The organism is Micromonospora sp. WMMD1274, from assembly GCF_049179035.1.
GTDB lineage: Bacteria > Actinomycetota > Actinomycetes > Mycobacteriales > Micromonosporaceae > Micromonospora > Micromonospora tulbaghiae.
On sequence record NZ_JBMHMG010000001.1, the window covers coordinates 57,672 to 173,014 of the forward strand.

General features: G+C 72.3%; 82 protein-coding genes and 1 pseudogene (2 of these 83 cut by a window edge). 27 read left to right on the forward strand and 56 right to left on the reverse strand.

The genetic code is table 11. From position 1 onward, the window contains the following. Positions 1 to 1,465, forward strand: partial view of an amino acid adenylation domain-containing protein gene (locus ACN27D_RS00170; RefSeq protein ID WP_421498186.1) — the 3' end only. The gene continues 5,054 nt to the left of window position 1, outside the view; only the last 1,465 of its 6,519 coding nucleotides appear in the window; the start codon falls outside the window, past its left edge; it ends in the stop codon at positions 1,463 to 1,465. Then, the gene (locus ACN27D_RS00175) at positions 1,462 to 2,199 is read left to right on the forward strand and encodes a thioesterase II family protein (protein ID WP_421498187.1); all 738 of its coding nucleotides are present in this window, start codon (positions 1,462 to 1,464) and stop codon (positions 2,197 to 2,199) included. Before ACN27D_RS00170 ends, ACN27D_RS00175 begins: the two co-directional genes overlap by 4 nt. Positions 2,200 to 2,295: 96 nt before the next feature. Here the strand turns inward: ACN27D_RS00175 and bioA are convergent, their stop codons facing one another. Then, on the reverse strand, positions 2,296 to 3,657 hold the full coding sequence (gene bioA / locus ACN27D_RS00180) for an adenosylmethionine--8-amino-7-oxononanoate transaminase (protein WP_120569405.1): 1,362 nt from the start codon (positions 3,655 to 3,657) through the stop codon (positions 2,296 to 2,298). A gap of 195 nt (positions 3,658 to 3,852) precedes the next feature. On the opposite strand from bioA, the gene ACN27D_RS00185 reads away from it, so the two are divergent. The 3 genes from ACN27D_RS00185 to ACN27D_RS00195 all read left to right on the forward strand — a co-directional run bounded on the left by ACN27D_RS00185 (position 3,853) and on the right by ACN27D_RS00195 (position 6,956). Then, complete coding sequence (locus ACN27D_RS00185; RefSeq protein WP_120569404.1) at positions 3,853 to 5,091, forward strand: cytochrome P450 family protein; 1,239 nt, start codon at positions 3,853 to 3,855, stop codon at positions 5,089 to 5,091. A gap of 84 nt (positions 5,092 to 5,175) precedes the next feature. Beyond that, positions 5,176 to 6,159 carry an ATP-binding cassette domain-containing protein gene (locus ACN27D_RS00190; protein WP_421498188.1) on the forward strand — a complete coding sequence of 328 codons (984 nt, stop codon included), beginning with the start codon at positions 5,176 to 5,178 and terminating at the stop codon, positions 6,157 to 6,159. Next, positions 6,156 to 6,956 (forward strand): ABC transporter permease, encoded by an 801-nt coding sequence (locus ACN27D_RS00195; protein WP_013476303.1) that lies wholly within the window; start codon positions 6,156 to 6,158, stop codon positions 6,954 to 6,956. Before ACN27D_RS00190 ends, ACN27D_RS00195 begins: the two co-directional genes overlap by 4 nt. A 68-nt stretch (positions 6,957 to 7,024) precedes the next feature. Here ACN27D_RS00195 and ACN27D_RS00200 read toward each other — a convergent pair whose 3' ends face one another. From ACN27D_RS00200 to ACN27D_RS00230, 7 genes are all read right to left on the reverse strand, one after another. Next, on the reverse strand, positions 7,025 to 8,281 hold the full coding sequence (locus tag ACN27D_RS00200; RefSeq protein WP_252447869.1) for a hypothetical protein: 1,257 nt from the start codon (positions 8,279 to 8,281) through the stop codon (positions 7,025 to 7,027). Positions 8,282 to 8,460: 179 nt separating this feature from the next. Continuing rightward, on the reverse strand, positions 8,461 to 9,654 hold the full coding sequence (locus tag ACN27D_RS00205) for an alpha/beta fold hydrolase (RefSeq protein WP_421498189.1): 1,194 nt from the start codon (positions 9,652 to 9,654) through the stop codon (positions 8,461 to 8,463). Next, a complete protein-coding gene (locus tag ACN27D_RS00210) occupies positions 9,651 to 10,886 on the reverse strand; it encodes a hydroxymethylglutaryl-CoA synthase family protein (RefSeq protein ID WP_358171500.1) in 1,236 nt (411 codons plus the stop codon). The genes ACN27D_RS00205 and ACN27D_RS00210 overlap by 4 nt, the downstream gene beginning before the upstream one ends. After that, on the reverse strand, positions 10,883 to 11,131 hold the full coding sequence (locus tag ACN27D_RS00215) for an acyl carrier protein (RefSeq protein ID WP_421498190.1): 249 nt from the start codon (positions 11,129 to 11,131) through the stop codon (positions 10,883 to 10,885). The genes ACN27D_RS00210 and ACN27D_RS00215 overlap by 4 nt, the downstream gene beginning before the upstream one ends. Further along, positions 11,128 to 12,063: an LnmK family bifunctional acyltransferase/decarboxylase gene (locus tag ACN27D_RS00220; RefSeq protein WP_421498191.1), complete on the reverse strand. Its 936-nt coding sequence runs from the start codon at positions 12,061 to 12,063 to the stop codon at positions 11,128 to 11,130. Before ACN27D_RS00220 ends, ACN27D_RS00215 begins: the two co-directional genes overlap by 4 nt. Next, complete coding sequence (locus ACN27D_RS00225) at positions 12,060 to 32,429, reverse strand: SDR family NAD(P)-dependent oxidoreductase (protein WP_421498192.1); 20,370 nt, start codon at positions 32,427 to 32,429, stop codon at positions 12,060 to 12,062. The genes ACN27D_RS00220 and ACN27D_RS00225 overlap by 4 nt, the downstream gene beginning before the upstream one ends. Before the next feature lie 25 nt (positions 32,430 to 32,454). Beyond that, a complete protein-coding gene (locus tag ACN27D_RS00230) occupies positions 32,455 to 38,631 on the reverse strand; it encodes an SDR family NAD(P)-dependent oxidoreductase (protein ID WP_421498193.1) in 6,177 nt (2,058 codons plus the stop codon). A gap of 198 nt (positions 38,632 to 38,829) precedes the next feature. Here ACN27D_RS00230 and ACN27D_RS00235 point away from each other — a divergent pair, with 198 nt between their 5' ends. The 5 genes from ACN27D_RS00235 (at position 38,830) to ACN27D_RS00255 (ending at position 45,329) form a co-directional block, all read left to right on the forward strand. Further along, positions 38,830 to 39,708: a DUF6039 family protein gene (locus ACN27D_RS00235; protein WP_252447856.1), complete on the forward strand. Its 879-nt coding sequence runs from the start codon at positions 38,830 to 38,832 to the stop codon at positions 39,706 to 39,708. Positions 39,709 to 39,714: 6 nt separating this feature from the next. Next, the gene (locus ACN27D_RS00240; RefSeq protein ID WP_120569397.1) at positions 39,715 to 40,473 is read left to right on the forward strand and encodes an enoyl-CoA hydratase-related protein; all 759 of its coding nucleotides are present in this window, start codon (positions 39,715 to 39,717) and stop codon (positions 40,471 to 40,473) included. A gap of 5 nt (positions 40,474 to 40,478) precedes the next feature. After that, complete coding sequence (locus tag ACN27D_RS00245) at positions 40,479 to 42,734, forward strand: acyltransferase domain-containing protein (protein WP_421498194.1); 2,256 nt, start codon at positions 40,479 to 40,481, stop codon at positions 42,732 to 42,734. A 556-nt stretch (positions 42,735 to 43,290) separates the two neighbouring features. Further along, positions 43,291 to 44,052, forward strand: coding sequence for a Crp/Fnr family transcriptional regulator (locus ACN27D_RS00250; RefSeq protein ID WP_120573730.1), 762 nt, complete (start codon positions 43,291 to 43,293; stop codon positions 44,050 to 44,052). Further along, positions 44,049 to 45,329 carry a cation:proton antiporter gene (locus tag ACN27D_RS00255; RefSeq protein ID WP_421498195.1) on the forward strand — a complete coding sequence of 427 codons (1,281 nt, stop codon included), beginning with the start codon at positions 44,049 to 44,051 and terminating at the stop codon, positions 45,327 to 45,329. The genes ACN27D_RS00250 and ACN27D_RS00255 overlap by 4 nt, the downstream gene beginning before the upstream one ends. 11 nt (positions 45,330 to 45,340) lie before the next feature. Here the strand turns inward: ACN27D_RS00255 and ACN27D_RS00260 are convergent, their stop codons facing one another. After that, a complete protein-coding gene (locus ACN27D_RS00260) occupies positions 45,341 to 45,880 on the reverse strand; it encodes a DUF1697 domain-containing protein (protein WP_421498196.1) in 540 nt (179 codons plus the stop codon). Between the two features lie 126 nt (positions 45,881 to 46,006). On the opposite strand from ACN27D_RS00260, the gene ACN27D_RS00265 reads away from it, so the two are divergent. The 3 genes from ACN27D_RS00265 (at position 46,007) to ACN27D_RS00275 (ending at position 49,314) form a co-directional block, all read left to right on the forward strand. Further along, positions 46,007 to 47,248, forward strand: coding sequence for a hydroxymethylglutaryl-CoA synthase family protein (locus tag ACN27D_RS00265; RefSeq protein WP_120569393.1), 1,242 nt, complete (start codon positions 46,007 to 46,009; stop codon positions 47,246 to 47,248). Between the two features lie 23 nt (positions 47,249 to 47,271). Then, positions 47,272 to 48,756: a class I adenylate-forming enzyme family protein gene (locus tag ACN27D_RS00270; protein WP_421498197.1), complete on the forward strand. Its 1,485-nt coding sequence runs from the start codon at positions 47,272 to 47,274 to the stop codon at positions 48,754 to 48,756. 144 nt (positions 48,757 to 48,900) lie between these two features. Further along, positions 48,901 to 49,314 carry a DUF4260 domain-containing protein gene (locus ACN27D_RS00275; RefSeq protein ID WP_421498198.1) on the forward strand — a complete coding sequence of 138 codons (414 nt, stop codon included), beginning with the start codon at positions 48,901 to 48,903 and terminating at the stop codon, positions 49,312 to 49,314. Between the two features lie 9 nt (positions 49,315 to 49,323). Here ACN27D_RS00275 and ACN27D_RS00280 read toward each other — a convergent pair whose 3' ends face one another. The 3 genes from ACN27D_RS00280 to ACN27D_RS00290 all read right to left on the reverse strand — a co-directional run bounded on the left by ACN27D_RS00280 (position 49,324) and on the right by ACN27D_RS00290 (position 51,928). After that, positions 49,324 to 49,965 carry a M23 family metallopeptidase gene (locus ACN27D_RS00280; RefSeq protein WP_421498199.1) on the reverse strand — a complete coding sequence of 214 codons (642 nt, stop codon included), beginning with the start codon at positions 49,963 to 49,965 and terminating at the stop codon, positions 49,324 to 49,326. 69 nt (positions 49,966 to 50,034) lie between these two features. After that, positions 50,035 to 50,982: a hypothetical protein gene (locus ACN27D_RS00285; protein WP_421498200.1), complete on the reverse strand. Its 948-nt coding sequence runs from the start codon at positions 50,980 to 50,982 to the stop codon at positions 50,035 to 50,037. 88 nt (positions 50,983 to 51,070) lie between these two features. Then, positions 51,071 to 51,928 (reverse strand): SDR family NAD(P)-dependent oxidoreductase, encoded by an 858-nt coding sequence (locus tag ACN27D_RS00290; RefSeq protein WP_358171490.1) that lies wholly within the window; start codon positions 51,926 to 51,928, stop codon positions 51,071 to 51,073. Positions 51,929 to 52,094: 166 nt separating this feature from the next. Between ACN27D_RS00290 and ACN27D_RS00295 the strand changes: the two genes are divergently transcribed. Beyond that, positions 52,095 to 53,003: a helix-turn-helix transcriptional regulator gene (locus tag ACN27D_RS00295; protein ID WP_421498201.1), complete on the forward strand. Its 909-nt coding sequence runs from the start codon at positions 52,095 to 52,097 to the stop codon at positions 53,001 to 53,003. Positions 53,004 to 53,011: 8 nt separating this feature from the next. On the opposite strand, the gene ACN27D_RS00300 is transcribed toward ACN27D_RS00295, so the two are convergent. The 4 genes from ACN27D_RS00300 to ACN27D_RS00315 form a co-directional block, all read right to left on the reverse strand. Beyond that, the gene (locus tag ACN27D_RS00300; RefSeq protein WP_421498202.1) at positions 53,012 to 53,602 is read right to left on the reverse strand and encodes a hypothetical protein; all 591 of its coding nucleotides are present in this window, start codon (positions 53,600 to 53,602) and stop codon (positions 53,012 to 53,014) included. Beyond that, complete coding sequence (locus tag ACN27D_RS00305; RefSeq protein WP_358171486.1) at positions 53,599 to 53,793, reverse strand: nuclear transport factor 2 family protein; 195 nt, start codon at positions 53,791 to 53,793, stop codon at positions 53,599 to 53,601. The genes ACN27D_RS00300 and ACN27D_RS00305 overlap by 4 nt, the downstream gene beginning before the upstream one ends. Before the next feature lie 150 nt (positions 53,794 to 53,943). After that, positions 53,944 to 54,654: a hypothetical protein gene (locus ACN27D_RS00310; protein ID WP_421498203.1), complete on the reverse strand. Its 711-nt coding sequence runs from the start codon at positions 54,652 to 54,654 to the stop codon at positions 53,944 to 53,946. Beyond that, positions 54,588 to 55,628, reverse strand: a complete 1,041-nt coding sequence (locus ACN27D_RS00315) for a DUF4034 domain-containing protein (RefSeq protein WP_421498204.1) — start codon at positions 55,626 to 55,628, stop codon at positions 54,588 to 54,590. Before ACN27D_RS00315 ends, ACN27D_RS00310 begins: the two co-directional genes overlap by 67 nt. Positions 55,629 to 55,734: 106 nt before the next feature. Here ACN27D_RS00315 and ACN27D_RS00320 point away from each other — a divergent pair, with 106 nt between their 5' ends. Next, entirely contained in the window at positions 55,735 to 56,091 is a 357-nt protein-coding gene (locus tag ACN27D_RS00320) for a nuclear transport factor 2 family protein (RefSeq protein ID WP_121684907.1), read from the forward strand. A 27-nt stretch (positions 56,092 to 56,118) separates the two neighbouring features. Here the strand turns inward: ACN27D_RS00320 and ACN27D_RS00325 are convergent, their stop codons facing one another. Further along, positions 56,119 to 56,490, reverse strand: a complete 372-nt coding sequence (locus ACN27D_RS00325; RefSeq protein WP_364806732.1) for a nuclear transport factor 2 family protein — start codon at positions 56,488 to 56,490, stop codon at positions 56,119 to 56,121. A 203-nt stretch (positions 56,491 to 56,693) separates the two neighbouring features. Then, the gene (locus tag ACN27D_RS00330; RefSeq protein WP_350814807.1) at positions 56,694 to 58,286 is read right to left on the reverse strand and encodes a glycoside hydrolase family 64 protein; all 1,593 of its coding nucleotides are present in this window, start codon (positions 58,284 to 58,286) and stop codon (positions 56,694 to 56,696) included. A 172-nt stretch (positions 58,287 to 58,458) separates the two neighbouring features. Between ACN27D_RS00330 and ACN27D_RS00335 the strand changes: the two genes are divergently transcribed. After that, positions 58,459 to 58,899: a hypothetical protein gene (locus ACN27D_RS00335; protein WP_120569386.1), complete on the forward strand. Its 441-nt coding sequence runs from the start codon at positions 58,459 to 58,461 to the stop codon at positions 58,897 to 58,899. A gap of 34 nt (positions 58,900 to 58,933) precedes the next feature. On the opposite strand, the gene ACN27D_RS00340 is transcribed toward ACN27D_RS00335, so the two are convergent. The 3 genes from ACN27D_RS00340 to ACN27D_RS00350 all read right to left on the reverse strand — a co-directional run bounded on the left by ACN27D_RS00340 (position 58,934) and on the right by ACN27D_RS00350 (position 62,553). Then, positions 58,934 to 60,637, reverse strand: coding sequence for a tetratricopeptide repeat protein (locus tag ACN27D_RS00340; protein WP_421498205.1), 1,704 nt, complete (start codon positions 60,635 to 60,637; stop codon positions 58,934 to 58,936). Positions 60,638 to 60,893: 256 nt separating this feature from the next. Next, positions 60,894 to 61,424 (reverse strand): hypothetical protein, encoded by a 531-nt coding sequence (locus ACN27D_RS00345; RefSeq protein WP_358171479.1) that lies wholly within the window; start codon positions 61,422 to 61,424, stop codon positions 60,894 to 60,896. Positions 61,425 to 61,545: 121 nt separating this feature from the next. Beyond that, a complete protein-coding gene (locus ACN27D_RS00350; protein ID WP_421498206.1) occupies positions 61,546 to 62,553 on the reverse strand; it encodes an acetylxylan esterase in 1,008 nt (335 codons plus the stop codon). Between the two features lie 78 nt (positions 62,554 to 62,631). On the opposite strand from ACN27D_RS00350, the gene ACN27D_RS00355 reads away from it, so the two are divergent. The 6 genes from ACN27D_RS00355 to ACN27D_RS00380 are packed head-to-tail and all read left to right on the forward strand — an operon-like array spanning position 62,632 to position 70,513. Further along, complete coding sequence (locus ACN27D_RS00355) at positions 62,632 to 63,567, forward strand: ABC transporter permease (protein WP_421498207.1); 936 nt, start codon at positions 62,632 to 62,634, stop codon at positions 63,565 to 63,567. Then, positions 63,564 to 64,502, forward strand: coding sequence for a carbohydrate ABC transporter permease (locus tag ACN27D_RS00360; protein WP_421498208.1), 939 nt, complete (start codon positions 63,564 to 63,566; stop codon positions 64,500 to 64,502). The genes ACN27D_RS00355 and ACN27D_RS00360 overlap by 4 nt, the downstream gene beginning before the upstream one ends. 37 nt (positions 64,503 to 64,539) lie before the next feature. Further along, a complete protein-coding gene (locus tag ACN27D_RS00365) occupies positions 64,540 to 66,183 on the forward strand; it encodes an extracellular solute-binding protein (protein ID WP_421498209.1) in 1,644 nt (547 codons plus the stop codon). 6 nt (positions 66,184 to 66,189) lie between these two features. Continuing rightward, complete coding sequence (locus ACN27D_RS00370) at positions 66,190 to 67,716, forward strand: GH39 family glycosyl hydrolase (RefSeq protein WP_421498210.1); 1,527 nt, start codon at positions 66,190 to 66,192, stop codon at positions 67,714 to 67,716. Beyond that, a complete protein-coding gene (locus ACN27D_RS00375; RefSeq protein ID WP_393157416.1) occupies positions 67,713 to 68,405 on the forward strand; it encodes a hypothetical protein in 693 nt (230 codons plus the stop codon). Before ACN27D_RS00370 ends, ACN27D_RS00375 begins: the two co-directional genes overlap by 4 nt. Then, positions 68,402 to 70,513 carry an alpha-glucuronidase gene (locus ACN27D_RS00380; protein ID WP_421498211.1) on the forward strand — a complete coding sequence of 704 codons (2,112 nt, stop codon included), beginning with the start codon at positions 68,402 to 68,404 and terminating at the stop codon, positions 70,511 to 70,513. Before ACN27D_RS00375 ends, ACN27D_RS00380 begins: the two co-directional genes overlap by 4 nt. A gap of 10 nt (positions 70,514 to 70,523) precedes the next feature. On the opposite strand, the gene manD is transcribed toward ACN27D_RS00380, so the two are convergent. From manD to ACN27D_RS00410, 6 genes are all read right to left on the reverse strand, one after another. Further along, entirely contained in the window at positions 70,524 to 71,732 is a 1,209-nt protein-coding gene (gene manD / locus ACN27D_RS00385) for a D-mannonate dehydratase ManD (protein ID WP_421498212.1), read from the reverse strand. A gap of 88 nt (positions 71,733 to 71,820) precedes the next feature. Next, positions 71,821 to 71,991 (reverse strand): hypothetical protein, encoded by a 171-nt coding sequence (locus tag ACN27D_RS00390; RefSeq protein ID WP_181726501.1) that lies wholly within the window; start codon positions 71,989 to 71,991, stop codon positions 71,821 to 71,823. A 76-nt stretch (positions 71,992 to 72,067) separates the two neighbouring features. Continuing rightward, a complete protein-coding gene (locus tag ACN27D_RS00395; protein WP_358171471.1) occupies positions 72,068 to 72,289 on the reverse strand; it encodes a hypothetical protein in 222 nt (73 codons plus the stop codon). Between the two features lie 201 nt (positions 72,290 to 72,490). After that, positions 72,491 to 73,651 (reverse strand): alkaline phosphatase PhoX, encoded by a 1,161-nt coding sequence (locus tag ACN27D_RS00400; protein ID WP_358171469.1) that lies wholly within the window; start codon positions 73,649 to 73,651, stop codon positions 72,491 to 72,493. A gap of 108 nt (positions 73,652 to 73,759) precedes the next feature. Beyond that, on the reverse strand, positions 73,760 to 74,611 hold the full coding sequence (locus ACN27D_RS00405; RefSeq protein ID WP_421498213.1) for a YybH family protein: 852 nt from the start codon (positions 74,609 to 74,611) through the stop codon (positions 73,760 to 73,762). Positions 74,612 to 74,649: 38 nt separating this feature from the next. Beyond that, on the reverse strand, positions 74,650 to 75,672 hold the full coding sequence (locus ACN27D_RS00410; protein WP_421501081.1) for a sigma-70 family RNA polymerase sigma factor: 1,023 nt from the start codon (positions 75,670 to 75,672) through the stop codon (positions 74,650 to 74,652). A 438-nt stretch (positions 75,673 to 76,110) separates the two neighbouring features. Between ACN27D_RS00410 and ACN27D_RS00415 the strand changes: the two genes are divergently transcribed. After that, positions 76,111 to 77,550, forward strand: a complete 1,440-nt coding sequence (locus ACN27D_RS00415) for an RICIN domain-containing protein (RefSeq protein WP_421498214.1) — start codon at positions 76,111 to 76,113, stop codon at positions 77,548 to 77,550. 102 nt (positions 77,551 to 77,652) lie between these two features. Here ACN27D_RS00415 and ACN27D_RS00420 read toward each other — a convergent pair whose 3' ends face one another. Then, a complete protein-coding gene (locus tag ACN27D_RS00420; RefSeq protein ID WP_421498215.1) occupies positions 77,653 to 78,552 on the reverse strand; it encodes a LysR family transcriptional regulator in 900 nt (299 codons plus the stop codon). Positions 78,553 to 78,633: 81 nt separating this feature from the next. Between ACN27D_RS00420 and ACN27D_RS00425 the strand changes: the two genes are divergently transcribed. Continuing rightward, positions 78,634 to 79,632 (forward strand): DMT family transporter, encoded by a 999-nt coding sequence (locus tag ACN27D_RS00425; protein WP_421498216.1) that lies wholly within the window; start codon positions 78,634 to 78,636, stop codon positions 79,630 to 79,632. Positions 79,633 to 79,731: 99 nt separating this feature from the next. On the opposite strand, the gene ACN27D_RS00430 is transcribed toward ACN27D_RS00425, so the two are convergent. The 21 genes from ACN27D_RS00430 to ACN27D_RS00530 form a co-directional block, all read right to left on the reverse strand. Then, the gene (locus ACN27D_RS00430; RefSeq protein ID WP_421498217.1) at positions 79,732 to 80,313 is read right to left on the reverse strand and encodes a hypothetical protein; all 582 of its coding nucleotides are present in this window, start codon (positions 80,311 to 80,313) and stop codon (positions 79,732 to 79,734) included. Between the two features lie 122 nt (positions 80,314 to 80,435). Next, positions 80,436 to 81,503: a lytic polysaccharide monooxygenase auxiliary activity family 9 protein gene (locus tag ACN27D_RS00435; RefSeq protein ID WP_421498218.1), complete on the reverse strand. Its 1,068-nt coding sequence runs from the start codon at positions 81,501 to 81,503 to the stop codon at positions 80,436 to 80,438. Positions 81,504 to 81,688: 185 nt separating this feature from the next. Then, the gene (urtE, locus tag ACN27D_RS00440; RefSeq protein ID WP_421498219.1) at positions 81,689 to 82,384 is read right to left on the reverse strand and encodes an urea ABC transporter ATP-binding subunit UrtE; all 696 of its coding nucleotides are present in this window, start codon (positions 82,382 to 82,384) and stop codon (positions 81,689 to 81,691) included. Beyond that, positions 82,381 to 83,157 (reverse strand): urea ABC transporter ATP-binding protein UrtD, encoded by a 777-nt coding sequence (urtD, locus tag ACN27D_RS00445; RefSeq protein ID WP_421498220.1) that lies wholly within the window; start codon positions 83,155 to 83,157, stop codon positions 82,381 to 82,383. The genes urtE and urtD overlap by 4 nt, the downstream gene beginning before the upstream one ends. Further along, entirely contained in the window at positions 83,154 to 84,338 is a 1,185-nt protein-coding gene (gene urtC, locus ACN27D_RS00450) for an urea ABC transporter permease subunit UrtC (RefSeq protein ID WP_421498221.1), read from the reverse strand. Before urtC ends, urtD begins: the two co-directional genes overlap by 4 nt. Beyond that, positions 84,335 to 85,222, reverse strand: coding sequence for an urea ABC transporter permease subunit UrtB (urtB, locus tag ACN27D_RS00455; RefSeq protein WP_421498222.1), 888 nt, complete (start codon positions 85,220 to 85,222; stop codon positions 84,335 to 84,337). The genes urtC and urtB overlap by 4 nt, the downstream gene beginning before the upstream one ends. 77 nt (positions 85,223 to 85,299) lie before the next feature. Beyond that, on the reverse strand, positions 85,300 to 86,505 hold the full coding sequence (urtA, locus tag ACN27D_RS00460; RefSeq protein WP_421498223.1) for an urea ABC transporter substrate-binding protein: 1,206 nt from the start codon (positions 86,503 to 86,505) through the stop codon (positions 85,300 to 85,302). Positions 86,506 to 86,609: 104 nt separating this feature from the next. Next, positions 86,610 to 87,524: an IS3 family transposase gene (locus ACN27D_RS00465; protein ID WP_421498224.1), complete on the reverse strand. Its 915-nt coding sequence runs from the start codon at positions 87,522 to 87,524 to the stop codon at positions 86,610 to 86,612. After that, positions 87,521 to 87,814, reverse strand: a complete 294-nt coding sequence (locus ACN27D_RS00470; RefSeq protein WP_421498225.1) for a transposase — start codon at positions 87,812 to 87,814, stop codon at positions 87,521 to 87,523. Before ACN27D_RS00470 ends, ACN27D_RS00465 begins: the two co-directional genes overlap by 4 nt. Positions 87,815 to 88,212: 398 nt before the next feature. Continuing rightward, a complete protein-coding gene (locus ACN27D_RS00475; protein ID WP_235437322.1) occupies positions 88,213 to 89,520 on the reverse strand; it encodes a DUF2399 domain-containing protein in 1,308 nt (435 codons plus the stop codon). Next, positions 89,517 to 92,600 carry a hypothetical protein gene (locus tag ACN27D_RS00480; RefSeq protein ID WP_421498226.1) on the reverse strand — a complete coding sequence of 1,028 codons (3,084 nt, stop codon included), beginning with the start codon at positions 92,598 to 92,600 and terminating at the stop codon, positions 89,517 to 89,519. The genes ACN27D_RS00475 and ACN27D_RS00480 overlap by 4 nt, the downstream gene beginning before the upstream one ends. Continuing rightward, the gene (locus ACN27D_RS00485) at positions 92,597 to 93,262 is read right to left on the reverse strand and encodes a hypothetical protein (RefSeq protein WP_047890772.1); all 666 of its coding nucleotides are present in this window, start codon (positions 93,260 to 93,262) and stop codon (positions 92,597 to 92,599) included. The genes ACN27D_RS00480 and ACN27D_RS00485 overlap by 4 nt, the downstream gene beginning before the upstream one ends. Next, complete coding sequence (locus ACN27D_RS00490; protein ID WP_047890771.1) at positions 93,259 to 93,807, reverse strand: hypothetical protein; 549 nt, start codon at positions 93,805 to 93,807, stop codon at positions 93,259 to 93,261. Before ACN27D_RS00490 ends, ACN27D_RS00485 begins: the two co-directional genes overlap by 4 nt. Continuing rightward, positions 93,804 to 95,027 carry a hypothetical protein gene (locus ACN27D_RS00495; protein WP_047890770.1) on the reverse strand — a complete coding sequence of 408 codons (1,224 nt, stop codon included), beginning with the start codon at positions 95,025 to 95,027 and terminating at the stop codon, positions 93,804 to 93,806. Before ACN27D_RS00495 ends, ACN27D_RS00490 begins: the two co-directional genes overlap by 4 nt. A gap of 381 nt (positions 95,028 to 95,408) precedes the next feature. Continuing rightward, positions 95,409 to 98,411 (reverse strand): AAA family ATPase, encoded by a 3,003-nt coding sequence (locus ACN27D_RS00500; protein WP_421498227.1) that lies wholly within the window; start codon positions 98,409 to 98,411, stop codon positions 95,409 to 95,411. Further along, entirely contained in the window at positions 98,408 to 99,673 is a 1,266-nt protein-coding gene (locus tag ACN27D_RS00505) for a metallophosphoesterase family protein (RefSeq protein ID WP_071098612.1), read from the reverse strand. Before ACN27D_RS00505 ends, ACN27D_RS00500 begins: the two co-directional genes overlap by 4 nt. A 93-nt stretch (positions 99,674 to 99,766) precedes the next feature. After that, positions 99,767 to 101,083, reverse strand: coding sequence for an AAA family ATPase (locus tag ACN27D_RS00510; RefSeq protein ID WP_071099063.1), 1,317 nt, complete (start codon positions 101,081 to 101,083; stop codon positions 99,767 to 99,769). Then, complete coding sequence (locus ACN27D_RS00515; RefSeq protein WP_046566794.1) at positions 101,080 to 102,570, reverse strand: hypothetical protein; 1,491 nt, start codon at positions 102,568 to 102,570, stop codon at positions 101,080 to 101,082. The genes ACN27D_RS00510 and ACN27D_RS00515 overlap by 4 nt, the downstream gene beginning before the upstream one ends. Further along, on the reverse strand, positions 102,567 to 103,682 hold the full coding sequence (locus ACN27D_RS00520; RefSeq protein WP_231605770.1) for a hypothetical protein: 1,116 nt from the start codon (positions 103,680 to 103,682) through the stop codon (positions 102,567 to 102,569). Before ACN27D_RS00520 ends, ACN27D_RS00515 begins: the two co-directional genes overlap by 4 nt. Before the next feature lie 36 nt (positions 103,683 to 103,718). Next, the gene (locus ACN27D_RS00525; RefSeq protein WP_046566883.1) at positions 103,719 to 104,525 is read right to left on the reverse strand and encodes a hypothetical protein; all 807 of its coding nucleotides are present in this window, start codon (positions 104,523 to 104,525) and stop codon (positions 103,719 to 103,721) included. A gap of 335 nt (positions 104,526 to 104,860) precedes the next feature. Next, positions 104,861 to 105,199, reverse strand: coding sequence for a hypothetical protein (locus tag ACN27D_RS00530; protein WP_421501231.1), 339 nt, complete (start codon positions 105,197 to 105,199; stop codon positions 104,861 to 104,863). A 63-nt stretch (positions 105,200 to 105,262) separates the two neighbouring features. On the opposite strand from ACN27D_RS00530, the pseudogene ACN27D_RS00535 reads away from it, so the two are divergent. Then, positions 105,263 to 105,415, forward strand: a pseudogene (locus ACN27D_RS00535) (heat-shock protein HtpX); the annotation flags it as partial. Positions 105,416 to 105,583: 168 nt separating this feature from the next. Continuing rightward, positions 105,584 to 105,955 carry an ArsR/SmtB family transcription factor gene (locus ACN27D_RS00540; RefSeq protein ID WP_421501082.1) on the forward strand — a complete coding sequence of 124 codons (372 nt, stop codon included), beginning with the start codon at positions 105,584 to 105,586 and terminating at the stop codon, positions 105,953 to 105,955. 232 nt (positions 105,956 to 106,187) lie between these two features. Here ACN27D_RS00540 and ACN27D_RS00545 read toward each other — a convergent pair whose 3' ends face one another. The 6 genes from ACN27D_RS00545 to ACN27D_RS00570 all read right to left on the reverse strand — a co-directional run bounded on the left by ACN27D_RS00545 (position 106,188) and on the right by ACN27D_RS00570 (position 113,781). Further along, positions 106,188 to 107,186 carry an alkylmercury lyase family protein gene (locus ACN27D_RS00545; RefSeq protein WP_421498228.1) on the reverse strand — a complete coding sequence of 333 codons (999 nt, stop codon included), beginning with the start codon at positions 107,184 to 107,186 and terminating at the stop codon, positions 106,188 to 106,190. A gap of 238 nt (positions 107,187 to 107,424) precedes the next feature. Beyond that, entirely contained in the window at positions 107,425 to 107,811 is a 387-nt protein-coding gene (locus ACN27D_RS00550; RefSeq protein ID WP_047891304.1) for a hypothetical protein, read from the reverse strand. Beyond that, on the reverse strand, positions 107,808 to 107,993 hold the full coding sequence (locus ACN27D_RS00555; protein WP_046566800.1) for a hypothetical protein: 186 nt from the start codon (positions 107,991 to 107,993) through the stop codon (positions 107,808 to 107,810). Before ACN27D_RS00555 ends, ACN27D_RS00550 begins: the two co-directional genes overlap by 4 nt. A gap of 602 nt (positions 107,994 to 108,595) precedes the next feature. Then, positions 108,596 to 111,334, reverse strand: coding sequence for a hypothetical protein (locus ACN27D_RS00560; protein WP_421498229.1), 2,739 nt, complete (start codon positions 111,332 to 111,334; stop codon positions 108,596 to 108,598). Then, positions 111,327 to 112,745 carry a hypothetical protein gene (locus ACN27D_RS00565; RefSeq protein ID WP_421498230.1) on the reverse strand — a complete coding sequence of 473 codons (1,419 nt, stop codon included), beginning with the start codon at positions 112,743 to 112,745 and terminating at the stop codon, positions 111,327 to 111,329. The genes ACN27D_RS00560 and ACN27D_RS00565 overlap by 8 nt, the downstream gene beginning before the upstream one ends. Before the next feature lie 457 nt (positions 112,746 to 113,202). Continuing rightward, positions 113,203 to 113,781 carry a hypothetical protein gene (locus ACN27D_RS00570; RefSeq protein ID WP_421498231.1) on the reverse strand — a complete coding sequence of 193 codons (579 nt, stop codon included), beginning with the start codon at positions 113,779 to 113,781 and terminating at the stop codon, positions 113,203 to 113,205. Between the two features lie 454 nt (positions 113,782 to 114,235). On the opposite strand from ACN27D_RS00570, the gene ACN27D_RS00575 reads away from it, so the two are divergent. Next, positions 114,236 to 114,391 carry a hypothetical protein gene (locus tag ACN27D_RS00575; protein WP_421498232.1) on the forward strand — a complete coding sequence of 52 codons (156 nt, stop codon included), beginning with the start codon at positions 114,236 to 114,238 and terminating at the stop codon, positions 114,389 to 114,391. A gap of 184 nt (positions 114,392 to 114,575) precedes the next feature. On the opposite strand, the gene ACN27D_RS00580 is transcribed toward ACN27D_RS00575, so the two are convergent. Next, positions 114,576 to 115,343, reverse strand: partial view of a GTPase domain-containing protein gene (locus tag ACN27D_RS00580; RefSeq protein WP_421498233.1) — the final stretch only. It continues 828 nt past the right edge of the window; 768 of the gene's 1,596 nt are visible here — the last part of the coding sequence; the start codon falls outside the window, past its right edge — the gene reads right to left on this strand; the stop codon is at positions 114,576 to 114,578.

Here is a 115,343-nt window from a genome sequence, read left to right on the forward strand (position 1 = left end):
CGCCGAGCGGTACCTCGCCCTGGAGGCCGGTTACCTCGGCCAGGTGCTGATGGGCGCCCAGGCCGACCACGGCCTCGGGCTGTGCCCGGTCGGCGCGGTCGCCGAGGCGCCGGTGCGCGCCGCGTTGCGGCTGGGCGACGGCCACGTGTTCCAGCAGGCGTTCCTGTGCGGTCCGGTGACGCGCGACGACGAGGCCGAGACGCCCGCCGCCGGTCCACCGCCCGCCGCGGGGCCGCACGAGATCGCCGTCGTCGGGGTGGCCGGCCGCTACCCCGGCGCGGACGACGTCGGGACGCTCTGGCGCAACCTCGACGCCGGCCACTGCGCGATCACGCCACCCCCGCCCGGGCGGGGCGCCGGACCCGCCGGCGGCTACCTGTCCGGCCTGGAGACGTTCGACAGCATGGTCTTCGGGATCGCACCGGCCGAGGCGGCCGTCCTCGACCCGCAGGTACGCGTCCTGCTCGAAGTGGTGTGGGCGTGCCTGGAGGACGCCGGCCACACCCCGGCGTCCCTCGGCCGGGTCGGTGTCTTCGTCGGGGTGATGTGGCACGACCACCGCCTCGCCGGCACCGACCGGTGGCGCGACGGCGACCCGGCCCGGATCGCCGGCACCGGCTCGGAGATCGCCAACCGGATCTCCCACACCTTCGACTTCCGCGGCCCGAGCGTCGCCGTGGACACCTCCTGTTCCTCCGCGCTGACCGCGCTGCGCCAGGCGGCCGAGAGCCTCGACCGGGGCGACTGCGACGCCGCCGTGGTCGGCGCGGTGAACCTGCTGGCGCATCCGTACCACGTGGCGGTGCTGCGCGGGCTGGGCCTGGTCGCCGAGACGCCGCACCGGGCGCTGGACGCCGCCGCCGGCGGCTGGTCGCCCGGCGAGGGCGCCGGCGCGCTGCTGCTGCGCCGGCTCGGCGACGCGCGCCGGGACCGCGACCGCGTCGACGCCGTGGTGGAGAGCACCTGGGTGGGGCACAGCGGCGCGACGAGCCGGTTCGGCACGCCCGACGCGGCCACCCTGGCCGGCTCGCTCACCGAGGCGGTGGGCCGGGCCGGGCTCACCCCCGCCGACATCGGGTACGTCGAGTGCGCGGCCTCCGGGGCCGCCCTGTCCGACGCCGCCGAGATCGAGGCCGTGGGGCGGTTCCTGGCCGCGGCCGCGCCCGGTCCCGAGGGGGTACGCGTGCCGATCGGCACCCTCAAGCCGAACCTGGGCCACGCGGAGGCCGCGTCCGGGCTCGCGCAGCTGACCAAGGTGCTCCTCCAGCTGCGGCACCGCCGGCTCGTACCGACCCTGGTGGCGGAGACGCCCCACCCGCTCGTCGACCTCGGCGCGCTGCCGGTGCGGTTCGTCCGCCGGTCCGAGCCGTGGACCGGCGTCCCGCTGCGCGCGCTCGTCACGGCGGTCGGCGCGACCGGCACCGTGGGGCACGTGGTGCTGCGGTCCGACGAGGAGGAACGATGAGCAACCAGTGGATCAAGGGCCCGGCCGACCCGGACGCCCCGATGCTGCTGTACTGCGTCCCGCACGCCGGGGGCGGCGGCTCGTTCTTCCGGCCGTGGCGCGCCGCGCTGGAGCCGTACCTGGGCGTCTGCCCGGTCGTGCTGCCCGGCCGGGAGTCCCGGCTGTCGGAGCCGCCGTACACCAGCATCGAGCACGTCGTGCCGCCGCTGGCCGCCGCGATCGCCGCGCACGCGGACCGCCCGTACGCGTTGTTCGGCCACAGCATGGGCGCGGTGGTCGCGTACGAGACCGCCCGGCGGCTGTCCGCCGGGCCGAACGGTCCGGCGCGGCTGTTCGTCTCCGGCCGGCGCGCGCCGCACCTGCCCGCCCGCCGGCCGGACCGGCACACGCTCGGCGCGGACGAGTTCCTGCCGGCCGTCGCGGCGCTGGGCGGCACGCCGGACGAGGTGCTGCGGCGGCACGACCTGATGGCGTTGTTCCTGCCGGGGCTGCGCGCCGACTTCGCGGTCAACGAGACGTACCGGCAGTTGCCCGGCCCACCGCTGCGCTGTCCCGTGTCGGCGTTCACCGGCGACGCCGATCCGGAGGTCGACGTGACGGAGATGCGCTCCTGGGCCGAGGTCACGTCGGCCGGCTTCAGCCTGCGGGTGTTCAGCGGCGGTCACTTCTATCTGGCCGGCCCGCCCGCCGAGCTGGCCGAGGCGCTCCTGGCCGATCTCGCCGTGCGGTCCTGAGCCGGTCCTGAGCCGGTCCTGAGCCGGTCCTGAGCCGGTCCTGAAGACGACGGAACGGGACGGGCCCGCGCCCGTCCCGTTCCCGTTCTCCCGCGCTCAGGCGGACAGCGAGGCCACGACCTCCTGCGTCGCCTGGAGCAGGATCCGCGACATCGTGCGCAGCTCCTCCTCGGTCATCACCAGCGGCGGCACGATGACGATGGTGTCGCTCGGCGCCGAGTGGATGATCATGCCGAGCTCGCGGCACCGCTCGGTGATACGGGTCGCAACGCCCAGCTCCATCGGGAACGGCTCGCGCGTCTCCACGTCGGCCACCAGCTCGACGGCGGCCAGCAGGCCGCACTGCCGGACGTCGCCGACGTGCGGGACGCTGCGGAACTTGTCCAGCTCCTCGGCCAGGACCACGGCCTGCGCCTGGCCGTGCCGGATCAGGTCGTCCTTCTCGAACAGGTCCAGGCTCGCCAGCGCCACGGCGACGGCGAGCGGGTTGCCGGAGAACGTGTGCCCGGACAGCAGCATCTTGCCGTCACCGCGGAACGCGTCGAACACCTCCGCCGACGCCATGGTCGCCGTCAACGGCATGTACCCGCCGGTCAGGCCCTTGCCGACGCAGAGGATGTCGGGCGACACGCCGTCGGCCTGGCAGGCGAACATCGGGCCGGTACGGCCGAAGCCCACACCCAGCTCGTCGGCGATGAGCAGGACGCCGTAGCGGCGGGCGATCTCGGCGACCCGGGCCAGGTGACCGTCGCGCGCCACGATCATGCCGCTGACGTTCTGCACGCGCGGCTCCACGAGCACGGCGGCGACCTCGTCGCCCTCGCGCTCCAGCACCTCCTCCAGCGTGTCCGCACAGGCCAGGTTGCAGTTGTTGTTGCACAACCCGCAGCGGTACGCGTACGGCTGGGCGAACGAGCTGGTCTCGCGCAGCAGCGGCTGGTAGAAGTTCTTCAGGATCGTCATCTGGCCCACCGACAGCGCGCCGATGGTGTCGCCGTGGAAGGCCCCGCCCATGGACACGAACTTGTTGCGCTGCGGCGATCCCTTGAAGACCCAGTAGGAGTACGCCATCTTCATCGCCGTCTCCACGGCGCTGGAGCCGGACTCCAGGAACAGCACCTTGTCGATGCCCTCCGGGGCGAGCCGGACCAGCCGGTCGGCGAGTTCCGCCGCGCCCGGGTGGGTCATGCCGTAGAGCGTGGTGTGCGCGATCTTCGCCGCCTGCGCGGCCAGCGCCTCGTTCAGTTCCCGACGTTGGTGGCCGTGGATGTTCACGCCCAGCGAGGAGCCCGCGTCGAGATAGCGGTTGCCGTCGCTGTCCACCAGGTAGACACCCTCGCCGTGGGTGATCACCAGGGGCTTGGCGTTGAGGTAGGCGTCGGTGGGGGTGTACGGGTGCCACACGCGCTGCTGGTCCAGCGTGCGCAGGCGTTCGGTCTCCGTGGTTTCGAGGTCCATGCGTCGGCGCTCCGTCATCGAAGGGAACCAGGACAACAGCACGCAGTCCACCGGAAGAGGGCCGGTGACGTCTGCGCAGTAGTGCGCAGGGTGGCCGGTGCTCAACTCTGAGCAGAGGTGTCGCCATGGCCCGGAAATGCTCATCCGGAGCCGGCGCCGACCGGTGCGGCCGAACGCTGGAGAGGGGACGCCGACGTGACGACCTCCGAACAACCGGACCTGATGTCGCCCGCCGCACGGGAGACGGCCTACGACACCTACGCCGCCCTCCGCGACGCCAACCCGGTCTCCCGGGTCCGGATGCCCACCGGCCAGGACGTCTGGCTGGTCACCGGCTACGACGAGTGCACCAGCTTCCTCACCGACTACCACCGGTTCAAGACCAGCCCGACCGTGATGCCCGAGGGCATGGAGGCGCCGGCGCTGCCCGAGGCGGTGGTGCGGCTGCTCGGCGGCAGCATGGGCAGCGTCGACCCGCCCGAGCACACCCGGCAGCGCCGGCTGGTGCAGCAGGCGTTCACGCCGCAGTACGTCGAGCGGCTGCGCCCCGGCGTCCAGCAGATCACCGACCAGCTGGTCGACGGGCTGCTCGAACGTGAGGGGCGGACCTTCGACCTGGTCGAGGACTTCGCGGTGCCGCTGCCGCTCACCGTCATGTCCGACATGCTGGGCATCCCCCGCGCCGACCGGGACCGGTTCCGGCTCTGGTCCGAACTGCTGCTGTCGCTGGACCCGACGTCCGCGCAGTCCGCGCCGCAGGGCATGAACCCGGCCCAGGTGATGGCCGAGATCGAGGAGTTCGTGCGCTACCTGGACGCGCTGATCCAGCGCAAGCGCGCCGAGCCCGGCGACGACCTGATCTCCGGGATGGCCCTGGCCGAGGCCGACGGCGAGCGGATGAGCGACGACGAGTTGCTGAAGATGGTGGCGCTGCTCGTGGTCGGCGGCCTCGGCACCACGCAGCACCTGATCGGCAACATGGTCCTGGCGCTGTTCCGCAACCCCGACCAGCTGCGGCTGCTGCGCGACAAGCCCGAGCTGGCGCCGGGCGCCGTCGAGGAGATGCTGCGCTACCACGGCCCGATCGAGATCAGCTTCCCGCGGTTCGCAGCCGAGGACACCGAGATCGGCGGCGTGCCGATCAGCCGCGGCGAGATGGTGATCGGCGTCCTCGCGGCCGCCGACCGCGATCCGGGCCGCTACTCGGAGCCGGACCGGCTCGACATCGAACGGACCGCCAACCGGCACCTCGCCTTCGGCCGGGGCGCCCACATGTGCCTGGGCGCGCCGCTGGCCCGCGTCGAGGGGCAGGTCGCCATCACCACGCTGCTCGCCCGGATGCCCGACCTGCGCCCGGCGGAGAGCCTCGACGAGACGCCCTGGCGGCCCGGGCTCACGCTGCGCGGGCTGACCGCGCTCACGGTCGAGTTCTGACCGGGCCGGCGCGACCGGCTCCCACTGCGGTTCGGCCGGCCGGCCGGTGAGCATCCCGACCGAACCGCAGAGGGAGGAGACGACGTGGCGAACGCCATCGTCGCTGACGGGCTACGCAGACAGTTCGACAAGGTGACCGCGCTGGACGGCCTGGACCTGGTGGTGCCGGAGGGCACCATCACCGGGATCCTCGGGCCGAACGGCGCGGGCAAGAGCACCGCCGTCCGGCTGCTCACCACACTGCTCGCCCCGACCGGCGGCCGGGCCGAGGTGGCCGGGTTCGACGTGGTCACCCAGGCCGCCGAGGTACGCCGGGTGATCAGCCTGTCCGGGCAGCACGCCGCCGTGGACGAGAACCTCTCCGGGTTCGAGAACCTGGAGATGCTGGGCCGGCTGCTGCACCTGGGCTCCCGGCAGAGCCGGCAGCGGGCCGACGAGCTGCTGCAACGCTTCGACCTCGTGGACGCCGCGGGCCGCCGGGCGAAGGAGTACTCCGGCGGCATGCGGCGGCGCCTCGACCTGGCCGCCGCGCTGATCCGTACGCCGCGGGTGCTGTTCCTGGACGAGCCGACCACCGGCCTGGACACCCGGAGCCGGACGGCGCTGTGGGACACCATCGGTGAGCTGGTCTCCGGCGGCATGACGCTGCTGCTGACCACCCAGTACCTCGAGGAGGCCGACCGGCTGGCCGACCAGATCGTGGTGATCGACCATGGCCGGGTGGTCGCCGGCGGCACGCCGGACGAGCTGAAGCGGCGGGTCTCCGGCACCAGCCTGGAGATCACCCTCGGGCCGGACGCCGACCTGTCCGCCGCACAGGCGGTGCTCACCTCGCTCGGCACCGGACCGGCCAGCGTGGACGAGGCCGCCGGCCGGATCTCTGTGCCGGCCGGCGACGGCGTGGACATGCTCCTGGCCGGCGCGCGGCTGCTGCGCCAGGCCGGCATCCCGGTCCGGGACGCCGCGCTGCGCACGGCGACGCTGGACGACGTCTTCCTCGCCCTCACCGGCCCAGGTCGGCGGACCGGCGACGAGCCCGCCAAGGAGACCGTGGAGGAGAAGCAGTGAACGCCGTCGTACTGGCCTTCGGTGAGGGCGTCGTCGTCGCGAAGCGCAACCTGAGGATGATCCTGCGCGTACCGGAGATGCTGCTCAACGCGGCCATCGCGCCGGCGATGATGACGCTGCTGTTCGGCTTCATCGTCGGCGGCGCGATCGACGCGCAGGGGGTGCCGTACCGCGAGTACCTGCTCGGCGGCATCTTCGTGCAGGCGGTCCTCTTCGGCGCCGTCAACACCGGCACCGCGATCGCCGCCGACCTGCGCAACGGCATCGTCGACCGGCTGATGTCGATGCCCATCTCCCGGTCCGCGGTGCTCGTCGGCCGCACCACGAGCGACCTGGTGAACAGCGGTGTGGTCATCACCGTCACCGCGCTGCTCGGCCTGGTCGTGGGGTGGCGCAGCCGCACGTCGGTGCCCGAGGCGGCGCTGGGATTCCTGATCCTGCTGGCGTTCGCGTACGCGCTGTCGTGGCTGATGGCCGTGGTGGGGCTGGCGTCCCGGGCGCCGGAGGCGGTCAGCAGCACCGGCTTCACCATCGCCATCCCGCTGGGCTTCCTCTCCAACGCCTACGTGCCGATCGATTCCATGCCGGGCGTCCTGCAACCGGTCGCCGAGTGGAACCCGGTCTCGGCGATCGTCCAGGCGGTCCGGGTCCAGTTCGGCAACGTCGACCCGTCCACCGCGCCGGACGTCTGGCCGCTGCAACACCCGGTCGCCGCCTCCGCGCTGTGGATCGGCGCTCTGCTGGCCCTGTCGATCCCCCTGGCGATCGCCCAGTTCCGCAGGTCCGCCGGGCGCTGAGACGCCCGCTGACCGCCGGACGACGACTCCGCCCGTGCCATCGGGCGGAGTCGTCGTCCGTGGGGGGCCTACTCCACCAGGACGCGGTCCGGCGCGCGGCGGCGCAGCCGGCTGGAACGTCGCAGCGACCGCAGCCACATCAGGGTGCCGCCGCCGTCGAGCAGGAACGACAGCATCGCCAGAGCGAGCACGTCGGCCCAGGTGAACTGGCCGGTCATCTCGTCGCCGCGGAAGAAGCCGACGACCCGGACCAGGTAGAACCACAGCAGCGGGATGGTCGCGGTGAACAGGACGGCCAGGGCCACGACGCGGCCCAGGACCCAGACGACCGCGTAGATCCGGATGGTGCGCATCTCGCCGCGCCCGACCCCGGACTGGTCGATGAGCCGGCGGCGCAGCACCCGCCGGACGAGGTTGCGCAGGTAGGCGCCGGTGTCGGCCATCAGGCTCCGGGTGTCCAGCGCGGTCGTGATCAGGTAGTAGAAGTCGGTACGCAGGAACAGGAACGTCTGCCAGAGCAGCCGGATGAACGACGTGAACAGCACGCCGGCCACCACCAGCCGCACCGGCTCCGGCAGCCCGAGGACGCCGACGTCGTTCAGCCACAGCGTGATGAACAACAGCGCCGCGCCGATCACGTCGACGAGCGGCCCGACCAGCACCGCGACGAAACGCTCCCGCTTGGACGCCATCCACATGCCGGACAGGTCGGTCTGCGCGACGATGGCGTACATCTGGTTGCCGACAGTCATGCGGGCCGACGTGCCGGCGGCGCGCGCCCCCACGACGTGGGCCAGCTCGTGCAGCCACACGCCGATCACCGCGATGCCGAGGACGACCAGCAGGTAGGCCCAGAAGTGGGAGTGGAACATGAGGCTGGACGGCCCGGGCACCAGCCCCGGCCGGTCGACGGCCATCGCGACCGCGACTCCGACGACCACGCCGCAGACGGCGAGCACGGGCCGGCTCAGCAGGCGCCGTGCGGCGTGCGGGGACAGCCACTCCAGATGCCCGGCGCGTCGCGCCCGGGCCGGTTCGGCGTCCGGCGGCGGGTCGTGCGCGCCGGCCGGGGCGAGGAACCCCTCGTCGGCCAGCGCCTGGAGGAACGCGTCGGCGTCCGGTGACGCCGCGTGCGTCGCCTCGAAGCGGCGTACGGCCTCACCGACTGTGGCGCCGTCGCGCAGCCACTCCAGCAGGTCGAGGCCCTCGGCCGGGATGGACAGGTAGACCTGACGACTGTCGTCACCGATCACGGCGAAGTCACCGTCTCTGCGGGCGGTGTACGGCCGGACCAGGACCGGTGCGTCGAGGGCGAACTCGGTCACTGTGGGACCTCTCCTCTGACGGTGCGGGACTGGGCGCAGGGGCGGGGGTCCGGCAGCCGGACCCCCGCCCCCGTGTCACCGGGTTCAGTTCAGCGCGGGCGCGCACGGGGCGACGGTGCTGGCCTTGATGGACTCCAGCTTGCGCACCGGGAGCGACTTCTTGGGCGCGGTCTCCTTGGTCATGGGAACACCTCCTCTCCACCTCTCGTCGGGACGGGGGGCACCCGCCGGCCGGCTTCGGCGGGAGATCGTGTGCCGAGGGCGTCGTCGCCGGCGACGAACCGCGCGGCGAGGTCGACGAGGCTGTCCTCGGCGTGGAACAGCGACAGGTGGTCGCCGTGCGGGGCGACGTGCAGGACGGACCCGGCGATCCGGGCGGCCACGGCCCGCGAACCGGCGGGATGCGCCGTGTGGTCGTCCTCGCTCGTGACGACGAGCGTGCGCGTGGTCAGCCCGGCTAGGTACGGACGCAGGTCCGTGCCCATGATGGCGCCGTTGAGCCGGCAGTAGCGGCGCAGCAGCTCGGGCGTCGCGTACGGGTACGTGACCAGGTGCGCCAGCCGTGGCGGGGCGACGCCGAGCATGGTGTTGGTGAGCACCGCGTGCACCGCCGCGGCCTGCTGCGGGCCGCGGGCTGCCATCGCCATCAGAGCCTGCAGGTTCTGCTGGTGGTCGGTCTTCGGGCTCTCGCCGCCGAGGTCGAAGTCGCCGTGCCAGAGGCTCAGCGACGACACCCGCTCCGGCGCCCGCGCGGCCGCCACTACCGCGAGCACCGCGCCGCCGCACAGGCCGATCAGGTGCGCGCGGCGCAGCCCGAACCGGTCCAGCACCGCGAGGAGGTCGTCGGCCTGGGCCACCACGCCGGTGTCGCCGGTGAACCCGTCCACGTCGGCGAACAGGCCCCGGGTCTCGGGGACGAGCACGTGGAAGTCGCGGGACAGCCGGTCGGCCCAGCCCTCCGCGAGCCGGGCGGGCATCCCGCACGCGGACACCAGCAGCACCGGCGGCCGGTCCGGGTCGCCGCCGGCGTACGTCGGCAGCACCGCCCCGTCGCCGGTACGCACGTCGGTGCGCCGGAAGCGGCAGGTGAAGTCCCGCTCGCGCGCCTCGGCGACCACCCGCGGCTCGTCCGCCGCCCGCGGTGCCGGGTTCGCGCCGAGGTCCAGCAGGTCGCTCAGCACCCGCTCGAACGGGCCGAGATCGGCGGCGTCGGCCACCGGCGTCGGCGCCGGCACGTCCAGCCGTCCGCACAGCCGGGCCAGCGCGGCGGCGGTGGCCGGGTCGGCGCACCGCACCCGAACCGGTGGCGGCAGCACCCGCAGCAGCGGGCCCGCCGCCAGCAGCGCCGCGGCCGTGTCCAGCCCCGGCGTCACGCGCCCGCCCCGATCCACTCGTAGGTGCGGTGGTGGGCGCGGGCGCCGGTGCAGGCGAGCAGCGTGCGCGGGCCGGCCACCCGGTCCAGCACCTCGGCGTACCGCCCCGGGTCGATCCGCTTGTCCGCCACCGGCACGAGGCAGTCGGCGTTGTCGGCGAGGATCCGCTTGTACTCGTCGAACGTCAGCTCGCACCGGCCGGCGAGGTGCTCGCCGATGCGCATCCGGCCCACCTCGGCGGTGGACCGCGCGTCGACCAGGCCGGAGTAGAACTCGGCGGCGCAGCCGGAGCCGTACGAGTACATCCCGACCCGTACCGGTTCGTCGGGCCGCAGATGGTCGATCAGGCTGGCGAGGGCCAGGTAGACCGAGCCGGAGCAGAGGTTGCCGACCAGCCGCGGGTACTCCAGCCCGGGCGCGACGCGGCGGGCGAAGTCCGCGTCGGCGTCCGGCATCCGGTGCTCGCGGGCGAGCTTGCGGTGCGCCGCGCGGACGATGCCGGCGAACGGCGTGTGCATGGCCAGCCCGCCGAAGGTGGTGGCGAAGTCGACGTCCGCCACCTTCTCCGCGTAGTGGGCGTAGGCGTTCGTCAGGCAGTCCAGGTAGGCGAACAGCGAGCGGTCCGCGTCGGCGACGTCGAACGTCGGGCCCGGCCGGGCCGAGTCGAACGTCTCGTAGCTGTGCGTCCCGAACGCCCCGAGGTCCACGTCCAGCACCCGCGGGTCGTCGCCGAGCAGCACCGCCGCGGCGCCGGTGCCCATGGCCGGCTCGGTGTACGAGGCGTTCTCGTTCACCAGTGACACGTCGGTGGCGATCACCAGCGCCTTGGCGCCCGGCGACAGGCCGGCGGCGAGGTAGCCGCAGGCGAGCTGGAGCGCCCCGGTCGCGGCGTAGCAGGCCTGCTTCACCTCCAGCATCCGGCAGCGGCGGCTCAGCCCGAGGTGCCGGTGCACGTACGAGGCGATCGACTTGCTGAGGTCCAGGCCGGACTCGCTGGAGGTCACCAGCAGTTCGATCCGGTCGCGGTCGGCCTCGTCCATCGCGTCGAGGATCGGTTTGGCGGCGTTCACCGCGTGCGTGACCGGATCCTCGAACGGCAGCGCGACCGACTTCGCGGTCATCATCAGGTTGCCCAGGCGGGTCGCGTCCAGACCGCGCCCCTCGAACAGGACCGGCACCGCGACGGAGGCCACCCCGCAGTACACGTTCAGGGCCTCGATGCCCACGTTCATGCCGTCACCTCGCAGAGGTACGCGACCAGGTGGTCGATGTCGGGCAGGTCACTGAAGCTGCCGAGCGGCTCGTCGACGCCGAGCCGCTCCCGGAGGGCCAGGATGATCTCGACCCGGTCGATCGAGTCGGCCCCCAGGTCGCGCAGGTGCGCGTCGCCCGGGATCCGGTCGCCGGGGACCGCCGGCAGGATCTCGGTGATCACCTCGTGGACCACCCGCCGGACCGCCTCGTCGTTCGCGCTCACGTCGTCGCCTCCGTCCGGGTCTGCGCGAGGGCCACCGCGAGCGGCCGTCCGGTGTCGCGGTCGGCGAGCACCACCCGGACCGTCTCGTCGGCGCCGGTCACGTCGCCGCCCGGCCGCCGGGACACCCACACCCGCAGCACGGCGCCCACGTCGGCGTTGCCGAGGTAGCTCATCCGCTGGTCCAGCACGATCCGCCGGAGGAAACCGGCGTCGGTGCCGCCGCGGTGCCGCCACAGCCGCAGCGACGCCCAGTCCACGATGGAGAAGTAGGACGCGAAGTAGAGCAGGCCCACGCCGTTGAGGTCGCGGCTCGGGTCGACCGGGTAGTCCAGCGCCAGCCGGTCCAGCGGGTCGGGCGGGTCGGGCTCGGCGCCGAGGGCGCGCAGTTCGGCGTACGCGCGCCGGGGCGAGTGCCGCGCGGGCAGCACGGGCAGGTGCGCGTGGCGGAACCCCGGTGGGGACGCGCTGCGCAGGTCGCCGTTGCCGCCCGACGGGCCCCGGACCACCCAGCGGTTGAAGTTCTGCGCGTACAGGCATGCCGGGTCGGGGTGGGCGTAGAACTCGTCCGGGTCGACGACGCGTCCCGGCCGGTCGCCGCGCCGGATCTCGTGCAGCGTCAGCACCGACTCGCTGCCGGAGGCGAAGGACCGCGAGTCCACCCGCAGCACGTCGCCGAAGGTCATGCCGCGCACGTGCAGGTCGGCGCCGCCGCGCAGGTGGATGTAGTGGAACGCCAGGTAGGTCGGCATCCCGTCGGCGTCGCGGGCGGTGTAGACGTTGGTGTCGCAGAGCGCGCTGACGGTGTCCCAGGTCCAGTCGCCGACCTGGCCGACGAACAGCGACCCCGGCCCGCACATGCCGGGCCGCACCACTGTCGTCCGCGTCGTCGCGTCGGGACCGAGCAGTTCCAGCTCGGGAGTCAGGACGGTCACGACCCCTCCCCTCCGGCGCCGCGCAGGAAGTCGGTCAGGATCCGGTTGCACTCCTGCGGGCTGGTCAGATACGGGAAGTGGCCGGCGTCGGCGATCTCCTCGTAGCGGGCGCCCCGGATGCCCTGGTGCAGCAGCCGCGCCGTCTCCGACGGGATGACCGTGTCGTGCCGGCCCTGCACCACGAGCGCCGGCAGGTCCAGCTCGCCGAGCCGGTCGCGGAGGTCCGGCCGGGCCGCGAACACGTCGAGGTAGCGCAGCCCCGTCTGGGGGTCCATGCTCTCGCAGCGCAGCAGCAGCGCCTCCACGGCGGCCCGCTCGTGCCGCAGCCGGTCGGCGCCGGACCCCTCGATCGTGCGGTCGAGGTCCTGGGCCGCCACCACGGCCAGCCGGTTGATCTCACCGACCCGGTTGCCGATCTTGTAGGAGCTGCCGAGCAGGATCAGCGAGGCGGTGTCCTCGGGGTGGTTGAGGGCGAACGTGAGCGCGACCAGCCCGCCGAACGACGCGCCGGCGACGTGGACCGGCCCGTCGACCCCGATCTCCCGCAGCACCCGCAGTTGGAGGGCGGCGATCCCGTCGAGGGTGAGGTCGGCCGAGGCGGTGCTCGCCCCGACGCCGGGGTGGTGGACGCTGATCACCCGGTACCGCCCGGCCAGCGCCTCGAACTGCCGCGCGAAGACGCCGGCGCCGATGTTGAACGGGTGGGCGAGCAGCAGCGGCGGGCCGTCGCCGGCGGTGAAGACCTCCACCTGGGCGCCGGCCACCGGCACCACCCGTCGGCGTACGGCCGGCTGGTGTTCCCGCAGCACGGTGCCGTTGTCGTCGGCCGGGGCCTGGTCGCGCAGCGCCTGCCGGACGTCCTCGGGCACCCGGTCGGCGGGCTGGTAGACCGCCCGGGCCGCCTCCCCCGCCGTGCGGATCCCGCCGGTGACCAGTTCGGGAACCTCGCCCGGTGCGGTGGCGAGCGCGGTGACGGCGGCCACCACCGCCTCGGCGTCGTCGGGCCCGAAGCCGACCGGCACGGCGAGCCGGACGGTGCCGGCGAGCGGCCCGCCGACGGCCAGGTGCGGGCCGCCCCGGATGCCGGCGCCGGTGTAGAGCCAGGCCAGCCCGGACATCGTGGGGTGTTCCTGACCGGCCAGTCCGGGCATCCGGGCGAGGTCGAGCAGGACACAGTGGGCGCCGTCGACGTCCACGACCGGCAGGCCGGCCGCCCGCAGGCCGTCGCGGAGCACCGCGACGGCGGCGACGCGCCGCCGGACCAGTTCCGTGACGCCGTCGCGGTCCGCGAGCGCGGCCCGCAGCGTCATCCGGGTGGCCCGGTCCACCTCGGCGCCGCGCCGCGCCACGTGCTCGCGCAGCCGCGCCGCCAGCTCTGGGTCGCGGGTGGCGACCAGCCCGCCGGCGGTGACGCCGAAGTCCTTGGACAGGCTGAGCGTCGCCGTGTCGGCGACGGCGAGCATGTCCCGCACCCCGGTCCAGGGATCCCCGCCGGGGCCGGCGAGCTGGACGGCGTTGTCGACGACCCGGCTGGCGTCCAGGACGAGCGGCACCCCGTGTGCGGCGGTGACGCGGCGCAGCTCCCGGAGGGCGGCGGGTTCGACGGGTACGCCACCGGCGGCGTTGCTGGCCGCCTCCACCACCACGAACGACACCGATCCGGGGGCCCGGCGGGTCAGCTCCGCCGCGAACGCCTCGATCGTCTCCGGGTCGAGCCGGCCGATTCCGACGGCCACCGGTTCGTAGCCGAGGTCGGCGAGCGTGGACAGCCAGGTCGGGAACGCCGCGGCGTGCAGCACGACACCGCGCGGGCCGGGGTGGCAGCGGCAGAGCAGTTCCTCGGCCGTCCGTCCCGACCGGGTCGGCACCACCTCGGGCATGGGCAGCCAGTCGTGCGCGGTGAGCTCGGGCGGGGCGGGCCGCTCGGCGAGCAGCCGCGTCCGGGCCGCGACGAACCCGTCCGCCCGCTCCGCCCAGGAGTCGGTGAGCAGGTCGAAGGGGACCAGCTCGGTCGGCAGGGCCAGCGCGTTGTACCCGTGCGCGGCCAGCAGGTCGGCACGTCCCGGCCGCAGCGCCGGGTCCGGCGGCGGTCCCGCGTCCGCCGGCGGCACGGCGGCGACCGACGGCAGGGCGCTCTCCGGCGGCGCGGTGGCGCGCGGCGGCGTCGCGGCGGCGTCCGACGACGGCGCGGGACCGGCGGGGGCGCCGTCCACGAGGTCCGGGTTGGCGATCATCAGGATGATGTCGGTGACCGACGTACGGTCACCGGTCGCCGGCTGGCACAGGTAGATCGGCGTGTTCTCGGGCCGGAACTTGTTCTTGAACTGGAAGTTGCCGGGCCCGAACACGCCCACCGAGTGCAGCTCCGCCAGCGCGTCGGCCACCGCCGGGTCGGCGTTCGGCGACTCGGTGATGGCGACGCCGAAGCTCGCCCCGAAGCTGAACGACGTGCATCCCTCGGCGGCGGTCAGCTCGATGATCCGGACGATCGCCCACTCCAGACCGCCGGCGGGCATCTCGTCGGCGTAGAACTCCAGGTCGAGCAGGTATCCCCGCTCGGACGGGATCCGGGTCACGATGACCGCGTTGACGAGGACGTCGTCCACCCGGGTGAGGAAGACCCGGTGCCGGGGGTCGAGCGTGCCGCCGCCGATCTCCTCGCGGACCACGCCGACGTACGGGTTCACCATCTGCTTGCGCCGGCCCCAGGAGTCGATCAGGCCGACGATCTGCCGGTCGGTCTCCGGCGACGCGCCGGCCCGGTACTCCTCGATCCGGCAGTCACCGGCGCGCTCGAACCGGTGCAGGAGGCTGCGCAGCCGCTGCATCCGGCCGCCCCGTACGGTGAACGAGGCCAGGTCCGTCAGGCGCTGCACCGCCCCGAACGGGGTCGCGGTGACCGGTTCCCCGGCGACCTCGGTCAGGTGGGCCAGGGACAGGAAGTTGGGCCGCAGGCCGTGGCGCCGCGCCCAGGCGATCCACTCCGCGACGAGGTCGTGGAAGTGGTCGTGGTGCCCGACGAAGCTCCAGGCGAACACGTCGTCGCCGCGGACCGAGAAGTTGACGTAGCCGGCCCGCTCAGAGTCGACGAACGCGTACGGCGCGATGTCCCGGCCGGCCAGCCCGCCCTCCTTGGCGTGGCGGCGGTCGAGGTCGGCCAGGAGGTCACGCAGTGCCGGGCGGCCGGGCAGGGTCCGCTTGCGGACGACGACGGGCGCGCCGTCGACCTCGGCGCCGCTCTCGATCGTCCGGCCGGTGGCCCGCTGACCGTCGCCCGGCTCGGTCCGGACACCCGTCCCGGCGGTGCGCCCGGCCAGGAACGCGGTGAGGTCGGCCATCGTCGGGTGGTCGAACAGCAGCGTCTTGGGCAGCGCGCCGTAACGCTGTTCCAGGGCGCCGACGACCCGCAGCATGTCGAACGAGGTGAGGCCGCTGTCGGCGAACGTCCGCCCGGGCTCGACGGGACGCTCCAGCACCCCGGCCACGATCTCCTCGACGCCGTCGCCGGGTACGGCCGGGCGTGGTGCCCGCGTGCCGGCGGCCACGAGCGCCGCCACCGCCTCGACCGTGTCGTGCTCGTACAGGTCGGCGGCGGTGATCTCCACGTCGAACGTGGCCACCACCAGCCGGGCCAGTTCCATCCGGAAGATCGAGTCGAGGCCGAGGTCGGCGAACGCCCGGTCGGCCGTGATCTCCGTGCGGTCGGCGCCGAGCACCCGCGCCACGCAGTCCCGTACCGCCTCGGCCACCTCCGCGGGCGCGGCCGGGACCGTACCGGCGGGCTCCTGGACGGCGGCGGCCGGCCGTCCGGCGCGGCGCGGCTGCTCGGCGGGGCCGTGCGGTTCGACGAGGCCCCGCGGATCGGCGGGGTCCGGCCGGTCGACGTGCTCGTGCGGTTGCGCGGGGCTCGTCCGCGCGGGTGCGGCCGGTGGCGCAGCGGCGGCGGGTGGCGCCGTAGCGGCGGGTGGCGCCGTAGCGGCGGGACCGGCTGTGGCCGGGCGGGCGAGGACACCCACCGGGGCCGCGCCGTTCGGCGTGTGTCCGCCGTTGACCGCTCCCGCGCCGGCGGTCGCGCGCCGGCCCGCGCCGTTGCGGCGCAACGCCGACGGATCGCGCAGCACGATCCGGTCGGCGGCGGTGCGCCGGACCGGGGCGGGCCGCTCGGCCGGAACACGCGGGGCGGGCGGCTCGGCCGGGGCGGGCCGGGACGGCGCGGCGGCGCGGGCCGGGCCCTCGTCGAACCAGAACGGCCGGGCCGCCAGCGGCGGCGCGGGCACGGAGATCCGGGCCGGCCGGTGCTCCCACGTCGCCGCCCAGTCGACGTCACCGCCGGCCAGCCAGGTCTCGGTCTCCGCGTCGAGGCGGGCCGGGGCGTCGCCGCGCAGCACCGCCACCGCCTCGGCGGCGTCGGCGACCACAGCGGCGAACCGATGGGCCAGGGCGTCGCGTCCCACCTGGAGCGTGTACGTGGCACGGGCCAGGTCGGCGCCCTCCGCGAGGTGGTCCGCGACCCGGCGCCGGTACTCCGCCAGGGCCGCGGGACCGGACGCGGACAGCACCAGGCGCCAGGGGCCCGGCGCCGGGGACGCCGGCAACGGCGGCGGCGACTGCACGACCACGTGGGCGTTGGTGCCGCCGAAACCGAACGAGCTGACCCCGGCGACCCGGTCGCCGGTCCAGGGCACGTCGCGGTCCAGCACTGTGAACGGGGTGCCGTCCAGCCGCAGGTACGGGTTGCGCCGGTGCTGGTGCAGCGTGCGCGGCAGCCGTTCGTGGCGCAGGCTCAGCAGCACCTTGAGCAGCCCGGCGATGCCGGCCGCAGCCTCCAGGTGGCCGATGTTCGTCTTCACCGTCCCGACCGCGATCGTGGCGTCCACGCCCTCGAACGCCTTCTTCAGCCCTTCGATCTCGATCGGGTCGCCGAGCCGGGTGCCGGTGCCGTGGGCCTCGATGTAGCTGACGTCGGCCGGGTCGACGCCGCCGGCCCGGTACGCCCGGCTGACGACCTGCGCCTGCGCCTGCGGGTTCGGGGCGGTCAGCGACGGACCGCGGCCGGCGTGGTTGACCGCGCTGCCCCGGATGACGGCGATCACCTGGTCCCCGTCGGCGACCGCCGCGCGCAGCGGCTTGAGCAGCACGACGCCGCAGCCCTCGCCGCGGCCGTACCCGTCGGCGGACGCGTCGAACGTCTTGCACCGGCCGTCGGCGCTGAGCATGCCCGAGGACTGGAACGCCACGAACAGGCCGGGGCTCAGCAGCACGTTCACCCCACCGGCGAGCGCCGTCGAGCACTCGCCGGCCAGCAGCGCCCGTACCGCGCGGTGCACCGCGACGAGCGAACTGGAGCAGGCGGTGTCGACGGCCTCGCTGGGGCCGCGCAGGTCCAGCAGGTAGGAGACCCGGTTGGCCAGGATGCAGTCGGCGAGGCCGCTCGCGGTGTGGGCCTCGACCGGCACGTCGTGCGCGCGGAGCAGGTCGTCGTAGTCGCAGGCGGACACGCCGACGAAGATCCCGGTGTCGGTGCCGGCGAGGTCGGCCGGCCGGTAGCCCGCGTCGGCGACGGCCTGCCAGGCGGTCTGGAGGAACAACCGCTGCTGGGGGTCCATCAGCGCGGCCTCGCGCGGCGCGATGCCGAACAGGTCGGCGTCGAACGAGCGTACGTCGTCGAGGAAACCGGCGCGGACGCCCGCGGTGGCGGGGTCGGCGAGCAGGTCGGTGCGGTCGGCCGGGACCGGGCGGACGAGGTCGTCACCGGCGGCGAGGTGCCGCCAGAAGGCGTCGAGGTCCGGCGAGCCGGGCAGCACACCGGCCATTCCCACCACGGCGACCGCGTCGGCCGGCAGGTCCGCGGCGGGCTCGGCGGCGTCCGCCCCGGGCCGGTCCGCCGCGCGCCCGCCGTCCACTGTGGCCGGTGCCGGCCGGGCCGGGAGTACGGTCCGCAGGTACGCGCCGAAGGCCGCGAGCGTGGGGTGCTCGTAGAGGACTGTGGGCAGCAGGTCGACGCCGAAGCGCTCGTTCGTCTCGTTCACCAGGCCGGTCAGCGAGATGGAGTCGAAGCCCAGGTCGAGCAGTTGGATGTCCGGGTCGACCTCGTCCGGTTCGACGAGCAGGAACCCGGCGGCGAGCGCGCGCAGCTCCGCGTCCAGGTCCAGCTCCGGGTCCGGGCCGCTCTGCGGCACCTCCGGCGCGACGTCGGCGGGGCGCTGCACCGCCACCACCGGTTCGGTGCCCGACACGACGCGGTCGAACGCCCGTACCGCCTCGGCGGTCGGCAGCGGGGCACTCCCCCAGCGCCGCGCGAACAACCGCCGGGTGGCGTCGTCCACGGCCATGCCACCGTCGGCCCACAGCGGCCAGCAGACGGACACCGTGCCGGGCCGGCCGGCGGCGAACTCGTCCAGGAACGCGTTGGCGTAGGCGTAGTCGACCTGCCCGAGGTTGCCGGTCCGCCCGGCGATCGACGAGCACAGCGCGAGGAACTCCAGCGGTTCCGGGCCGAGCGCGTCCACCAGGTGCCGCAGGCCGAACACCTTCGGGGCCAGCACCGCGTCGACGGCGGCGGCCGGCTTCGTCAGGGCGCGGGCGTCGTCGTGCACGCCCGCGGCGTGGACCACACCGTCGATGCGCCCGTAGCGCCGGCGGATCTCGGCCACGGCACCGCGCACGTCGGACTCGACAGTCACGTCCGCGCGGACGAACGCGAAGGTGTCGTCGGCCGGCGCGGTCCGGCCGACCAGCACCACCGCCGACGGCGCACGGGTCGCGGCGAGGTGCACGGCGAGGTGCCGGCCGACCGCGCCGGTGCCGCCGACCACGACGTACACGCCGCCGGTGCGCCGGACGGCCGGGCCGGGCCGGAACGGCACCATCCGACGCACCTCACGGACGCCGCCGCTCCAGCGGACGTCGTCCACCCGCTGCTCCGGCGGCCCGGAGACGTGCCACAGGTCCGCCTCGGCGGTCACGCCACCCCGGACCACCGCACCGGAGAAGCCGCTGTGCTCCAGCGCGAGCGTGCGCAGCGCCGCCGTCACGGCGGTGTACGCGGGCCGCTCGTCCGGGCAGCCGACGACGATCCGCAGCGGCGCGGCCGGATCCGGGGTGAGTACCTCGACGGCGGTCCGCAGGACCGTGTGCAGGCTCTCGCGCACCTCGTCGGCGAGCCCGCCGGCACGGGCCGACAGGTGCACCACGACCACGTCCGGGTCGGCCTGGTCGTGGCGGCCGCCGAACGTCGGGCCCTCGCCGACGACCCGGATGCGGGCCGGCGGTCGCCCGCCCTGCGGCGGTGGCTCGGCCCGCCACTGCGGCCGCAGGTACACGCACGGGTCGCTCTCAGGTGCACCGGTCCCGGGTACGCCGGTTTCGGACACGCCGGTCCAGGGCACGCCGGTCTCCCGCGCCGCCGTCTCCGGCGCGACGCTCCCCGGCACGACGCTCCCCGGCACGGTCTTCACGGGCACGGCGTTCTCCGGCACCGCCGCCTCGGGCACGGCGTTCGCCCGCGCCACCGCCTCGGTGACCGCCGGGCTCGGCGACACGACTCGGCGGTCGGCGGTCCGGTCACCGTCCGGCACGGACGGTGGCGCCGGCGGCCGTGCGGTACCGGCCGGCTCGGGCAGCCACAGCCGCTGCCTGTCGAACGGGTACGGCGGCAGCGACACCCGTCCCGGCCGGACCGGCCAGCGGCCCGTCCAGTCGACCGGGACACCGCGTACCCACAGCTTCGCCGACTGGTCGAGCCGCCCGCGGCGCAGCAGGTCGGCGGCGATCTCGGCGCCGCCGTCGCCGTCGAACAGCGGATCGGTGCCGGCGGTGCCTGTGGTGACCTCGCCGGCTCGCAGGCGGCGGACCAGCTCGTCGATGTCGGACACGACGACGGCGAGCCGGTGGTCGAACTCCGCCCGCCCGACCTGGGTGCTGTACGCGAGCTGGTCGAGGCGCGGGCGCGTCCGCTCGACCAGGTCCGCCACGGCGGCCGTGAGCGTCCGCAGCTGCTCCGGCGTCCGCGCCGACAGCACCACGACGTGCGGCCCCGGCCGGACGGGGGCGGGTGTCGGCGCGGGATGCTCCCGGACCACGAGGTGCGCGTTCGCGCCGCCCGCCCCGAACGAGCTGACCCCGGCGCGGCGCGGCGCGGTCCACGGCTGCGCGCTCGTCGGCAGCAGGAACGACCCGGACAGGTCGATGCGGGAGTTGACGGTGGACAGGTTCGCGCAGGGCGCGATCGTGCCGTGCGCGAGTTGCAGCAGCACCTTCGTCAGCCCGGCGATGCCGGCGGCGCCTTCGAGGTGACCGATGTTGGCCTTGACCGAGCCGACCGGGATCCGCCGGCCGTCCGGCAGCCCGGCGCCGAGTGCCCGGCCGAGGCCGGCGATCTCGATCGGGTCGCCGAGGGCCGTGCCGGTGCCGTGCGCCTCCAGGTAGCCGACGTCGCCGGGTGTCACACCGGCCGCGGCGAGCGCCCGGACCACCAGGTCGGCCTGGGCCGTGGGGTTGGGCACGGTGTAGCCGGCGGTCCGGCCGCCCGCGTTGACGAAGCCGCCCTCGATGACGCCCCAGATCCGGTCGCCGTCGCGCAGGGCCGCGGACAACGGTTTGAGCAGCACCACGCCGACGCCCTCGCCGGGCACGAACCCGTCCGCGCGCTCGTCGAACACCTTGCAGGCGCCGTCGGCCGACAACATGGTCATCGACGACAGCGCGATCAGGTGCGCCGGGTGCAGGACCAGGTTGACGCCACCGGCGACGGCCGCCGAGCACTCACCGCGGCGCAGGCTCTCGCAGGCCAGGTGGACCGCGGTCAGCGACGAGGAGCAGGCCGAGTCGACGGCGAAGCTCGGCCCGGTCAGGTCGAGCGTGTACGACACCCGGTTGGCGATCGACCAGTACGCCGAGTGCCCGTCGGTGTAGCGGCCCTCCGGCCAGCCCTGCGCGGCGGCGATGCGGCCGTACGAGCCGTACATGGTGCCGACGAAGACACCGGTGTCGCGCGGCAGCACTCCCCCGAGGGCGCCCGCGTCCTCCAGCATCAGCCAGACGGTCTCCAGGAACAGCCGCTCCTGCGGGTCCATCGCGGCCGCGTCCTTCGGCAGGATGCCGAAGAAGCCGGGGTCGAACCGGTCGACGTCGGTGAGGAACCCGGCCCACCGGCTGTACGTGTGCCCCGGCCGGCCGCGGCGCGGGTCGAAGTGTTCGCGCCAGTCCCACCGCTCCGGCGGCACCTCGCCGATCGAGGTGGTGCCGGTGACCAGGTTCTGCCAGAACCGTTCCAGGTCCGGCGCGCCCGGGTAGCGGCCGGCCAGGCCGACGACCGCGATCGCGTCCGCGTCGCCCCGGGCGGCGAGGGCCGGGGCGGCCGGGGCGGCAGGGGCGACCGGGGCTGCCGGCCGCTCCGGTTCCGCCGGGTGCACCGGCGCCGGCACAGCCTCCACCGCCGGGGCGCCGAGCACGGCAGCGAGCGGGCCGGGCCGTTCCCGGGCCAGGTGGCCGGCGAGCTGCTCGATCGTCAGGTGCTCGAACAGCAGGGTGGCCGGCAGGTCGCCGAGGTCGGCCGAGAACCGGCGTACGAGGTGCTGGCCGACCAGCGAGTCGACGCCGAAGTTGTCGAACGTGACGTCGTCGTCGAGCTGGTCGGGACGGTACTTGAGGACCTCCGCGAAGACCGCGCGGACGTAGTCCCGGGCGGCGCGGACCGGCACCCGGTCCACCGGCGGCGCACCGGCCGTCGCCACGAGCACGCACTGCTCCTGCTCGTCGCCGGGGACACCGGGCATGCCGAGGATCCGGCCGGTCAGGCCCGCCTCGGCGAGCGCCGCGCGCCACCCGGCCGGTGACAGCAGCGGGGAGTGCGGCAGCCGCCGGTGGGCGTCGGTGAACCGCCACCAGCCCGGCAGCAGGCCGAACGTCGCGGTGAGGAAGTCGGAGGCGCGGGTGACCTCGTTGAGCAGCAGCACCCCGCCGGGGCGCAACAGGGACCGGGCGTGGCGCAGGCTGCGGACCACGTCCGCGGTGGCGTGCAGCACGTTCGTGGCGAGCACGACGTCGTACGAGCCGGCCGCGAAGCCCTGCCCGTCCGGTTCCCGTTCGATGTCGAGGACACCGAACCGCAGGCCCGGGTGGCGTCCGCCGAAGCGGTCCTCGGCCTCGCGGAGGAACGCGGTCGAGAGGTCGGTGAAGTCGTACCGCACGCCCGGGCAGGCGTCGAGGACGAAGGCCGAGCCGGCGCCGGTGCCGGCGCCGATCTCCAGCACGCGGCCCGGCCCGTCCGTCCGGTCCAGGACGGCGGCGGCCTCGGCCGCCACCAGCCGGTGGTAGAAGTCGGCGGCCCGCTGTCCCCGGTAGACGGCGGCGACCAGGTCGGTGCTGCCGCCGGGAAAGAGCACCTCGGTCGGTGAGGTCCGGCCGTCCAGGACGCCGGGCAGCGCGTCGACGCAGCGGGCCAGCAACGCCACGTGCGGGGCGAGGTCGGGGTGCCGGGCGAGCACGCCGGCGGTGGACAGACCGGCCGGGGGCGCGGACACGGCGACGGCGACGGCGGCCGCCAGCGGCCCGGAGGCCGGCGCGGGGCGGTCCCGGAGCCGGTCGCGCAGCAGGTCGCGGGCCAGCCCGTCGAGGGTACGGAAGGCCGCGCTGGACCGGTCCAGCGACGGGTCCGTGTCCCCGGCGGCGCCTCCCGTGGCGGGCGGGCCCGACACTGCGGTGACGGCGGCGTCGGCGGCGGGCGCGGACGGGTGGACGCCGAGCGCGGCGAGCCCGTCCCTGGTGCCCTTGAGGACTGCCACCTGCGGGTGCGGGCCGGCGAGGATCCGTTCCAGCGCGGCGACGCCCTCGGCCGGCTCGATGGAGCCGATGCCCAGCGCCGCGAACCGGGCCGCGTATCCGGGGTCGGCGACCACGCCGACGCTGCCCCACCAGCCCCAGTTGACCACGCGTACCGGTTGTCCGCGGCGGTGCAGCGCCAGCCCGTACGCGTCCTCGAACGTGCTCGCCGCGGCGTAGTTGGCCTGCCCCGGGGCCGGGGCGAACGACAGCGCCGAGGAGAACAGCGCGAGGAAGTCCAGCGGTTCGCCGGCCAGCGCGTCGGCGAGCACGCCGACACCGGCGACCTTCGGTCGCAGCACCTCGGTGAACGCCGCCTCGTCCATCGCGGACAGGGCACGGTCACGGAGCACGAGCGCGGCGTGGAACGCGCCGTCGACCGGCCCGAACCGCTGCCGCGCCTCGGCCACCGCGCGGCGGACCGCGACCGCGTCGGTGACGTCGGCGCGCAGGTAGACGGCCTGCCCGCCGAGCGCCTCGATCTGCGTCACCAGGGACCGGATCCGCTCGTCCTGCGGGGACCGGCCGAGCCACACGAGCCGGGCACGCCGGGTCCGGGCGAGGTGACGGCTGACTTCGAACCCGATGCCGCCGGTGCCGCCCACGACGAGGTAGACACCGCCGTCACGCAGCGGCGCCGCGCCCGGCGGCCCGGCCACCGGCTCCAGGCGCCGGACCAGGCGGCGGTCACCGCGCAGCGCGACGAACCGGTCGGTGCCGTGTTCGCGGCGGATCGCCTCGGCCGGGGTGGTGTCGCCGGGACCGGCGTCGACACAGGTGACCCGCCACTGCGGGTACTCGGCGGCGATCGCGCTGGCCAGGCCGGCCAGGCCGGCGGCGTGCGGGTGGACCGGCTCGCCGGGCAGACCGGCCACCCCGGACACGACGAGGGTGAGCGTCAGCGGTCCCCGGTCCGCGCCCAGGTCGAGCAGCCGGCGCAGCAGGCGGAACGCGTCGAGCGTCGCGGTGTCGTCGTGCGGCGGGGCGGCCGGATCGGCCGTGCGGGCGAGCACGTACACGGTGTCGTACCGGCCGGTGGGCAGCTCGCCGAGCGGCAGCGTGTCGTCGGCGCCGAGGGCGGCGGCCAGCGCGGCGTCGCCGGGGGTGTGCACGGCGAGGGCCCGCCCGGCAGGCGGTGCTCCGGAGGGTGCACCGGCCGGCCGCCAGGCCGGCACGTACAGCAGGTCCGGTTCCCCGGCGGCCGGTGGTGCCGGCACGACCGGCGGGCTCTCGGCGGCGGAGGGCGTGGCGCCGGACGGGTCGTAGGGGCGCAGCGCGACACCGTCGAGCCGGGCCCGGACGTCGCCGGTCAGGTCGGTGATCACCACGTCGAACCGTCCGCCGTCCCGGCGTACCACGTGGACGCGGGCGGTCGTGGGCAGCCGGTCCGCGACGAAGGCCGACTCGACGGCGAACGGGACGAGCATCCGGTCCGCGGGATCGGCGACCCCGGCGATCGCCTGCAACGCCCCGTCGAGCAGCTGGACGTCGCCGTCGGCGGTGAGCGTGCCGAGCGCCTCACCGGCGCCCAGCCGCAGCTCCGTCAGCACCCGGAAGGACGGCCCGTAGCGCAGACCGGCCCGGGCGAACCCGGCGTACAGGTCGTCGACCGGACGGCGGCCGGGGCAGCGGGCCTCGACGGACGCCAGGTCCACCCGGCCCGGCGGGGCCGGGTCGGCGGCGCGGCGGGTGGCGACGGCGTGCGGCGCCCCGCCGACGGTGAGGGTGATCCGGTCGTCCCGGGTGACGACAGCCGTCACCGGCCCGGTGACCACGACGGGCCGCAGCCAGGTCACGTCGGCGGCGCGGGCCGACCCACCGGCGGTGGCCTGGCGCAGGAACGCCGCGCCGGGCAGGACCGGGACGCCGTGCAGCGTGTGGTCGGCCACGAGCGGGTCGGCCGGCGTGAGGGCCGTTTCCCGCCGGTCGCGGCCGGTCCAGAAGCGGTCGCGGGCGAACGGGTACGTGGGCAGCGGGACGCGACGGCCGGCCGGCATCGCCGTCCAGTCCACGTCCGCGCCGGCCACCCAGCGTTCGGCGAGCGCCACCAGATCGTTCGGCGCGTCGGGCGCGGGCGGCCCGCCGGCCAGCTGCCGGACCAGGTCGGCGGTGTCGGAGGCGACGAACGCGGCCCGGACCGCCAGGTGCGCCCGGCCCCGCGCGAGGGTGGCGGCGACGTCGTGGACGTCGGCCGGTTCGGTACGCAGGCGCTCGGCCAGCCGGTCCGTCAGGTCCCGCAGCGCGGACGCGGTCCGGGCCGAGACCGGCACCACCACCGACCCGGTGCCGGTGCTCGCCGACGGGGCCGGCGCCTCGGCGACCACGAGGTGGCAGTTGGTGCCGCTGAAGCCGAACGAGCTGACGCCGGCGACCAGCCGGTCGTCGTGCCAGCCGGTGAGTTCCCGCACCACCGGCAGCCCGGGGATCGGCTCGGTGGCGTGCGGGGTCGGTGGCAACTGCCGGTGCCGCAGGCTGAGCAGCACCTTGATCAGACCGGCCACACCGGCGGCCATCGTGGTGTGGCCGATGTTCGCCTTGACCGAGCCGATCCGGCAGTGCGGGCCGACGACCTGGGCCAGCGCCTTGACCTCGATCGGGTCTCCGAGCGCGGTGCCGGTGCCGTGCGTCTCGACGTACCCGACCTCGACGCCCGCCCGGGCGTGGACCTCACGCAGCAGACGGGCCTGGGAGACCGCGCTCGGCGCGGTGATGCCGTTGGTACGGCCGTCGCCGTTCACGCCGCCGGCCAGGATGACGCCGTGGACGTGGTCGCCGTCGGCGAGCGCCCGGTCCAGCCGCTTGAGGACGACCACGCCGACGCCCTCGCCGAGCACGATGCCGTCGGCGGCGGCGTCGAACGGCAGGCACCGGCCGGTCGGCGACAGCATCCCCGTCTGGCTGGTCCAGACCTGCATCTGCGGCGTGCACATGACGGCGACGCCGCCGGCCAGCGCCGTGTCGCAGTCGCCGGAGCGCAGGCTCTCGCAGGCCAGGTGCACCGCCGTCAGCGACGACGAGCACGCGGTGTCGATCGCCATCGTGGGCCCGGTCAGGTCGAGCAGGTACGCGATCCGGGCGGGCAGGATCGAGCTGGCCCCACCGAGGAACGCCTCGCTGGTGTCGCCGCCGCCGTGCCGCTCCAGCAGCCGGGGGTAGTCGCCCGCGCCGCAGCCGACGAAGACGCCGCACCGCATCGGCCGCCCGGCGTACCCGGCGTCCTCCAGCGCCGCCCACGCCTGTTCCAGGAAGATCCGCTGCTGCGGGTCCATCGCCTCGGCCTCGAGCGGCGAGACGCGGAACAGCCCGGCGTCGAACGCGTCCACGTCGTCCAGCAGCGCCGCCCACCGGCTGCGGGTGCGGCCGGGTACGGCGGGGTCCGGGTCGTACAGTTCCGTCAGGTCCCAGCGGTCGCGCGGCACCTCCCGGATGGCGGACCGGCCGGCGGCGAGGTTGTCCCAGAACGTGTCGAGGTCCGGGGCGTCCGGGAACCGCCCGGCCATGCCGATCACCGCGATCGCGGTGGGCGCGTCCGGCGACGTGTCTGGTGCCGGTGCCGCGGCCGCAGCCGGTGCCGGTGCCGGTCCTGCGGTCGATGCCGGTAGTGGCGTCGCCGCAGATGCCGGTGTCCCGGTCGGCGCCGGCTCCGCGTGGGAAGGCGACACCGACGGCGGGCGGACGGCGAACGTCAGCGGCGGCGGCTCCGACGCCGTGGCGGGGGCGATCCCGGGCGTCGGGGCACTTCCGGGCGCCGCGGCGGGTGCGGTCAGGACGAGTGGCGGCGGGCCCGCGGCGGGCGGGACCGGTTCATCCACGACGGACGGTGCCGAGGGCGCGGTGGCCTGGGCGCGCAGCGAGGCGGACTCGGCCAGATTGCGCCGCACCGCCCGGGCGAGGTCGGGCACCGTCGGGTGGTCGTACACGGCGGCCGAGTCCAGGTCGGTGCCGAACCGGCGGTTGAGGTCCCGCACCAGCTCGACGGCGCCGATGGAGTCCAGTCCCAGGTCGGCGAAGGTACGCGACGGCAGCACCTCGTCCGGGCGCAGGTACAGCAGGGCGCCCACGATCTCCGTCACCGCGTCGCTCACCGTCCCGTCGTCCGGGCCGGGCTCCGGCTGCGCGGCCGGCGTCGCCCGGCTACGAAACTCGTCGACCTTGGTGAAGTGCTCCCGCACCAGGGCGGCGGACTCCGCGCCGAGGACGTTGCCGTGCATGCGGACCTCGCTGGCGATGACGTCGGGCAGGCGGTCGAGGATCCGGCCGGCGAGTTCGTTCTTGAGCGACCGGATCACCGCCGGTGGCTTGTCCGCCATGGACCGGGCCAGGTCCAGCGCGGCCGGAACGACCTCGTGCGGCGGCAGCACGGTCACGCCGGCTCCGCGCCGGCTCAGCTCGGCGCCGGTCATCGACCGTCCGGTCAGCATCATCTCGGCGGCCAGGGCCGGGCCGAGGCGTTGCTCCAGGATGTAGGTGGCGCCCATACCCGGGGTGAAGCCGTAGCGGGTGAAGTTCGCGCTGTACACCGACGTGTCGCCGAGGACGACCACGTCGCCGTAGCAGGCGAACGCCAGTCCCCCGCCGGAGGCGTGCCCGGCGGCGGCGGTGACGACCGGCCGGGTGCACCGCAGGATCCCCTCGTACACGAGCGCGGCGTCGGTGAACGTGCCCTCGCCCTCGGCCAGCGCCCGCAGGGCCTCGGGCGTGCCGCCCATACTGAAGACCGAGCCGTGGCCGGTGATCACCACGGCGCGTACGTCGTCGCGCCGCTCGATCTCCGCGAACGTGTCCCCCAGTGCCGCGAGCAGCCCGTCGGTGAACATCGGCGCGCGCATCGACACCAGCGCGACGCCCTGGTCCAGGACGCGGAACTCCAGTTCCGGCCCGTCCGGGACGACCACGTCGCCGTCGGCGGCCGGTGGCGGGCTCGCCGCCGACCTGACCTCGCCGCCGGTCCCGGCTCGGACCGCGTCGACCGAGCCGGTGCGAGCCGCCTGCGTACCGGCCGCGCCGGCGTCGGCCACGTGCGCGGCGGCACGGGTCACCTGCGTACCGGCCGTGCCGGCGACGGGTGTGCCGGCGCGGGCGGCGTCCCAGCCGCCGAGCCAGCACGGTTCCTCGGGCAGCGGGCAGGTCGGCAGCGGGACGCGGCGGGGATGCCCGTCCGGGTAGCAGGCGGACCAGTCGACAGCGCCGCCGCCGACCCAGTGCCGGGCCACCTCGTGCAGGTCACCGGCCCGGAACGCCGCCACCGGATCGCCGGTGGCGGGCGCGCCGGTGGTCACCACGTCCGCGGTGTCCTCACCCCGGGCGAATCGTTCCAGCGCGGTGCGCAGCGCGTCGGTGCCGGACGTCACGACGGCGACGCGGACCGCCTGCGGCGCCCGTCCCACCTGCGTCGTGTAGGCGATGTCGCGGACGCCGCGGTCCCCGGTGAGTTCGTCGAGGCGCGTGGCCACGTTCAGCCGGCCGATCGCCTCCACCCCGACCAGGTCCGCCAGCCGCGCCGGGTCGAGCCCGAGGTCGCCGAGCGTCGCCGAGGGTTCCAGCGCCTCCTCGGGTACGCCGAGAAGGTCGGCCACCGCCGCGGTCGGGCCGGTCGACGCCGGCAGGCCGGCCGCCATCGCGCCCGCGTACGCCCGCAGTGTCCCGGCGGTCGGCGCGGAGAGCACCACCAGCGCCGGCCCGTCCGGCGCGGGTGCGGCGGCGGGGGCGAACTCCTCGACCAGCACGTGCGCGTTGGTGCCCCCGGCGCCGAACGCGCTGACGCCGGCCCGCCGCGGGACGCCGGGCGGCGGGGTCCACGGCTCCAGCGTGCGCTGGACCCGCAGCGGCACGGCGGCGAAGTCGATGTGCGGGTTGAGTTCCCCGGCGTGCAGCGACGGCACGAGCGCGCGGTGCCGCAGTTGCAGCAGCACCTTCGTCAGCCCGGCTATGCCGGCGGCGCCCTCCAGGTGCCCGATGTTCGACTTGACCGACCCGATCGCGCACGCCCCGGCCGGCAGGTCCGCACCGTCGAACGCCTGCCGGAGGCCCTCGACCTCGATCGGGTCGCCGAGCGCGGTGCCGGTGCCGTGCGCCTCGACGTAGCCCACTGTGGCGGGGGTCCAGCCGGCCGATTCGAGGGCGGCGCGGACGAGCGCGGCCTGCGAACCGGGGCTCGGCACCGTCGCCCCGGCGGTACGTCCGGTGTGGTTCACCGACGTCGCGCGGATGACGCCGTACACGTGGTCGCCGTCGGCGAGCGCCCGCGACAACGGTTTGAGCAGTACCGCGCCAACCCCCTCGCCGGGCACGTAGCCGGTGCCGTCGGCGCCGAACGCCCGGCACCGGCCGTCGGTGGACAGCCACTGGCCCTGCGCGAGCTGGAGGTACTTCTGCGGGTGCACTGTCACGTTCACCCCGCCGGCCAGCGCGAGCGTGCACTCGCCGCGCCGGATGCTCTCGACCGCGAGGTGCACGGCCGTCAGCGACGACGAGCAGGCGGTGTCGACGGCCAGGCTCGGCCCGGTCAGGTCGAAGGTGTGCGAGACCCGGTTGGCGATCGCGCAGTGCATGGCGGTCGGGGCGACGCCGTCGGTGGCCCCGCCGACGAGCTGGTAGTGGTTCCACATGACGCCCGCGTAGACGCCGACGACCTCGCCGCGCAGGGTCTCGGGCGGATGTCCGGCGTTCTCCAGGGCGTGCCAGCAGGTGGTGAGGAACAGCCGTTCCTGGGGGTCCATCCGCTCGGCGTCGCGCCGGGACACCCCGAAGAAGGTCGGCGCGAAGCGGTCGACGCCGTCGAGGAAGCCGCCCCACCGGCCGTACGTACGCCCGGGGGTGCCCTTCTCCGGGTCGAACAGCGCCGCGTGGTCCCAGCGGCCGGCGGGCACCTCGGTGATCGCGTCGACGCCGCCGGCCAGGTTGCGCCAGAACGCGTCCAGGTCGTCCGCGCCGGGGTAACGCCCGGCCACGCCGACCACCGCGACCGGGTCGTCGGCCGGCTCGCCCACGGCCGGTACGCCCGCGGCCGAGTCACCGACGGCCGGTCCGCGGTCGGACCCGGCAGCCGGGCGCGAGACGGCGGCAGCTCCGAGGGCCGGGCGCGAGGCGGCGGTGCCGGCAGCCGCACCGGCGGCCGGCACGAGTTCCCGCAACCGGTCCGCCTGCCCGTGCAGGACCAGGACCGCGTCGTACGGACCGCGCAGCACGTCGCGCAGGACACCGAGCGCGGTCCCCGTGGGCATCGGCTCCTGGCCGGTGCGCTCGGTCGAGCGGCGCAGGGCGTCGGCGGGCGCACGCATGCCGCCCTCGGCCCAGTACGGCCAGCCGATGACGACGGTCCGGCCGCGGCCCCGGCGTCCGACGTGCCGCAGGCCGGCGTTGGCGTACGCGTAGGCGGCCTGGCCGGGGTTGGCCACGTCGGCCGACGCGGAGGAGAAGGCGACCAGGAAGTCGAGCGCGTCACCGGCGGTGGCGGCGTCGACGTGACGGAGGCCGTCGAGTTTGGGGGCGGCGACGGCGGCGAGGTCACCCGGGTCGCCGCGGAAGAACAGCCCGTCCCGGGTGACGCCGGCGCAGTGCAGAACACCGTCGATCCGGCCGAACCGCTCGCGTACGCCGGCCACCGCCGCGTCCACGGCGGCGGCGTCGGTGACGTCGGCGATCGCGACGTGCACCTCGGCGCCCTCGGCGCGGCACCGGTCGACGAGCGCCGCCGCGGGCGCGGTGCGCGACAGCAGGGCGATCCGGGCCCGGTGCCGGCGCGCGAGGTGCGTCGCGAGGACGGCGGCGAGACCGCCGGATCCCCCGGTGACGAGGTAGACGCCGCCGTCGCGGAACGGCTCCCCGCCGGTGGCCTCGACGGCCAGGTCCACCTCGTGCCAGCGCCGCACGAGACGCCGGCCTCCGACGTAACGGACCTCCGGCTCGGCGTCGGCGGCGCGCAGCTCCGCTCGTACCGCGGCGGCGAGGTCGCGGGCGTGCGCGACCTGGACGAACCGGCAGCGCAGGCCGGGGACCTCGGCGGTCACGGTGCGGGCCAGCGCCGCGGTCGCCGCCTGCTCGGCCGTGGGTTCGCCGGCGTGCACGACGAGCAGGTCGCGCGGTCCGGCGTCGACGAGGGCGGTGGCGGCGCGCCACAGGTCGGCGGCCGGGTCGCCGGTCAGCAGGACGACGGCGGGTGGCAGGTCAGGGACGTCGCGGAGCCGGTCGACGGAGTCGACATGGGCGGCGGCGAGCCCAGCGGGGAGCACGCCGCCCACGACCAGGGCCTCCGGGGTACGGGCGGCCGGCGGCGCCGGGTCCGCGGGCACCCAGGCGTCGACGAAGGACAGCACCGCCGGCTCGGGGACGGCCGGAGCCGGGGCCGCGCCGGCCACCGGCGCGTCGGGCGACGGAGCGACGGCCGGGGCGGGCCCCGTGGACAGGTGCGCGGCGAGCGCGTCGATGGTGGTGTGCTCGAACAGCAGCGTCGGGTAGAGCTTGCGGCCCACGAGGTGCTCGACCCGCTCGGTGAGCCGGAGCAGCGCGACCGAGTCGAAGCCGAGGTCGTAGAACCCGGCCCCGGTCGCCACCTCGGCGGGCGGGCGGCCGAGCATGTCCGCGACGGCGGCGCGCAGCGTGTCGGTGAAGCCGTTCGCGGCACCGGGCGAGGACGCCGCCGGCTGTCCGGGCGCCGTCGCCGACGGCCCGGTGGCGGGCCGGGCGGCGTCGGCCGACACGTCGGCGAGCAGCCGGCGCACCAGCCCGGATTCGCGGATGCGCTTGCAGGTGAGGCCGGTGAATCCGGCCAGGAACCGGCCGTCCGCGTCGCGGATCGTGTAGTCGGTGGTGATCACGTCGCCGGACGGCGCGAGCCGTTCCGGGCGCGGCACGTGGACGTGACACGTCGGCGGCAGCGCCTCGGGTGCCCGGAACTCCCGGACGAACATCGGCACGAACGGGTCGTCGGTCGGCATCTCGACCTGCCCGAACCCGGCCAGCGTCGAGGCGTCCAGCGAGGCCGGGTGCAGGTGGAACCCGGCGGCTGTGGCCCCCGGGTGCTGCTCGCGGGTCAGGTCGGCCAGGAGCGCGCCGCCGCCGATGTGCAGGGTGCCGCGGCAGCGCATCGCCGGGCCGTGGCGGATGTTCTCCCGTACCGCCCGCTGGTAGAGCGCGTCCACGTCGTCGTGCCGGTCCGCGGCGGCCCGCAGCGCGGCCAGGTCGAGCGGCGGCGGGACCGGCTCGTCGGTGAAGCAGACCAGCCCGTGCGCGTTGTCGTGCCAGCCGGACACCGGGTCGTCACCGCGCAGCCAGCGGCTGCGTACGGTGAACGGGCGCCCGGCGTCCCGCTGCTCGCCGACGGTGAGCACGACCTCGCGGTCGAAGCCGTCGGTGGTGACGATCGCCTCGGCGAGCACGGTGTCCCGGACGCAGAGCCGCCGGTGGTCCCAGCCGGCCGCGACGGCGGTGCGGTAGACGAGGTCGAAGAAGACGACGCCGGGAAGCACCGACACCTCGTGCAGCCGGTGGTTCCGCATGACGAAGTCGTCGTGGGTGAGCCGGAACCGGCTCTGGACGTCGGCCATCGGGAACCTGCCTCCGGTTCGCTGGTCAGTCGGTGGTGACGAGTTGCAGTCGCAGCAGGGACGCCGTGAGTGGCTCGCCCGCGTCCGGCCGGGCCGGGGGTGGCGCCTCGGCCGGCGCGTCGCCGTCGAGCCACAGCCGGCGGCGGCGGAACACCGGCCGGGGCAGCGGCGCCCGGCGGACCGGCCCCGGTGGCGCGCCACTGAGCACGAGGTGGGCGTTGGTGCCGCCGAGACCGAACGAGCTGACGCCGGCCACGCGTTCGGATCCGGCGGGCCAGCCGACCGGTTCCGTGGTGGGGTGCAGCGGCGAGCGGTCGAAGTCGAACCGCGGGTTCGGGGTGTCGCAGAACAGCGTCGGCGGGATCGTGCCGTGTTCCAGGGCGAGCGCCACCTTGAACAGCCCGGCCATGCCGGCGGCGCTGAGCAGGTGGCCCAGGTTCGACTTCACGCTGCCGATCTCGATCCGGCCGCCGGGCCGGTCGCCGAAGACGTCGTTGAGGGCGCGCAGCTCGATCGGGTCGCCGATGAGCGTGCCGGTGCCGTGGGCCTCCAGCATCGCGATGTCGGCGGGACGGCGGCCGGCGGCGGCCAGCGCCTGCCGGACCACGTCGGCCTGGGCGGCGGGGCTGGGGGTGGTGACGCCCATGGTGTGCCCGTCGTTGTTCACCGCGACGCCGTCGATCACGGCGTGGACGCGGTCGCCGTCGGCGAGCGCGGCCGCCAGCGGTTTGAGCAGCACCACGCCGCAGCCCTCGCCGGGTACGAAGCCGTCGGCGCGTTCGTCGAACGTCCAGCACCGGCCGGTCGGGGACAGCGCCCGGGCGGCGCTCAGATCGAGGTACGTCTCCGGGTCGAGCAGCACCTCGACGCCGCCGACGACCGCCAGCTCCGACTCCCCCGCGAGCAGGCTCCGGCAGGCGACCTGCACCGCGACGAGCGAGGACGAGCAGGCGCTGTCGACGACCAGGTTCGGGCCACGCAGGTCGAAGTGGTGCGCGACGCGGGCGGCGATGAAGTTCTGGTCGGAGCGCAGGACGTCGGTGCGGATCGGGACGCGCCGGCCGTAGTCGGACAGCCGCGCTCCGGCCACGACGGCGACGCGCCGGCCGCGCAGTTCGTCCGGGGCGTACCCGGCCTCCGCGAGGCACTCCGCGGTGCCCTCCAGGAACATCCGGATCGCCGGGTCCAGGCAGCGGGCCTCGTCGTCGCCCATGTCGAAGTAGCCGGGGTCGAACCACTCGATGCCCTCGACGAAGCCGCCCCACTTGCTGATCGACCGTCCGAGGCCGGGCTCCGGCGAGTACCAGCGGCGGTGGTCCCAGCGCTCGGCCGGCACCTCGGTGACCGCGCAGCGCCCGTGCAGCAGGTTGTCCCACAGCGTCGCGACGTCGGTCGCCCCCGGGAACCGGCAGGCCATGCCGATCACGGCCACCCGTCCGTCCAGGTGCGCCCGCGTCCGGCCGCCGGCCGCCTGCGCCGCCGTCGGCACAGGCTGATCGACGGGTACGGGCGCAGTCACGGGTACGGCCACCGTCACCGCTTCGGGCGCGGTCACCGGCTCGGGCGGAGTCACGGGTACGGGCGCGGTCACCGGCTCGGCCGCAGTCACCGGCTCGGGCGCGGTCACCGGCTCGGGCTCGGGGGGCGCGGCCTGCACGCCGAGGTGGGCGGTGAGCCGCTCCAGCGTGGGGTGCAGCAGCAGCGTCGCCGGGTCGAGGTGGGCGCCGAGCCGCTCCTCGATGCGGACCAGCAGCTCGCCGAGCAGCACCGAGTCCACGCCCAGGTCGCCGAACTCGACGGTCGGGTCGAGGTCGCGCTCCGGGATGCCCAGCGCCGCCGAGAAGATGCCCACGAGCCACCCCGGCGGAGCCGCCGGCCCGCCCGACGCCACCGCGGCCGAAGCCGTGCCCGTAGTCAGGGCCGGCGCCGTTCCGGTGACCGGGGCCGGAGCCGAACCTGGTGCCGCGCCCGCAGCCACGGCCGACGGCGGGGCCGAGGTCGAGGCCGGGGCCGGCGCCGGGGCCGGGGCCGGAGCGGGCGTACCGGCGGGCGGAGCGCCGGTCGCGGCGGTGGGTGCCGCCGGCGCCGGACGGCGCGGGCGCAGCCGCAGCAGGGCGTCCGGGTCGGGGGCGTCGCCGAGCGGCGGGCACGGCAGCACCACCGCGCCGGACGGCAGGGCGAGTACGCGGTCGACGACGCGTAGTCCGGCGGCGTCGTCCAGCGGAGCGAGACCGGCCGGCGCGCACGGGTTGGGGCGTCCGCTCGTGGACCCGGTCTGTGCCCACTGCGGCCAGTCGACCGAGCGGAACTCGGTACGGCCGGCGGCGATCCGCGCGCGGACCAGCTCGTCGACGGCGATGTTCGCGGCGGCGTAGTCGGAGACCCCGGCCGCCAGCCCGGTCACCGTGGCGCACACCGAGGAGAACACCAGGAAGAAGTCGAGCGGGTCGGCGGCGCACAGCGGCGCCAGGGTCTCGAAGCCGTCCAGTTTGGGCGCCATCACCGCACGTACGTCCGCCAGGTCCTTGTGCAGGAACGCCGGGTTGCCGCGGCTCTCCACACCGGCGCAGTGCACGACGCCCCGCAGCGGGCCGAGTTCGGCGCGGACCTGCCGCAGGAACTCCTCGACACCGGGGAACCCACCGGCGTGCTGGAGCACGCGCACTCCGCGGGCGCGCAGGTCGTCCGCGACCCCGGTGTCCGCGTGGACGCCGACGAGGGCGATCGACCTGGCGCCGTGCGCGGCCAGGTGCCGGGCGACGAGCGCGCCGACGCCCCGGGTGCCGCCGGTCACCAGGTACGCCCCGGCCGGGTCGCACCGCAGCGGCGCATGGGGCGCCGGTACGAGGTCCACGCGCGGCCGGTAGCGCCGGCCGCCGGCGTACCGGACCTCGCCGTAGGCGTCGGCCCGTACCCATTCGGCCAGGATCCGGGCGGCGAGGTCGGTGTCGTCGCCGGGACGGTCGGTGTGCAGCACGGTGGCGGTGACGCGGGCGTACTCGGCGCCGAGGACCTTGACGAAGCCGGCCGTGCGGACATCGTCGACGGCCGTCTCCAGGATCCGCAACGGCGTGGTGGGACGCTCGGCCAGCAGCCGCTGCACCATCCGTACCCGGGTCTCCCAGCCGGGTCCGCCGGGCAGGCCGACCAGTCCGCCGACGCCGGGCACGCGGGACAGCACGGCGGCGAGGTCCGCCACGTCGTGCACGGCCAGGCCGCCGAGGCGGGCGACGAGATCGGGACTGCCGCCGACGCACAGCATCACCCCGGCCACCGGCGACGCGGCCGGTCCGGGATCGGGGTCCGGTTCCCACCCCTTGGCGTAGAGCGGCACGTCCGCGGCCGGCGCGGGCTCGACGACCGGCGTCGGCGTCGCCGCGACGACCGGCGACGCCCCGACTGCCGGCGACGCCCCGACTGCCGGCGTCGGCACGGCGGCCGGCGACGGCCCGGCGATCGGCGACGGCCCGGCGATCGGCGACGGCCCGGCGGCCGGCGACGGCACGGCGATCGGCGTCTGCGTGCCGGAGGGCCCGGCACCGGCCGGTACGTCCTCGGGCACCCAGCACCGCATGCGGGCGAACGGGTACGCCGGCAGGTCCACGACGGTGCGGCCCGGCCCGTGGAGCGCGGCCCAGTCGACGGCTCCGCCGTTCACCCAGTGCCGGGCGAGGTCGGTCAGGCTCGCCCCGGCCGGCGGCGCGGCGTCCGGGTCCGGTGCCGCGGGGGCGCGCCCGCGCAGCACGGCGGGGTCGGTGCGGTAGGCGGCGAGGCGTTCGCACAGCGTCGCGACGTCCTCGACCACGACCGCCAGCCGCTGCCGCAGCGGCTCCCGGCCGATCTGGAGCGTGTAGGCGATGTCGGCGAGGGCCGGCCCGTCGTGCGCCAGCAGCGCTGCGGCGTGGTCGGCGGCCGAGCCGGCATGCTCCCCGGCGGCGATCCGCCGGACCGCCGCGACGAGGTCCGCCGTGCTCGGTCCGCGGTCCCGGCGCAGGTACGCCACGAGCCGTCGCACCACCTCGTCGAGGCGGTCCTCGTCGTAGGCGGACAGGACGACGAGCTGCGGTCCGGGCGGCGCGACCGGCCGGGTACGGGCGGGTGGCGCGGCGACGATCGCGTGGGCGATGGTGCCCCCGGCGCCGAACGAGCTGACGCCCGCGACCCGGGGACCGGTCCACTCGGCCCGCTGCCGCTGCACCCGGAACGGCACGGCGTCCCAGGAGATGTTCGGATTGAGTTCGTCGGCGTGCAGCGACGGCGCGAGCACGCCGTGCCGCAGTTGCAGGATGACCTTGGTGAGACCGGCGAGCCCGGCGGCGGCCTCGGTGTGCCCGATCGTCGACTTCACCGAACCGATCGGGATGCCGCCCGGCGGCAGGTCGGTCCCGGCCGCGTCCCGGTACGCCCGGGTCAGGCCGTCGATCTCGACCGGGTCACCGAGTGCCGTGCCGGCGCCGTGCGCCTCCACGTAGCCGATCTCGGCGGGTCCGGTGCGGGCGTCGCGCAGCGCCCGCCGTACCACGTCGGCCTGCGCGACCGGGCTGGGCACGATGTAGCCGTTCGTCCGTCCGGCGTGGACGACCGCGGTGCCGCGGATCACGGCGTGCACCGGGTCACCGTCGTCGAGCGCCCGCCGCAGCGGCTTGAGGATCAGCGCGCCGACCCCCTCGGCCGGTACGAACCCGTCGCCGCCGGCGCCGAAGGTCCGGCTGCGCCTGTCGCTCGCGGTGAGCTTCATCCGGTGCTGCTGGATGAACTTGTTCGGGTGCAGCGACAGGCTCACGGCGCCGGCCACCGCCAGTTCGGCGTCGCCGCGCCGCAGGCTCTGCACGGCGAGGTCGAGCGCGACCAGCGCGGAGGAGCACATCGTGTCCACGGTCAGGCTGGGGCCGTGCAGGTCGAAGCAGTACGACACCCGGTTGGCGATGCCGCCGAGCGTCGCGCCGGAGTCCTGCGGGACGCCGCGCAGGGTCCGCTCCGCCCCGAACAGCGGGTACTCGTTCCACATCGCGCCGGCGTACACGGCGACCGAGGAGTGGTGCCGCTCCCGGAGCCGGGCGCGGGTGTACCCGGCGCTCTCCAGCGCGGCCCAGGTCACTTCGAGGAACAGCCGCTCCTGCGGGTCCATCAGGGCGGCGTCGCGGGGGGTGATGCCGAACAGCAGCGGGTCGAACCGGTCGACGTCGTCGAGGTACCCGCCGTCCATGAGGTGGGTCGGCCATCCCGGTCGCGCGCGCTCCGGCGGGTGCGGGGTGACGCAGTCGCGGCCGCCGGCGAGGTTGTCCCAGAACGCGTCGAGGTCGGGCGAGCGCGGGTAGCGTCCCGCGACGCCGATCACCGCGATCTCCGTCTCGCGCTCCTCCCCCGGCTCCCGCTCCACGGCGACCGCCGGGGCCGGCACGACGGCCGTGGCCGGCACGACGGCCGGGGCGGGCGGTGTGTCGGGTGCGGCGGAACCGGTGGGCACCGCGGGTGCGGCGGCGGGTTCGGCGGACTCGGCGGGAACCGCCCCGGCGGGCGCGGTGCGGCCGGCGGCCGCCAGCGCCGCGGCGACCTCGGCGAGCGTGGCGTGCTCGAAGAACAGCGTCCGCGACCGTTCCCCCAGGTCGCTCTCCAGCCGGGCGGTCAGCCGCGTGACGAGGAACGACGACAGGCCCAGCTCGGCCAGCGGCAGGAGCGGGTCGACGGACTCGGCGGGCAGGCCGGACACCTCGGCGTACACCTCGACCAGGTAGGCCCGCAGCGACCCGGCCGGGTCGCGCGGACGTGCGGCGGGCGGGGCCGGCGGCGCCGCACCGAAGGGGTAGCCGGGCAGCGGCACCCGCGGGCGTGGTCCCGGCCAGTACCGCCGCCAGTCGACCAGGCCGCCGCCGACCCAGTCCGCGGCGGCGTCGGCGTCGGTCGGCGCGGCGGCCGGCGCGAACGGCGCCCCGGCGACGCCGTGCAGCACCCCGCCGCGGGCCTCGCCCCGCAGGTAGGCGTCGAGTCCGCCGACCAGCTCCGCGACGCTCGCGCACCGCACGGCGAGCCGGTGCGGCAACGGCATCCGGCCGACCTGCGTGGTGTACGCCACGTCGGCGAGGTCGAGCGCCGGCTCCGTGGCGGAGACGTGCTCGCGCAGCCGGTGCGCGGACCGGCGTAGCCGCTCCGGATCGGCGGCGGAGAGGACAACGGCGTGGGCTGGATCGGTCTGTTGCGTCACGGCACCTGCCCGCCTGGGAAGGGTCGACGGCCGTGGATCCCGGCCGAGACATCACGCTAGGCAGTCGTACCCGCTTCGCCTGCTCAACGTTGAGCAGGCCGCTTGCTTGCGGCGCCCGCTCAACCGTGAGCAGACACGCCGTCGGCCGTCCCCGTAGAAACGGGCCGGAACCGGCGATCTCACCTGAGGAGCGAACCGATGACCACGACGGTCGAGCCGTACCGCGCGCTGAACCAATCGTCGCTGCCGTTGGAGCGGGTGCTGCACACGCTCAACTCCGGCTTCATCCTGCACCGGGTCGGCCAGATGGCCTACGGGTTCGCCGCCGAGGGGCGCCAGTTCAGCGTGGACCTGCTGCAGTACATCAACACCTCGCAGGAGGGCGTGGCGACCTCGTTCGCCTTCGAGGAGGTGTTCGGCGGCCGGGACCGGATGCACTGGTTCATCCACCTGAAGTCCCCGCAGGACTACCGGATCCTGCTCAACATGGTCGACCACGACCTGGAGTTCCGCCGGATCTCCGACGAGGACCGGCTGCCGCACAAGGGCGGCGGCAACTGGGACCGCATCTTCGTCCACCGCAGCCTGCACGAGGACGTGCTCGTACCGCAGCACGGGATGGACCACGACGGCGACGACGCGGAGCCGGCGACCTTCGTGCCGCCCGCCTCGTCCCAGCTCAACCAGCCGCCGGAGCAGCAGATCAACTCGGCGACCGCGGGCGCGATCGTCATGCGGACCTCGGACGTCAAGTACGAGTTCCGCGAGGAGGGCCGGATGTACGCGGCCCACTGGCAGCACTTCGTCAACGAGCGGCTCGCCGGCCGGGTCACCGCGACGCTGTACGAGCAGACCTGGGGCCAGCAGGACCACCTGTTCCAGCTGATCCATCTGCGCAGCGTCGACGACTACCACGAGCTGGCCGAGCTGGAGCGGAGCAAGGAGATGGCCACCGAGGTGTTCGGCCGGCGCCGGCTGCACGAGTCCAAGGGCGGCGGCACCTGGGACCGGCTGTTCATCGAGGGCAGCATCCGCGACACGCTGCTGCTGCCGCAGGTGCCGAGCGGCACGGCCTGAGCACCGATGGCGTACCGCACGATCGAGCTCCGGCGCGAGCCCGGGCTGTTGCGCGTCACGCTGGCCCGGCCGGAGCGACGCAACGGCATCGACGACGAGACACTGCGCGAGCTGCACGCGGCGCTCGACGAGGCCGAGGGCGACGCCGCCTGCCGGGCGGTGGTCCTGGCCGGGCGGGACGGCGTGTTCAGCACCGGCATGGACTTCCAGAGCGCCGCCGGCGACGGTGGCGCCTCCGACGGCGGCGCGGCGTTCTTCGCCCTGCTGGAACGCTTCACCACCGTGCCGCGGGTGGTGATCGCCCAGGTGGACGGGCAGGTCGCCGGTGGTGGTGTCGGGCTGGCCGCCGCGAGCGACTTCGTGCACGCCACCGCCCGCAGCACGTTCGCGCTGCCGGAGGCGCTGTGGGGGTTGCTGCCCTGCTGCGTGCTGCCGTTCCTGGTGCGGCGGGTCGGGTTCCAGAAGGCGTACGCCGCGACGTTGAGCACGCAGACGATCTCCGCGGCCGAGGCGTACCGGATCCATCTCGTCGACGAGGTGGCCGAGCGTCCCGAGACGGTGCTGCGGCAGCTGCTGTTCCGCCTCAACCGCCTCGACCCGGTGGTCGTCGGCGACGCCAAGCGGTACTTCCGGGCGTTCTCCGGCGTCGACGACCGGCTGCGCGAGCACGCGGTGACCGAGTTCGGCCGGCTGATGTCCGCGCCCGCGGTCCGGCAGCGGATCACGGAGTTCGTCGCGCACGGCCGCTACCCCTGGGAACGGTGATCGCCGTGCGCGCGTGGGTCTTCCCGGGGCAGGGCTCGCAGCACCCCGGCATGGGCGAGGGTCTCCTGGACCGGTTCCCCGCCGAGTGCGCCACCGCCGAGCGGATCATCGGTGTGCCACCGGCGCAGCTGTGCCGGGACGCCCGGGGCGAGTACCTCGGCCGTACCCGGTACGTGCAGCCCGCCGTGTTCCTGGTCAGCGTGCTGGCCGCCCGGGCCGCGCTGGCGGACGGCCGGCCGCCGCCCGAGGTGGTCGCCGGGCACAGCCTCGGCGAGTACGCCGCCCTGCACCTCGCCGGCTGCCTGGACTTCGACAGCGCGCTGGGCCTGGTCGTCCGTCGTGGACAGTTGATGGAGAGCGTGACCGGCGGCGGCATGGTGGCGGTGCTCGGCCTGCCGCTGTCGCGGGTGACGGAGCTGCTGGCCGAAATCCCGGACGTCGACCTCGCCAACCACAACCTGCCCGACCAGTTCGTGCTGGCGGGCAGCGCGGCGGGCGTCCGCGCGGTCGTCGACGCGGTGCGGCGGCACGGCACCGGCCGGTGTGTGCCGCTGGCGGTCAGCGTGCCGGCGCACTCCCGGTTCATGGCCGGCGCCGCGGAGGCGTTCGCGGTGGCCCTGCGCGACGTCGCGCCGGCGCCGCCGTCGATCCCGGTGGTGAGCAACGTGACCGGGGCGCCGCACGTGGCGGGCGAGATCCCGGGCACGCTGCTGCGGCACTTCGTCGAGCCGGTCCGGTGGTGGGACACGATGTGCCTGCTGGCCCGGTCGGGGGTGACCGAGCCGGTCGAGGTCGGTCCCGGTGAGGTGCTGACCAAGATGTGGCGCCGGGCCGCCGGGAGCCTGCCGGCGCCCGCCCCCGGCGGGCCGCTCGCCCGGGCCGCGCCCGTCCCGCCGCCCACGCCAGCCTCGCCGCCCACGTCGGCCACGCCGGTCGCTCCTCCGGTGCCCTCGCCGGTGACGCCTCCCGTGCCGCCTCCGCCGGCCGCGCCGCCGCGGTCCGAGCCGGCCGCGCGTGGTCCCGCCCCCGGGCCGCCGCCGGTGGCGCCTGGTCCCGCTTCCGGGCCGCCGCCGACCGCGGCGTCGCGTCCGCGCCCGGCGGGCTCGTCCGGGCTGCGGGCCGACTACGGCATCCGGTACGCCTGCCTGGCCGGGTCGTCACCGTTCGGCGTCACGTCACCGGCGTTCCTGCGACGGCTGTCCGGGGCCGGGCTGCTCGGCTTCTTCGGCGCCCAGGGCCTGACCCTGCCGGAGATCCGGGCCGCGCTCGCCGAGCTGCGCGACGTGCGCCGGTACGGCGTGGCCTGGCCGTCCGGTGGCGACGAGCGGGCGCTGTGCGACCTGTACCTCGCCCACGACGTGCGCCATGTGGAGGTCACCGGCCCGCTCGCCGTGGTGTCGCCGCAGCTCGTACGGTTCCGGCACGGCGACGGTCCCCGGCAGGTCATGGTCCGCGCCCCGGATCTGGCCACCGCGGTCCGGTTCCTGCGCCCCGCCGACCCGGCGACGGTACGGGCGCTGACCGCCGCCGGGCACCTGGACGGCGCGTCCGCGGGCGCGGCGGCACGGGAGGCGGTCGCCACCGACGTGGCCGTCGAACGGGACGCGCACGCGCTGGTGCCGGCCCTGGTGGCCCTGCGCGACCGGGAGGCGCCGGGGGCGCGGATCGGGGTGGCCGGGGTGGGCACCCCGGCGGCCGTCGCCGCCGCCCTCGCGCTCGGTGCCGACTTCGTGGTCACGACGACGGTGAACCAGTGCACCGCCGAGGCCGCCACCTCGGACGCGGCGAAGGACCTGCTCGCCGCGCTCGACGTCACCGACGTCCGCGAGGCGCCCGATCCGGACCTGTTCGAGCTCGGCGCGCGGTCTCCGGTGGCGCACCGGGGCACGCTGTTCGCCGCTCGTGCCGAGGAGCTGTACCGGATGTTCCTGCGTTACGACCGGCTGGCCGACGTCGGTCCCCGGCGGCTGGCCGAGCTGGAGCGGACGCACTTCGGCCGCCCGCTGGACGAGGTGCGCGCCGATCTCGGCGTCGCGGGGCGGGACGACCGGGGTGTGCTCGCGTCGGTCTGCGCCGCCTACTGCCGGGAGGCCACCGCCGCGGCCCTGCGCGGCACGCCGGGTCAGCGGCTGAACTACCGGGTGCCGGCCTCCACCGACGTCGGGGCGTTCAACCGGCTCGTCGCGGCGGAGCCGCTGGCCGACTGGCGGGCCCGGCACGCCGAGCTGGTCACCGAGCGTCTGCTCAGCGAGGCAAATTGACCTAAATCCTTAAAAAGACCAGCCGGTTCCCATTCCGCTGACAATCACCCCCTACGAACCGACCCGAGGTCACAAAATGCCTGGTCATTGCTCTGCGTAGACACCCGTCACCCAATTAGTTACGATGGCGGCGGGCATTAATACCGCTCGATCGAGCAGTATGTGCAACCGTCGCCCACACCCTCCGGAAGGCCCCTTGCATGCATTTGCTTCACTGGATGAACGCGTCCCGAACGTGGAAGGAATCAGACACCACGGATCGATGGACATCGCAGGTCGCGCCATGCCTTCACCCGGTCTGATGCCCCTCACCTGCGGATATGCGGCGAACCCGCCCCGGCGCCGGGCACGCCGCGCACCGAGGGCGGCCAACGGGACGAACGGCCGGCACGGGCCGTAATGCAATTCCGACAGTATGCCGACAGCACGCTGACAAATTACTTGGCGGCGTTGCGGCTGCACTGTCAACGATTGATAACGTCACGCATTTAACCAGCGAATGTTCAGGAACCTGACAACACGCCCGAGCACCGACATCGGGCGCCAGGAGGCCTCCTTGCGAATCGCCGGCGCCACCACCAGTTTGCGTAACGAGCTGAATCGGCTGATCCGGGACGACCCGACTTTCGCCGTCCGCACACATGTCCCCCGAGGCGGGGCCGCGTACAACTCCGGCGACCACGATCTGCGGATGTACCTCGTGGAGGTCGGACAGTTCAAGACCATCGCGTCCTCCGCCGACGGCAAGCAGTGCCTGCTGTCGATCCACACCCGGGGCGACATGTTCGGCGAGCTCGGTCTGCTCGGCGGACCACGCCACGACACCGCCCGGGCCATGCGCGACAGTGTGATCAGGAGAGTCAACTCGGCGAAGCTGTTCGACGTGCTGAGCAGCGACGAGCAGCTCAACTGGCACTTCACCCGGTTCCTCATGGCCAAGCTGCTCGACCAGCAGCAGGCCATCACCCAACTGGTCACCATGGACAGCGAACACCGGCTGGCCGCGACCCTGCTGCGACTGGCCCGCAAGGTGGGCCGCCGGCTCAACCTCGGCATGCAGATCGACGCGAAGATCACCCAGGAGGAGCTGGCCAGCATGGTCGGCACCACCCGGTCCCGCGTCGGGCTGTTCCTCAAGCACTTCCGCGCGGCGAAGCTGGTGGATCAGCTGCCCGGCGGCTATCTCCTGATCAACGAGCCGGCGCTGACCCGGTACGTGGAGTGCGGGCAGTACGAGCCCGCCCGGTGGGGCGCCGACCCGATCCGGCCGGTGAACGGCGCGCGCCTGCTGCGCGGCGAACGGGAGCTGTCCGCGTGAGCGCCGTCCTGATCTCCCTGCACGGAGCCGCGCTGCTCGTGGCGCTCCTGCTCGTCGGCGGGGCCGGACGAGCCGCGGCGCGGCTGTTGCGGCAGCCGCCGGTGATCGGCGAGATCGTCGCCGGTCTCCTCGTCGGCCCGGCCCTCGTCCTGTTCGCCGGTCACGACGGGCTGGCGGCGGTGCTGCCGGAGGACGTACGCGCGCTCCTGCGCCTGGTCGCCGAGGGCGCGCTGGTGCTCTTCCTGGTCGGCCTCGCGCGTGAGCTACGGGTCGGGCCGGCGCGCGACGACCGCAGGCTGGCCTGGGTGACCGCCGGGGCGCTCGTCCCGGCGCTGGTCTGCGGGGTGCTGGTCGCGCTGTGGGTGCAGTTCGTCGCCGGCCCGGCCGTACGCGGCGACGCGCCGATGCCGGCCTTCGTGCTGGGCGTCGCGGTGACGCTGTCCATCACCGCCGTACCGGTGCTGGCGCGGCTGCTGACCGAGCGGGGCCTGACGGAGACGACGGCCGGGGCCCTCGCGCTGGCCGCCGCCGTGGTCGTCGACGTCGTCGGCTGGCTGCTGCTGTCCCTGGCCGTCGGGCTGGGCGCCGGGGACCCGGCGACCTTCGGCCGTGCGATGGCGGTCCTCGCCGGAGCGTTGCTGCTGGCCGGCGGGATCCGATGGGTGCTGCGCCGCGGCCGGGCGGCACTGTGGTGCGGCCGGTGGCCGGCCGCCAGTGCCGTCGTTCTCGGCGTGGTGGCTCTCGTGGTCGGCTTCGGCGTCCACCTCCTCGGGCTGACCGCGGTGTTCGGCGCGATCCTGGTCGGCCTGGCGGTGCCGCCCGGCGAGCCCTGGGACGCGCCGACCGCCGCCGTGTCGCGGCTCGGGCGGTCGCTGCTGCCGATCTTCTTCGTGAGCGCCGGGCTCACCGCGCTGACCGGCGCGGTCGGCAGCACGCCGTGGTCGCTGGTGGTCGTCGTCCTCGCCCTCGGCCTGGTCGGGAAGATCGGCGGAGGCTATCTCGGCGGCCGGCTCGGCGGCTGCCCGCCCGCGGAGGCCGCGCGGATCGGCATCCTGCTCAACACGCGCGGGCTCACCGAGCTCATCGTGCTCCAGGTCGCGTTCCAGGCCGGCATCCTCAGCCCGCCGCTGTTCCTCTCCCTGCTCGTCATGGCGCTGGTCACGACGCTGCTCACCGGCCCGCTGCTGTCGCTGGCGGACCGGTTCGGCCAGGGCGCCGACGCCGGCGACAGCGCCGCGGGCGCCGTGTCCGGCCGGTCAGTGGTGAGCCCTCGATGACGGGTACGCGGTCAGGCCGCCGCCATGTCGCGCAGCTTCAGCACCGAGCGCCAGTTGCGGGTCGTCCCGACCACGCCGGTCTTCTTCTCCACGAAGGCGTTGCTGAGCTTGCTGCGCCCGTACCCGTCGGGAACGTGCACGAACACGTCCCGGCCGAGCAGCGTCAGCGTGCCGGTCTCGCCGGGCGGGGCGGCGAGCGCCGCCTGCTTGTCCGCGCCGGGATCGTTGCTGAGCATCGTGACGAGCAGCTTCGTGTGATCGGTCTGCACGTCGAGGTACGGGTTGGCGGCGATCATCGCGTCGAGTTCGGCCAGGCTGCGCAGCAGCACCGGCACGTCGCGGCCCCACCGCTGCTTGATGCCCCGGTCGATCTCGGCCAGGATCGCGACCTCGTCGGTCTCGGGGCAGCCGAACACGACGTTGCCGCTCTGGATGTACGTCGCCACGCCGTCGAAGCCGCAGGAGACGAAGACCTCTTTCAGCTCCGTCATCACCATCGAGCTACCGCCACCGATGTTCACCGCGCGCAACAGAGCGACGTATCTCGTCATGACCCGGGATGGTAACCGGCCGGGCCGGTCGGGGGCGCTCAACTCTGAGCAGACACGCCCGGCCCGGGGCCGTACAACGTCAGGGACCGCGACGGTGAGGAATCCACGAAGAGGAGAGGCCCGAGGATGATCACCACGGCGGTCGGCATCGAGGATCTCCACGTCTACCCCGGGCGGGCGTACGTCGACGTGCCGGGCCTGTTCGAGGCGCGCGGCCTGGACCCGTCGCGGCTGCCGAACCTGATGATGCGCCGCCGGTCGGTGAGCCTGCCCTGCGAGGACCAGGTGACCCATGCCGTCAACGCCGCCCGGCCGCTGGTCGACGCGCTGTCGCCGGAGCAGCGGGAGGCGATCGAACTGGTGGTGGTGGCCACCGAGTCGGGGCTGGACTTCGGCAAGCCGATCAGCACCTACGTCCACGACCTCCTCGGCCTGCCGCCGCGCTGCCGGTCGTTCGAGGTCAAGCACGCCTGCTACGGCGGCACCGCGGCCCTGCAGAGCGCGGCGGCGATCATCGCCGCGAGCCCGGCGCCGGACGCGCGGGCGCTCGTGGTCGCCACCGACATCGCGGGCGTCGCGGCGGCCGGCAGCTACTTCGAGCCGTCGGAGGGCGCCGGCGCGGTCGCGATGCTTGTCAGCCGGACGCCCGACGTGCTGCGGCTCGACCTGGGCGCCAGCGGGTACCACACCCAGGAGGTGATGGACACGCTACGGCCCCGGCCGGACGTCGACGTGGTGAACTCCGACCTGTCCCTGCTGGCCTACCTCACCTGCCTGGAGCGGTGCTTCGCCGCCTACCGGGACCGCGTCGAGGGCGCCGACATCGTCACCACGTTCGACCACCTCGTCTTCCACATCCCCTTCGCCGGGATGGTCAAGGGCGCCCACCGCACGCTGCTGCGCAAGACCAAGGGCATGGCGCCGGCCGACATCGACCGGGACTTCGCGGCGCGGGTGGCCCCGTCGCTGTCGTACACCAGCGAGATCGGCAACCTCTACTCCGGTTCGCTCTACCTCGCCCTGTGCTCGCTGATCGACCACGCCGACTTCACGGTGGCCCGCCGCATCGGCCTGTTCTCCTACGGCTCCGGCTGCGGGTCCGAGTTCTTCAGCGGGGTCGTCACGGAGCGCGCCGCCGGCCGGCTCGCGGCCCGCCCGCTCGCCCGCGCCGTCGAGGAGCGCCGCCGGCTCACCGTCGCCGAGTTCGACGAGTGGAGCCGGCACACCGCCGACCGTGCCTTCGGTGTCCGCGACGCCGTCCTGGACACCGGCCCCTACCGGTCCGTGCTGGACAGCCACGTGGCCGGCCGGGGCCTGCTGCTGCTCGACCGGATCGAAGACTTCCACCGCGTGTACCGGTGGAGTTGAGCGCGCCATCCGAGGGAGGACCCATGAGTGTGCCCACGTCCGCGGTCGTCGTGCCCGACCTGCTCCGGCACCGCACCGGCCTGATGCCCGAGCAGGAGGCGATAAACGTCCGCGGCAAGACGGCGATCACCTACGGCGACTGGGACCGGCGCTCGAACGCCGTCGCCCGCGCGGTGCTCGACCGGCTCGGCGGCACCGGCCGGGGCGCCCGGGTGGCGCTGCTGTTCGGCGGCGACGACTGGATCGACTACGCGGTCGCCTACCTCGGCGTGCTCAAGGCCGGCGCCACCGCCGTACACGTGAACGACACGATGCCGGCGGTGGAACTGCGCCGCCGGTTCGACCAGTGCGCGGTGGCCGGCGTGATCCGCGGCGCGGCGCTGCCGCCGTGGCGGGACGACGCTGGACGCTGGTCGGTGGTCGTCGCGGACCTCGACCAGGGCGACAGCGGCGCCGTCGACACCGGCGTCACCCCCGAGGACATCTCCGACATCCTCTACACCTCCGGCACCACCGGCCCGGCGAAGCCGTTCACCAACCCGCACGGCAACCTGACGTACGGGCGCGGATCCGCCGCCCTCGGGCAACTGGTCGACCCCGCGCCGCTGCTCGCGCCGATGCCGCTGGGCACCACGTCGAGCGCGACGACCGTCGCGGTGCTGGCCACCACGACGCCGTCACCGCTGATCGTGTGCTCGCCGGACGACCCGGAGGAGATCGCCCGCCTGCTCGCCACGCACGGCTGCGCGACGCTCATCCTGACCCCGTGGACCGCGATCCGGCTCGCCGCCATCCGCCCGCAGGACCGCTACGACCTCGGCTCGGTCAAGACCATCGGCAACGCGTCGGCGATCATGCCGCCGCGCATCGCCCGCGACCTGCTCGCCGCCATGCCCAACGCCACCATCGCCAACGCCTACGCGCAGTCCGAGGCGGTGCCGGCGATCATCCTGGGCAACGTCGACCCGGACCGGCCGATGTGGCTGGGACGCCCCGGACGCGGCACCGAGATGCGCGTCGTCGACCCGCAGGGCGAGCCGCTGCCGCCGGGCGAGCTCGGCGAGGTGTGGCTGCGCTGCGAGGCGCCCAAGCGGCTGTACCTCGACCAGGCGCTCAACGCCCGCGTCCACGCCGGCGGATGGACCCGCACCCGCGACCTCGGACGCGCCACCGCCGACGGCGAGCTGTTCCTGTTCGACCGGATGACCGACGTGATCACCACGGACGGGGAGCTCGTGTCGTCGCTGGAGGTCGAGGCCGCGCTCTACGACCACCCCTCGGTACGCGAGGCCACAGTCATCGCGCTGCCCGACCCGGAGCACGGCGAGATCGTCGCCGCCGTCGTGGCCGCCGACCCGGCCCTGGACGACGCGACGCTCGCCGCGTTCCTCGCCGAGCGGCTGGAGCCGCACCAGGTTCCCGCCCGCATCCACCGCCTGGACGCGCTGCCCCGCGGCGGCACCGGCAAGGTGCTCAAGTTCCAGTTGCGGCAACGCTTCGCCGGCTGACCGTCGCGATCGTCGCCGGCGCGCGGCCTCCGCCGCGTACCCTGTCGGGGCCGGTGACGGCGCGAGCCGGCTGCCGCCGGCCACCTCGGCCACCGGGGTGATCGGGCCCTGAGCGGTGGCCACGGACAGACATCGAGGTGGGAGATGCCGCAGCTGAACCCGGTCGCGGCGCAGCGCGCGGAGGCCGTCGCCGTCGCGGCCCTCGCCGTCGTCGTGACCGTCGCGGCCGGGTACCCGTGGTGGTCGCTGCTCGCCCTGTTCCTCGTCTTCGACCTGTCCATGCTCGGCTACCTGCGCGGGCCGCGCGTCGGCGCCGCCTGCTACAACGTGGCGCACTCGTACACGTTGCCGGCGGTGCTCGGCGCGGTGGCCGTGGCGGCGGCCGCGTCCGGCGACCGGATCGACTGGCTCGGCGTCCTGGCCGTGGCGTGGGTGTTCCACATCGCCGTCGACCGCGCCCTGGGCTACGGCCTCAAGACGACCGAGGGGTTCGAGCACACCCACCTCGGCCGGATCGGGAAGGCCCGCCGTGCCGGATCGGCCGCCGGCGAACGCTGACGGCCCAGGTCACGGGCGCGTCGGCGGGCAGTTCACGCTCGTCAGCCGCACCGAGTACTCGCGGTCGTCGGACGTGATCCCGGACGGTACGCCGTCGAAGTACGCCTCCACCTTCTCCCAGCCCCGGCGCTGCTCGTAGTGCAGGTGCGGGGCGCCGGAGTTCCCGGTGCTGCCCACGCGCCCGAGCTGGTCGCCCCGGGCCACCCGCTGCCCGGCCTTCACCGACGGCGGTTCGAGCAGGTGCAGGTACTGCGTCTCCCACTTCCCGCCGTGGTCGATCTTGACCCAGTAACCGCCGCCGCGTCCCCGCGGCCCGTCCGGATCCTCAGGGGTACGACCGCCCAGCGAGCCGTTGATCCCCGCCACCGTGACGGTGCCGGCGGCGGAGGCGAGCACCGGCCGTCCCCACGCCTCCCCGGAGGTCGGGAAGAGGTCGACGTCGTAGTCGTCGTGCCCCGGATAGGTGGACAGGCGCCACGTCTCGCCGCAGGCCACCGGAAGCTGGAAGTCCGGTCGCGGGCCGGGTGGCCGCACCAGCGGCACCACGACCGCCGCGGCGGCGGCGAGCACCGCGAGGACGCCGACGACCAGCAGGACGCGCGGGGCGCGGCGGCGCGGGCGGCCGGAACCGTGGGGACGCTCGGTGGTCATCGTCTCGAGCATGACAGGCGGCGCTGTGCACAGCCTGACCGGCTCGGCTTCCGGGCATCCGTCCGGGCCTCAGCCCAGCTCGACGACGGGCCGGGTCAGGATCTCGTCGGCGTACCCGTCGTCGGAGGCGAACCACTGGCCGAAATCCTCGTCGCGGTACGCGGTCGCGATGGTGAGCCAGCCCAGGAAGAAGCCGCTGCCGCCGCAGGTGGCACCGCCGCCGTCGCCACCACAGACGACGGTGCGCTCGGTCGTCACCTCGTGCCGGTAGGGGTCCTGCCCGATCGCCAGACCCCAGAGGTTCTCCTGCCGGTGCGGGCCGGTCCTGTGGTCGTACGGATAGCCGTCGTCGGGGCAGTCGTCGCCCCAGCGGAACAGGGTCGTCGCACCGGCGCCACACGCCCACTCCCACTCGTCCGGGGTAGCCGTGCGCAGGCCGAGGCTCGCGAGCCCGGCCATCGCCTCGTCGTAGGAGACCTCGCGAATCGCCCGGGCCCGCACCACCTGCCCGGTCCGGTCGAACTCGACGGTCAGCCCGTCACCGCCCGACCCGACGGTGCGCACCCCGCCGACTCGCCCTCCGGCCGACGCGACCAGTTCCCGCACCCGGGGGTCGTCCGGCGCCAGCGGAATCTCGCACGGGTCGAACGCGTCCACCGCGACCAGCATCGCCGGCATGTCGACGTCGCGTACCGGCGAGGTCATGGCCTCGACGTACTCGGTCAGGGACGGAAGCCCGAACTCGGCGGCGCTGTCGGCGTAGTCGGCGGTCTGGCGCGGACCGGGCCGGAACCGGCCCGCGTCGTAGCCGAGCGCCGGCCGGCCGCCGGGTACGAGCGCGAACCGCATCTCGCCGCGGTCGAACAGCGCCGTCCGGTGCGACCGCCCCGCGTACGACGTGTTCCGCACGGCGGCCACCGTCAGCTCGTGCCGCGCGGCGATGTCCTGGGCCAGCCGGCCGGCAGCGCCGTCGGAAAGAGCGTTCCACTGCGAGAAACTCAGATCGGCGTACGACACCGCGACAGGATAGCCACGGACTCCGACAACACCGGATCACGCCGAGATGAGCTGCCGCGCGGCGCGCCACGAACCGTCGACGGCGCGGTCAGGCTCCGTCGACGTCCGTGCTGAGCGCGAGGTCGCGGCCGGCCTCGACGTCGGCGAGCAGCGCCGCCACGCGGGCCTTGGCCAGGTCGTAGGAGTCGGAGCCGAGCACCTGGTGCAGCGGCGCGTCGCCGCCGACGGCCACCTGGATGACGGCGGCCGCGGCCTTGACCGGGTCACCGAGCTGGGTGCCGGGCATGGCCAGGTGCGCCTCGGTCATCTCGCGGATCGCCTCATACCCGTCGGTGGTGCGCGCCGGCAGGCCGAGCGACGACGGGCGCAGGAAGTCGGTACGCGTGTACCCGGGCTCCACCACGTTGACCTTGATGCCGAGGTGTGCGACCTCGGCCGCGAGCGAGTCCGACAGGCCCTCCAGGGCGTACTTGGCCGAGCAGTAGAGGCCCCAGCCGGGGAAGGCGGTCAGCCCCAGGATCGAGGAGACGTTGATGATGTGGCCGCTGCGGGCGGCGCGCATGCCGGGCAGGGCCGCGCGGAGCACGTTCCAGACGCCGAAGACCTGCACCTCGAACATCGTCCGGACCTCGGTGTCTCCTGCCTCCTCGACCGCGCCGAGGAAGCCGTAGCCGGCGTTGTTGACCACGACATCGATCCCGCCGAACCGGTCGGTGGCGGCCCGGACGGCCGCCGTCACCGCCGCCGCGTCGGTCAGGTCGAGTTCGAGGGCGAGCAGCCGCTCGCGGTCGACCGGTCCGAGGGCCGCGCCGAGGCGCTCGGCCGACCGGGTCGTCGCCGCGACGTCGTCACCCCGCTCCAGCAACTGCCGGACCAGTTCGAGGCCGATGCCGCGGGACGTGCCGGTGACGAACCACGTGGCCGGACCTGCGGTGGGGTAGGGCATGGAGACTCCCGGATCTCGATGTCGTCGCGTCCCCGGCCGGGGACGCCTCTCCATCGTGGGTACGAGGGAGGGTCGGGAACACGGCCGGGCAGGCCCAGCGCTGCCGGGGAACGGCGTACCCACCCAGGCGGTGTCGCGGACGGCGGTCGCGGCGGATCATCGAGTCATGACGGGACAATCGGACCTCGGCCGGTTCCTTCGTCGGTGCCGGAGCGACCTGACTCCGGAAGCGGCCGGCATCGCCGCGGAGGCGCAGGGACGCCGCGTCCGCGGACTGCGCCGCGAGGAGGTGGCGATGCTCGCCGGCGTGAGCGTCGACTACTACACCCGGCTCGAACAGGGCCGGCACACCAGCCCGTCGGCCGCTGTGGTCGACGCCCTGGCGCGGGTCTTCCGGCTCGACGACGCCGCCCGAACCCACCTCGCCGACCTCGCCCGGCCGGCCAGGCGCGGCAGCAGGCAGACGCCGGCCCAACGGGTCCGCCCGGCGATGCACCAGCTCCTCGCCTCGATGACCGAACATCCCGCGCTCATCCTCGGGCGCCGCACGGACGTGCTCGCCTCCAACGCGCTCGCGCGTGCGCTCCTCACCGACTGGACACTTCTGCCGCCGCGGCACCGCAACTACATCCGGTGGATCTTCCTCGACCCGGGTGCCCGCGACGCCTTCCTCGACTGGTCGACCGTGGCCGCCGACGTGGTCGGCACCCTGCGCCTCGACGCCGGGCGCCATCCCGACGATCCGCGGCTGAGCGAACTCGTCGGCGAGCTGACCGTCGGGAGCCCGGAGTTCCGGACCTGGTGGAACGGCCGTCACGTGCACGAACGCACGCACGGCACCAAGCGGATGAACCACCCGGCGGTCGGGCCGATCACCCTCCGCTACGAGGCCCTCGCCCTGCCCGGTGACCCGGACCAGACGCTGTTCGTCTACACGACCGATCCGGGCAGCCCGTCGCACGACAACCTGCGCCTGCTGGGGTCGCTGGCCGCCCGGACCGGGCCGGTGCCGGGCCGTACGCCGCCGCGCGAGGCGCCCGACGCGAGCAGGACGGAACCCGCAAGCCCTGCTTGACGCCGATCTCAGGCGTCCGCGGCGCAGGGCGCCCCGGCCAGCCGGTCGCGGCAGAAGTCCCGGAACGTCCGGGCGGGCCGGCCGGTCACGTCCGCGACGGTCGTCGTGACACGGTCCTCCGAGCCCGCGGCGACGGCCGTGTCCAGGCCCGCGAGGAAGCGGGCGTAGTCGGGCGCGAGGCCGTGAGCCTCGTGGTACGCGGTGAGCGCGTCCTCGTCGACGGCGCGGTGCCGGACCGGGCGGCCGAGGAGATCGGTGATCATCTCGCCGAGCTGGGCCTGCACCTCCCCCAGTCCGGGCGTGCCGGCGTCGATCGCCGACGAGCTGAGCAGGACGGCCCGTCGCACCCCGGCGCGCCGGGCCAGGTCCAGGAACGGCAGCATGGTCGACGCCGGGTCGGCGTCGCCGAGGGGCGCGATCAGGTAGAGCCCTGTCGCACCGTCCAGCGCCGTGTCGTGCGTGCCGCGGTCGTACCAGTCGAAGCGGACGCCCTCGGCGGACGCCCGGCGGCTGGCGACGCGGGCCTGGCGGCCGGCGGCGGCGAGTTTCGCGGCGACGAGCCGGCCGGTCGTTCCCGTGCCTCCGATGACGAGGATCATGCGCGCACCCCCTCGCCGAACAGTTCCTGCACGGCCAGCGGGTTCCAGTAGTCGCGGTAGCGCACGATGCGCCCGGCCCGGACGGTGAGGACGGCGATGTACCGCAGCCGGTACGGCTCTCCCGTGGCGACGACGACGCCGGTGGCGGTGAACTCGGCGACGATCACCTCCGGGTCCGCTGTCTCGTGCACCGTGACGTCGGCGGTGCGCAGCGACCTGGTGGAGCACCTGCGCGACTGGTCCGACGAACGCTGGGAGGCCGGGCTGACGGCACTGACCCGTTCGGTCCTGGCAACCGGGCGGTAGTCCGGTCGACGACTGCCCTCAGCTGGTCCGCTCGATCACGGCGGTGAGGCGGAGCCCGGCGGTCGACACGGTTCCGCTCCCCCAGAACGACGAGGTCCCCGGGATGTGGTGAGCCGGGCGCTCGGGATCGACGGCAGCGGCGCCACCCGCCACACCCCGCCGACGCGCTGCGCGATCATCGGCTCCGGGTAGGGCGCGTCGGCGACGTACCGTTCACCGGCGGCGAACACACCAGCGTCCGCAGTACGGGAGACCGCCCGCAGGACGCCGTTGAGCCATTCCGTCCCCGGTACCGCGCCCCGGCCGAACTGACCGCTGCCGCCTGCCACGACCAGCGGCCGGCCGCCGTCGTGACCGACGAACACGGCCCGTCCGCCGCCCGTGGCGGCCACGTCCAGCAGGCCCGAGGTCCCGGCCGGGGCGGGCCACGGCGCGTGCGCCGTCCAGGTCGAGCCGTCGAAGTGCCCGGCGTACGACTCGCCGAGGCGCCGGACGCCCACCGTCCAGACGTCCCGGGCGCTCGCCGCGTCCACCTTGTACAGTACGTGCGCCTGTTGCGGCAGCCGCCACTCCGTCCACGCCCGCCCGTTCCACTGCATCAGGGCGTACGGCTGGTCGATCGAGTACCCCGTGTAGGTGGACGCCTGGTAGCCGACGGACCAGACGGCCTCGCCTGTGGTCAGGCGGCGCGGCGGGCGCGGCGACGGGCGCGGAGGAAGACGGCGTCGTGCCGCTCGTCGCCCCACCAGGCCCACGGAACGTCGGTCATGTACCGGCCGATCGACGCGAAGACCGGCACGGCCTCGGCGTCACGGCCGGTGCGCACCAGCCCGTACGCCAGGAAGTTCGCGTCGTCGAGCCAGTCGGCGTGCCGGGCCGCCGGCTGGTGGAACCACCGGTTCAGCGCGTTGTCGAGATCCGACTGCATGACCGGATCCTGTCGCCACCGCTCGCCGACCTCGTCGCCGGTACCACCGTGGGGTTCGCGATCCTGCTCCCACAGCGCCCACTCCGCGGCGGCCCGAACCGGCAGCACGAGTAGGGGCGAGCCGGTGGGCGCCGTGGCGGCGACCGAGCGGGCGAAGCCGAACATCGCCTCGTGCGAGCCGCTCCACTTCCGGCAGTGGTAGGTCAGCCGCAGCACGTGGCCCTGATGGTGCCGGGGATCCCGCTTGGTCAGCTCACGCCACGTCTCCTCGACGTCCTCCAGTGGGGCACTCTCGTCGATCATGAGAGTCAGCCGGTGCGCCCACGGCGTGGGGTCGTCCGGCGCGAGCCGCATCGCGACATCGTTCACCTGCCGGGCCATGTCCAGCAGGCGGTGGAACTCGGCCCACTGCTCCCGGCGTACGTTGGAGGCCCAGTCGCCGCCGCGCACCTCCCACGCCCGTGCAATCAGGGAACGGGCACGGACGAGCTGGGCGTCCGGATCGGCGGGCGCGCGAGAGGCCCAGCGGTCGGTCCACGCGTCTGTGGTGTCGACGCGACCGGTCGTGCGGTCGACCCGCGATCCCAGCCCGCGAGCGGTCGATTCGGCCAGCACACGGACGTACCGTGCCCGGCGGTCGTAGTCGTCCCGGGTGGCGGCCAGAGCCTTCCGGGCCGGTCCGATGTCGGAGCCGTACCGCGCCTGCGTGCACGCCTCGCGCAGCACGGCGTCGTCCTGCGCCGGGTTGGGGTCGATCTGGCGGGTGAGTATCCGCCACATGGTCGAGATCATGATCAGGGATGGTAGATGTCAGCGACCGGCGTGTGGGCGCAGCGTCGCCGTTCTGCCGCGAGCTAACCCGCTTGTCGTGGTGCGGGGCGCCGGAGAGGATCGGTGAATGGATCTTCGTGCTGCGGAACGGCGGCTCCAAGCCGCTCAGCGTGCCGCCGATGTCGAGTCCCTCGACGCGCTTCTGCACCCCCGGGTCGTGGGTGCCGGACCGGACGGCACGGTCTTCACCAAGGAGGATGATCTGGAGAGCTACCGCTCGGGGGCCCTGCGGATCACCGGCCTGGTGGAGGAGTCGCTCGACGTCCAGGACGACGGTGAGACCGGGGTGACCCGCACGGTCGCTGCGGTGGAAGCGGTTCAGGGCGGGGCCGTCGTGTCCGCGCGGTTGCGCTACACCCGGCTGTGGGTGCGGGAGGACGGCAACTGGCGGGTGTTGGCCGCCACCTTCGTCCCGGTCCAGTGAGCGCTCCGCCCGCGGCCGGTCCGACGCTCAGGCTTCGGCGGTCGATTCCACCGTGTAGTGGATGGTCTGCGCGACGATCCAGCCGTCCTCGATGACGTACGAGTCGGCGCCGTCGCGGACCCGCGCGCCCGGTGCGTCAGCGGTCCACTCCAGGAACCCGATCCGATCCTCGGTCAGCACTGTCGTGTAGGTGAAGTGGGCGCCCGGAAGCTCCGCGCTCAGCCACTGCGCCAGTTTCCGCACCCCGTCGTGCCCCCGGAACACTCCCCTGCGATCGAGGACGACGCAGTCCGGCGACACGTTGCGCTCGATGTCCTCGGCGAACCGGCCCTCGTTCGACAGGCGCAGATGCTCGTCGAGCACCTCGCGCGCCGGGCGCGCCCGCAATTGCTCGGTCATTCACCGAAGCCTCTCGTGCATGGACGACTCACGCCATCATCCAACGCCGGGCGGGCGCCGCGTCGCCGATCGCGGATCCTCGCCGCGCGGTCGCAGGGAGCAGGCGGCACCCGCGCCGGCTCGCCGGGTGGTCGACGCAATCGTCACCCTGCCGGCGGCGGGGGCCGACTCGCGGTCGGCCCCCGCCGCCGTCGCACGGCCGGTCAGCCCTTGCGCCATTTCTGGTTGGCAGTGCCCCCACAGTCCCAGAGCTGGAGCCTCGCGCCGTCGCCACTGTTCCAGTCCTTGATGTCGACGCACTTGCCGGCCTGCAGGTTGACCAGGTCGCCGGCCGCGTTCAGGGTGAACTGCTGGGCCCCGGTGCCGTTACAGGTGTAGAGCTGCACCACCGCCCCGTTCGCGGTGGACCCGGCGTCGATGTCCATGCACTTGTTGTTCTGGCTCTTCAGCGCCGTGCCGCTGAAGGTCCACTTCTGCGCGCCGGTGTTGTTGCAGTTCCACATCTGCAGCGGCGCGCGGTCGGCGAAGTTGGAGCTCGGTACGTCGATGCACTTGTTGTTCCAGGTGCTGACCACGGGCACCCCGGTGGTCGGGGTGCCGCCGCCACCGCCGGTGAACGGGCTGAGGATCAGTCCGGCCGCACGGGGGTCGCCGTCGTGCACCAGCGACTCGAATCCGCCGACGTCGTCGAAGGCGAACGCGTACGCCCGGCCGTCGGTCATGTTGGCGTGGATCAGGCGGGCGTACTGGTTGGTGGGGTTGTTGCGGTAGAAGCCGGCGGCGTCGGTGCTGGGCTGGGTGTCGACGGTGCCGAGCGTGCCCCGGTTGAGGGCGGCGCAGAGCGTACGCGAGATCGGGCCGACCACCTGGTCGTTCGGCGCGGGCAGGTCGCCGTCGCAGCCCCAGACGCTGGCCGAGGAGGGCCGGTTGAAGGAGGCGACCACCTGGCCGCTGCCGTTGGTGAAGGTCATGGTGTTGCCCGAGGTCCGGCCGTAGTACCGGATGGCCGGCTGGTCGGCGAACGGCGCCACGGTCAGCGTCTTCGTGGTGTACGCGTTCCACGCGGAGGCGATGTAGGAGTCCAGGTAGGTGGCGCTCAGCAGGCCGGCCCCGGCCGCCTTGCCCGGAGCCAGCACGCGCAGCACGGTCCCGTCCGAGCGGGTGTGGACGGTGCCGGCCCAGCCCGGCTGTGCGCGGATGCCGTCGATGACCGCGTTGCGCCCGTTGGCCACCACGTCGCCGGTGCGCTTGGTGACGCCGTTGGCGCCGGTCACGGTGACCGCGTGCGGGATCGCGAACATGTCGACCTGGGAGCTGTTGAGCCACAGCCCGGAGTCGTTGTAGGTGAACTCGCTCCAGTCGAAGAGGATGTCGCGGTTCGCGTCACCGGCCGCCCAGGGCGCGGGCTGCACCAGCCCGTCCGGGGTGAGGAAGAACTTCAGTTTCTGCCCGAGCGCGAAGTAGGCCCGGCCGGAGAAGCCGCGGGGGAACTGGATCGTGGTGCTGCCGCCGTTGCCGGGGCCCGGTATGGAGACGTCCGGCGCGGGCGACGGCGGAATCTGCCCGCCGGTCCACGGCACGAAGGCACCGCCGGAGGTGACGTAGCCGAGCCGGCCGGAGGACAGCTGGACGCCGATGACATACAGGTAGACCGGGTCGCTGCGGCCGGTGGTGTTGGTGACGGTGACCGGCAGCAACGCCGGTCCGGCCGCGTGGGCGGGCGTGGCGACGACGGCGCCCGCGAGCCCGGCGAGCAGGGCGGACGCGGCGGCGAGCAGCCTTCTTCGGAGACGCATGGCGACACCTCGCTGGAGACAGGGGGGACGGGAGAGCGCTCTCTCAGCAGGGTCCAATTGTTAATATTGTTTGTCAATAGGCGGTTGCCTATGGATCAGGGCCACGGCGAAGGTCACCGGTTGATTAAGATCCACTCCGGAACAGTCGACTGTGGATTGGGTGGGTAGGTTCATGAAGCGCGTACTTTCGATGCTGACGGCGCTGGTGACAGTCGGGGCGGGCCTGACGGTCGGCGCCCCCGCCGCCCAGGCGGCCGGCTCCTGCTCGGGGACCATCACCTACAGCCAGGTGCAGTCGTCCGGGCTCGGTGAACTGGTGATCTACTACAACAGCAGCAACGGCGGCACCAACAGCGCCTGCTTCTACCACCGCGGCGCGGCGTACGGGAAGTCGGCGCCCACCTTCGTGCAGATCTACCGCTGCGCGGAGCGGTCGGGCGAGGGCGCGCACTGCACCCGTTCGGGCGGCACGGACACCAACTCCGGTGACTTCAGCTACTACGCCGGCCCGGTCGCCGTCACCGGTACGGCGAACTACTGCGTCGAGGCGGTCGGCTACATCGGATGGGCCGGTCAGCGCCACCAGATCTACAGCCGCCGCCAGGGCTGCTGACTCCGCTCCCACCCGCACCCGGCCCGCGGCCGGGTCAGTCGGCCGGCGCTCGGCGGCAACGGGCGAGTTCGGCGCGCAGGTCGCGGCGCAGGGCACGGTCCAGCCCGGGCTGGGCGAGCGCCTCGGTGAAGTCGCGGGCCGCCTCGTCCCACCGGCCCAGCCGGGCCAGGGCCGTGCCCCGGTTGTATCGCGGCACGGGGGCGGCCGACAGCGCCACCGCCCGGTCCAGGTCGGCGAGCGCGGCGGCCACGTCGCCGCGCTCGAACCGGACGGCGGCCCGGTTCGTCCACGCCTCCACCAGCTCCGGGTCCCCACTCAGAGCACTGGTGAACAGCTCGTCGGCCTCGGCGGGCCGGCCGCGCTCGGCGCGGACCAGGCCCAGGGTGCACAGCAGCGCGGGCTCCTGCGGCACGTCGGCCAGCCCGGCCCGCGCGGCGGCCTCGGCGGCGTCGAGCGCGCCGCGCTCCACGTGCAGGTTGACCAGGGTGATCCGGGCGTCGAGGTGGCCGGGCTCGATGGCGAGCACCCGCTCCAGGTCGGCGCGCGCCCGCTCGGGGCGGCCCCGCTCCTGGTGGAGCACGGCCCGGTTGTAGTACGCCTCGGGCAGGTGCGGTCCCAGCCGGATGGCGGCGTCGTAGTCCCTGATCGCGGCCCGGGTCCGGCCCGCCGCCCGGTACAGGGCGGCGCGGTCCACGTAGTACTCACAGTTGCCGGGGTCCTGGGCGATCACGGTGTCCAGATCGGCCAGCGCCCGCGCCGGGTCGCCCAGCGCGAGGTGAACCTGCGCCCGGTTGTGGCGTAGCCGGGCCAGGTCCTGCGGGCGCTCGCCGGGGCCGAGCGCGGCCGTCAGCCGGGCCAGCCCGTCGTCGACCAGCCGCAGCGCCCGGTCGGGCCGGCCTGCCCGGCTGTCCAGCAGCGCCAGGCCCTGCTCGTAGAAGACCGTCGACAGCAGCCGCCGGCGGGGGTCGGCCAGCCCGGCGGCCAGGCGCAGCGCCCGTTCCAGCCAGAGCCGGGCCTGTGCCGGGTCCTGGTCGGCCGCCGGCAGGTGCCGGGCGTACAGCATGGCTGTGGCGTACGCCGCCGACATGGTGATCTTCGGGTCGTCGGTGGCGGTCCGCGCTTCGTCGTAGAGGTCGAGCGCCTCGGTGGCCCGGTTCAGGGCCGCCAGTGCGGTGGCCAGGCCGGTGGTGAACGCCCACCAGTGCCTCAGGTCGCGGTCGGGGGTGACCGCCGCCCGCCCGCGCCGGGCGACCCGGGCCGCGTGGTGGTAGTAGCCGGCGGCCAGGCTGTCGCCCAGGGTCCGCCGCAACGCCTGCGGGGTGCGCTCGTCGGGCGCCGGGTCGGGGGCCCCGTCATCGCGGAGGTCGAGGCGAACCGGGGTCTGCCCGAGCCGGCGGGCCAGCGCGTCCAGCAGCTCGGCGGTCGTCTCGTCGGCGGAGGCGACATGATCGAACCGGACGGTCACGGGCCGCCGGAGTGTGCCGGCCCAGGCAGCCACCAGCTCCGCCGCGCCGTAGGCCAGGCAGGCGGTCCGGCGTGCGGGGTGGAAGCGGATCGGCTCCTCCTCGGCGGCCGACCGGGCCGCCGGATCGAGTCGGGGAGCGATCGCCCGCAGCTCGACCGCGTGCCGCGCCGCCAGGCGGGGCCGGTCGGCGGCGACCCGGCCGAGGAAGGCCGAGACACCGGCGTACGGCCCGTGGTCGCGGTGGCAGTCGTAGCGCTCCGGCCCGCCGCTCACCGCAGGACCCACCGCCGCAGGGGCGGGCGCCCGGGAGCGCCCGCCGTGCCGGCAGTTACCAGCACCACTCGATCCACAGCCGGCGTGCGCCGGACACCAGGCGGAGCGCAGTCGTGCGACGGACGGTCATCTTCCTCACAAGAACCTCCGATGTGATCCACCTCAGGGCTGACCCAGAGCTTAATACTCATCGATGAAAATAAGAAAGGTGTTCGCGATTCGCGGCGGACCTCCACCAACCCGCCAGGCAGTGCGCCTAGGTGAGCGCGTGCACCAGTGCGGTCGTCGCTCCGATCAGGAGGGTCACGCCGGTGCCGGCACCGACGACGGCGCTGGGGGTGAGGTCGTACCGCCGGGCGACGGCGACGCCGGCGACCGCGACCAGGGTGACGAGCACGGCCCAGATCGCGAGGGCCGGATACCCGAGCAGTGGCGCCAGGGGGAAGAAGTGCAGGCCGACGATCAGGGCGACCCACGCCGGAACCAGGGACGCGCGGCCGGTCCGCTGGAGCCAGATCGCGCCGGCGGCGCAGAGGACCACCTCGATCAGGACGATCACCCCGAAGACCGGCCCCGTCCTGTCGTCCACGGAGCTGCCCTCGTCCCAGGTGCGTACGGCGACGACGCCGCCGGCGATCGCTGCCGCCAGGGACAACACCGAGCCGACGCCGAGCCACGGACGCCACGCCTTCGGCGGCGCCTCCTGCGCCCAGCCGAACCAGGCCATCCCGAAGACTCCGAAGATCGCGGCGGTGGCGGCGGCGTTGGCCGTGAACTCAGCATCCATCGGCGCAGTCTATGGGCGGACGACAAGTCGCTCCGGAGAGTGCCCGCGCAGGCGTCACGACGCCTGGTCCGGGACGCCGGCCCAGGTCCAGGCGCTGCGCTGCCCGCATCCGGTGAGGCCGTCAGCCGGCCGCCGTCCCGGCGGGACGGATCACCGCGTCGAGCCAGCGCAGCTGCCGCCGGACGTGGACGGCCTCCCCACCCTCGTGGCCGTTGAACGGGTACGTGTGCATCTCCCGTGGCGGAGTGGCCGACGCGGCGGCGGCGTACTGGTTGTAGGCGGCGAAGCCGGTGCTCGGCGGGCAGACCTCGTCCCGCAGGCCGATCCCGAAGTGCGCCGGAGCGGTGGCCCGCCGGGCGAAGGCGACGCCGTCGACATAGGACAGCGTGTGCCGGACCTGCTCCTCCGCCTCGCGGTGCACCGCCAGGTAGCGGGCGATCTCGCCGTAGGGGGAAGCCTCGGTGAGTTCGATGGCGCGCTGGATGTCGCACAGAAACGGGGCGGTGACCAGGAGCGCGGCGAGGCCGTCGACGAGGCCCGCCGCCGCGAGCGCGAGTCCACCACCCTGGCTGTTGCCCACCGCGGCGACGCGGGCCGGGTCCACCCCGGGCAGTTCGCGGACGGCGTCGATCGCGCGGACCGCGTCGGTGATCAGGCGGCGGTAGTGGTAGTCGTCCGGGGCCAGGATTCCCCGTGTGGCGGGGCTGGGCCCGCCGGGCGCGTCGTGCGGGTCCGGGGTGTCCCCGCGGCTGAACAGTCCGGCCTGTCCCCGGTTGTCCACCAGCAGGTGGGCGTAACCGGCCACCGGCCAGGTGAGCCGCTCGCCCGGCAGGCCCCGGCCGCGCCCGTAGCCGGGGTACTCCACCACGGCCGGCAGCGGCGCCTGCACGCCCGCGGGACGGGTGTACCAGGCCCGGACCGGTTCGCCGCCGAAGCCGGCGAACGTCACGTCCCACACGTCGACCAGCCGCAGGTCGGTGGGTTCGGGACGGACGCGGACGAGCGGCGGGGTGGCTGCGGCGGCGGTGAGGGTGGCGCGCCAGAACCGGTCGAAGTCGGCGGGCTCGACGACGGCCGGCGTGTAGCGACGGAGCTGGTCGAGGGAGTTGTCAATCGACGCTCTTGACACGCGATAACGATACCCATAAATTTCCGAAAGGCTTACGGCGTATTACCGGAAAGTTCCGGTCGATGGTCAGGCGGGAGGATGAGCTTGGCATCCCCGATCCCGCGCGGTCGCCGTACGCCCTGGCGGCGGGCCCTGCGCCGGGACTGGCAGCTCTATTCGCTGGCCGTCCTGCCGCTGCTGTTCTTCCTGACGTTCCGCTACCTGCCGATGCTGGGCAACGTGATCGCGTTCCGGCGCTTCCAGCCGGGCGGCAGTCTGTTCGGCGAGTACTGGACCGGGCTGCGGTACTTCCGGCTGTTCTTCACCGACCCCACCTTCTGGAACGTGTTCACCAACACGCTGGTGCTGGGCGCGCTGACCCTGGTGTTCTGCTTCCCGCTGCCGATCGTGCTCGCACTTCTGCTCAACGAGGTGCGCAACCGGGCCCTCAAGCGGTTCGTGCAGTCGGTGTCCTACCTGCCGCACTTCCTGTCGATCGTGATCGTGGCGGCCATGGTCCTCCAGCTGCTGTCGGTGGACGGCGCGGTGAACCAGATGCTGCGCGTCGTGGGCGGCGAGCCGGTCCCGTTCATGCAGCAGGCGGGATGGTTCCGGACGATCTACGTCTCCTCGGAGGTCTGGCAGACAGTCGGCTGGGGCACCATCCTCTACCTCGCCGCGCTCACCACCGTCGACGGCGACCTGTACGAGGCGGCCCGCATCGACGGCGCCAACCGGTGGCGGCAGACGTGGCACGTGACGCTGCCGGGGATCCGGCCGACGATGGTGACCCTGCTGATCCTCAACATCGGCACCTTCATGGCCGTCGGCTTCGAGAAGATCCTGCTGCTGTACAACCCGCTCACCTACCCGACGGCGGACGTGATCTCGACCTACCTGTACCGGGTGGGCATCGTCTCCGGGAACCTCAGCTACGCCGCCGCGATCGGCCTGTTCGAGTCCGTGATCGGGCTGATGCTGGTGCTGTCGGCGAACGCGATCTCCCGGCGCACGGTGGGGACGAGCCTGTGGTGAGCACGCAGGACCGTACCCGGACCCCTACGCGGGAACCGGCGGCCCGGCCGCGTGGCCCCCGGCCAACCCGGGGCTACCGGGTCTTCCAGGTGGTGAACGCCGTCGCGCTCACCGGCGTCGTGGTGGTGACGCTGTACCCGTTCCTCACCATCGTGGCCCGCTCGCTCAGCGACAACGCGTACATCGTCGCGGGCGAGGTGAACCTCGTGCCGCGGGGGTTCAACCTCACCGCGTACCGGGTGGTGACGTCCGACCCGACGTTCTGGGTCAGCTACCGCAACACCGTCTTCTACACGGCGGTCGCCACGCTCATCTCCGTCGTGCTGACCACCTGCTACGCGTACGTGCTGTCGAAGCGGCACCTGCGGGGCCGGACCGCGCTGGTCGGGATCGCCGTGTTCACCATGTTCTTCACCGGCGGCCTGATCCCCAACTACGTCCTGGTCACCAGCCTGGGGTTGAAGAACACCGTGTGGGCGATCGCCCTGCCCAACGCCATCAACGTGTTCAACCTGCTGGTGATGAAGGCGTTCTTCGAGAGCCTGCCGGTCGAGCTGGAGGAGGCCGCCGCCGTCGACGGCCTGAACACGTACGGCACGCTGCTGCGGATCGTGCTGCCGCTGTCGAAGGCCATGGTCGCCACGATGGTGCTGTTCTACGCCGTCTCGTTCTGGAACTCCTGGTTCGCCGCGTTCCTCTACATGGACCGTCAGGACCTGCTCCCGGTGACCGTCTATCTGCGCAACCTCATCGCGGGCGCGACCGACGCCACGCAGACCGGCGGTGGCCTCGGCAGCGCCGGCGACGTCGTGCAGTCCGCCGCCACCATCCAGTCCGTGACGATCGTGCTGACGATCCTGCCGATCCTCGCGGTCTATCCCTTCATCCAGCGCTACTTCGTCTCCGGAGTCATGCTCGGCGCCGTGAAGGGATAGCCGCCCACGCACCCCCCACCACCGGAAGGAAGAACTCATGGCCCAGCTGTCCCGGCGCCAGGTGCTGCTCGCCACCGGCGCGGCCGCCGTCGTCTCCCTGGCGGGTTGCGGCGACGACACCCCCGACAAGAAGGACCTCGACCGCAACCGTGCCGGCGCGATGGAGAAGTACGCTGTCGGGGACCAGTTCAAGGCCACCGAGCCGGCCACGTTCTCGATCCTCTACAACAACCACCCGAACTACCCGCTCAAGCCGGAGTGGCTGTTCTGGACCGAGCTGGCCGGGCGGACGAACGTCAAGCTGGACCCGGTAGCCGTGCCGCTGAGCGACTACGAGCAGAAGCGCAGCGTGCTGGTCGGCTCCGGCGACGCCCCGCTGATCATCCCGAAGACCTACCACCCGCAGGAGAACTCGTACGTCTCCTCCGGCGCGATCCTGCCGGTCAGCGACTACCTCGACCTGATGCCGCACTTCAAGGACAAGATCGAGCGGTGGAAGCTCCAGCCGGAGATGGACACGCTCCGGCAGGAGGACGGCAAGTTCTACCTGCTGCCCGGGCTGCACGAGAAGCCCTGGCAGGACTACACCCTCGCGGTCCGCACCGACGTGCTGGAGCAGCTGAAGATCCCGTCCCCCACCACGTGGGACGAGGTGTACGCCATGCTCAAGGCGATGAAGGCGGCCCACCCGGACGTCATCCCGTTCTCCGACCGCTTCGGCAAGCCCAACCCGGCCGGCAACCTGCTGAACATGCTCGCCCTGGCACACGGCCTGCCCGGCGCCGGCTGGAACTACCAGCCGACGGCCTGGGACGCCGGGGCCGGGAAGTACGTCTTCACCGGCGCCTCGGACGGCTACCGGCAGGTGGTGGAGTACCTGCACAAGCTGGTCGCCGAAGGGCTGCTCGACCCGGAGACGTTCACCCAGACCGACGACCAGGCCCGGCAGAAGCTCGCCAGCGGCAAGTCCTTCGTGATCAGCACGAACGCGCAGACGCTGGTGAACGACTACCGCCCGGACATCGCGAAGATCAACCCCAACGCACGGCTCGGCAAGATCCTCTTCCCGGTCGGACCGGCCGGCCCGGTCAACGCGGCGAGCCGGCTGGAGAACGGTGTGATGATCTCCAGCAAGGCCCGCGAGGGCAAGAACTTCGTGGCCATGATGCAGTTCGTCGACTGGCTCTGGTACTCCGACGCCGGCCAGGAGTTCGCCAAGTGGGGCGTCGAGGGCACCACGTACACCAGGGACGCCTCGGGCAAGCGCACCCTCGCCCCGGACGTCAACGTCATCGGGCTCAACCCCAAGGGCACCAAGCACCTGCAGAAGGACTTCGGCTTCTACAACGGCGTCTTCGCGTACGGCGGCAAGCTCGACCTGGTGCAGTCGTTCTTCTCGCCCGAGGAACTGGAGTTCCAGAAGGAGATGAACGCCCGCAAGGCCGCGCCCTGGGTGACTCCGCCACCCGCGCCGCTCAGCGACGAGGAGCGGGAGCAGACGACGCTCTGGGCGACCGCGCTGAAGGACCACGTCACCCAGAACACGCTGAAGTTCGCCCTCGGCCAGCGGCCGCTGAGCGAGTGGGACGCCTACGTCTCGGAGCTGAAGGGCAAGAACGCGCAGGCCTACATCGACCTGGTCAACAAGGCGTACGAGCGGTACCGCAAGAGCCACGGCTGAGCGGCGATGCGCGGCACCGTTCCCGAGCGGCCCGTCGGCCGGCTGACCGACGCCTGGCGTACCTGCGTCGGCACCGGCCGGTTCGACCTGGCCCTGCGACGCGACTATCAGGACTCGCTGGTGCTGGTGCAGCGGGACATCGGTTTCCGGCACATCCGCGGGCACGGGCTGCTCAGCGACGGCGTCGGGGTGCACCGCCCCTACGACTACCGGGGCGAGCGCCGGGTGCGGCACGCCTTCACCTACGTCGACCAGGTCGTCGACGCCTACCTCGAAATGGGCATCCGGCCCTTCGTGGAGCTGGGGTTCATGCCCTCGGCGCTCGCCTCCGGCGACCGGACGGTGTTCTGGTGGCGAGGCAACGTCACGCCTCCCCGGTCGTACACCGAATGGGGTGACCTGGTCCGCGCCACGGTGGCCCACCTGGTCGACAGGTACGGCCTCGACGAGGTGCGCGGCTGGCCCGTCGAGGTGTGGAACGAGCCCAACCTGACGGCGTTCTGGCAGGGCGCCGACCAGGACGCCTACCACCGCCTGTACGAGGTGTCGGCGCACGCCGTGAAGGACGTCGACGCGGCGATCCAGGTCGGCGGTCCGGCGCTGTCCCCCGGCGCCGACGAGTGGCTGAAGCCGTTCGCCGAGTTCGTCACCGACCGGGACGTGCCGGTCGACTTCGTCAGCCGGCACGCCTACACCTCCGGCCCGGCGCGGCACCTGCCGTTCGGCACCCGGCAGACCCTGGCCCCGGCCACGGACCTGCTGGAGCAGTTCGCCGCGCCCCGCCGGCACCTGGCCGGCACCGCGCTGGCCGGCCGCCCGGTGCACATCACCGAGTTCAACTCCTCCTACCGGCCGGACAACCCGATCCACGACACAACCTTCCACGCCGCCTACCTCGCTCCGGTGCTGGCCGGCGGCGGGGATCTGGTCGACTCCTTCTCCTACTGGACCTTCAGCGACGTGTTCGAGGAGGAGGGGGTGCCGACCGCGCCGCTGCACGGCGGCTTCGGCCTGCTCACCCACCGGCAGATCAAGAAACCCACCTACCACCTGTACGCGTTCATGGCCCGGCTCGGCGACGAGGTGCTCGCGCGCGGGCCGGACCACCTCGTCACCCGGCACCCCGACGGCCGGGTCGCGGTGCTGGCCTGGGCCCCTGTCGACGTCACCGGCCGGGAGCCGGCACCCGAGCGGCACACCGTGTCGCTGTCGGTGCCGATCGGCACGCCGGGCACCGCGTCGGCGTTCCTGCTCCGCTCCTCGGTGAGCGAGGACGCCGGCAACGCCTGGGCGGCCTGGCGGGAGATGGGCAGCCCGCACTCGCCCCGGCCCCGGCAGCTCGACGCGTTGCGGGAGGCCGCCGAGCCGGCCCGTACCCATCGGGCCCTGCCGGTCGCGGGCGGGCGGGCGGACCTCGACCTCTTCCTCGCCCGGCACGAGGTGACCCTCGCCGAGCTGACTGCGGTGGTGGACGAGACCCCGCCGTGGTGGGACGACGACAGGTTGCTCGACCCACCCGGGGAGCGATCATGAGCGCCAACCCGGCCGGCGGGCTGCGGGAGTTCGGCGACGGGCCGCTGTCGCGGGCCGCCGCGACGGTCCACATCCTGCTCGTGGTCGAACTGCTGCTGCTGGTGAGCATGCTGCCCGGCCTGGCCGTGCTCGTGCTGCTCGAACGCGACAGCAGCAACCTCCCGCTGGTCGCCGCCGCCGCGCTGCCGGTCGGTCCGGCGGTCTCGGCCGCCCTGTACACGCTGCGGCACCAACGCCCCGACCTGACCGATCTGCGTCCCGCGGCCGCGTTCCGCCGGGCCTACCGGGCCAACCTGCCGGGCGTGCTGCGCGTCTGGGCGCCGACGCTGCTGTGGCTCGCAGTCATCGCGGTCAACCTGGCGAACCTCCCCGCCGCCGCCGTCCCCGGCTGGTGGGCGGTGCCGCTCGTGGTGGTCGGTGCGGGGGTGGTCCTGGTCGGCCTCAACGCGCTGGTGATCGTCTCGTTGTTCACCTTCCGCACCCGCGACGTGCTCCGGCTCGCCGTCTACTACGTGGCGCGCAAGCCCGGCGTCACGTTCGGCAACGTCGTGCTGCTGGCCGCCGCCGCCGGTGTCACAGCGGTGTTCTCCGAGGCGGTGCTCGCCCTGCTGGCCGCGCTCCTGGTGCTGGCGCTGCTGCGGGTCGGCGGCCCGATGATCGACGACATCCGGGCGGAGTTCACCGCATGAGCGTTCCGGTCACCGGCCGGGCGTCGGCCGCCGCCGGCGAGTCGACCTGGCACGCCGCCTGGCTGCCGCCCGCGGCGTTCCGCGAACTCGGCTCCCGGCCGGTGCTGGTGCACGGCGACGGCCTGCTGGTCGACACCGTCCTCGACGAGGTGAGCCGAGCCTGCGCCCGGTACGGCGGACGGGTCTGGCACGGTCCACCGTGGCAGGTGGACGCCGACCTGGTGCTGGCCCTGCGCGAGGCCGGCCCGGTGCCGAACGCGGCGGCGGAGGCGGCCCGGCTCGGTGCGACACCGGCGGTGAACGGCGCCGGCGACGGCGGCCTCGGCGACGAGGGGTACCTGCTGGCGCGGACGAACGGCGTGACCGTGGTGCTGGCCGACGCGCCGGCCGGCCTGCTGTACGGGATGTTCCACGTGGTCCGGCTCGGCGCGGCGGCCTTCGACGACGACCTTCCGGCGCGCCGGCACCGGCCGGCGCTGGACCGGCGGATGCTCGACCACTGGGACAACGTGGCCGTACACCCGGTGTCGGGCCAGGTCGAGCGGGGCTACGCCGGCGGCTCCCTGTTCTGGCGCGACGGCGCCGCCCGGCGCGAGCCCGCCCGGCTCCGGGACTACGCCCGTCTGCTCGCCGCCTGCGGCGTCAACGCGGTCTCGGTGAACAACGTCAACGTGCACGACACCGAGGCACTGCTGCTGACCGACCGGCTCGGCGACGTCGCGGAGATCGCCGAGGTGCTCCGCCCGTACGGCATCCGGGTGCATCTGTCGGTGACCTTCGCCGCCCCGGTGGTCCTCGGCGGCCTGCCCACCGCCGACCCGCTGGACGACCGGGTCCGGGCCTGGTGGATCGACGCCACCCGGCGGGTCTACCAGCGGATCCCCGACTTCGGCGGCTATCTGGTGAAGGCCGACTCCGAGGGCCGGCCCGGCCCGTTCGCGTACGGGCGTGACCACGCCGACGGCGCGAACCTGCTCGCCGAGGCGCTCGCCCCCCACGGCGGCGTGGTGCGCTGGCGGGCGTTCGTCTACGACCACCACCAGGACTGGCGGGACCGGTCGACCGACCGGGCCCGGGCCGCCCACGACCATTTCGCGCCGCTGGACGGACGATTCGCCGACAACGTGATCCTCCAGGTGAAGTTCGGCCCGATCGACTTCCAGCCACGCGAACCGGTGTCCCCGGTGCTCGCCGCGATGCCGGCCACCCGGTTGGCGGTGGAGGTGCAGGCGACGCAGGAGTACACCGGCCAGCAGCGGCACGTCTGCTACCTCGGGCCCTGGTGGAGCGAGGTGCTGCGGTTCCGCCCCCGGGGCGAGGCCGGCGGCACGATCGCCGACGTGGCGGCCGGGCGGGCGGGCGCCGGTGGCGGTCTGGTCGCCGTGGCCAACGTGGGCGACGACCCGTTCTGGACCGGGCATCCGCTGGCGCAGGCGAACCTGTACGCCTTCGGCCGGCTCGCCTGGGATCCGCTGCTGGATCCCGGCGCGATCCTCGACGAGTGGATCGACCTGACCTGGCTGCCGGTCACCACGGGCGATCCGGAAGCGGTGCGGCGGACGATGCACGCGATCATGGACGATTCCTGGCGCACCTACGAGCGCTACACCGCCCCGCTCGGCGTGGGCTTCATGGTGCGGCCCGGACACCACTACGGCCCGGACGTGGACGGCTACGAGTACACCCCGTGGGGCACGTACCACTTCGCCGACCGCGACGGCGTCGGGGTGGACCGGACCCGGGCGACCGGCACCGGCTTCACCGGCCAGTACCCGCCGCCGTGGTCGGAGGTGTACGAGTCACGGGAGCGCTGCCCCGACGAGCTGCTGTTGTTCTTCCATCACGTCCCGTACGGGCACATGCTGCACAGCGGCCGCACCGTCATCCAGCACATCTACGACACGCACTTCGCCGGGGTCGAGGAGGTGGCGGCGATGCGGGAGCGGTGGCGGCTCGTCGCCGGGGCGGTCGACCCGGCCGTCCACGACCGGGTGGCCGAGCGCCTCGACGAACAGCTCCGCAGCGCCGTCGAGTGGCGGGACCAGATCAACACGTACTTCTTCCGCAAGTCCGGGGTGCCGGACGCGCACGGTCGCCGCATCCACTGAACCGGCACGTTCACCAGGGGTGCACGGTGCCGTCCGCCAGCCGGTTCACCGGCAGGTAGGCCGGCGCGTACGGGTAGCGGGCCGCCGCCTGTTCGTCGATGTCCACCCCGAGCCCAGGGGTCTCGGCCGGGTGCAGGTAGCCGCCGTCATAGTGGTAGCCGTGCGGGAACACCTCGTCCGTCTGCTCGGTGTGCCGCATGTACTCCTGGAGGCCGAAGTTGGGGATGGCGATGTCCAGGTGCAGCGCGGCGGCCATGCAGACCGGGGAGAGGTCGGTGGCGCCGTGCGAGCCGCTGCGGACGTGGTGCAACGCGGCGAGGTCGAAGATGCGCCGCAGGTGGGTGATCCCGCCGGCGTGGACCACAGTGGTGCGGACGTAGTCGATGAGCTGTTCCCGGATGAGCTGGGCGGCGTCCCAGATGCTGCTGAAGACCTCGCCGACGGCGATCGGCGTGGTGGTGTGCGAGCGGATGAGCCGGAACCCCTCCTGGAGGTCCGCCGGGACGGGATCCTCCATCCAGGTCAACGCGTACGGCTCCAGGCTCCTGCCGAGCCGCGCCGCCTCGATCGGGGTGAGCCGGTGGTGCACGTCGTGCAGCAGGCGGAGGGTGGGGCCGAACTCCTCGCGGACCCGGGCGAACACGCCCGGCACGTGGGCCAGGTAGGCCTCCGTCGACCAGGTCGTCTCGGTCGGCAGCGCGGCGTCGGCGGGCTCGTAGAACATCTTGTCGGCGCTGACGCCGTACGTCCGGGGCAGGCCCGGCACACCGCACTGCACCCGCACCGCGCGGTAGCCGAGGTCGACGAAGCGGGCGACCTCGGTCAACACCTCGTCGACGGTCTCGCCGTTCGCATGTCCGTACACGGTCACGCCCTCGCGGGACCGGCCGCCGAGCAACTGGTAGACCGGCAACCCGGCGACCTTGCCCTTGATGTCCCACAGCGCGGTGTCCACGGCGGCGACGGCGCTCATCGTGACCGGCCCGCGCCGCCAGTACGACCCCTGGTAGAGGTACTGCCAGGTGTCCTCGATCCGGGCCGGGTCCCGCCCGATCAGCAGCGGCACGACGTGGTCGCGCAGATAGGACGCGACTGCGAGTTCCCGGCCGTTGAGGGTGGCGTCGCCGACGCCGGTGACTCCCTCGTCGGTGACGACCTTCAGCGTCACGAAGTTGCGGCCGGGACAGGTCACGATGACCCGGGCATCGACGATTCTCATCCGGTCTCCCCTGCGGTCGGCGCGCCGGTCACCGCAGGATTATCCATCATCGTCGATCGATAAGGGGGTCGGCGCGGGGCCGGACCGGTCAGGCCGGTTCGGGTACGCCCCCGGGATCCCCGTCGTCGGGCATCGGCTCGACCGGCGCCTCGGGCAGCTCACCGGGCGTGTCCGGGAGGAGCTCGCCGGGGTCGTCCGGCACGTCCTCACGCGGGTCGATCGGCGGGTACACCTCGGGATCGAGGTCGGGGTTGGTCATCGGCCCAGTATCCGACGCCACCGCCCGGACCGCCCGCCGAGCACTCCAACCCATCGCCCCTCCGATCCACGCGCGGTCACGGGGTCTCACCGTCGCCGGCCGGGGGCGCGGACGACCGGTCCGCAGGCTTGCGCAACCACAGCCACACCCCCGCCGACAGGCACGCCGCGCCCCCGATCGCGACCGCCGTCTCGGCCGGTTCGGAGAGATCGTCGAGGAACGGGAAGGTGCGGGTGGCCGCCATCGCCAGCAGCCCGATCAGCAACAGGAGGCCGGCGGCAACGCGCTGGAGAATCATGTGCTTCATTGGATCATGACCTCGCCACAGCCCGCAGGCGCCGTCGCCCCGGTCGTTGCCGCGCCACCGCGAGCAGGCCGCCGTCCCGGCGTCCGCCGGACACCGGGCCGGCCGGGCGGAGAACGTGCGAGCCCGGCCGGCCCGGCGGTGACCGGGCTCGCGCGCAGGTGATCGACGGCGGTCAGCGAGGGCGGGAGCCGGTCAGCGGCGGAACGGCCCGGTGACGCAGTAGGTGATGCCGCCGGAGGACGAGCCGGTCGTGCCGCGCTGCGACGAGAAGTACAGCCGGTCCCCCGCCGGGGTGAACGCCGGCCCGGTGATCTCCGAACCGCTCTGTCCGGTGATCCTCAGGAAGACGGAGATCTTGTCGTCCGGCGTGATCATGCAGATCTCCATGTTGCCGCCGTCCTCGGCGACGTAGAGGTCACCGGCCGTGGACCCGGTGATGTTGTCGACGCCGGTCAGCGGAGCGGTGCCGGGGCTGACCAGGTTGTCGTCGTAGGCGAGTTCGTACGTGCCGGCGGCCAGGTTGACCTGCCACACGCGGTTGTCGCCCTTCGTGGTGAACCAGACGGTGTCGTCCGCGTAGTGGCAGCCCTCGCCACCGTTGAACGTCTTCGCGCCGGACACCTGCTGCCGGGTCGGGGTGGGCGAGCCGTCCGGGTCGGGCACCGTGGCCCAGGTGAACGTGCCGGAGGTGGCCGTACCGGCGCGGAAGACCTGGAGGGTTCCGGCGGACAGGTCGCCCCAGGTGGCCGGCACGAAGCGGTAGAACTTGCCGTCGGTCTCGTCCTCGGTCAGGTAGACGACCCGGCGGACCGGGTCGGCCGCGGCCGCCTCGTGCTTGAACCGGCCCATCGCGGGACGCGCCACGGCGGTCCCGCCGAGGGGGTACGTCTCGAAGACCCGGCCCAGGGACACCTCCTCGCAGGAGAGCCAGGTGTTCCACGGCGTCTTCCCCCCGGCGCAGTTGCTGTTGGTGCCGGAGAGGATCCGCGACGCCCCGACCACGGCACCGCTGGAGTTGAAGACCAGACGTGAAGCGCCGCCGCCCGCGCCGGCCGCCACCTCGGAGTTCGACACGTAGATCCAGCCGGAGCCGTTGGGGAACACGGCCCCGCCGTCCGGAGCGTCGTGCCAGGTGTACGACGTCCCCGGCACCGTCCGGCGGGAACGCGCGACGATCGAGCTGGTGAACCCGGCCGGCAGCTGGATGCCGTTGGCGTCGGCGGCCTGGAGCCCACCGTAGGGCCCCGCCGCGTTCTGCGCCGGGGCTCCGTACGCGGCCGACCACGCCGTGAACGGCAGGGCGACAGCGCCCGCACCGAGAACAGTGGCCCGCAACATCGCTCGACGATCCATGGAACCTCCTCCGTAGGTTCCCCAGATCCGACCGTGCGGAGCTTACGCACACCGATCTGTTGGATGAACGTCGATGGACGGCTCGGTGTGCGACGTCGTGCCGCGCCGCTACGGACGCAGATCCGTCAGTGCCGCCCCGGTCGAGGGGTCGTACGGGTAGGAGAGGTGCTGGTGGGTCATCAGCCATGCCCCGTCGCGCCGCTGGAAGACCCGGGTGCCCCGGGACCAGCTCTCGATCGGCGGACCACCGCTCGGGCGTACCGAGACGCGGTTGAGGCCCCACGCGACGGCGAGGTCGCCGTCGACCACGATCGTCAGGTCGGGCACGTCCCAGGCGACTGATCCGTCACCCGACGCCTCCAGACCCGCCGCGCAGACCTCACGGACCGCGTTCACGCCGACGTATCGCAGCGGCTGGTCGTGCTCGTACGAGACCACGTCGTCGGCTACGGCATCCATCAGGGCATCGAGATCCTTGGCCGCGGTGCCCTCGAACCAGCGCTGGTGGAGCCGGCGTACCTCCGCCTCGGCGGCTGCCGCGTCCGGGGCCGGCTCGGCGGCGGGATCGGCCAGCGGGAAGGAGTGGTGTTCGTGAGTAACGACCCACCGGCCCTCCCGCCTGCGCAGGCCCAGGGTCAGCCGCAGGCGGTTCTCCGGACGTGCGGCGAAGTCGGCCGCCGTGCCGCAGCGCAGGAGCGCGTACGCGAAGGCCACGTCCTCGCCGGCTTCGACGTCCAGCGACTCGACCTCGAACGACGCGCCCTGCGCCTGCCACCTGAAGAACGGCGGCCAGATCTCCCGGTAGGCGTCCAACCCGCGCACGCCCTCGTACGGCGGCGGCACGTCGAACATCACCATGTCCTCGGCGTGGTCGGCCAGGACGCCGGCGAGGTTCCCGTCATGAACCGCGGCGACCCAGCGCTCGACCAGGGCCCGGATCTGTTCTTCGTTGCTCGGCATGTCGGCTCTGCCCTTCGTGGCCGGTGAACCCGTCGGGACTACAACCCCGGCCGGACCGCGAACTCATCGCCTCCGCGCGAACTTTCCGGCAGCCGATCCGGTAGGTCGAAGGCAGGCAGGCGCGCGTCGAGGAACGAGACGACCTCGGCCACCCGGCGCCCCCGCAGCACGAGCAGGTCCAGCCCCGCCGGCAGGTAGGCGGCGGCCGCGTCGTTCCAGAGGTACGTCCCGAACGCGAGCTGCCCGTTGGCACTCGTCGGCAGGAACCGCCACCTCCGCCCTCCCGTCACCTCGGTCAGGAAGCCGCGGATCCGCTCATGGCCCTCGTACCAGGCGGTCAGCGGCGGCATCGAGTACCGCGCGTCCTCCGTCAGCATCGCCACGATCGTCTCGACGTCCCCGGACTCCCACGCCGCGGCGTACCGCCCGGCCACCTCCCGCTGCCCCGCGTCGCCCAGGTCGGCGAGGATCCGCTGCTGACTGTCCGACGGCGTCAGCCCGGCGACGATCCGGCGGGCGCGCTGCATCGCGCTGTTGACCGCCGCGACGGTGGTGACCAGCATCCGGGCGGTCTCCTCGGCGGAGTAACCGAGAACGTCGCGCAGCAGCAGAACGGCACGTTGCCGCGGCGGCAGATGCTGCAACGCGGCGACGAACGCGAGTTCCATGGTCTCCCTCGCGATGGCGTGGGTCTCCGGATCCGGTCGGACGGACGGGGCAAGGCGGTCCGGATACGGTTCGAGCCAGGTCACCTCGGCCCGGGACACGCCCGGAGCGGTGAAATCGGTAGGCAGTTCACGCCGCCCGCGCGAGTGGAGGAGAGAAAGCGCGCGGTTGGTGGCGATCCGGTAGAGCCACGGCCGGATCGACCCATGACCCTCGAACCGGTCGACTGCCCGGCATGCCCGGTCCAGGGTGTCCTGGACCGCGTCCTCCGCGTCGTGGAAGGAACCGAGCATCCGGTAGCAGTGCGCCCGCAGCTCGTCCCGCAGCGGTGCGACCAGACGACTGAAGGCCGCGCCGTCGCCAGCACGCGCCGCCGCCAGCAGCGTCGCCGTCACGTCCTCGCCCGACGGACCGGCCTCCGCCGATGGTTCGCCCCGGCTCACCCGCCTCAATCTAGTGCCGGGCACCGTCCCGGGTGCCCGGTCTCTGCGCGCACCCGGCGCAGGCCGGTGGGCCGGAGCTCAGAGGGAACGACATTGGTCGATGCCTTGACTCTCCGAATGAGACCGCTAACACTTGTCTGCAACACGCACTTAACAATCAGCACACATCTGCCCGTCTCGTCGTGACTGGCTTGAGCGTGATCCGGCGATGTTAGCGCTAACGAACTCAGACCCGGGGCAGCAGCGGCTTCGGCGATCAGCCTGATGCCCGAACCCAGAGAGGCCAGATCGGTGACTCACCACTTCCTGACGCGGACCACGTCGTCGCGGGGCCACACAGCCGGACCACCACGGAGCACCCGGTCGTTTCGCCGGCTGCTGATCGTGCTGGTGACCGCGACGACGGTAATGGCCGGCGGCATCGTCATCTCGTCGCCGGCCATCGCCGCCACCAACCAGTTCCGAGGCATGAACTGGGCCGTGCTGGGTGACAACTTCAGCACCGGCCCCCTCGTCGTGCAGGGCCTGAGCACCTCCGACAGCAACGCGACGGTGCGGGCCAAGGCCAACGCCCTCTATGACGACATGGCTTCCACCATGGGGGTCAACACCGTCCGGCTGCCCATCAACACCCACACGGTGGGGACGGCGTGGTGGGAGGCCTACCGAGGTGCCGTCGACGCCGCCACCGCCCGCGGGTTCAAGGTCATCCTCGCCTACTGGGAGGACGGCGCCGCCTCCGGCGGCCGGATCACGAACCTCGCCGCGTGGAACGCGATGTGGTCCACGGTGACCAACACGTACGGCTCGAACCCCGACGTCTACTTCGAACCGATGAACGAGCCCCACGGTTACAGCTCGGCGGAGTGGCGCAACGTCGCGGCCGACTGGCTCAGCTACCACTACTCGGCGGTGCCCAGCCGGGTGCTCATCGGGGGCACCGGGTTCAGCCAGGACCTGCGCGACATCTGCAACGACACCCGCTTCGCCTCGACGCTGCTGTCCTTCCACCACTACGCCTTCTTCTACGGCGAGATGACCTACGACGCCTTCCGGAGCCACATCCAGACCCGCCTCGGCAACTGCGCGTCGCGGGCGGTCGCCACCGAGTTCGGCGCACCCATGAACGACGGCCGCAACTACGCCGACGCGAACAGCACCGACAACTTCGTGCGCCACATCCGCGCCATGGCCCAGGTCATGCGCGACAACCGGATGGGCGGCACGTACTGGCCCGCGCTCGGCGGCAAGCCCGGCACCATCGGCTACGACTGGTACTCGATGTACTCGCTCAGCGGTAGCGGCACCGACCTCAGCCTGACCGTCCGCAACACCTCCGGCGCCGACCGGATCCGGTACGCGTGGGGCGACACCATCGGGGGCAGCCCCACGACGCCCCCGCCGTCGACGGGAACGTTCTACCGGATCACCGTGCGGCACAGCGGCAAGGCCATGGACGTCCAGCAACCGAACACCGACAACGGCGCGCGTGTCGGCCAGTACACGTACAACGGCAACACGTGGCAGCAGTGGCAGTTCCAGGACTCCGGCAGCGGCTACTGGCGGCTCGTCAGCCGCAACAGCGGGAAGTGCCTGGACGTGGTGAGCGCGTCCACCGCCGACGGCGCCGAGCTGATCCAGTACACCTGTGGCAGTGGCACCAATCAGCAGTTCCAGATGGTCACGGTCGGCAGTTACTTCCAGCTCCGGGCACGGCACAGCGGCAAGTGCGTGGACGTACCGGCCGCATCGACCGCGGACGGTGTGGTCCTCAAGCAGTACACGTGCAACACCGGTGCCAACCAGCAGTGGTCGCGTACGACCGTCTGACGGGCCCGCCGGCTGTCGATGACCTTCCGCGATGTCAGATCGCCTGCGGCAGCGGGCGGTGGCGGGTCCGCGGCTGCCGGTGAGGCGTAGCCTCCCCCGGTCCTACCGCCCGCTCGCGGCGCCGGCCGACTCCCACAGCGCGGCAACCGCCGTCCGTACCGCCGGGGTGTGCTCGACCGCGTTGTGCACCACTACGTGTATCGACCGGATCGGCGTCGGGCGGACCACCCGGACGCGGGTCACGTCGTCGGGCAGGTGTACTGCCCCGAGCGCAGGGAGCACCGTGAGGCCGATGCCGGCCGCCACGAAGGCGAGCGCGGTCGGGTAGTCGTGCGCCTCGACGCGGAAGGCGGGGCTGAACCCGGCGGCGGTGCAGGCCTCGATGAGGTTGGCGCGACACCAGCCGCGGGCGAAGTCGTTGTCGATCCAGCGCTCGTCGGCGAGGTCGGCCAGGTCCACCTCCTCCTGCCCGGCGAGGCGGTGCCCGGCAGGAAGGACGGCCACGTAGGGGTCGTCGAGGAGGTGACGGGTGGTGAAACCCGAGCCGGGGTCGAAGCCGTTGCCTGCCACGACCACCTGGACGTCAGCGCGTTCCTCGCGGCTGTCCGGAATGTGTTCGCGCAACTGCAGGTCGAGCCGGACTCCGGGGAGCTCGGTGAGGATGCGCCGCACCACAAAAGGCATCCAGGCGCCGCCCACTGACGCGAAGTACGCGATGGACAGTGCGCCGGTGCGTCCGGTGCGCAGGTCGGCGATCAGCGACTCGGCCGCTCCGATCCGAGCGAGCACCCGGTCTGCTTCGGCGGCGAGGGCATGCCCGGCGGCCGTCGGTCGCAGGCCGCGTCCCACTCGGGCGAGGAGGGTCAGGCCTGTCTCGCGTTGGAGTGCGGTGAGGTGCTGGCTGATCGCGGAGGGGGTGTAGCCCAGGTTGGCGGCGGCGGCCTGGACGGACCCGGAGGCCACGACGGAGCGGAAGACGCGGAGGCGGTGGACGTCGAGCACCTCACGACAGTAAAGCCCCACTGAATGGTTGTGAAGAAATAGTCGCTGGTGCTGAACATTCGGGCGCATGAGGATCGTGACATGAGGAGTGCACCGCTGACCGCCGCCCCGATCCCGCCGACTGCCACCGAGAGCGACCACGCCGGCACGGCGTACCCCCGGTCCTGGCCGACGGTCGGTGCCGCCGGTGTCACCGTGCTCCTGTGGGCGTCGGCGTTCGTCGGCATCCGCTTCGCCGGGCACGACCACTCCCCCGGCGCCATGGCGTTGGGCCGCATGGCAGCGGCGTCCGTCGCGCTGAGCGCGTTCATGGCGGTAAACGCCGGCGTCCGACGCTGCAGCACGCGACCGCAGCACGCTCAGCCCGGGCCGGACGCCACGGCTCCCCGCCGGACGGCCCTGCCCCGTGGCGGAACCCTCGCGCTGATCGCGGTCTGGGGCGCGGCCTGGTTCGGCGGATACAACGTGGCGCTCAACGCCGCCGAGCGGCTGGTCGACGCCGGGACGGCGGCACTGCTGGTGGCGGTCGCGCCCATTCTCGTCGCGGTCGCCGCGGTCCTCGTTCTCAACGAGCGGCTCAGCGGCCGGCTCGGCGTCGGGGTGGCGATCGCTTTCGCCGGCGTCGCCCTGATCGCGGCCGACGGCTTCACCGGACACGCCGACAAGGCCGGCGTCGCCCTGGCGGTGCTCTCCGCCCTCCTGTACGCCTTCGGCGTACTGCTCCAGAAGCGCCTACTGGCGCGGGTGGACGCCGTGACGATGACCTGGCTCGGCGCGCTGGCCGGGACCGCGGCCCTGCTGCCGTTCGCCCCCACGCTCCTGGCAGAGCTCGCCACGGCCCCACCGGCGGCCACCCTGGGCATGCTGTACCTGGGCGTGTTCCCGACCGCTGTCGGCTTCCTCACCTGGGGCTACGTCCTGTCCCGCTGGACCGCGGGTCGCACCACCGCCGCGACGTACCTGGTGCCCCCGGTGACCGTCCTGCTGTCGTGGACGCTGCTCGGCGAGGTGCCGGCACCGCTCGCACTGGCCGGCGGCGCGCTGTGCCTGAGCGGCGTGGTCCTCGCCACGCGCCGCTGACGTCGATGCTCTCGCGCCGATCGGCGGCTGTCGGGAGGCGCCGGCGGGTGCCGTACTGCAGATCGCGTCCCGGAATCGGTGACCCGGCGGTCGGCGTGGTCAGAGGCCGGCGGCGGCGTCGTACCGGCGCCGCAGGTCGGCCATCTCCGATGCGGGCAACGCTTCCCTGAGTGCCAGTTCCTCGTACCTGTCGGGGAACATCTCCCGCAGCCGGTCGACGAACCTGACGTCGGCGGTCGCCTCGACCACCTCGATGCCGGGAGGCTGGGTGGTCATGTCCATGATCAGCGGGCCGACGAGTTTGACCGCCCCGTCCCACTGGCGCTTCTGCTCGGCGACGCCGCAGAGGTGGAAGCCGTAGACCGTCCGGACGTCGGCCAGTGTGGCGGCCCCGGCGGGCTCGTGGCCGTAGACGTGGACTCCGCAGACGACCTTCGGCGCGACCTGCTCTCCGGCCGGCGCCTGTGGGGCGGTGTGCCCGGCGTGACCGTGATGTGTCGGGTCCGCCTGCTCGAGGGTCGTACGCATCCGAGCCAGGATCTCCTGGCGGAGAGCTGCCGGGTCCGTCTTCGGGGTGGTCGAGGTGACCACGGCGGCCACGCCGATCGACGCGGCCAGCAGGCACACCTCGATCCACACGAACGCGCTCCGGTACCAACCGCTGAGTACCCGGGGAATCATTGTCGTTCCTCACCTCGTCGCGGTTCCTGATGGTGGCGGAGGGCAGCGGCCGACACACTGCCGGCACGGCGATGCCCCGACGGTGGGGTGGCGCAATTCGCGCCACCCCACCGCAGACGCTGTTACCGGGCGGTGCAGGTGAGGGTGGGGGTGGAGTTGGTGCCGTTCCAGGAGGCGTTGAAGCCGAAGCTGGTGGTGGCGTTGGCGCTCAGGGAACCGTTGTAGGCGACGTTGGACGCGGTGACCGACGAACCGCTGGAGGTGACCGTCGCGTTCCAGGAGTTCGTGATGCTCTGGCCGTTGGGCCAGGTCCATGCCACAGTCCATCCGGAGATGGCGGCGTTGCCGGCCCGGACGGTGACCTCGGCGCCGAATCCACCGGACCACTCGTTCGTCTTGCGGAAGGTGGCGGTGCAGGCACCGTTTCCGGCCGGCGGCGGCGTGGTGGGCGGCGGAGTCGTCGGCGGCGGGGTGGTGGGCGGCGGCGTGGTGGGCGGCGGGGTCGTCGGCGGCGGGTTGCCGCCACCGCCGAAGATCACGTCACTGCAGAGGTAGTACGGCTGGTCGAGGTGGGACGCCTGCCAGATGGTGTAGACGACGTGCCGCCCGGTGCGGTTGCCCGCGTTCACCTGCGCCTCGTAGAGCCCGGTGGTCGGGTAGCTGCCGGTACGGAGTACCAGTTCGAGGCTGTTCCAGGTGAGGGGCTGGGTGGTCGGGTCGAAACCCTGCTTGGTGATGTAGATCAACATGTAGTCGGCGCCGTGCTTGGCCCCGTCGGTCAGCGTCAGGGTGAAGTTGTTCGGCATCGGCTTCGCGGTCCACGCGCCGACCGCGTCGAGCGAGGCGTACAGGCCACCCTGGGTGCGGCCGCCGCTGCACAGCTGTCCGTCGGGCACGGCGGCCTGGTGGTTGCCGCCGACGTTCTCGCGGTACAGGCCGTTCCAGTTCCACATGGTGTTCGGGTTGGCCTGCCACGCCTGCCAGCACATCGGGTCGGTCTGGGCCATCGTGGGGTTGAGGTGGTCGGAACCCCAGCGCTCGTAACATCCGTAGTTGCGTGACGGCGGGTTGGTGACCGATCCGTGCGCCGAGGCCGGACCGGCCTGGTTGACGGCGACCATCGTGAACGAGGCGACGAGAACTGCGACCGCGCCCAGTCCCAGACGGCGTACTGTCCGTGAGATTTTCATGATGCTCCAGTGGATGCGCCGGCGCCCAGTGGCCCTCGCTGGGTGCCCACCCCGGAGAAGGTGACGCCGATCGATTCAAGCCGTCCCAGGGGTGGACGGCACTGCTGCCCAGCAGCGCATGGCGACTCCCAGCCACGATGTTAGTAAAGACGGCTGTCAATGTAAATCGATACCGACGCACCGGATCAGACCGCGAGGGCCGCGCGCACCTCCCGCTCCGCCGTCACTCCCCCGTCGCCGTGCGAGGTGACCCGGCCGGATTCGAGGACGTGGTAGCGGTTCGCCACCCGCAGCGCGAACCCGAGGTGCTGCTCGACGAGCAGCACGCTGAAGCCGGACTGCCGGGTCAGCTCGACGATCCGCTCCTGGATCTCGGCGACCACCGACGGCTGGATGCCCTCGGTCGGCTCGTCGAGCATGAGCAGCCGCGGCCGGGTGATCAACGCGCGGGCGATGGCGAGTTGCTGACGCTGACCACCGGAGAGCAGCCCGGCCCGCCGCCGCAGCAGCGGACGCAGCGCCGGGAACAGGTCCAGCACCTCCGCCGTCGCCACCACTCCGTCGCGCCGGGCGTCCGCGACGAGGCGCAGGTTCTCCGCCGCCGTCAGGTGCGGGAAGCACTGCTGGCCCTGCGGGACGTACGCCATGCCGCGCGCCACCCGCTCGTGCGGCGCGAGGCGGGTGACGTCCTCGCCGTCCAGCTCGACGGTGCCGGCGGCCGGGCGCAGCAGGCCCGCCGCGACCCGCAACAGGGTGCTCTTGCCGGCGCCGTTGTGCCCGAGCACCGCGGCCACCCCGTCGGGCGGGACGTCGAGGTCCACGCCGTGCAGCACCCGGGAACGCCCGTATCCGGCGTGCACCCCGCGCAGGGTAAGCATCATGCCTCCAGACCGCTGGGGACCGACCCGGCGTCGACCGGGTGGCCGAGGTAGACCTCCTGCACGCGCGGATCCGCCTGGACCTGCGCCACGGTGCCCTCGCTGAGCACCTTCCCCGCGTGCAGCACTGTGACGCTGCGCGCGAAGCGACGCAGGAAGTCCATGTCGTGCTCGATCACCACCACCGTGCGGTCCCGGCTCACCGTCTCCAGCAGGGTGCCCGTGGCGTCGCGCTCCTCGTGGCTCATCCCGGCGACCGGCTCGTCGAGCAGCAGCAGCCGCGCGTCCTGCACCAGCAGCATGCCGATCTCCAGCCACTGCTTCTGGCCGTGTGCGAGCGTGCCGGCGAGCCGGTCGGCCCGGCCGGTCAGCCCGATGGTCTCCAGCGCGGCGGCCACCTCGTCGGGGATCCCCCGTCGACGCCGGGCCAGGGTGGCCCAGCTCCGGCGGGCACCCGCGGCGATGTCGAGGTTCTGCACGACCGACAGCTCCTCGAAGATGGTCGACGTCTGGAACGTCCGGCCGATGCCGAGCCGGCTGATCCGGTGCACCGGGCGACCCAGCAGCTCCTGGTCGCCGAAGCACACCGAGCCGGTGGCCCGCACCAGACCGGTGATCGCGTCGACCAGGGTGGTCTTGCCGGCACCGTTCGGCCCGATCAGGAACCGGATGTCACCGGCCGGCACGTCCAGCGAGACGCCGTCGACGGCGGTGAAGCCGTCGAAGCTGACCCGCACGTCACGGACGGACAGCCCGGCCAGCCGGTCGCCGCTCACCGGTCCACCTCCGCCCGCTCGGCACGCTGTCGGCCCGGCACCGGCCGGCCGCGCCGGCTCCGCTGCCCGCCGGCGTCGCGGCGGCGGGCCAGCGCCCACAGCGACGCCAGGCCGCCGGGAAGGAACGCCACCACCACCACGAAGAGCAGACCCTGCAGGTACGTCCAGGTGCCCGGGAAACGTTCGGAGAGGGCGGTACGCGCCCAGGCGACCGCCACCGCGCCGAGCACCGGCCCGAGCAGCGTGGCCCGGCCGCCCACCGCCACACCGATGACGAACTCGATCGACGGGACGATGCCGATGAGGGCGGGCGAGATGATGCCCACCGCCGGCACGAACAGCGCGCCGGCGAGGCCCGCCATACCCGCCGCCACCACGTAGGCGACGAGCTTGACCGACGCCGGGTCGTAGCCGAGGAAGCGGACCCGCTCCTCGCTGTCACGCACCGCCACCAGCAGTTCCCCGTAGCGGCTGTGGACGATCTGGCGGGCCAGCGCGAGCAGCGCGAGCAGGACGCCGGCGATGATGAAGTAGACCATCCGCTGGTTGACCGGGTCGTCCAGGTCGTAGCCGAAGAAGCCCTGGATGTCGGTGAGCCCGTTGGTGCCACCAGTGGTCCCCTGCTGGCCGATCAACAGGATCACCATGGCGGCGGCGAGCGCCTGGCTCAGGATCGCGAAGTACGCGCCCCGTACCCGGCGGCGGAACACCAGCGAGCCGAGCCCGAAGGCGACGGCCATCGGCAGCAGCACCGTGGCCGGCAGCGCGAACCACGGGCTGGCGAACGGCCGCCACCAGACCGGTAGTTCGTCGAGCTGCCCGTACAGCTGCATGAAGTCGGGCATCCCGCCGGGACCCGCGTCGGCGAGCTTGAGGTGCATGGCCATCGCGTAGCCACCCAGGCCGAAGAAGACGCCCTGGCCGAGGGTGAGCATGCCGCCGCGCCCCCAGGCGATGCCGATGCCGACGGCCACCATGGCGACGCACAGGTACTTGGCGAGCAGGGCCAGCCGGAAGTCCGACAGCGCCAGCGGCGCGACGGCGAACAGCAGCGCCGCGCCGAACGCGAACCCCGCCGCAGCACGCAGCCGGGACCGGCCACCGGACCGGCTCGCAGGCGCGGTGCCGGCCGGGGCCGGTGCGCCGGCGGTGCTCGGTGGCGCGGGTGTCACGGCGGTCATGCGAGGCTCCTGGTCCGCAGGGTGAACAGGCCCTGTGGCCGCCACTGGAGGAACGCGACGATCGCCACGAAGACGATCACCTTGGCGACGCTGAGGGTCGTGAGGTACTCCCCGGTGGCCTGGAGGACCCCGAGGGCGAAGGCGACAATCACGCTGCCCTTGAGGTGACCGATCCCGCCGACCACCACGACCAGGAAGGCGTCGATGATTAGGTTGGTGCCCATGGTCGGGCCGATCGGGCCGAGCAGGGTGAGCGCCACCCCGGCGAGCCCGGCCAGGCCGGAGCCGAGAAAGAAGGTCGTGCGGTCGACCCGGGCGGTGGGGACGCCGGACACCGCGGCGAGGTCGCGGTTCTGCACGACCGCGCGGATCCGCCGCCCCAACGGGGTGAACCGCAGCGCCAGGGTGAGGGCGGCGACGGCGGCGAGGGCCAGGGCCAGGATGAACAGCCGGTTGTTGGCGACCGTCAGCCCGCCGGGCAGGGCCACGTTGCCGGTGAGCAGGTCGGGCGCGCGGGTCTGCACGTTCGGACTGCCGAAGACGTCCCGGGCGAGCTGTTGCAGCATCAGGGACACGCCCCAGGTGACCAGCAGTGTGTCCAGGGGACGGGCGTAGAGCCGGCGGATCAGCAGGATCTCCAGCAGCACCCCCATCGTGCCGGCGACCACGAACGCCACCGGCAGCGCCACCAGCAGCGACAGGCCGGCGCCGGTGATGCTCTGTTGCAGCACGTACGTGGTGTAGGCGCCGGCCATGATGAACTCGCCGTGCGCCATGTTGATGACGTTCATCTGGCCGAAGGTCAGCGCCAGCCCGAGCGCGATGAGCAACAGCACCGCGCCGATGCTGATGCCGGTGAAGAGTTGACCGAAGAGGACTGTCACGGTGGGTACTCCCGTACTGCTGGTCGGGGTCCCGGGCGGGAGCGCGTCGTCGCGGTGCCCGCCCGGGGCCGGCGTCGTCAGCTCAGGGCGCTCGCCCACGGATAGGTCTTGAGGTACGGGTCCGGCGCGATCGGCTTGCCGGAGTTCCACACCTCGGTGATCAGGCCGTCCGCGCCGACCTTGCCGATGCGGGCGGTCTTGGCGATGTGCTGGGTCTTGCCGTCGACGGTGACCAGGCCCTCCGGCGCGTCGAAGGTGATTCCGTCGGAGGCGCCGCGGACCTTCTCGACGTCGAACGCGCCGGCCTTCTCGACCATCGCCTTCCACAGGTGGACGCTGACGTAGGCGGCCTCCATCGGGTCGCTCGTCGGCTTGTCCGCGCCGTACTTCGCCTTGTACGCGGCCACGAACTTGCCGTTCGCCGCGCCGGGCGTGGTCTGGTAGTAGTTCCAGGCGGTCAGCTGACCCTCCAGGTACTGGGTGCCGATGCTCTTGACCTCCTCCTCGGCGATGGACACCGACACCACCGGCATCGCGGCGGCGGTCAGCCCGGCCGACTTGTACTCCTTGAAGAACGCCACGTTGCTGTCGCCGTTGAGCGTGTTGAAGACCGCCTGCGCGCCGGACGACTTGACCTTGTTGACGATCGTGCCGAATTCGGTGGACCCGAGCGGCGCATAGTCCTCGCCGACCACTGTCATCCCGTTCGCCGCCGCGTACGCCTTGATGATTTTGTTGGCCGTCCGCGGGAAGACGTAGTCGCTGCCGACCAGGTAGACCGATTTCGTTCCCTGGGCCTTGAGGTAGTCGAGCCCGGGGACGATCTGCTGGTTGGTCGTCGCGCCCGTGTAGAAGATGTAGGGCGACTGTTCCAGACCCTCGTACTGCACCGGGTAGAACAGCAGCGCCTTGTTCTTCTCGAACACCGGCTTGACCGCCTTGCGGCTGGCCGACGTCCAGCAGCCGAAAACGGCTGCGACCCGGTCCTCGGAGATGAGCTTCTCGGCCTTCTCGGCGAAGGTGGGCCAGTCCGAGGCGCCGTCCTCCCCGACCGGCTGGATCTTCTTGCCGAGGACGCCGCCGGCGGCGTTGATCTCCTCGACGGCGAGCATGATGGAGTCGCGGACGGTGACCTCGCTGATCGCCATGGTGCCGGAGAGCGAGTTGAGCAGGCCCACCTTGACGGTGTCGCCGGAGACGTCGGCGGTGACGCCGGCCGCGCCGCCCTCGTCACTGGTCTTGCTGCCGCACGCGGTCATGACCGCCGCGGCGACGAGGGTCATGGCACCCGCCAGGATGTGGCGGCCCCAAAGAACTGACATCTAAGGGATGTCTCGTAACCCTGGTGTCTGTCTGTTGAGGACGATCGGGCAGGATGAAGTGACCCCTATGGTCCGGACACCTCGATGTGTGTCAGGGACTCTCGGTGGATCTTCTCGTAGGTGTCGGGGCTGACGTTACCCAGACGGCTGTGCCGTCGGCGAGGGTTGTAGAAGCCTTCGATGTAGGAGAAGACCTCCATTTCCAGTTCGTGCCTGCTGGGCCAGGCTCGGGTGTAGACCAGTTCGGTCTTGAGGGTGGCGAAGAACGTCTCGGCCATGGCGTTGTCGTAGCAGTCGGCGACCGAGCCCATCGAGGCCAGGACCCCGCAGGATCGCAGGGTGCGGCCGAACTCGAACGACGTGTACTGGGTTCCGCGATCCGAGTGATGGATGAGCTGGTCACGGGCAGGTCGGCGGTGCTGGATGGCCATGCCGACCGCGTCGAGGATCAGCTCGGTGCGCAGGTGATCGGCCATCGCCCAGCCGACGACGCGGCGGGAGTAGGTGTCGACCACGACGGCGAGGTAGAGGAACCCTTCCCAGGTGCGTAGGTAGGAGATGTCCGCAACCCAGAGCCGGTTCGGGGCGGTGACGTGGAACTGCCGCTGGACTAGGTCCGGTGCGGTCGCCGTGGACGCGGCCTTGCGGCGGGGCTTGCCACGCCGCCGCCGGTGAGCGCCCTCGATCCCTGCCAGCCGCATCAGTCTCGCTACCGCCTTGCGGTTCCAACGGTGACCGCGCTCGTGCAGCTCAGCGGTGAGCCGGCGGGCGCCGTAGACGCCTCGGTGCTCCGACCACGCCCGCCGGGTGACCTCGACGCGCTGTTCGTCGTGGCGTTGCCGGTCGGCGGCACGTTGTCGACCGGCGCGCAGCCACTGGTAGAAGGCGCTGTGGCCGACGCCGAGCAGGCGGCAGAGCAGACGGACCGGGTAGGTGGTCTTCTCCGCGTCGATGAACCGGTACACGTCTGCCCGGTTCACCGCTCCGTCTCGCGTGCGAAGAAGACCGCGGCTTTTTTCAGGATCTCCTTCTCCAGCTCCAGCTGGGCGACTTGGCGCCGCAGCCGCACCAGCTCGGCCCGCTCATCCGCGGCCAGGTCGGTGGGCCGGCCGCCGTCGCGTTCCTGCCGCACCCGGTCGACCCAGTTGCGCAGCGTCTCGTGGTTGACGCCCAACTCCCGGCCCACGTCACGGATCGTGCGACCGGAGTCGAGCACCAACGCCGCGGCCTGGCGGCGGAACTCCTCGGGGTACTTGCTCTGTCGAGCCACAGCGTTTTCCTCCTCCTCGGCAGGATGCCAAGTCAGGAGGTGTCCGGTCTCAGGGGGTCACTTCACAATTTGGTGTCCGAGGGGGGATTCAGACACGTCTACGTAGCACCCATATTCGAAATGGGTGTTCATGCGCCAACAGTAGCGAACTACGTTGCGTAACACTAGACCACAAGCAAGGATCGCCGGGGGAAGTCCCTCTAATTTGCTGTCCCCACGCTACGGCACGATGCGGAGCCTTTGGTCAGGTCACCTTGCCCTGCGTTCCACCGACGCCAGCCATGGCGGCTGTAGCCATCTGCGGCAGGATGTTGTGGGTGTGGAGCGAGTGGGCGAGTGGCTTCGTGCCGTCGTCGATCGATTCGCATCGAGTGACTGCACTGCGGGCTGCGCCGCCGTCAGTTTCGTCGAATCCGATCCAGTGCTTCGGTCAGCGCTGCTTTCACGGTCGCCTCCTGTTCGATGGCGTAGCCACGATCCAGGCAGTTGCGGGCAAAGGCTCCGATCTGATCGTTCCGGGTCGCGAACGGTTCCAGATGTGCCCGGCTGTGAGCGGAGAAAGCCCGGCCGGGTTGGTGCCGTGCAGCGCCGACGTCGATGACGTGGACTGTCAACTCTGCGGCGAGGTGGTCGTGGATTCTCGCGGCGATACGCACTCCGCCAAGGTCGGCGTCGGTGCAGATCAGTGTTGACGAGGCCTGCACTGCTGCTTCGGCAATCAGGTTGAGGACGGGCTCTGGTGGCTGGCCGTGGCACCAAATGACCGGCACGCCCGCGTCGATATCGCATAGCGTTTCGGCGGCCTGCCGGTTTTCGATGATCAGAAGCGGCCCCGTCCCGCGGCGTATGTCGATGGAGATCGTGTGCTGAGGGCTGAGCCGGATGTCATGCGGGCCAGGCAGCGGGGAAAGATCGATGACGGCATCTGAGACCTGCAGCCGGACCGGGCCGCCGATGCCGATGTATGGGCTGCGGGATAGGCCGAGTGCAGCGAGGGCGTCGGGTTCGAATCCGAGCTCGGTCAGCAGCCGCTGAACGTCATCGCGGGCTTTGGTGCTTCCCGCGTGGGTTTGCACGAAGGCGCGGACGGAGTTGTGGACGACGCCGGCGGTCAGATCGGTTGCGGCGGTGACTGCCCAGCCGAGCCGGTCCGGGTGTTCGGTGGTGTGCAGGGCTTGGGCGACGCCGGGCCATTCATCGCGCAGGTCGGCGGCGAGTTCGGCGGCGCGGGACTGCAGGGTGGACCGCTGGTCGCGGCGGACTGCGCGGCGGTACTTCTCTGCGGCGGAGAGGTCGGGGTGCGGGTACACCCGCTTCGGACTCGGTGCTGGCCGGCTGCCTTTCAGGTCGTAGCCGATGGTGACGCACGCGGCCCGGGCGAGGGCGAACACGATCGTCTCGGCTTGGGCGCCGAACTTGTCGGCGACCTGCCGCCAGGCGTGTTCGCTGCGGGTCATCCACGCCCAGTCGGTGTCGGAAAGCAGGCCGGCGGGCCGGCGCGGCGGCTGACCGGGGTTTTCGGCCCGCAGCCGCACGCTGCGGTAGTACGGGTCGCCGTTCCGGTCGCGTGGATACCGGCCACTGGCTGGTAGCGGCGCGTACACGACCAGTCCGGGATAGTCGGTGATCCAGGTCAGCACGATTTCACGATCCGGTTCTGCGTCCGGGACGGCGTTGTCGGATGCGGAGCCGCCTGGGATCGTCACGCTTGTGTCTCCCCGCGGTAGGAGGTCATCCACATGCTGAGCAGCTCGACGCGGGCTGTTTCGGACTCGCTGCCGACGACGACGGGTGCCTGGTTGTAGGCGTATGCGTCCGAGGTTCGCCGTAGCTTGATGTACAGGCTGGAGGAGCCGACGGCGTACCGTTCCATGTCGTCCTGCAGGGCGCCGACGACGCTGATCGCCCGGTCCCGGCCGATGTTCTCGAACAGGGCGACCGCGTCACGGCGGTGCGCAGAGCCGAGGTTGCGTCCGAGTTCGTCGAGGACGAGCAGCAGCGGCCGGTCCTGCGAGCCGGCAAGCGCGGCCGCGCAGACGAGTTTGACGGCTTTGTCGTCCATCTGGGCGGTGTTGCCGCGCAGCTGGTACGACGACAGTGGTTTCCCTTCGCCGCGTCGCCACCGTGGGGTGATCGCCCACTGCCAAGGCTTCTGCGGGTCTGCTGGTGGTTCTGGTTCGGGGAAGTCGAGGGCGCCGCCGTACCCGCCATACGCCTGGTCGAGGGCGTCGAACTCGTCAGAAACCTGCTTCAGCTTGGCTTTGATGGCCTTCGCGAGGGTGGCTCGCACTGCGGTCGCCGCGAGTTGGGCCTCCCTCAGGTGGTCTTCGGCGCTCTGCAGTGTCCCGGTGAGTCGTTCCCGTTCGGCGCTGATCTCGTCGAGTTGCTGCCGGTCGATGCTTTCAAGGTCGTCGAGGTGCTGGCCGATGATCCGCAGTACCTGCGGGATGAGCCGGATGTAGGCGCTGAGCCGGCGGTCGCGGCGCTGCTGGTCGACGACTTTCAGCTCCTCCGGCAGCTGCTCGTCCGGGGTGCCCGGCGGGAAACACGCCTGCTGCAGCCGGTCGGTCTGCCCTGCACACAGGTCGTCCCATTCGGCGACACCGCGTTTCTGCTCCGTTTCGGTGAGGGTGAGCAGGTGCTGTTCCGCGGACGCGAAGGTGCCCGCCCACGCTTCCCGCCGACGTGGCAGGTCCAACTCCGCCCGCGCGTCGATTTTCGCCTGCCACTGGTCCTGGTTCTGCTGCAGGTCCCGGCTCAACCGTTCCTTCTCCGCTTTCGCGGCGGCGATCCGCTCGTTGCGGCCGCTCTTCTCCGAAAGCGCCGTCAGGTAAGCCTTCTTCGCATGGGCATGTGGGGCAGCGAGTTCGTCCAGCTCCTCATCGATCTTCGCGTTCTTCTTCCGTAACTTCCCGACCTGGGAGTCGATCTCGTCGGCCTCGAGCGCCGCCTTGGCTCCCTCGACCCGCCCATCAGCACGCTTCTTGGCCCGCTGCGCGTCCCGAACGCTGTCGTCCGCCTCACCGTCGTCAGCGGACGCGGCGGTGAGGGCGTCACGGGCAGCCTGAATCCGGCCGGCGCGGCCGGTCATGGCTTCTACGTACCCAGCAATACCATGCACCCCGGCGGCCGTGTCGATCAGTCCACCGGTGCCGGCACGGTCCCGCAGAGCGGTCAGGAACCGGGCCACGGTCACCACCGCGTTCGCCGCCGCTGGCAGGTCTGGGCCACCCGCGAATCCGTCCGGGTCAGCTTCGACGAGCAGCGAGCCGGGGACGTCGGTGAGCGCCGCCTGGGCGGCAGTCGCATCGGTGACGACGACGGCATGCCGATACGGCAGCAGCCGTGCTTCCCAGACAGGGCGCTGCTCGTCGGTGAGACTGACCACGTCGACAAGCGGGACGGCCTCGGTGAAGCCAGCCGCGCGCAGCGCCTGCACCTGGGCGACCGCGACGTCCTCGCCGCGTTCTGCGGCGGCCAGCGCCTTACGTGCGTCCTTGACGGCTTGTTCGGTGATGCCTTTGCGGCGTTGCGCGCGGTCGACCGCGGCGTTGGCGTCGCGGAGCTCATGCTCGGCCTGGGCGACGGTCCGACCGTCCGCGACGACCGCCTTCTCCCGCAAAGCGCGGCTACGTGTGGTGAGGAGCTCGACCTGGGCGACGTAACCGGTCTGTTCTTTCCGCAGACTGTTCACCTCGGCGTCGATGTCGTTGTACGCCTTCACCCGCTGCCGGTAGCTCTCGTCGAACGCCTTGTCGTCAGTAAGTTGGCCGACTTTGACGTCGGCAGCGTCGATGGCTGCTTGGAGCTCTTTGCGTTTGGCTTCGAGCTGAGTGATGTCATGCCGCAGCTCCGCGTCCGTGGCGACACCGTCGACGAGGTAGCGGGCGCACCGCGACCGCCAACTGTCGAGCGCGTCGGCCTTTACCGTACGGGCTGCTTCGCGGGCCCGGATCATGTCTTCGGTGACGGTGACCCGCTCGTCCCACCGCTCGTACTCTTCCTTCGCGGTGTTCGCGGCGAGCGCGGCTTGGTACTGATTCTGCCGGGCCGCCTGTTCGTCGTCGATCTCGCGGGTCAGGCCGGTCAACGCACCGATCGCATCGAAAATCCGCTCCGGGGTCAGCTCGTTCAGTGGCTGGGCCAGCAGGTTCGCTGTAGGGCTGGCTCGCACCGACGTGGACAGGAACGACACGCATCGCACGGTCTGCCCATACAGGGTGCGGGCGAGTTTGTTCGCCCGGATGTCGGTACGACCGTTGCTGCGCGGTAACTCGTCCCACAAGCCGTCGGCGCTGCCGGCCCGGTCGTTTTCGCTGGCACCGTACGCGACGTGCAGCTGCGGCTTCCATCGCAGTTCGACGTGGGGCGCCTGCCGGTTGATCCGCAGCCACACCGTCAGCACGTCCGCCTCAAGTTCGGCGAGCGCCCGGGCGGTGGGAGGGACGAACACGCCGACGATGTAGCCGTGGTCGGCGTTCGCGTGGACGACTTCCTGCCCGGCGAGTTCGGCGGTGAACAGCAGTTCGGCGGCTGCCTGCGCGCCGGATTGCAGCCGCCACTGCTCGTCGGCGTGCAGCAGGCTGAGGCCGGCGATGAACGACGACTTTCCAGCGCCGTTGGAGTCCGACGGTCCTTGGCCGGCGATGGTGATCAGGCCGCGGGAGGTGATCGGGACCGGGTGGGTCGACAGCCGGGAGATATTGATCATTTGGATGCCGGCGAGGACCCGCGGTCCGACGATGTCGGTGGCGCCGTCGTCGACGGGGTTACCTGCTGCGGTCAACGAATGTTCTCCCTGCTGGCGGTGCGGTTGCGGCGTTCACGGATTGCGGCGGCGAGCGGATGGTTCGGGGCGGCGGCGAGGATCAACTGTTCCTGCAGCCGGGCCCGAGCGGCCGGGGTCAGGCGCAACAGTTGCGGGCCGGGCACGTATCCACCTTCGGCGTCGGCGCGGTCGCGGACCCGGGTGAGCAGCCCGGCGGCGACGAGTTTGCTCGCTGCGGCTTTTGCGGCGACCGCCGGGAGTTTGCTGGCCTTCAGGATGTCGGCCTCGGTGGTCGGGTACGGGCTCGTCCAGGTGTCGGGAGCGAGGCGTTCCTCGCTGCGGGCGATCGCGACCGAGTAGATGAGCACGAGAGCGAGCACGGCTCGCTCGACGGTGGTCAGTGGCTGCCAGCCGGCGGCGGTGAGCTGCGCGGCAACTGTGTCGTCATATCCGGAGGTGAACCGCAGCCCGTCGACCTGGACGAGGACCCGGCCGGTGTGGCGCAGCAGTTGCTCGAGTCGGTCCCGGCTGGTCGGGTCCTGCAACGCGTGCAGTTCCTGCCGGTGGACGGGTTCGCGGCTGTGCTCCAGCAGGGCGTACGCCGCTTCGACGTGTTCGCGCTGCCGGTCGGTCAGGGTCGCAAGGACGGAGTCGAACAGCGGGTTCTGGTTGCGGTTCACGGCGCCTCCCCTCCGCCTGGGTCAGACTTCGGCTGGGGGTCGGGGATCATCCGCCACAGTTCCCGGAGCGTGGACAGCTCCAGCGACCCCCACCCGGTGACGCGAGGCCCCAGCCGGACCCGGTCGGCCGTCTGCAGCACCCACCGGGACGCTTCCAGCCGGCGCAGGCTGGCGGACAGCAGCTTGCGCCGGCTGGCCCGGTCCCGGCCCGGGGTCAGCTGCTGTAGCACCTGGTCGACGTCAGTAAGATCGGCCGGCTGGCCCGGCCACAAGTCGGTGCCCGGGTCCGGCCAGCAGCAGCGCAGGCAGGCGGCGAACACTCGTAGCGTGCCGGCCGAATCCTGTAGCGTCGCCGGTTCCTGTCGGTACTCGGCGAGGACCTCCGGCGCAGCACTTGGCGGCAGGTTCGGCAGGAACCACACTGACTGGGCGTCCGGCTCGACCAGGCGCCGCATCCCTGCTGGGGATGGGCTGCCCGCGGGTGCCTGTTGCGGGCCGCCGGAGCGGATCTTCGCCCACCACAGTGCGGTGTCGTGTTCGTTCACGCCGGCGCCTCCGCCGGTGTCCGGCGCCTGAACCAGCCGTCGGTGATCCAGGTCAGGTCTCCGACCACGTTGATCCGCAGCCCGTCCCCCCAGGTCAGCAGGTAAGGCAGCTCGGGTCGCAAGCCGATCGCGGTCAAGTCCGACAGCACCCGACGGCTGGCCGCCCAATCCCCGGCCGTGTCCAACAGCTCGGCGACGGTGACCTCGTCGCGGCCGGCCAGCAGCTCCTCCGCCCGAGTGGCAAGCAGTTCCGCCTCCATATCGGCACCGACCTGTTCAGGGCCTGGTTCATCGTCAATCCGCGGCCGAGGCGGCGGTGTCCGCCCCGTGTCGGTCCGCAACCCTTCTTCGACCGCGTCGAGCAGGTCGTCAACGGTGAAGTGCGGATTCGGCGCGTCGAACAGCAACCCGTCCAGCGCGGCCGCAAGCTCGTCGCCGGTGGCGTCGCGGGCGAAGCTGCGCCACTTCTCCGCTGGCAACAGCCCCAACGCCCGGGTTCGGCCGGCCCGGTCGATCAGTCGCCGCGCCGCGGCGTTCACCGCGTCCCGATACGCGGCCAACGCCATCCGCAGCTGCGTGCACTCTGGCAACAGCTGCGGCCACTTCTCCGTCGCCAGGTTGTGGAAGACGGTCGCCTTGTCGATGAGTTCGCTGTTGCCGAGCATCGGCTGCGCCGAGCTTCGCAACGATTCGACCGTCCCGGACTTCGCCATCTGCATGATGGGGTTCGCCAGCAGCCGGAACACGTTCGCCAGGTCCTGCAGCTGCGCTTGGGCCTGCTCGAGGGTGGTATCGGCGTCCTCGATCGAGAGGCGGGCGATCGACAGCATCTGGTGCAGCTCGCCGAGGCCGCCGGTCTGCGCCAGCCGGCGCAGGAACAGCAGCATCACGTACGGCGCGAACGCCGCCTGGTAGAACATCTCGTTCGGTCGCTCGTTGACTTTGGTAATCGCACGATAGGAGCGCAGCACCTCGAACCGGCGCCGGACCGCGACGGGCGAGGTGTCTCCGAACGCAGCGATCACCTGCTCCACCGTCAAGCCGGCCGGGCCCGCGGACGCGAATGCGTTCAGGATCAGCTCGTCGACGCGAACGAGCGCCGGGTCGTCGACCATCTGGTTCGCGTCACGGGCCAGAACGGCGAACACCTGCCGGTACAGCGCAAGCACGGCAGAATCAGCAGCGTGCTCCTCAAATGGCAGCTCTGCGATCTCGGTCACCAGTTGGTGCCTCCGTTGCCCCCCTTGGATCGGGTGCCGGGGCGGGCTGAAGTGATCGTCGGCGCCTCCGGGATGCCGGTGGCCTCGGCGGTTAAGGTTCTCGCCGGCCGCGAGCCGCTTGGAGCTGCGTCCTCAGGCCTCGGCTGATCGACGGCATGTGCCCGGGACCGCCGTGGCCGGCGTAGCTGACCGCACGCGGGGGTTACTACCAGTACGCTCCGGGTCACCGGAGGATTGTGCATTGCCATCGACAACACAGTCCTCCCCCGCTCAGCCAGATCACACTGCCGCGTCGCCACGAGAGGCCACGCCCGCAACCGTGGTACTCGCGCATCATCTCGGTCTGGAGCCTTTGCGTGGCCAGCTTGGCGCCCTGTCAGCCTATTCAAGCAGGCCACGACCAAGGTCATCGTTGATGATCCTCTCTCGTTCCGAGGCGTCGGCCCAGTGCGCGTGACTAGTTGTCAGGGACTTCTCCACGACTAGTACATGTTCAGCGTTCTCGGTGATGGAACGCATGTGGCTGATCACCGTGACCAGCCGGCCGGTTGTGCTGTGGTCGGTCAGCGTATTGAGGGCATCGCGCAGGAAGGTGGTGTCAAGGGTGCCGAAGCCCTCGTCGAGGAAGAGCGCTTCGACGTGGCCGGTCGCACGGCTGGCGAGTTCGACTACGGCGAGCGCCAGGGCGAGGCTGGCGAGAAAGGTTTCGCCGCCGGAGAGCGTCTTAACATCTCGGGCAGCCATGGTGTCCATATCGATGATCCGGAAGTCGGCCGCGAACCTGTAGCGGCCACCGGAGATCGAGAGCAGGATCTCGCTTGCCTGGCGAAGCAGCGCTTGGAGGCGCCGGCTGACAGCGTCAGCGATGAACTTGCCCTCGGCCAGCACTACCGACAGTTGCGCAAGAACATCGACTGTGCCAGCCGCAGCATCAATCCGCTCCTGCAACGCGTTCACCACGGGGAGTTCCTCCCGGGCGCGCTCGATCTGCCTTTTCAGGTTCTGGACCGTACCGTGGGCGGCAAGGTATTGCTGCTCGAGGTCTTCTTCGCCGGCGGCACCAGCCGTATGGCAGGCAAGGCCGATGGCCTCTCCGGCAGCCTTCTCGGCACGCTGCTGTTCGTCGATTTTTGCGGCGCAGATGCCGAGGAGTTCCTTTGCCTGAGCGAGAAGATCAGCAGCCCAGTGCGCCTGCGTGTCCAGGTCTACGTGCGCGGCGGGCGCGGCCGCCGGTTCTTCGAGTCCGAATGCCCCTGCGGCGTCGTTAACCCGCTGCGCCAGGGTCAAGAGCTTGTCTCGCAGCGTCGCCGCCGGCTTGGTGATCTTCTTGGCGTAGGTCGTCTCCAGCGCCGCGCTCCGCGAGCGCAGGCCGGCGAGCGCTTGTTCGGCGCCGGTCCGTCGGCCGGCCAGCTCCTGAAGGAGTCGCTGATGGGCTTCGGCTGCTGCCTTCTGTTGCTGGACTTCCGCGACGTCCAGGGGTGTGGCGAGAGTGAAGCGGGCGGGTAGGCGGCTGGCCGCCTCGTCGATCGATTGGCGCAAGGCGAGGTTGTCGCGTTCCTGCTCCTGATGGGCAGACATGCGCTTGGCGTGGGCCTCTGAGAGGGTGACGAATTCGGTTCTGGCGGCGGTCGCGGTATCGCGGGTGTCGTCGCGAATCTTTCCGGCGCGCTCGACGTCTTGCTGCGCTTTGGCAGCGTCATCGGTGACCAGTTTGAGGATCTGCTCGTCGGTTCCCGACAGGTCGGCGTCTCCAACGACTTCCTGGAGGCTGATCAGCGCTTCACTGAGCAGGCTCTCGGCTGTGGTCACGCTCTGCTGCGCGGCAGGCAGGTTGTCTCGTTCCAGGGTTTCCACCCGGGCGGCCGCTACGGCGGCCGCCCGACCCGTCTTCTCCGCCCGGACTCGGGCTTTCTTGTGGGCGTCGTCGGCGGCGGTGAGGTCGGGTGCGATCGGTGCCGTGAAGTCGGCAGGCAGGGGACGAGTACAGATGAGGCATGCCGCGCCGGGTTCGAGGTCCGCGGCGGCGTGCGCTGCGGCGTTCGCCTTCAGCAGCGCGCGGTGCGTTTGTTCGCTCTCGCTCCGGTTGTGCTCGGCCTCTTCTGCGATACCCGCCGCTTCTCTTGCCTTGGCTATGGCGGTGCCGAGAGCCTCTTCCGTCGTGGCGAGTTCTGCGCGTGCCTTCTCTAGGTCTGCGGCGGCTCCGCGCCAGATCCTCAGTCGTTCGACGGCCTTGTGCTGCCGATCCTGGGCTCGTTTGAACGCCGTTTCCGCGTCTGCATGCGTCTTGTTGGCCGCCGCGACGGCTGGCTTAAGATCGGCCAGGCTCTGTTGCACGCCTTGTAGCCGGAGCTGCTCGACGGCAAGGGCTGCGGCGTTCTCCGTAAACTGCCGGTGGCGTTTCCGCTGCTGGGGTAGCTGTTCGGCGAGGTATTTCAGAGTGTTGATCGTCGTGGCGGTGCCGGCCACATTCCCGCCGTACTGCTCGGCCTGTGTGAGCTGACCTTGCAGGAGGTCTTGCTCGATCTGCAGTTGGTGGGTCAGTTGGTTGATGTCGGCGCGCTGGCCGTTGAGCGTTTGAGCCTGCAACGCCAAGGCGTGTAGCTGGTCGGCGGCGCCGGCAGGAACTGCGGCCGCCAGGGATTCCTTCAGCTGGGTCAGCGTGCTGGCCGCCCCGGCGGCTCGTCGCTGTTCGGCACGCGCATCAGCGATGGCGGCCCGAGCATTCTGGAGATGTTCCAGGCCCTGCTGCTGCACGCTGTGCTGTTCGGCCGCGGCGGCCAGCGCCGCGGCCGGGTCGTCGAGGAACCTCCTGCGGTGCAGCTGGTACTCGTTGAGCCGGTCCTTGAGCCGCGCCTGAAGGGTTCGGGCGTGCTCGCGGACCTGGCCCAGTTGCTCGAGACCGAGGACGGAGTCGAGGACTTTGCCTCGGTCACGGTCGCTCATGCGCAGCAGTTCCTGGAAGCGGCCTTGGGGCAGGACCACGGCACGTAGAAAGGTGTCGCAGTCGAGCCCGACAATCCGCCGGATCTCTGCGGTGACCTGCCTGGCCCCGGTGGTTAGGGCGCCGGTGTCGAGGCAGGTCAGCCGGTGCACTGACGTGGCGGTGTGCCGGCTGACGGACCGTGATACCTGCCATCGGCGGCTGCCGACGGTGAACGTGAGTTCGACGGCGAGGGTGCCGTCACCGCCGTCGGCGATCAACGGGGATGCGGTGGCAGCGTAGGTGCATCGGTTGTAGAGGGCGTAGCAGATCGCTTCCAGAATCGTCGATTTCCCAGCGCCGGTGTCGCCGACTATCGCGATGAAGCGCTTATCGGTGAAGTCAATGGTCTGCTTCGCGGTGTACGTGCCCAGGCCGCAGAAGGTCAATGTCTGTGGTCTCATGCCGCCCCTCCGATGGTGGCCGTGCTGGTTGCCGGCAGCGGGAAGGCGATCTCGGGGTCGGCCGCCAGTAGCTGCTCTTCCGGCAGCTCGGGTGGTTCGTGTTCGCTGGCGTGCGGCAGCAGGGTGCTGAAAAGCTGAAGAACCTGTTGCGCCGAGACGCCTTGGACACCGCGGGTGGCGAGGTATTCGCTGAACAACGTCGTGGTGTCGACGTCGGTGGCGTCGTCGACAGGGGCGAGCAGTTCGAGCCTGCGGTCGGCGGCGTTCTCCCGTAGATCGGCGATGGTGGCCTCGGGCAGCAGGCCGCGGATCTGGCCGGCCAGGTTGTCGATGTGGTTTTCGGTGTTGACCGTGACCAGGCAGATGTCCGTGGTCACGGAGGCCGCCGTGGTGCGGATCTCGTCGAGCGTTCCGGTGATGTAGTGCAGCCGGCGGCCGCGCTTTAGCGGAATTCGTTCAAGGACGGCGCCTTGGCCGGGCTGCAGCGTCGCGACGACGACGCTCTTGTCCTCGCCGACCTCACCGAAGTCAAGCTGCAGGGGTGAGCCTGCGTAGCAGCCCGTTACGCTGGTGGTCGGCAGTGGCTGCGGTTTGTGGATGTGACCGAACGCCGCGTAGGTGACCACCGGCAGGTGCTGTGGATCGGTGGCGTAGAAGTCGCAGGTGTGGCTGGGGTTCTCGGTCCGCGACGGGATGGCGCCGGCGATGTACTGATGTGCGGCAAACACGCTCACGTCGCGGGACGCGTCGAACCCGTCTCTGAGCTCGCGCATGAGGCGCTGCTGCAAGCCGGCGATGTGTCCGGCGTAGGTGATGCGCCGCTGGCCGGGTTCGTCGAAGACGTTGACGATGCGGTTGGCGCTGATGAACGGCAGTGCGGCGACGTGAATCGCCTGCTCGCCGGCTGGTAACCGCAGGACTTCACCGACGGCGTTGTCGTGGCTGGTGACGAAGTGGATCGGCGCGGACCGGCTGAGCAGGTCGTGCAGCCAGTGCAGGTATGCAGCCGAGTCGTGGTTGCCGCAGACGACCACGACTGGAGCGATCTCGGCGAGGTTGTGCAGCGTGCTGGTGGCCAGTTTGAGCGAGTGCAGCGGTGGCCGCTGCATGTCGAACAAGTCACCCGTGTTGAGAATCAGGTCGGGGCGGGTGGCGGCAGCGATTTCGGTGATCTCGGCGAGCACCGCTTCGTGGTCGCTCGCCCGGGAGTGGCCATAGGTGGTACGTCCGAGGTGCCAGTCGGAGGTGTGCAGTACTTTCACGTGCGACCTCTTCGTCGTCAGTGGCTGCGATCGGTGGGAGGACCGGCATTGTGAACCCGACAAGGGCCGGCCAGAACGGTGCCAGGGGTGAGCTCAGAGGGCCCGGATGCGGTGGGCAATGAGATGTTCAAGCAGGGCCTGGTTGGCTTCCCAGCCGTTGGGAAAGCGCGGTTGCGTGTTAAAGGGCACGGGGTCGGCGGACGGGTGGGCGTCCAGCAGGTCGGAGATGCCGTCGCGGGCGACCACGATGCAGGCATGCCGGTGCCGTGAGGTCAGGACGCACAGCCGCCCGGATTCGAGGTGGAACGCCGTGGCGTCGCGGCGGCCGGACAGCGGATGTAGCACGATGACGATGTCGTACTCGCTGCCCTGCAGCCGGTTCGCGGTGTCGACGCGGATGTTCGGATAAGCGGTCTCGGCCAGCCCGCTTTTGATGGCAGCCATCTGGTCGCGGTGTGCCACACCGATCGCCACTCGGTCTGCCGTCACCCTGGCACCATCGGGGTGGCGTTCATCGCGGAGCATCGTGCCGCGCTCGAGAACACGCACAGCGAGCGCAACGACCGCGGCGACCGCTTCAGCGTCGGTGCGCACCGTGTGCCGGCGCGGCAGTTGGTAGAAGGCCCAGCCGTTGGCTGCGGCATGTTCGATCGCCCGGTCAGCGGGGCTATTGCCGAGGCTGCGGGTCGGCAGCCACATCTCCCGCGCGCCCTGTTCGGGCGCGGATTCGAAGGGTGCGAACGGATAGAAGGCGTCCGACACCGGGATCGCGGTGTGAGGGGCAAGCCGCCACGAGCGCGGCAGCTGCCGTTCCGGGATGTCCGGATTGTTAGCGAGCATGGCGGCCACCGCGCTCTGCAGCGGGCTCCAGGCCAGGCCGGTCCATCGGTCGACGTTGACGACGGAGAACGGGTCGAGTTGCCCAGGGTCGCCGACGAACGCAGCCCGTTCGAACGTCGAAGCGAGTCGCAACAGGGTGTCCGAACGCATCTGGTACGCCTCGTCGATGATCGCCCACGGCCCGCGCTCGGTGATGACGGGGTCGAGCCACTTCGCTGCGGTGGCAACCACGATGGCTGCCTGACGCAGATCGGGGAACCGGTTCGCAATCAGGATGTTGGAGGCGGCGAGGGTGGCCGGCACCGGGTAGCCGTAGGCGGTGTATCGGCCGACGGTGATCCCCGGATCCACGGCGGCGATCTTGGCGACGAGATCGTCGACTTGGGAGTTGGTTTGTGCGACGACGCGCACCTGGTCGCCGTGCCGGGCCAGGTGGTGAGCCATGTAGGTGACGGCGGTGCTCTTGCCAGCTCCGGGGGGTGAGTTGAGCACCACGCCAGGTTGCGGACCCTCGGTCAATAACCGAAGTACGTCGAGGACCGCGGTGGGCGGGACATAGGTGACGGTCATGACCACGGCTCCTGGGCATCCTGCTCCGTCGGCAGGTAAGGCTTGGGCGGGCCGCCATGAGTCCACGGGGTGTCCTCCTTGCGCGGCAGCGTCGGCGCCCGGCGGTAGTCGTCCTTGAAGAGGCTGTAGCACACGGAGTCCCCTACGGCGGGGACGGTGCCGGGCCGTGGTTCACGCCCGCTGCCCATGCCCTCGCGAAGTTCCAGCTCGACCATCACCGTGTCGCCGTCACGAGTCACCGAGACGACCGTGGTCTTCTGGTCCAGCAACTCAGGCCGGCGCAGACCGCTCTCGCCGGCGGCGAGGCTGATCGCGTCGGTGGTCGATACGGTGATCAGCGGCCGCAGGCTCCTGCCGACCCGCCGGTTCGGGACGGCGGCGATGACGGTACCGACGAACGCCTCACCGATCATCCGAGCCTCGGCCATCACCATCGGGTCGTCGAAGGCGCGCTCCGCGTCATACTGCTGCTGGGCCCGTTCCAACCAGTACAGGCGCCGGGCGGCGTACACCGCTGAGTCACGTTTGGGCTGCGCCCCAGGGCTGGTCGCGATCCAGTCGGCGGCCTGCGTGAAAGCGTCAAGGTCCCGTTCCCAGCGAACACCGACATGAGCACCGGCCGGAAGACTAGGGTCACGCAACAGGGTGATCGCCTGCCACATCCGATGCCAGGTGCCGTCGAGCTGCTTTCGCAACTCCTTGCGGATCTTGTCCTCGGCGATGCGCGACGCCGCCGGGCTCGCCGCCTGGTGGTAGGCGGCGAGCAGCGGCTCGAGGATGCCGTTGTCGAACGATGGATCCGTGGCAGGTCCGGCAGGCGGTACCTTCAACGGATTTTCGCAGGCACGCGCGGCATCCCGCCCGGTCATCCCGGGTGGCGGCGCGATCCAGCCGAGTACAGCGGGAAGATGCTGGTCCTCCTCGGTGCTCTGCCCGGTTGCCCAATGCAGGGTCAGCGCGTCGGTCGCCGCGACCAGCATGGCGGAGCCGGCGTATTCAGCACGGTCGGCGAGGAACGTCAGCCATTTGCCCATGACCGGGATGTTGCGTGGCACGGCCCACTCGCCTGTACTCCTTCGCAAGCGGGTGGAGCGCCCGAGGATCCGGATGAACTCGACGCCGGCACGGTTCGGCACCCAGACCTGCGGTGCGTCCGCGCACCGGTACTGCACGCCGGACGCGCCGGCGCGCACCGGAAGACGCCGGTTCGTGCGCGGCGTGATGTAGGCGGCGAAGATCTTGGCCAGCTCATAGGCGAAGGCAACCTGCTGGTCACGGTTCCGGGGCTGCGCAACCGTCAACAGCTCCGGTGTATCAGGGCTGGTGCCAATCATGACGGCGAGCGGGGCGTGGGCCTCGCCCGCCATCGCCAACGGCACGAACACCAGCGGCTCACTGCTCACATGCAGATGCCGGACAGTCGTCAGGCGCTGCGCCACCGCCTGGTCGCTGGCATGGGCGCGGGCCAGGGACGTCAGCAGGCTCACATCAAGCTCCCGAGCAACTCGTCCCGATACTGTTGGGCCCGCCGCAGCAACTCAGCTTGTTCGACCTGGTCCGGGCCAGGAAGGCGCGTACCGCGAGCCAGACCGACGACCTCACCGATCGTGTCCAGCGCCAGCTCCTCACGGACCTGCCGGCCGAGCACCGCCGTGGAACCTTGTTCCTCGGAGCGGCAGAACCGCGCCATCTCACAGGTGTCCAGGCACGACGGTGCGTAGCGTGCCGGCACCAGACGCAGGCCCGCCTTCAGCTCCTCGGCGGAGCGGGAACCGGCCGGGCCACGCAGAGCGAACGTCAACCCTGCCGGCAGGTTCGACAGAATCGTGTCGAGGTCATGCATCCGCATCAGCATCCGCCGGACCGCCGCGACCTGGTTCCGGACGTTGACCCGGGCCGCGAACGGCTTGTTGATAAAGTTCTGCGGGCACACGAAGATCGCCTCGTCCGCCACCAGGTCCTCGTCGAACCCGTGTGAACGAAGCAGTTCCCGAAGGGCGTAGACGTAGACCGCAGCCTGCAACTCTGCGCCTTCCACCGCGGCCGCAGGCGCCTGGCCGTCGATCACCGAGAACGACTTGACCTCGACGATGTAGAACTTCCCGCCCGACTTCACAGCCACCAGATCGGGCTCGAGGAAGACGTCGTAACCCGCGACCGTGATCTTCAAGTACGGGTGGTCGAACAGCGTCCCGCCATCCTGCGCCGAGCGGGCCACAGCGGTCAGCCGCTGAACCGTGTTGCGGTACCGGGCTAGCTTGCCCTCGTTGCCGCCGATGGTCTTCAAGTCCTCGTGTTCGGCTTCCGGAATGGATAGCCCGATGTCCTCCCGCAGCAACGTCAGCAGCTGCGCACCGCCACTCGCCTTGACCTGGGCTTCGAACTGGGCGCCTCGGGCAAGCACCATCCGCGACGGCTTGGCGTACATCGGGTGCCGGATGGCTCGGGCCAGCTCGTCCTTGTCGATACCGGCTGCATCCAGCAGATTCCGGCGGCCGCAGCCCGGGTTGCCGACAATCGACGAGATAGCCCTGGCGTCGAGGCTCTGTGGTTCAGTGTCCCCCCGCAGCGCGTCAAGACGCGCCGTCAGTTCTTTCACGTGCTCTTCCTTCGCGTGGGAAGTGCGGATTCAAGATCAGGTGTCGCTCGCAGCATGCGACGCCACCTTGAGAGCGGCGCCGAACAGCTGGTGAAGATCGTCGAGCTGGTCGACGGCGCGCCGGGCTGCCGCTTCGCGCTGCGACAGGTCTGCGTCACGATGAACTTCCAGCTCGGCCTGCGCCGCACGCCGCACGGCGTCCGGCCTCGTCGTGTCGAATGAGGTGGCACCGCCGGGGATGTTGGCGGCGAACTGCCACAACAGACGCCGGGCGGGCAGAGTCGCCCAGTCCGGGTGGCTCAGGTGCTCGGCGATACGGATCGCCGAGGTCAGAAAGTGAACCCTGGGACTCAGCGGCCCGACGATACGGGTGGAAAGCGGCCAGGTGGAGACAGCCAGGAGACCGCGGGCAGGCGAGAGCCGGTCAGCGGTCAGGGCCGCACACAAGTAGTACGGCCGAGCCCACGGCGCCGTCTTGAAGGATCTTTCCTCGTCTCGGCGAAGGCTCGTCAGCTGCTGCCCGTTCAAGGCTCCAGCGAAGACCGCCTGGTGCAGGGCGACGATGAGCTTCGGCGCCGCCGGGACGCCCAGGAACGTCAAGGCCTGGTGGACCTGGTCACGAATCGACAGCAGGCTCCCGGCGTCCTGCGGCTCGGTCCGCGGTTGCGAAGCCAGCTTTTCCGGTTCGATCGCCAGAAGCGCGTCATCCCACTGCACCTCCGCCTGACGAAGGTCGGATCGCAGACGCCGCGCCTCGGCCCGATCACCGGCCATCAGGGCACGACGCACGGCTGTGCGCAGCTCGTCGATGCGCGCCTCGAGATCGTCGAGAGATTCAGCCACGGACACACCGTAGCCGCTTCCACGCGTTCCAGCAAGTTCCAGTTTTCTCCAAGAGTCCGCCGTGGACGGAACATCGACTGGACCAGCAGAGCTTGCAACGAAGGCGACTCAGCCGATCAGCACTCCGCCACGCTCCATAGGAGGCACGCTGGACCCGGCTCGACGCTCCGATCCACGCTGCGCTCACGTGCGCTGTTCAGGCGCTGCTTCTCTGGTCGCCTGGCATTGCTGGCCTAGGTGACGTCATGCACTGATGAGGTGTGACTGGCCCGGACTTGGCAGCGAGCGGGCGAGGATTTCCGTGCCCGCGGCAGGAACACGCCTTCTAAGACGTCCTAGGAGGATAGGGTTCCTGGCCCGACCGTCGCTCCTCCTTCTTCGACTGCGGCCCCCATCCGTGTGCTGGCAGCGAGGGGCATGGCGAGGGCTGCGGCGGCATGGATCGCGAACACCGCGACGACGATCGTGGTGACCGGTAGGCGGCGTCGGGCGCCGGTGAGGACGAGTCGTCCGGTGACAGACAGAACGCCGAGCAGGCCGGCGGCGGTGGCGGCGAAGGTGGCCGGGTGGCCGCGGCTGATGAGGTAACCGACCACGGGGACGCCGATGGCGCTGGTGGCGGCACCGTGGGCGATCAGGGCGGCAACGAGGATCCAGAACCGGGGGTCGCGCATCACGGCACGCGCCGCAATGCGTCGCAGGGTGTGGTCCGGTCGCGCCACGGGGCTGGGTGCCCTGGCATGCGGCGGCCCGTCTTTCCCGGCAAGCGCTACGAGGACTGGAAGCGCGAAGACCCGGCCGGCAAGGGCGTCGAAGCGGTCCGCCCGATCGGCGACGAGATCCGCACCCGGGTGGAGAAGCTCCTCACCGGACTGGGCCCCACCGCCTGACCAACCCGCCGGCGCTGCCCGTTCGCCCGGTCACCCGTCGGGCGGGGGCCGACACTCGCTCATCCCGGCCGCTGACACGGCCGGGACAGGTGAACACGGCTCCCTGCCCGCAAACTGACGGTGACCGGGTACTGGTTCGACCGGCGTATCGATGGTGTTGGTGCAACGATGTACGGCGTGCCAACTGCGAAAACTGCTACACCTGCCGTCTCGCCGCTGGCCGGCGAGCCGATCAAGCGTGCCGATGCCGAGCGGCTCGCGGGAGTGCTGAAGGCATTCGCCGACCCGGCCCGGCTGCGACTGCTCAGTCTGATCCAGTCCGCCCCGGAGGGCGAGGCGTCCGTGAGTGACCTCACCGCGCCGCTCGGTCTCTCCCAGCCGACCGTGAGTCATCACCTTCGGATCCTCACCGAGGCCGGCCTGCTCGAACGCGAAAAGCGCGGCGTCTGGGCGTACTACCGGCTCGTGCCGTCCGCGATCGCGGCGATCGCCGACCTGCTGACGCCGCCCCGCAAGCGAGCGACGAAGAAGGCCCGCTGAGCGGCACCCGCGAAGGCCGGCGCCCAATCCTGCGGGTGCCGGCACGGGCGCCCGCTCTGGTCGCGGGTGCGTCGGCCACGCCGGCAAGGTCTTGCGTCATCCACGGTGCCGGGCTGGTCGGATCGGTGGCGACACCGTGGTTAGGAGTAGGGACACCAGTTTTTGCCCGTGGTCGGCCAGCCGGCGCCGCTGGCCGTGAGCCGCTTTAACGGTGGCGGTAGCCGACCGGGCGTCAGACCAAGCGGTGGTCGAGGGCGGTGTGGGGGGCGAGCAGCGGTTCGAAGATGTCGCGGCCGAGGGTGACGGCCTGGTCCTGGTCGAGAACCGTGGCGGCCAGGCTGGGGTGGGCGTTGATCCATGCCTGAGCGCTGGATGCGCTCGTGAAGAAGTTGATGGTGGAGCAGCAGGTGTCCACGGAGCGACGGGTGTCTCCGGTGGCCGCGTACACGATCACCGCTTCGGCCGGCTGGAAGGTGGCGGCACCGTTGGTGATGGTCACGCGGACCGGTTGGCCGGTGTGCGGATCGGCGGAGGTGATGGTCGCGTCGGTGCCGAGCATGAACGGCATGCCCAACGCGTCGATGGCGCACATCGCGTACACCTCGACATCGCCGAATGAAACCCGGTGCGGCGTCGGCGTTGGGGAGAACGGGTAGGCCGCGACCAGACGCCCGCCGCTGTCGAGGGCGACAAGGTCTTCCCGGGCAAGTTCCCGCAGCGCCTTCGCGGTGTCCAGGTCCGCCTCGCTGGCGGCAGCGCGGATGTCGGCATCAGTGGGGGCAGCTCCGGTGGCGGCGAAGTGATGCAGGATCGCTCGATGCACCTGCTGGAGGCTGTCGGGGAGCTGCTCGGCGCGGCGGGGCCGATCTGTCCCGATCGCATTGCCCGGCTGCTGGCAGCAATCGACCCGGCTCTGCTCCCTTGCGGTGGTAGCGGGTCCGGCGCCTATCGCCTGGCGCAGGGCAGCGCGGATGCGCTCGCCAGTGGGGATATCTAAGCGACAGGCCGCTGAACCGTCGCCGGTGGCGCCCATCACGTCCACGCCGTTGACCAGGATCGACGGAGACGGATAGTCGCCCACGACCTCGGTGACCCCCGTGATGGGCAGACCGACGTCGGCCAGGGCCGCGCGCAGCTCATGCCGAGCCGGCGCGAGGTTCGGACAGTCCGGCACCGAACGAAGCTCAACAGCCACCCGGCCCTCTGCGGTGCGATCTGCTGCCGCGGTCATCACAGCCCTCCTAACAAACGGCCCGGGTGGCATCACGCGTCGCCGACTGGCCGGCACGGCTCTACCCGTACCTGACTGAACCTTTCAGTCAGGGGAAGGTCAAGGCGCGACGATAGACGCCAGATGCGGATCGGGGGAACTTGCGTGATGCCGGAGATGGTGAGCCGGCCGCGTTGACCGGTGCACATCGGGTCTTGCTCGCCGTCGCGGTGGCGGTCCACGCCGTGTAGTACCTGGGTCAGATTGGGATGACCGGGCCGCCGCCGGCGATGCCGCCGTACAGGCCGGGCTGGCCGGTCAGCACGCTGCAGCCGAGGTCGATCGCGGCGAGCACTGCGGTGGCGGCGTCGACCCTGCCGACCGTGTCGAGGGTGACTGCGAGGGCCTCCCAGCTGTCCGGCGGTGGCGAGAGGATCTCGGCGATGGGGTGGTTGACGAGCAGCTGCAGGCGGTCCGTGTCGACGACCACCCGGGCGGCTTCGGCCACGCACAGTACCGGCAGCCCGAACACGCAGTTCTCTTCGTCGGCGACCTCGGCGATCACTTCACCGACGTCGATCGATCCTCGGGTGAAGGCGATGATCGCGGAGGCGTCGAGGACGACCCGGACGGCCGGTTCGGTCACGCGGCGCGGGCCGGCAGGCCGAGCTGCTCGCGAGCCTGGGCGTCGAGCTCCGCCGTCCACCGCTCCCGGGCCTCGTCCAGGCGGCGGCGCGCGCGAGCCTTCCCCTCGTCAGAGACGACGATGCCGGCGGCGGCGAGGATCTCCTCGCTGCGGGCGCCGGTGTTGGGGCTCCTGTCGGCCATGCCCGCAGGATACCCCGTGGTAGGCGCGGGAGTCACCAGCACGCCGCCGGCGCTGCTGCCGGGCGCTGGGGCTACTGGTGCTGGTGGGGCAGTTGAGCGTGGCACGCGAACGGCGGGAGCGCGACCTCGAGGAGAGGCGTACCCGGTCGCCAAACGCATGACGGACTCCGGCCCATGCCTGTTTCCCGGTTAGCATCCCGACGGGCCGGTCCTGCCCGCCCACCATCACCCACCGGCTTCAACGCCTCGGCCTCCAGCCCAGCAGCTACCGCGCTGCCGCCCCTGGTTCGCCTGGCCGGCGAGATGCCCCCGGCCGTCCTCGGCGACATCCTCCCAGTTAACCGGGCCGTTGCGGCGAGCTGGAGACAGCCCGGCGTTCGCGGAGGTGCTGCGAGAGCGAGTGGCGGGGGTACGGAATGGAGTTGCCAACGCTGTGTGGCGAGTCCTGTACTGACGGCGCCCTCCCCGCCTCTACCAGGTCCGCACCCGCACCGCGCCCAGATCGACGACCGGTGCCGGGCAGGACAGTGCTGAGCGACGCAGGGCTTCTGCGTCGCGGGCCGGCATACGCCGCTAATCCGGACCGGCGCCGCCGCGGCCGCCTACTCCGGTGGTCCCGCAGCGACGTCGATGCCGGCCCTGGCCAGTAGGGTCAGTGCCTCCGGGAAGGCGCGGTTGAGCGGGCCGTGGTTGATGCGGACGCGGCTAGCAAGTTCATTGTCCCGGGCGATGCGGGTGGCGTCGCCGAGCACCGTGAGCCGGTAGTGCCACCATCGCACCGCTCCGTCGCGCTGCTCTACCCGGATCAGGTCATCTGCGGCCCGGGCGGCGATCGCCCATCTGCCGTTCGCGCCGGTGGCCCACACGGCGACGACGCCGGCGCCGTCGATGGCATCGAGAGCCTCGGCGGCCGCGTGGAACGGGTTGGTGAAGGTGCCGCCGACGTGGAGTGCGGTGTCAGCGTGCCGGTTCACCCGCCAGGCCGGCCGGCGGTCCTCCAGTTTGTCGATGGCGGTGGCGAGCGGGTCGTCGTCGACGATCATCGCCGCGGTGCGCATGACGTCGTCCGGGTCGATGGGGAAGCCGCGGCTGTTGCTTATGGCCTCCGCGTAGTCAGCCACGAGGGTGGCGTCGGCGGCGACCACGAGGTGCGCGGCCCGTTCGGCGGCCTCCTCGTAGCGCAGGTACTCGGCGGGGCGGCCCGCCGTGGGTAGGTGGTCGCGGATGAGGTAGAGAGCGACGGCGGCCAGGCTCGCGACGTTGGCCTCGATGGCCGCTGGCATGTCGTCCAGGTCGAGCGTCTCGACCACCTGGGCGAGCACGGTGATCCACCCCTGCTCACCGTGCGGCGTCTCCCAGGCGCCCAGTTCGACGCCGACGAGCACGAGCGTCCCGACCGCCAACCGGTCGATGGCGGGCAGGTGGGCGAGGTCGACGCGAACGGCACGGGTGAGCGCGCGGCCGACGCGGCGCAGCTCGTGCAGCGCTCGCTCGTCGTTGTCGTCGTTCGGGTCGCTCTCGTCGTCCGCGTTGCGGGAGCCGCCGAGCTCGGCGTTCTGCCCGGTCGAGGGGTCGATGTCGTCGTTGACGGTGTTCGCGTCGTCTCCGTCGAGTCCGGCGGCGCGTTCGTCGCTGAGGAGGTCGGTCGGCTGGAGCAGGTCGCTGCCGTAGCTCGTGCTGGTGGCGGAGAGGGCCGCAAACCCGCCGAGTGAGAAGTGGAACATGGCTGTGCCGAGCCGGCTTTTGGCGTCGTCGCTGTAGCGCAGCCAGTCCTCGGGGTCGGTGTCGAGCCTCGGCGTGCCGGTGGCTGTCTCCGACTCGCCGGTGGGCCCGCTGGTGCCGCCTGCGGCGGGTAGGGCGATGCTGGCGCGGGCGGCGGCGAGCTGCTGGACCCCGTGGAGCCACCGTTCGGCCAGGCGCGCGTCGGCGAGGATCTCGATCGGTCCCTGGGAGCCTCCCCGCGGCTCGTCGCTCACCCGGAACATGGTCCGTTCGGGATCGGTGACGAACACCAGGTTTCCGTCGCGCGTGACGCCGTGTTCGGTCCATGCCGTCCGCACCCGGGATCCGCCGGGCAGGTCGACGCCGGCGATGAGGTGTTGGACGGCGCCTTCGGGGACGGCACCGACGTCGGCCCAGGTGTCGAAATCGGTGTGGGCGGAGGCCACGATCCGTACCGGGCGGGGTGTGGGGTGCGCGAACGTGAGGTGCAGTCCGCCGGCGGCGCGGGTCGCCGCGAGGAGCGTGGCCCTGGTGGCCGTGTCGACGTGGTTGGTCGTGCTGATCCGGACGGCGGGCACCTCGTCGAGGCGGATCGGCACACCGCCGGGAAACAGCGGTGCGGAGGGCCGGGCAAGAACGGCGAGCTCGACGTTTCCGCCGTCGGCGACGGGCTTGAGCAAAGCTGCCGAGGACAGGTTGGGGCTGCCGGTGAGCGTCCAGCATGCGCCGTCGTAGCCGATGGCTTCGACGAGCTTGCCGTGTCGGTAGGAGCGGTGCCGGTCCTCTACCACCTCGAGGTCGATGCCGAGGTCGCCGATCACACGGGCTATCGCCTCGGGTTGCACGACGGTCCGGTGCCCGGATTGCACGGCGAGCGTGACACGTGCCGGGGCCAGACGCAGCGTCAGCTCCTGGATTGCCTCGGCGCGCGCGTCGTGAAACGGCGCATAGAGCCGGAGGCACTCCACGGGCGTGACCGGAAGCTGGTCGATGATGGGAGCGTCGGAGGTGTGCACCAGCCGGTGGCCCGTGTCAACGACCTGGCCTCCGCTCAAGGCTTCGAGGGCGGCGGCGGTGCGACCCATCGCGTCGGCGGCGGGCGGGCTGATCGCGCAGAGCCGGGCGACGCTCCGCAGCCATTCCGCCGCGTCGACGACCAGCCGGGGACACCTGTCCCGATCCGCGGCGGCGATCGTCCAGGTCTCGGCGTTGAGGTGCCAGCCGCCGACCGAAAGGTTGCCCGAGCCGACGGCCACCAGCGCTCGCGCGGGCCCCACGATGACGGTGAGCTTGGGGTGGAAGGCCCTCCCCGCGGTTGGGGGTACGGCGAGGCCGTGCACGTAGCGGGTGCCGGCGTTTCGGGCGGCGCGCGGGTCCGGGTTGGACATGCGCAGATCGCCGACGACCGTGACGCGGGCACCGGTCGCCTGGGTGACGCCCAGCACGGCACGCTCGAAGAAGCCTAGGTCGGCGTTGAAGGTGCAGAAGAGCGCCTCACGGGCCTGCCGATCGGCGTGTTTCTCCTCGGCAAAGATGTACGGCAGAGGCGACGGCACTGTCACGACGTCGCCGGCGTTCTGGTAGTCGCCGCCGCCGACGTCGAAGGCCTGGTCAGGCAATGAGGTCACCCCGGTCACCGATCCCCCACACGTCGTCGGTGCGGGCGAGCAGGCCCATGCCGGCGAGGATGCCGGCCAGCTGGTCCCACCGCAGCGAGGCGGAACCCGCGGTCTCGTCGGAGTCGCGGAACAGCAGGTCATCGCGCAGATGCACCCGGGTGGGAATCTTGAGAACGCCCTTTCGGGGATCGAGGCGGGCCTTGGCCAGCGCGAGCCGCTGCGACCGGTCGACCATCGTGTCGGTGAGCCATCGGGCGAAGTCGCGCAGTGACCTGTCGTGCCATCGGTCAAGCTGGTCGGCCAACCACCGCGGCGCCAGCTGCTCGTAGCGGTCCTGTGCCTCGTGTCCCTCGAAGCCGTGCAGCTCCCGACCGGCCAGCTCACGCACACGGCGAGCGCCGAGGGCCAGCACGCTGAGGTCGCGCACGGGAGTCTCCAGGCCCAACAGCCCCGGATCTTGCTCGGCGGGCACCGGCCGTCCCGTGCTGTCCATGGTTCGTGGCAACCCATCCCGGAACGCTCCCACGGTGCTGTCGGGTAGCAGGTCCGCGAGGTGTGCGGCCAGCTCCGCGCGGGGCGTGAGCCCTTGGATGCCGTTGACAAGCCAGGCCCAGAGGCTCCGCCACGCCGTGACGGAGTAGTTGCGCAGGATGAGGCCCCGCCACTCGTCGGACAGCTCCAATGCGGACAGCACCGGGTCGCTCATCGCCTCCGGCTCGTATGCAAGAAATCGCGACACGTCACGGGTTACCCGGCGGACCTCCGTCAGCTGAATGACGCGGGCGATCATGCGCAGCGTCTGCCGGCGGACACCGGCCCGCGTCGCGGGCGTCTCGGCGTCCGAGGCGGCGAACAGTCGGGCGAGCCAAGCGCCGTCCGCGCTGGTGGCCGAATGGCAGATGCACAGCGACTCGTAGGCGTCGAGCGTCGCGTCGTCGAGCGTCCGCCTGCTGACCAGGTCGAGCACGTCGCCGAGCCCCTGAGCGACAGCGCCGGTATCCAGCTGGTCACCGGGACCGATGTCGTCGGCTCTGGTCACGATTCGAAGCAGAACCTCGGAGCCCCGGTACGCCGGCCAGAAACCCCAATTCGGCTTGGCGTAGACACCCGGCGCGGCCAACTCCGCCACATCCACGCCGCCGTCGGACGCCCGCCTCAGGATCTCGTCGTATCCGTGTGGTCGGGACAGCGCCTCGTGGGCGAAGCCGGCGGCGCGGTAGTGACGCGCCGACACCGCCCCAACGACGACCTCAGCCCGGCGCAACAGGCTCTGTGCCGCGCTGCGGGGCAAGCCCCGCCTCTGCGCCTCCGCGGAGATCAGGCCGTGAAGCGCGTAGTAGCGGGCGTTGAGAGTAACCGTCGTGACCCCGGGGACAAGCCGATCTACAACGTTCATGGTGAACCGCTCCACCGACAGCGGAAACCGGCCCGCGTAGGTCCTTGATCCTGAAGACGACCACCCAGGACCAGTCACCACGGCCGCCAGTCTGCCGCCGGCTCCGACTCGGCGCAAGCACGGACGAGCGTCGAGGTGATAGCCAGGGTGACGAGGTTGCAGACAGTCTCTCCGGCTGGCCGACGTCGACGCCGTCTATCCCGCGGGCCAGCTCGTCGGGTGGCCTCGGCACCGGCCCTCGTCATCGCGCCATGGACTGCGGGAGGTATCCACCCTGGGGACATCTCAGTCAGAAGCGGCAAGCCGCCTGTGGCCTCGTCCTCCGGCGCTCCAAATCACTGATCTTCGGGCAGATGACACGATCATCGGGGCGCAACGCTCCATAGGTGCATGAGACCATGGGCGCAGCGCTCTTGCCCTCATGGGACAAAAGGTCGTTGAGCGCCATACTCGCTGCAGAGACATCCGCCTCTTAGCCCCAGATCGCTATGGCCGGCCCTGGACCGAACAGTTGGTCCTCGATGAGGCGGATCTCCTTGATCCTGCTTCCCTTATCCAGCTCGAAGGTGAGCCAGCCGCGAACGCAGTCTTTCGGCAGGACTGTGGCGGAGTAAGGCAGGGCAGGCTGCCGCGGTTCGGGAGTGATGTCGGCGGGCTGTAGTTGGTAGTCGTCGGTGGTCTTGAGCTGCCAGGAGCTCCAACTCGGGGTTGGCAGGCTCTCCCCCGTGGTGGCGTTGCAGATCTTCACATCGGTCGGCACCCACACTTTGCCCTTGTCGGGCTCAGAGTCGGCCTGTCCGTCAAATTTGGCCGAGTAGACGGTTACTTTCCAACCAGCGCCGGTGAATGTCTGGCCGATCTTGAGCCGGGCCGGGCCCTGGTCCTCAGTCGGGGATGGCGACCTGTCCGCAGCGGTCGGGGTTCTCGTGGCAGGCGCGGCCGAACTGGTCTGCGAAACTGGACCCCGGGGTGCTGGTGTATCGGCGCTGTTGCCGCAACCGGCAAGGAGGACCGCTGCCGTGGCGACGGCAGAAAGTGAGCATGCCTTCATGACCCGTAACCTACCGTCCCTTGTGGGTGTCGCAGTGAACGCCTCAAGAGGACATCTAATCCGCATAGCGATTGGGTTCAGGTGCGGTGGTGCCGACCGTGAGTTTGGTTCTCTGATCGTGACGTGGCCGTGAATAGGCGTGGATATCGGTCGGACTTGTCGGATGAGCTGTGGGCGTTGATCGAGCCGGCTGACGGCATGGCGGGCGGCGTCGGCGCGATCCTGTATGCGGCTCGAGCGGGGGATCGCCTGGGAGCCCTTGCCGCATGACTTCCGCCGGCGAGTCCAGCCAGGGCATCGAGGCGGCGAAGAAGATTAAGGGGCGCAAGCGGCACGTTGCTACCGACACCCTCGGCTTGCTGCTGCGCTGATTGCCACCGCCGCATAGGTGCAGGTGCAGGACTCCATCGCTGGCCGGCGCCTGCTCGACACCCTTTCGGCGGACCATCCGCCCGTGGTCACGGCGTCGCTCGACCACGGCTACAACACCGTCGTGCGGACGAACGGCGCCCGGCTCTGCATCGACGTCGAGTGGGTACGCCGCCACGCCGGGAAGGGCTTCCACGTTCATCCCACCGGTGGGTCCTGGAACGAACCTTCGGCGGGCTGATGCAGCACGGTGACTCGTGTGTGACTACAAACCCTCCCTCGACGCCCCTGCGACGATGATCCGTTGGGCGAGCCGACGCTGGTCGCTGGTGAAGTACCTCCGGTGGTGCCGTGGCAAACCAAGGGCGACCCGGGGAGGAGAATAGCCATGACGGGACGAGACAGACGATCAGCAGCCCGCTTGCTTACGCCCCTGTCTCGCGCAGCGGCCTTGCAGCCGCTCGAGAGAGACCCTCGCCTTCCACGATGGCTTCTTGCAGTTGCCTCACGAGTTGGCGCAGGCTCGCGTCGAGGTCGACCTGGTCTTTCGTCTGGGCGACGATCTCGTCGCGTACGTCGTCGACGAACGGCTGCCAGGTGTCGCGGGCGAGCCGCATGCATTCGGCGATGACCTGTTGACGCATCTCGGCCGCGGCCTTGTCCTGGTTCAGGCGCGTGCGATTCGCGAGGTGTTGGTCGACGAACTTCGTCAGGTAGACGGTGAGTGGGAGCGCGGCTTCGACGGTGCCGAGGTACGGCTTCACCTTCTCGGCCATCTTTAACGTCTTGGTCTGCTTGCCGGCGGTCTGTCCGACGTCCTTGGTCATGGTCTTCAGCACGCCGAGCAGCATGCCCCCGATGTTCTTGGTGTGTTCCGAGATCTGACCGGGCCCGTCCGGGGCGGTGGCGGCGTTCTCCCCGGACTTGAGTGTCCCGACCAGCGAAGCGAAGCCGGCCCAGGTGGGGAGGGCGCGGTCTCGCTCCTTGCCCTTGCGGATCGACTGCCGCAACCGATCTAGGTGGCCCTCATTCTTGGCGAACCACTCGCCGACCGTGCGCTGCAGGTCGTCGGCGGCGGAGCCGGACTCCCACGACCGCCGCAGCACCTCGTCGATGAGACCTTCGAGGCCGGCCTGAGCGGCCCGGTCGAGGTTGCCGAGCCGCCTCTCCCATTGGCCGCGGCGATCGACGCC

What these genes read in the sequence shown, in the direction of transcription:
- ACN27D_RS00370 (WP_421498210.1), top strand. Translation starts at nt 66,190, where the DNA reads ATGCGCGGCACCGTTCCCGAGCGGCCCGTCGGCCGGCTGACCGACGCC.
- ACN27D_RS00240 (WP_120569397.1), top strand. Translation starts at nt 39,715, where the DNA reads ATGGCGTACCGCACGATCGAGCTCCGGCGCGAGCCCGGGCTGTTGCGC.
- ACN27D_RS00225 (WP_421498192.1), bottom strand. Translation starts at nt 32,429, where the DNA reads ATGGCCGACGTCCAGAGCCGGTTCCGGCTCACCCACGACGACTTCGTC.
- ACN27D_RS00530 (WP_421501231.1), bottom strand. Translation starts at nt 105,199, where the DNA reads ATGCGCGACCCCCGGTTCTGGATCCTCGTTGCCGCCCTGATCGCCCAC.
- ACN27D_RS00210 (WP_358171500.1), bottom strand. Translation starts at nt 10,886, where the DNA reads ATGAACGTGGGCATCGAGGCCCTGAACGTGTACTGCGGGGTGGCCTCC.
- ACN27D_RS00500 (WP_421498227.1), bottom strand. Translation starts at nt 98,411, where the DNA reads ATGAGACCACAGACATTGACCTTCTGCGGCCTGGGCACGTACACCGCG.
- ACN27D_RS00380 (WP_421498211.1), top strand. Translation starts at nt 68,402, where the DNA reads ATGAGCGTTCCGGTCACCGGCCGGGCGTCGGCCGCCGCCGGCGAGTCG.
- ACN27D_RS00175 (WP_421498187.1), top strand. Translation starts at nt 1,462, where the DNA reads ATGAGCAACCAGTGGATCAAGGGCCCGGCCGACCCGGACGCCCCGATG.
- ACN27D_RS00425 (WP_421498216.1), top strand. Translation starts at nt 78,634, where the DNA reads ATGAGGAGTGCACCGCTGACCGCCGCCCCGATCCCGCCGACTGCCACC.
- ACN27D_RS00280 (WP_421498199.1), bottom strand. Translation starts at nt 49,965, where the DNA reads ATGACCACCGAGCGTCCCCACGGTTCCGGCCGCCCGCGCCGCCGCGCC.
- ACN27D_RS00365 (WP_421498209.1), top strand. Translation starts at nt 64,540, where the DNA reads ATGGCCCAGCTGTCCCGGCGCCAGGTGCTGCTCGCCACCGGCGCGGCC.
- ACN27D_RS00435 (WP_421498218.1), bottom strand. Translation starts at nt 81,503, where the DNA reads ATGAAAATCTCACGGACAGTACGCCGTCTGGGACTGGGCGCGGTCGCA.
- ACN27D_RS00320 (WP_121684907.1), top strand. Translation starts at nt 55,735, where the DNA reads ATGGATCTTCGTGCTGCGGAACGGCGGCTCCAAGCCGCTCAGCGTGCC.
- ACN27D_RS00355 (WP_421498207.1), top strand. Translation starts at nt 62,632, where the DNA reads ATGAGCTTGGCATCCCCGATCCCGCGCGGTCGCCGTACGCCCTGGCGG.
- ACN27D_RS00270 (WP_421498197.1), top strand. Translation starts at nt 47,272, where the DNA reads ATGAGTGTGCCCACGTCCGCGGTCGTCGTGCCCGACCTGCTCCGGCAC.
- ACN27D_RS00555 (WP_046566800.1), bottom strand. Translation starts at nt 107,993, where the DNA reads ATGGCCGACAGGAGCCCCAACACCGGCGCCCGCAGCGAGGAGATCCTC.
- ACN27D_RS00400 (WP_358171469.1), bottom strand. Translation starts at nt 73,651, where the DNA reads ATGGATCGTCGAGCGATGTTGCGGGCCACTGTTCTCGGTGCGGGCGCT.
- ACN27D_RS00405 (WP_421498213.1), bottom strand. Translation starts at nt 74,611, where the DNA reads ATGCCGAGCAACGAAGAACAGATCCGGGCCCTGGTCGAGCGCTGGGTC.
- ACN27D_RS00325 (WP_364806732.1), bottom strand. Translation starts at nt 56,490, where the DNA reads ATGACCGAGCAATTGCGGGCGCGCCCGGCGCGCGAGGTGCTCGACGAG.
- ACN27D_RS00510 (WP_071099063.1), bottom strand. Translation starts at nt 101,083, where the DNA reads ATGACCGTCACCTATGTCCCGCCCACCGCGGTCCTCGACGTACTTCGG.
- ACN27D_RS00545 (WP_421498228.1), bottom strand. Translation starts at nt 107,186, where the DNA reads ATGACCGCGGCAGCAGATCGCACCGCAGAGGGCCGGGTGGCTGTTGAG.
- ACN27D_RS00395 (WP_358171471.1), bottom strand. Translation starts at nt 72,289, where the DNA reads ATGATTCTCCAGCGCGTTGCCGCCGGCCTCCTGTTGCTGATCGGGCTG.
- urtA (WP_421498223.1), bottom strand. Translation starts at nt 86,505, where the DNA reads ATGACCCTCGTCGCCGCGGCGGTCATGACCGCGTGCGGCAGCAAGACC.
- bioA (WP_120569405.1), bottom strand. Translation starts at nt 3,657, where the DNA reads ATGGACCTCGAAACCACGGAGACCGAACGCCTGCGCACGCTGGACCAG.
- ACN27D_RS00390 (WP_181726501.1), bottom strand. Translation starts at nt 71,991, where the DNA reads ATGACCAACCCCGACCTCGATCCCGAGGTGTACCCGCCGATCGACCCG.
- ACN27D_RS00265 (WP_120569393.1), top strand. Translation starts at nt 46,007, where the DNA reads ATGATCACCACGGCGGTCGGCATCGAGGATCTCCACGTCTACCCCGGG.
- ACN27D_RS00235 (WP_252447856.1), top strand. Translation starts at nt 38,830, where the DNA reads ATGACCACGACGGTCGAGCCGTACCGCGCGCTGAACCAATCGTCGCTG.
- ACN27D_RS00375 (WP_393157416.1), top strand. Translation starts at nt 67,713, where the DNA reads ATGAGCGCCAACCCGGCCGGCGGGCTGCGGGAGTTCGGCGACGGGCCG.
- ACN27D_RS00300 (WP_421498202.1), bottom strand. Translation starts at nt 53,602, where the DNA reads ATGATCCTCGTCATCGGAGGCACGGGAACGACCGGCCGGCTCGTCGCC.
- manD (WP_421498212.1), bottom strand. Translation starts at nt 71,732, where the DNA reads ATGAGAATCGTCGATGCCCGGGTCATCGTGACCTGTCCCGGCCGCAAC.
- ACN27D_RS00295 (WP_421498201.1), top strand. Translation starts at nt 52,095, where the DNA reads ATGACGGGACAATCGGACCTCGGCCGGTTCCTTCGTCGGTGCCGGAGC.
- ACN27D_RS00275 (WP_421498198.1), top strand. Translation starts at nt 48,901, where the DNA reads ATGCCGCAGCTGAACCCGGTCGCGGCGCAGCGCGCGGAGGCCGTCGCC.
- ACN27D_RS00570 (WP_421498231.1), bottom strand. Translation starts at nt 113,781, where the DNA reads ATGAAGGCATGCTCACTTTCTGCCGTCGCCACGGCAGCGGTCCTCCTT.
- urtE (WP_421498219.1), bottom strand. Translation starts at nt 82,384, where the DNA reads ATGATGCTTACCCTGCGCGGGGTGCACGCCGGATACGGGCGTTCCCGG.
- ACN27D_RS00290 (WP_358171490.1), bottom strand. Translation starts at nt 51,928, where the DNA reads ATGCCCTACCCCACCGCAGGTCCGGCCACGTGGTTCGTCACCGGCACG.
- ACN27D_RS00335 (WP_120569386.1), top strand. Translation starts at nt 58,459, where the DNA reads ATGAAGCGCGTACTTTCGATGCTGACGGCGCTGGTGACAGTCGGGGCG.
- ACN27D_RS00315 (WP_421498204.1), bottom strand. Translation starts at nt 55,628, where the DNA reads ATGATCTCGACCATGTGGCGGATACTCACCCGCCAGATCGACCCCAAC.
- ACN27D_RS00330 (WP_350814807.1), bottom strand. Translation starts at nt 58,286, where the DNA reads ATGCGTCTCCGAAGAAGGCTGCTCGCCGCCGCGTCCGCCCTGCTCGCC.
- ACN27D_RS00540 (WP_421501082.1), top strand. Translation starts at nt 105,584, where the DNA reads ATGTACGGCGTGCCAACTGCGAAAACTGCTACACCTGCCGTCTCGCCG.
- urtC (WP_421498221.1), bottom strand. Translation starts at nt 84,338, where the DNA reads ATGACCGCCGTGACACCCGCGCCACCGAGCACCGCCGGCGCACCGGCC.
- ACN27D_RS00430 (WP_421498217.1), bottom strand. Translation starts at nt 80,313, where the DNA reads ATGATTCCCCGGGTACTCAGCGGTTGGTACCGGAGCGCGTTCGTGTGG.
- ACN27D_RS00260 (WP_421498196.1), bottom strand. Translation starts at nt 45,880, where the DNA reads ATGACGAGATACGTCGCTCTGTTGCGCGCGGTGAACATCGGTGGCGGT.
- ACN27D_RS00345 (WP_358171479.1), bottom strand. Translation starts at nt 61,424, where the DNA reads ATGGATGCTGAGTTCACGGCCAACGCCGCCGCCACCGCCGCGATCTTC.